The sequence below is a fragment of the Rhodococcus sp. 27YEA6 genome (assembly GCF_044908235.1).
GTDB lineage: Bacteria > Actinomycetota > Actinomycetes > Mycobacteriales > Mycobacteriaceae > Rhodococcus_F > Rhodococcus_F qingshengii.
This window is the reverse complement of sequence record NZ_JBIYCY010000002.1, coordinates 287,727-403,069: the sequence shown is the minus strand read 5'-3', so window position 1 is coordinate 403,069 and position 115,343 is coordinate 287,727. Positions and strand designations below refer to the sequence as shown.

The 115,343-nt window shown below is 63.5% G+C and carries 105 protein-coding genes, 2 tRNA genes and 1 pseudogene (2 of these 108 cut by a window edge); 72 read left to right on the top strand and 36 right to left on the bottom strand.

The features are described from left to right. Window positions 1-2,363: the 5' portion of an alpha/beta fold hydrolase gene (locus ABH939_RS08270; protein WP_165638277.1), read on the bottom strand. The gene continues 172 nt to the left of window position 1, outside the view; the window shows 2,363 of its 2,535 coding nt (coding positions 1-2,363); it begins with the start codon at window positions 2,361-2,363; the stop codon falls past the left edge of the window. A 177-nt stretch (window positions 2,364-2,540) separates the two neighbouring features. Between ABH939_RS08270 and ABH939_RS08265 the strand changes: the two genes are divergently transcribed. The 3 genes from ABH939_RS08265 to bluB all read left to right on the top strand — a co-directional run bounded on the left by ABH939_RS08265 (window position 2,541) and on the right by bluB (window position 4,903). Beyond that, window positions 2,541-3,143 carry a lipocalin family protein gene (locus tag ABH939_RS08265; protein ID WP_042924492.1) on the top strand — a complete coding sequence of 201 codons (603 nt, stop codon included), beginning with the start codon at window positions 2,541-2,543 and terminating at the stop codon, window positions 3,141-3,143. 81 nt (window positions 3,144-3,224) lie between these two features. Then, complete coding sequence (locus ABH939_RS08260; RefSeq protein ID WP_058038591.1) at window positions 3,225-4,277, top strand: GTP-binding protein; 1,053 nt, start codon at window positions 3,225-3,227, stop codon at window positions 4,275-4,277. Beyond that, complete coding sequence (bluB, locus tag ABH939_RS08255) at window positions 4,274-4,903, top strand: 5,6-dimethylbenzimidazole synthase (protein ID WP_007731309.1); 630 nt, start codon at window positions 4,274-4,276, stop codon at window positions 4,901-4,903. The genes ABH939_RS08260 and bluB overlap by 4 nt, the downstream gene beginning before the upstream one ends. A gap of 14 nt (window positions 4,904-4,917) precedes the next feature. Here bluB and ABH939_RS08250 read toward each other — a convergent pair whose 3' ends face one another. The 4 genes from ABH939_RS08250 to glp all read right to left on the bottom strand — a co-directional run bounded on the left by ABH939_RS08250 (window position 4,918) and on the right by glp (window position 9,209). Continuing rightward, window positions 4,918-6,357 (bottom strand): DEAD/DEAH box helicase, encoded by a 1,440-nt coding sequence (locus ABH939_RS08250; RefSeq protein WP_042450056.1) that lies wholly within the window; start codon window positions 6,355-6,357, stop codon window positions 4,918-4,920. A gap of 228 nt (window positions 6,358-6,585) precedes the next feature. Then, window positions 6,586-6,999, bottom strand: a complete 414-nt coding sequence (locus ABH939_RS08245; RefSeq protein WP_003944730.1) for a molybdenum cofactor biosynthesis protein MoaE — start codon at window positions 6,997-6,999, stop codon at window positions 6,586-6,588. Next, the gene (gene moaCB, locus ABH939_RS08240) at window positions 6,992-7,978 is read right to left on the bottom strand and encodes a bifunctional molybdenum cofactor biosynthesis protein MoaC/MoaB (RefSeq protein WP_404649545.1); all 987 of its coding nucleotides are present in this window, start codon (window positions 7,976-7,978) and stop codon (window positions 6,992-6,994) included. The genes ABH939_RS08245 and moaCB overlap by 8 nt, the downstream gene beginning before the upstream one ends. A 28-nt stretch (window positions 7,979-8,006) precedes the next feature. After that, the gene (gene glp / locus ABH939_RS08235) at window positions 8,007-9,209 is read right to left on the bottom strand and encodes a gephyrin-like molybdotransferase Glp (RefSeq protein ID WP_003944714.1); all 1,203 of its coding nucleotides are present in this window, start codon (window positions 9,207-9,209) and stop codon (window positions 8,007-8,009) included. Between the two features lie 111 nt (window positions 9,210-9,320). On the opposite strand from glp, the gene moaA reads away from it, so the two are divergent. The 3 genes from moaA (at window position 9,321) to ABH939_RS08220 (ending at window position 11,699) form a co-directional block, all read left to right on the top strand. Continuing rightward, window positions 9,321-10,379 (top strand): GTP 3',8-cyclase MoaA, encoded by a 1,059-nt coding sequence (gene moaA / locus ABH939_RS08230; RefSeq protein WP_047271625.1) that lies wholly within the window; start codon window positions 9,321-9,323, stop codon window positions 10,377-10,379. Beyond that, window positions 10,372-10,629: a MoaD/ThiS family protein gene (locus tag ABH939_RS08225; protein ID WP_003944706.1), complete on the top strand. Its 258-nt coding sequence runs from the start codon at window positions 10,372-10,374 to the stop codon at window positions 10,627-10,629. The genes moaA and ABH939_RS08225 overlap by 8 nt, the downstream gene beginning before the upstream one ends. A gap of 314 nt (window positions 10,630-10,943) precedes the next feature. Then, complete coding sequence (locus ABH939_RS08220; protein ID WP_404649544.1) at window positions 10,944-11,699, top strand: hypothetical protein; 756 nt, start codon at window positions 10,944-10,946, stop codon at window positions 11,697-11,699. A 25-nt stretch (window positions 11,700-11,724) separates the two neighbouring features. On the opposite strand, the gene nadE is transcribed toward ABH939_RS08220, so the two are convergent. Then, entirely contained in the window at window positions 11,725-12,549 is an 825-nt protein-coding gene (gene nadE / locus ABH939_RS08215) for an ammonia-dependent NAD(+) synthetase (protein ID WP_054187784.1), read from the bottom strand. Window positions 12,550-12,617: 68 nt separating this feature from the next. On the opposite strand from nadE, the gene ABH939_RS08210 reads away from it, so the two are divergent. Further along, window positions 12,618-13,172: a nucleosidase gene (locus ABH939_RS08210; RefSeq protein ID WP_065352914.1), complete on the top strand. Its 555-nt coding sequence runs from the start codon at window positions 12,618-12,620 to the stop codon at window positions 13,170-13,172. A 19-nt stretch (window positions 13,173-13,191) separates the two neighbouring features. Here ABH939_RS08210 and ABH939_RS08205 read toward each other — a convergent pair whose 3' ends face one another. After that, complete coding sequence (locus ABH939_RS08205; protein WP_065352354.1) at window positions 13,192-13,971, bottom strand: META domain-containing protein; 780 nt, start codon at window positions 13,969-13,971, stop codon at window positions 13,192-13,194. 35 nt (window positions 13,972-14,006) lie between these two features. Next, window positions 14,007-14,606: a TetR/AcrR family transcriptional regulator gene (locus ABH939_RS08200; protein ID WP_003944690.1), complete on the bottom strand. Its 600-nt coding sequence runs from the start codon at window positions 14,604-14,606 to the stop codon at window positions 14,007-14,009. Window positions 14,607-14,712: 106 nt separating this feature from the next. Between ABH939_RS08200 and ABH939_RS08195 the strand changes: the two genes are divergently transcribed. Next, a complete protein-coding gene (locus tag ABH939_RS08195; RefSeq protein WP_030534957.1) occupies window positions 14,713-15,279 on the top strand; it encodes an NAD(P)H-dependent oxidoreductase in 567 nt (188 codons plus the stop codon). Window positions 15,280-15,334: 55 nt separating this feature from the next. On the opposite strand, the gene ABH939_RS08190 is transcribed toward ABH939_RS08195, so the two are convergent. Next, entirely contained in the window at window positions 15,335-16,162 is an 828-nt protein-coding gene (locus tag ABH939_RS08190) for a siderophore-interacting protein (protein WP_404649543.1), read from the bottom strand. 291 nt (window positions 16,163-16,453) lie between these two features. Here ABH939_RS08190 and nrdH point away from each other — a divergent pair, with 291 nt between their 5' ends. The 3 genes from nrdH to nrdE all read left to right on the top strand — a co-directional run bounded on the left by nrdH (window position 16,454) and on the right by nrdE (window position 19,387). Further along, window positions 16,454-16,684 carry a glutaredoxin-like protein NrdH gene (nrdH, locus tag ABH939_RS08185; protein ID WP_003944717.1) on the top strand — a complete coding sequence of 77 codons (231 nt, stop codon included), beginning with the start codon at window positions 16,454-16,456 and terminating at the stop codon, window positions 16,682-16,684. Window positions 16,685-16,766: 82 nt separating this feature from the next. Beyond that, window positions 16,767-17,246 carry a class Ib ribonucleoside-diphosphate reductase assembly flavoprotein NrdI gene (nrdI, locus tag ABH939_RS08180; protein ID WP_003944767.1) on the top strand — a complete coding sequence of 160 codons (480 nt, stop codon included), beginning with the start codon at window positions 16,767-16,769 and terminating at the stop codon, window positions 17,244-17,246. Next, on the top strand, window positions 17,204-19,387 hold the full coding sequence (gene nrdE, locus ABH939_RS08175) for a class 1b ribonucleoside-diphosphate reductase subunit alpha (protein ID WP_404649542.1): 2,184 nt from the start codon (window positions 17,204-17,206) through the stop codon (window positions 19,385-19,387). Before nrdI ends, nrdE begins: the two co-directional genes overlap by 43 nt. Before the next feature lie 61 nt (window positions 19,388-19,448). On the opposite strand, the gene ABH939_RS08170 is transcribed toward nrdE, so the two are convergent. Together ABH939_RS08170 and ABH939_RS08165 are read right to left on the bottom strand one after the other, a co-directional pair. Continuing rightward, entirely contained in the window at window positions 19,449-19,661 is a 213-nt protein-coding gene (locus ABH939_RS08170; protein ID WP_003944723.1) for a hypothetical protein, read from the bottom strand. 12 nt (window positions 19,662-19,673) lie between these two features. After that, a complete protein-coding gene (locus tag ABH939_RS08165) occupies window positions 19,674-20,591 on the bottom strand; it encodes an SPFH domain-containing protein (protein WP_003944699.1) in 918 nt (305 codons plus the stop codon). Between the two features lie 170 nt (window positions 20,592-20,761). Here ABH939_RS08165 and nrdF point away from each other — a divergent pair, with 170 nt between their 5' ends. Further along, window positions 20,762-21,727, top strand: a complete 966-nt coding sequence (gene nrdF / locus ABH939_RS08160) for a class 1b ribonucleoside-diphosphate reductase subunit beta (RefSeq protein ID WP_003944744.1) — start codon at window positions 20,762-20,764, stop codon at window positions 21,725-21,727. A 73-nt stretch (window positions 21,728-21,800) separates the two neighbouring features. Here the strand turns inward: nrdF and ABH939_RS08155 are convergent, their stop codons facing one another. The 3 genes from ABH939_RS08155 to ABH939_RS08145 all read right to left on the bottom strand — a co-directional run bounded on the left by ABH939_RS08155 (window position 21,801) and on the right by ABH939_RS08145 (window position 24,480). After that, window positions 21,801-22,274 (bottom strand): NUDIX domain-containing protein, encoded by a 474-nt coding sequence (locus ABH939_RS08155; protein WP_007736052.1) that lies wholly within the window; start codon window positions 22,272-22,274, stop codon window positions 21,801-21,803. A gap of 66 nt (window positions 22,275-22,340) precedes the next feature. Next, on the bottom strand, window positions 22,341-23,435 hold the full coding sequence (locus ABH939_RS08150; protein WP_116056881.1) for an iron-siderophore ABC transporter substrate-binding protein: 1,095 nt from the start codon (window positions 23,433-23,435) through the stop codon (window positions 22,341-22,343). Window positions 23,436-23,484: 49 nt separating this feature from the next. Further along, window positions 23,485-24,480, bottom strand: coding sequence for an ABC transporter substrate-binding protein (locus ABH939_RS08145; protein WP_404649541.1), 996 nt, complete (start codon window positions 24,478-24,480; stop codon window positions 23,485-23,487). A 350-nt stretch (window positions 24,481-24,830) separates the two neighbouring features. On the opposite strand from ABH939_RS08145, the gene ctaD reads away from it, so the two are divergent. The 4 genes from ctaD (at window position 24,831) to ABH939_RS08125 (ending at window position 29,572) form a co-directional block, all read left to right on the top strand. Beyond that, window positions 24,831-26,621: a cytochrome c oxidase subunit I gene (gene ctaD, locus ABH939_RS08140; RefSeq protein WP_020907234.1), complete on the top strand. Its 1,791-nt coding sequence runs from the start codon at window positions 24,831-24,833 to the stop codon at window positions 26,619-26,621. Window positions 26,622-26,737: 116 nt separating this feature from the next. Next, the gene (gene serB / locus ABH939_RS08135; RefSeq protein ID WP_003944761.1) at window positions 26,738-27,958 is read left to right on the top strand and encodes a phosphoserine phosphatase SerB; all 1,221 of its coding nucleotides are present in this window, start codon (window positions 26,738-26,740) and stop codon (window positions 27,956-27,958) included. Further along, window positions 27,955-28,740, top strand: coding sequence for a peptidyl-tRNA hydrolase (locus ABH939_RS08130; RefSeq protein ID WP_063836273.1), 786 nt, complete (start codon window positions 27,955-27,957; stop codon window positions 28,738-28,740). Before serB ends, ABH939_RS08130 begins: the two co-directional genes overlap by 4 nt. A 37-nt stretch (window positions 28,741-28,777) precedes the next feature. Beyond that, a complete protein-coding gene (locus tag ABH939_RS08125) occupies window positions 28,778-29,572 on the top strand; it encodes a YitT family protein (protein ID WP_242692410.1) in 795 nt (264 codons plus the stop codon). Here ABH939_RS08125 and glgX read toward each other — a convergent pair. Then, window positions 29,485-31,527, bottom strand: a pseudogene (gene glgX / locus ABH939_RS08120) (glycogen debranching protein GlgX); the annotation flags it as partial. The gene ABH939_RS08125 and the pseudogene glgX sit on opposite strands and share 88 nt — an antisense overlap. Window positions 31,528-31,578: 51 nt before the next feature. Here glgX and ABH939_RS08115 point away from each other — a divergent pair. From ABH939_RS08115 to ABH939_RS08095, 5 genes are read left to right on the top strand one after another with little or no spacing between them, the layout of a single operon-like run. After that, window positions 31,579-32,400, top strand: a complete 822-nt coding sequence (locus ABH939_RS08115; RefSeq protein ID WP_003944728.1) for an ABC transporter ATP-binding protein — start codon at window positions 31,579-31,581, stop codon at window positions 32,398-32,400. 56 nt (window positions 32,401-32,456) lie between these two features. Continuing rightward, window positions 32,457-33,275: an NUDIX domain-containing protein gene (locus tag ABH939_RS08110; protein ID WP_063316596.1), complete on the top strand. Its 819-nt coding sequence runs from the start codon at window positions 32,457-32,459 to the stop codon at window positions 33,273-33,275. 10 nt (window positions 33,276-33,285) lie between these two features. Next, window positions 33,286-34,065, top strand: coding sequence for an enoyl-CoA hydratase/isomerase family protein (locus ABH939_RS08105; protein WP_003944701.1), 780 nt, complete (start codon window positions 33,286-33,288; stop codon window positions 34,063-34,065). A 53-nt stretch (window positions 34,066-34,118) separates the two neighbouring features. Then, window positions 34,119-35,135 (top strand): class I SAM-dependent methyltransferase, encoded by a 1,017-nt coding sequence (locus ABH939_RS08100; protein ID WP_003944733.1) that lies wholly within the window; start codon window positions 34,119-34,121, stop codon window positions 35,133-35,135. A 1-nt stretch (window position 35,136) separates the two neighbouring features. Beyond that, window positions 35,137-36,294, top strand: a complete 1,158-nt coding sequence (locus ABH939_RS08095; RefSeq protein WP_404649540.1) for a class I SAM-dependent methyltransferase — start codon at window positions 35,137-35,139, stop codon at window positions 36,292-36,294. A gap of 1 nt (window position 36,295) precedes the next feature. Here the strand turns inward: ABH939_RS08095 and ABH939_RS08090 are convergent, their stop codons facing one another. After that, complete coding sequence (locus ABH939_RS08090) at window positions 36,296-37,603, bottom strand: PQQ-binding-like beta-propeller repeat protein (RefSeq protein ID WP_116056879.1); 1,308 nt, start codon at window positions 37,601-37,603, stop codon at window positions 36,296-36,298. Between the two features lie 137 nt (window positions 37,604-37,740). Between ABH939_RS08090 and ABH939_RS08085 the strand changes: the two genes are divergently transcribed. Both ABH939_RS08085 and ABH939_RS08080 read left to right on the top strand, forming a co-directional pair. Further along, window positions 37,741-38,505, top strand: coding sequence for an acyltransferase (locus ABH939_RS08085; protein WP_003944741.1), 765 nt, complete (start codon window positions 37,741-37,743; stop codon window positions 38,503-38,505). Between the two features lie 97 nt (window positions 38,506-38,602). Then, window positions 38,603-39,238, top strand: coding sequence for a maleylpyruvate isomerase family mycothiol-dependent enzyme (locus ABH939_RS08080; protein ID WP_065455553.1), 636 nt, complete (start codon window positions 38,603-38,605; stop codon window positions 39,236-39,238). A gap of 10 nt (window positions 39,239-39,248) precedes the next feature. Here the strand turns inward: ABH939_RS08080 and ABH939_RS08075 are convergent, their stop codons facing one another. Genes ABH939_RS08075 through ABH939_RS08065 form a run of 3 tightly spaced genes read right to left on the bottom strand, consistent with a single transcriptional unit; the run spans window position 39,249 to window position 42,825 of the window. Then, complete coding sequence (locus ABH939_RS08075) at window positions 39,249-40,493, bottom strand: glycosyltransferase family 4 protein (protein ID WP_003944732.1); 1,245 nt, start codon at window positions 40,491-40,493, stop codon at window positions 39,249-39,251. Further along, complete coding sequence (locus tag ABH939_RS08070; RefSeq protein WP_116058165.1) at window positions 40,490-42,016, bottom strand: glycoside hydrolase family 57 protein; 1,527 nt, start codon at window positions 42,014-42,016, stop codon at window positions 40,490-40,492. The genes ABH939_RS08075 and ABH939_RS08070 overlap by 4 nt, the downstream gene beginning before the upstream one ends. Before the next feature lie 29 nt (window positions 42,017-42,045). Further along, window positions 42,046-42,825, bottom strand: a complete 780-nt coding sequence (locus ABH939_RS08065; protein ID WP_042451468.1) for a bifunctional 2-polyprenyl-6-hydroxyphenol methylase/3-demethylubiquinol 3-O-methyltransferase UbiG — start codon at window positions 42,823-42,825, stop codon at window positions 42,046-42,048. Between the two features lie 271 nt (window positions 42,826-43,096). Here ABH939_RS08065 and ABH939_RS08060 point away from each other — a divergent pair, with 271 nt between their 5' ends. From ABH939_RS08060 to ABH939_RS08020, 9 genes are all read left to right on the top strand, one after another. After that, the gene (locus ABH939_RS08060; protein WP_003944754.1) at window positions 43,097-43,897 is read left to right on the top strand and encodes an electron transfer flavoprotein subunit beta/FixA family protein; all 801 of its coding nucleotides are present in this window, start codon (window positions 43,097-43,099) and stop codon (window positions 43,895-43,897) included. A 48-nt stretch (window positions 43,898-43,945) separates the two neighbouring features. Next, window positions 43,946-44,902 (top strand): electron transfer flavoprotein subunit alpha/FixB family protein, encoded by a 957-nt coding sequence (locus tag ABH939_RS08055; RefSeq protein WP_003944698.1) that lies wholly within the window; start codon window positions 43,946-43,948, stop codon window positions 44,900-44,902. Between the two features lie 135 nt (window positions 44,903-45,037). Next, window positions 45,038-45,874 carry a GNAT family N-acetyltransferase gene (locus tag ABH939_RS08050; RefSeq protein ID WP_116056878.1) on the top strand — a complete coding sequence of 279 codons (837 nt, stop codon included), beginning with the start codon at window positions 45,038-45,040 and terminating at the stop codon, window positions 45,872-45,874. Continuing rightward, a complete protein-coding gene (locus tag ABH939_RS08045; protein WP_404649539.1) occupies window positions 45,874-46,773 on the top strand; it encodes a lysophospholipid acyltransferase family protein in 900 nt (299 codons plus the stop codon). Before ABH939_RS08050 ends, ABH939_RS08045 begins: the two co-directional genes overlap by 1 nt. Before the next feature lie 52 nt (window positions 46,774-46,825). Next, on the top strand, window positions 46,826-48,055 hold the full coding sequence (locus ABH939_RS08040) for a cysteine desulfurase family protein (RefSeq protein ID WP_073512980.1): 1,230 nt from the start codon (window positions 46,826-46,828) through the stop codon (window positions 48,053-48,055). Next, the gene (gene mnmA / locus ABH939_RS08035; RefSeq protein WP_029255100.1) at window positions 48,055-49,167 is read left to right on the top strand and encodes a tRNA 2-thiouridine(34) synthase MnmA; all 1,113 of its coding nucleotides are present in this window, start codon (window positions 48,055-48,057) and stop codon (window positions 49,165-49,167) included. Before ABH939_RS08040 ends, mnmA begins: the two co-directional genes overlap by 1 nt. Then, on the top strand, window positions 49,164-50,186 hold the full coding sequence (locus tag ABH939_RS08030) for a methionine synthase (protein ID WP_003944731.1): 1,023 nt from the start codon (window positions 49,164-49,166) through the stop codon (window positions 50,184-50,186). Before mnmA ends, ABH939_RS08030 begins: the two co-directional genes overlap by 4 nt. Before the next feature lie 81 nt (window positions 50,187-50,267). Next, complete coding sequence (ligA, locus tag ABH939_RS08025) at window positions 50,268-52,349, top strand: NAD-dependent DNA ligase LigA (RefSeq protein ID WP_218960151.1); 2,082 nt, start codon at window positions 50,268-50,270, stop codon at window positions 52,347-52,349. Between the two features lie 47 nt (window positions 52,350-52,396). Beyond that, the gene (locus ABH939_RS08020; RefSeq protein ID WP_058038606.1) at window positions 52,397-52,885 is read left to right on the top strand and encodes a GNAT family N-acetyltransferase; all 489 of its coding nucleotides are present in this window, start codon (window positions 52,397-52,399) and stop codon (window positions 52,883-52,885) included. 13 nt (window positions 52,886-52,898) lie between these two features. On the opposite strand, the gene ABH939_RS08015 is transcribed toward ABH939_RS08020, so the two are convergent. Continuing rightward, entirely contained in the window at window positions 52,899-53,549 is a 651-nt protein-coding gene (locus tag ABH939_RS08015; RefSeq protein ID WP_404649538.1) for an amino acid-binding protein, read from the bottom strand. Window positions 53,550-53,829: 280 nt separating this feature from the next. Here ABH939_RS08015 and gatC point away from each other — a divergent pair, with 280 nt between their 5' ends. Further along, window positions 53,830-54,129, top strand: coding sequence for an Asp-tRNA(Asn)/Glu-tRNA(Gln) amidotransferase subunit GatC (gene gatC / locus ABH939_RS08010; RefSeq protein ID WP_003944747.1), 300 nt, complete (start codon window positions 53,830-53,832; stop codon window positions 54,127-54,129). After that, complete coding sequence (gatA, locus tag ABH939_RS08005; RefSeq protein WP_404649537.1) at window positions 54,126-55,604, top strand: Asp-tRNA(Asn)/Glu-tRNA(Gln) amidotransferase subunit GatA; 1,479 nt, start codon at window positions 54,126-54,128, stop codon at window positions 55,602-55,604. Before gatC ends, gatA begins: the two co-directional genes overlap by 4 nt. 57 nt (window positions 55,605-55,661) lie before the next feature. Here the strand turns inward: gatA and ABH939_RS08000 are convergent, their stop codons facing one another. Then, window positions 55,662-57,062, bottom strand: a complete 1,401-nt coding sequence (locus ABH939_RS08000; protein WP_058038607.1) for an alpha/beta-hydrolase family protein — start codon at window positions 57,060-57,062, stop codon at window positions 55,662-55,664. Continuing rightward, window positions 57,059-57,733: a hypothetical protein gene (locus tag ABH939_RS07995; protein ID WP_058038838.1), complete on the bottom strand. Its 675-nt coding sequence runs from the start codon at window positions 57,731-57,733 to the stop codon at window positions 57,059-57,061. The genes ABH939_RS08000 and ABH939_RS07995 overlap by 4 nt, the downstream gene beginning before the upstream one ends. A gap of 164 nt (window positions 57,734-57,897) precedes the next feature. On the opposite strand from ABH939_RS07995, the gene ABH939_RS07990 reads away from it, so the two are divergent. From ABH939_RS07990 to gatB, 4 genes are all read left to right on the top strand, one after another. Beyond that, complete coding sequence (locus ABH939_RS07990; RefSeq protein ID WP_058038608.1) at window positions 57,898-59,172, top strand: sensor histidine kinase; 1,275 nt, start codon at window positions 57,898-57,900, stop codon at window positions 59,170-59,172. Window positions 59,173-59,181: 9 nt separating this feature from the next. After that, window positions 59,182-59,844, top strand: a complete 663-nt coding sequence (locus tag ABH939_RS07985; RefSeq protein WP_007729374.1) for a response regulator transcription factor — start codon at window positions 59,182-59,184, stop codon at window positions 59,842-59,844. Window positions 59,845-59,959: 115 nt separating this feature from the next. Next, on the top strand, window positions 59,960-60,991 hold the full coding sequence (locus ABH939_RS07980) for an ATP-dependent 6-phosphofructokinase (RefSeq protein WP_019747919.1): 1,032 nt from the start codon (window positions 59,960-59,962) through the stop codon (window positions 60,989-60,991). Window positions 60,992-61,016: 25 nt separating this feature from the next. Next, window positions 61,017-62,528, top strand: coding sequence for an Asp-tRNA(Asn)/Glu-tRNA(Gln) amidotransferase subunit GatB (gatB, locus tag ABH939_RS07975; RefSeq protein ID WP_007729370.1), 1,512 nt, complete (start codon window positions 61,017-61,019; stop codon window positions 62,526-62,528). A gap of 88 nt (window positions 62,529-62,616) precedes the next feature. On the opposite strand, the gene ABH939_RS07970 is transcribed toward gatB, so the two are convergent. Together ABH939_RS07970 and ABH939_RS07965 are read right to left on the bottom strand one after the other, a co-directional pair. Further along, the gene (locus ABH939_RS07970) at window positions 62,617-63,663 is read right to left on the bottom strand and encodes an NAD(P)-dependent alcohol dehydrogenase (RefSeq protein ID WP_030535408.1); all 1,047 of its coding nucleotides are present in this window, start codon (window positions 63,661-63,663) and stop codon (window positions 62,617-62,619) included. Window positions 63,664-63,790: 127 nt separating this feature from the next. Then, a complete protein-coding gene (locus ABH939_RS07965) occupies window positions 63,791-64,921 on the bottom strand; it encodes a PQQ-dependent sugar dehydrogenase (RefSeq protein ID WP_404649536.1) in 1,131 nt (376 codons plus the stop codon). A gap of 90 nt (window positions 64,922-65,011) precedes the next feature. On the opposite strand from ABH939_RS07965, the gene ABH939_RS07960 reads away from it, so the two are divergent. Further along, window positions 65,012-65,839 (top strand): DoxX family protein, encoded by an 828-nt coding sequence (locus ABH939_RS07960; RefSeq protein ID WP_003944742.1) that lies wholly within the window; start codon window positions 65,012-65,014, stop codon window positions 65,837-65,839. 69 nt (window positions 65,840-65,908) lie between these two features. Here the strand turns inward: ABH939_RS07960 and ABH939_RS07955 are convergent, their stop codons facing one another. The 3 genes from ABH939_RS07955 to ABH939_RS07945 form a co-directional block, all read right to left on the bottom strand. After that, window positions 65,909-67,444: an amino acid permease gene (locus tag ABH939_RS07955; RefSeq protein WP_003944693.1), complete on the bottom strand. Its 1,536-nt coding sequence runs from the start codon at window positions 67,442-67,444 to the stop codon at window positions 65,909-65,911. A gap of 767 nt (window positions 67,445-68,211) precedes the next feature. Further along, window positions 68,212-70,053 (bottom strand): dihydroxy-acid dehydratase, encoded by a 1,842-nt coding sequence (ilvD, locus tag ABH939_RS07950; protein ID WP_404649535.1) that lies wholly within the window; start codon window positions 70,051-70,053, stop codon window positions 68,212-68,214. Window positions 70,054-70,125: 72 nt separating this feature from the next. Continuing rightward, the gene (locus tag ABH939_RS07945) at window positions 70,126-70,647 is read right to left on the bottom strand and encodes a PH domain-containing protein (RefSeq protein ID WP_039973093.1); all 522 of its coding nucleotides are present in this window, start codon (window positions 70,645-70,647) and stop codon (window positions 70,126-70,128) included. 266 nt (window positions 70,648-70,913) lie between these two features. Here ABH939_RS07945 and ABH939_RS07940 point away from each other — a divergent pair, with 266 nt between their 5' ends. The 10 genes from ABH939_RS07940 to ABH939_RS07895 all read left to right on the top strand — a co-directional run bounded on the left by ABH939_RS07940 (window position 70,914) and on the right by ABH939_RS07895 (window position 81,697). Beyond that, window positions 70,914-72,854, top strand: coding sequence for an acetolactate synthase large subunit (locus ABH939_RS07940; RefSeq protein ID WP_030535411.1), 1,941 nt, complete (start codon window positions 70,914-70,916; stop codon window positions 72,852-72,854). Next, window positions 72,851-73,354 carry an acetolactate synthase small subunit gene (gene ilvN / locus ABH939_RS07935; protein ID WP_003944718.1) on the top strand — a complete coding sequence of 168 codons (504 nt, stop codon included), beginning with the start codon at window positions 72,851-72,853 and terminating at the stop codon, window positions 73,352-73,354. Before ABH939_RS07940 ends, ilvN begins: the two co-directional genes overlap by 4 nt. 53 nt (window positions 73,355-73,407) lie before the next feature. After that, window positions 73,408-74,409 carry a ketol-acid reductoisomerase gene (ilvC, locus tag ABH939_RS07930; protein WP_030535412.1) on the top strand — a complete coding sequence of 334 codons (1,002 nt, stop codon included), beginning with the start codon at window positions 73,408-73,410 and terminating at the stop codon, window positions 74,407-74,409. A 250-nt stretch (window positions 74,410-74,659) separates the two neighbouring features. Beyond that, on the top strand, window positions 74,660-76,252 hold the full coding sequence (gene serA, locus ABH939_RS07925) for a phosphoglycerate dehydrogenase (RefSeq protein ID WP_003944758.1): 1,593 nt from the start codon (window positions 74,660-74,662) through the stop codon (window positions 76,250-76,252). A gap of 75 nt (window positions 76,253-76,327) precedes the next feature. Then, entirely contained in the window at window positions 76,328-77,341 is a 1,014-nt protein-coding gene (locus tag ABH939_RS07920; protein WP_404649534.1) for a 3-isopropylmalate dehydrogenase, read from the top strand. A gap of 84 nt (window positions 77,342-77,425) precedes the next feature. Next, entirely contained in the window at window positions 77,426-78,199 is a 774-nt protein-coding gene (locus tag ABH939_RS07915) for a fumarylacetoacetate hydrolase family protein (protein ID WP_003944722.1), read from the top strand. Window positions 78,200-78,590: 391 nt separating this feature from the next. Next, window positions 78,591-79,751, top strand: coding sequence for an alkane 1-monooxygenase (locus ABH939_RS07910; RefSeq protein ID WP_030535413.1), 1,161 nt, complete (start codon window positions 78,591-78,593; stop codon window positions 79,749-79,751). A 73-nt stretch (window positions 79,752-79,824) separates the two neighbouring features. Then, the gene (gene gltX / locus ABH939_RS07905) at window positions 79,825-81,300 is read left to right on the top strand and encodes a glutamate--tRNA ligase (RefSeq protein WP_404649533.1); all 1,476 of its coding nucleotides are present in this window, start codon (window positions 79,825-79,827) and stop codon (window positions 81,298-81,300) included. Window positions 81,301-81,456: 156 nt separating this feature from the next. Beyond that, a tRNA-Gln gene (locus ABH939_RS07900) sits at window positions 81,457-81,528 on the top strand. Between the two features lie 96 nt (window positions 81,529-81,624). After that, a tRNA-Glu gene (locus tag ABH939_RS07895) sits at window positions 81,625-81,697 on the top strand. 139 nt (window positions 81,698-81,836) lie between these two features. Here ABH939_RS07895 and ABH939_RS07890 read toward each other — a convergent pair. The 3 genes from ABH939_RS07890 to ABH939_RS07880 form a co-directional block, all read right to left on the bottom strand. Then, entirely contained in the window at window positions 81,837-82,034 is a 198-nt protein-coding gene (locus ABH939_RS07890; RefSeq protein ID WP_007729345.1) for a DUF5302 domain-containing protein, read from the bottom strand. An 83-nt stretch (window positions 82,035-82,117) separates the two neighbouring features. Beyond that, window positions 82,118-82,621, bottom strand: a complete 504-nt coding sequence (locus ABH939_RS07885) for a pyridoxamine 5'-phosphate oxidase family protein (RefSeq protein ID WP_003944740.1) — start codon at window positions 82,619-82,621, stop codon at window positions 82,118-82,120. A gap of 55 nt (window positions 82,622-82,676) precedes the next feature. After that, entirely contained in the window at window positions 82,677-83,378 is a 702-nt protein-coding gene (locus ABH939_RS07880) for an IclR family transcriptional regulator (protein WP_007729342.1), read from the bottom strand. Between the two features lie 158 nt (window positions 83,379-83,536). Between ABH939_RS07880 and leuC the strand changes: the two genes are divergently transcribed. The 3 genes from leuC (at window position 83,537) to ABH939_RS07865 (ending at window position 86,382) form a co-directional block, all read left to right on the top strand. Beyond that, window positions 83,537-84,958 (top strand): 3-isopropylmalate dehydratase large subunit, encoded by a 1,422-nt coding sequence (leuC, locus tag ABH939_RS07875; protein WP_210378338.1) that lies wholly within the window; start codon window positions 83,537-83,539, stop codon window positions 84,956-84,958. Between the two features lie 28 nt (window positions 84,959-84,986). Next, a complete protein-coding gene (gene leuD / locus ABH939_RS07870) occupies window positions 84,987-85,595 on the top strand; it encodes a 3-isopropylmalate dehydratase small subunit (RefSeq protein WP_003944724.1) in 609 nt (202 codons plus the stop codon). Window positions 85,596-85,752: 157 nt separating this feature from the next. Beyond that, on the top strand, window positions 85,753-86,382 hold the full coding sequence (locus ABH939_RS07865) for an HU family DNA-binding protein (RefSeq protein WP_234551337.1): 630 nt from the start codon (window positions 85,753-85,755) through the stop codon (window positions 86,380-86,382). Between the two features lie 167 nt (window positions 86,383-86,549). On the opposite strand, the gene ABH939_RS07860 is transcribed toward ABH939_RS07865, so the two are convergent. The 3 genes from ABH939_RS07860 to cofC are packed head-to-tail and all read right to left on the bottom strand — an operon-like array spanning window position 86,550 to window position 90,538. Continuing rightward, on the bottom strand, window positions 86,550-87,476 hold the full coding sequence (locus tag ABH939_RS07860; protein WP_007729338.1) for a bifunctional NUDIX hydrolase/histidine phosphatase family protein: 927 nt from the start codon (window positions 87,474-87,476) through the stop codon (window positions 86,550-86,552). 17 nt (window positions 87,477-87,493) lie between these two features. Further along, the gene (locus ABH939_RS07855) at window positions 87,494-89,737 is read right to left on the bottom strand and encodes an RNA degradosome polyphosphate kinase (RefSeq protein ID WP_404649532.1); all 2,244 of its coding nucleotides are present in this window, start codon (window positions 89,735-89,737) and stop codon (window positions 87,494-87,496) included. 51 nt (window positions 89,738-89,788) lie between these two features. Continuing rightward, window positions 89,789-90,538 carry a 2-phospho-L-lactate guanylyltransferase gene (cofC, locus tag ABH939_RS07850; protein ID WP_080552786.1) on the bottom strand — a complete coding sequence of 250 codons (750 nt, stop codon included), beginning with the start codon at window positions 90,536-90,538 and terminating at the stop codon, window positions 89,789-89,791. A 126-nt stretch (window positions 90,539-90,664) separates the two neighbouring features. On the opposite strand from cofC, the gene ABH939_RS07845 reads away from it, so the two are divergent. The 3 genes from ABH939_RS07845 (at window position 90,665) to ABH939_RS07835 (ending at window position 93,989) form a co-directional block, all read left to right on the top strand. Then, the gene (locus tag ABH939_RS07845) at window positions 90,665-91,663 is read left to right on the top strand and encodes an NAD(P)H-dependent glycerol-3-phosphate dehydrogenase (protein ID WP_030535420.1); all 999 of its coding nucleotides are present in this window, start codon (window positions 90,665-90,667) and stop codon (window positions 91,661-91,663) included. Continuing rightward, window positions 91,660-92,811, top strand: coding sequence for a cystathionine gamma-lyase (locus tag ABH939_RS07840; protein ID WP_042450839.1), 1,152 nt, complete (start codon window positions 91,660-91,662; stop codon window positions 92,809-92,811). The genes ABH939_RS07845 and ABH939_RS07840 overlap by 4 nt, the downstream gene beginning before the upstream one ends. Before the next feature lie 71 nt (window positions 92,812-92,882). Continuing rightward, window positions 92,883-93,989 (top strand): D-alanine--D-alanine ligase family protein, encoded by a 1,107-nt coding sequence (locus tag ABH939_RS07835; protein ID WP_039973089.1) that lies wholly within the window; start codon window positions 92,883-92,885, stop codon window positions 93,987-93,989. Here the strand turns inward: ABH939_RS07835 and ABH939_RS07830 are convergent, their stop codons facing one another. Next, on the bottom strand, window positions 93,990-94,682 hold the full coding sequence (locus ABH939_RS07830; protein ID WP_007729332.1) for a DUF3515 domain-containing protein: 693 nt from the start codon (window positions 94,680-94,682) through the stop codon (window positions 93,990-93,992). 77 nt (window positions 94,683-94,759) lie between these two features. Between ABH939_RS07830 and ABH939_RS07825 the strand changes: the two genes are divergently transcribed. Genes ABH939_RS07825 through ABH939_RS07815 form a run of 3 tightly spaced genes read left to right on the top strand, consistent with a single transcriptional unit; the run spans window position 94,760 to window position 96,993 of the window. Continuing rightward, a complete protein-coding gene (locus tag ABH939_RS07825) occupies window positions 94,760-95,791 on the top strand; it encodes a thiamine-phosphate kinase (protein WP_404649531.1) in 1,032 nt (343 codons plus the stop codon). A gap of 9 nt (window positions 95,792-95,800) precedes the next feature. Further along, window positions 95,801-96,322, top strand: coding sequence for a gamma carbonic anhydrase family protein (locus ABH939_RS07820; protein ID WP_003942761.1), 522 nt, complete (start codon window positions 95,801-95,803; stop codon window positions 96,320-96,322). Further along, window positions 96,322-96,993 carry a uracil-DNA glycosylase gene (locus ABH939_RS07815; protein ID WP_042450832.1) on the top strand — a complete coding sequence of 224 codons (672 nt, stop codon included), beginning with the start codon at window positions 96,322-96,324 and terminating at the stop codon, window positions 96,991-96,993. Before ABH939_RS07820 ends, ABH939_RS07815 begins: the two co-directional genes overlap by 1 nt. A gap of 66 nt (window positions 96,994-97,059) precedes the next feature. Here ABH939_RS07815 and ABH939_RS07810 read toward each other — a convergent pair whose 3' ends face one another. Further along, a complete protein-coding gene (locus tag ABH939_RS07810; RefSeq protein WP_030535424.1) occupies window positions 97,060-97,854 on the bottom strand; it encodes an enoyl-CoA hydratase-related protein in 795 nt (264 codons plus the stop codon). Between the two features lie 131 nt (window positions 97,855-97,985). Continuing rightward, entirely contained in the window at window positions 97,986-98,177 is a 192-nt protein-coding gene (rpmB, locus tag ABH939_RS07805; RefSeq protein ID WP_003942669.1) for a 50S ribosomal protein L28, read from the bottom strand. A gap of 333 nt (window positions 98,178-98,510) precedes the next feature. Between rpmB and ABH939_RS07800 the strand changes: the two genes are divergently transcribed. The 14 genes from ABH939_RS07800 to smc form a co-directional block, all read left to right on the top strand. After that, the gene (locus tag ABH939_RS07800) at window positions 98,511-100,220 is read left to right on the top strand and encodes a DAK2 domain-containing protein (RefSeq protein WP_404649530.1); all 1,710 of its coding nucleotides are present in this window, start codon (window positions 98,511-98,513) and stop codon (window positions 100,218-100,220) included. A gap of 73 nt (window positions 100,221-100,293) precedes the next feature. Then, entirely contained in the window at window positions 100,294-102,555 is a 2,262-nt protein-coding gene (gene recG / locus ABH939_RS07795) for an ATP-dependent DNA helicase RecG (protein WP_404649529.1), read from the top strand. Between the two features lie 120 nt (window positions 102,556-102,675). Next, the gene (locus ABH939_RS07790; protein WP_003942675.1) at window positions 102,676-106,080 is read left to right on the top strand and encodes a pyruvate carboxylase; all 3,405 of its coding nucleotides are present in this window, start codon (window positions 102,676-102,678) and stop codon (window positions 106,078-106,080) included. Then, window positions 106,077-106,643, top strand: a complete 567-nt coding sequence (gene rsmD / locus ABH939_RS07785; protein ID WP_030535425.1) for a 16S rRNA (guanine(966)-N(2))-methyltransferase RsmD — start codon at window positions 106,077-106,079, stop codon at window positions 106,641-106,643. Before ABH939_RS07790 ends, rsmD begins: the two co-directional genes overlap by 4 nt. Then, window positions 106,640-107,134 carry a pantetheine-phosphate adenylyltransferase gene (gene coaD, locus ABH939_RS07780; RefSeq protein ID WP_003942776.1) on the top strand — a complete coding sequence of 165 codons (495 nt, stop codon included), beginning with the start codon at window positions 106,640-106,642 and terminating at the stop codon, window positions 107,132-107,134. Before rsmD ends, coaD begins: the two co-directional genes overlap by 4 nt. Window positions 107,135-107,265: 131 nt before the next feature. Next, window positions 107,266-108,027: a DivIVA domain-containing protein gene (locus tag ABH939_RS07775; protein ID WP_404649595.1), complete on the top strand. Its 762-nt coding sequence runs from the start codon at window positions 107,266-107,268 to the stop codon at window positions 108,025-108,027. A gap of 189 nt (window positions 108,028-108,216) precedes the next feature. Next, window positions 108,217-108,777 (top strand): DUF177 domain-containing protein, encoded by a 561-nt coding sequence (locus ABH939_RS07770; protein ID WP_007729319.1) that lies wholly within the window; start codon window positions 108,217-108,219, stop codon window positions 108,775-108,777. Window positions 108,778-108,779: 2 nt separating this feature from the next. Further along, complete coding sequence (gene rpmF / locus ABH939_RS07765) at window positions 108,780-108,962, top strand: 50S ribosomal protein L32 (protein WP_007729318.1); 183 nt, start codon at window positions 108,780-108,782, stop codon at window positions 108,960-108,962. A 19-nt stretch (window positions 108,963-108,981) separates the two neighbouring features. Beyond that, complete coding sequence (gene rnc, locus ABH939_RS07760) at window positions 108,982-109,755, top strand: ribonuclease III (protein ID WP_003942759.1); 774 nt, start codon at window positions 108,982-108,984, stop codon at window positions 109,753-109,755. 8 nt (window positions 109,756-109,763) lie between these two features. Next, the gene (gene mutM / locus ABH939_RS07755) at window positions 109,764-110,633 is read left to right on the top strand and encodes a bifunctional DNA-formamidopyrimidine glycosylase/DNA-(apurinic or apyrimidinic site) lyase (RefSeq protein ID WP_003942752.1); all 870 of its coding nucleotides are present in this window, start codon (window positions 109,764-109,766) and stop codon (window positions 110,631-110,633) included. A 42-nt stretch (window positions 110,634-110,675) separates the two neighbouring features. Continuing rightward, window positions 110,676-111,128 (top strand): OsmC family protein, encoded by a 453-nt coding sequence (locus ABH939_RS07750; RefSeq protein ID WP_003942740.1) that lies wholly within the window; start codon window positions 110,676-110,678, stop codon window positions 111,126-111,128. Further along, window positions 111,128-112,051, top strand: a complete 924-nt coding sequence (locus tag ABH939_RS07745; protein WP_030535426.1) for an SMP-30/gluconolactonase/LRE family protein — start codon at window positions 111,128-111,130, stop codon at window positions 112,049-112,051. The genes ABH939_RS07750 and ABH939_RS07745 overlap by 1 nt, the downstream gene beginning before the upstream one ends. 5 nt (window positions 112,052-112,056) lie before the next feature. Next, on the top strand, window positions 112,057-112,341 hold the full coding sequence (locus ABH939_RS07740) for an acylphosphatase (protein ID WP_007729313.1): 285 nt from the start codon (window positions 112,057-112,059) through the stop codon (window positions 112,339-112,341). A gap of 26 nt (window positions 112,342-112,367) precedes the next feature. Next, window positions 112,368-115,343, top strand: the 5' portion of a protein-coding gene (smc, locus tag ABH939_RS07735; RefSeq protein WP_075832943.1) for a chromosome segregation protein SMC. It continues 612 nt past the right edge of the window; only the first 2,976 of its 3,588 coding nucleotides appear in the window; it begins with the start codon at window positions 112,368-112,370; its stop codon lies off the right edge, out of view.

Here is a 115,343-nt window from a genome sequence, read left to right as displayed (position 1 = left end):
GGCGCGGCGCATGCTCGTATCCGATGCTTCCGGAGCGCCTGGCCTCCGATGTAGAGGAACACGGTCCACTGGGTGGCCGGCGGGTACTGCAGAATGCCGGCGAACAGCGTGCGGATCCACATGGCCGCGACGGTGCGTCTGGTCGGCTTCCAGCGGGCATTGGTGGATGGTTGTGGTGCAAGGTCGACGATCGACGGATCCAAAGTGATGCCCGCTCGACCAGCCAGTCGTGCGGCAGCCTCGGTGGAGATTCTGGTGTCGAGAACGGTGACGTGTTCGACGGTGTCACCTGACTCGGACAGCTGTGTCGCCATTTCCAGCGCCACGTAGCCGCCGTACGAGTATCCGGCGAGGAGGTATGGCCCGGTGGGCTGAATCTTCTTGATTTCGAAAATGAAACGGCGGGCGCTTGCTTTCACCGACCGGTCGGGTAGTCCGCGAGATTCGAAGCCGTGTGGCTGAAGTGCGTAAACCGGCCGATCGGTGTGAAGCGCTTTCGACAAGGTGGACAGGGTCGTCGATGGGCACCCCGCTCCGTTCATGATGAACAGCGGTCGCCCGGACCCTTCGAGCTTCAGCGGAACCATCGTGTTGTGACAGACGCGATCATCGGGATCGATTCTGCGCCGATTTACCAGCGCTGCAAGGTCTTTGACGGTACTGGCGGCCGCGAACTCCGCTGCCGTGATCCGGATCCGGAACATGTCGTGAATCTTTGCCACCACTTCGGTTGAAGCAAGCGAGTCGCCGCCGAGTTCGAAGAAGTCGTCCCCACGGTCGATGGAGTCGATGCCGAGAATCGACTCCCAGATCGAGGACAACCACAATTCGGCGGGCCCGGCGAGAGTCGGTGAAGTGGACCGCACCTCGACGGAGGGCAGCGCTGTTCGATCGACCTTTCCTCTTTCGTTGCGGGGCAACGCCGGCATCAGAACAAAATGTCGGGGGAGCATCCAGGCCGGCAGATATGTCGCCAGTTCGCGCCGCATCTCGGCGCCCGACCGTGCCATCACGGTGTTGGTCAGGACCACGTAGGCGACAATCTCCGGTCGATCGTTCTCGAGGACGACGGCCACGAAAACATCAGCGACGCCGGGAATTCGACGAATATGCGACTCGACTTCCATCGGTTCCACCAGGTAGCCCCGAATCTTGACGGCGTCGTCGACGCGTCCCCGAAGTTGCAGTTCTCCGCGTTCGTCGATGCGGCCCCGGTCACCGGTCCGGTAGATGCTCACTCCGTCGCCCAGGCGCGTGAATCTTGCCGCAGTGCGATCCGGGTCGCCGTGGTATCCGTCGGCAAGATCACTCGAGACAACCTGAATCTCGCCGATCTCTCCGTCGGGGAGAGGCACGCCGTTCACATCGACGATCTGTACGTCCTTGCCGTCGCGAGCACGTCCGGCCGGTACCACTCCGACGGGTAGTTCGGAATGTGGTGGGAACGCGTTGTACGCGACGACACCGGTCTCGGTGGTGGCCAGCCAGTTGACGTACGTGACGCGAGCGAAGCCGTGACTGCGATGGCGCGCGTAGTCCTCGCCGTGAACTGCTTCCCCGTACGTTACGACGACGCGTAGGGAACCGATCGAATCATCATTTGCTGCATCGCAATCGAGATCCGACCACGCCCGCAGAAAGGACGGCGCACAGTGCGTGGTCGTGATCGAATTCTCGATCAGCCAGTCGTCGATTCCCGAGACGCCGTCGATACGTGGATCCCAGCAGAAGACCGTGACTCCGTTCATGAGCCCCATGATCAGGGCCGTGATTCCGGCTCCGAAACTGACGGGCAACAGGTTCCCGATGTGATCATCGGGTCGCAGGTCGATTGCTGCGGCGAGTTCGTCGGCCTTGTTCAGGCACATGGAGTGGCTCAACACGACTCCCTTGGGTGCCCCGCTGGTGCCTGACGTGAACGCGATCATGGCAGGGTCGGAACTCGATGGTTCCAACGCGCTGTCGAATCTGAAGCCCGTCGCAGCAGACTCGTCGAGTATCGACTGCAGCGGGACTGCACCCGAGGTGCTCATGATGTGCGCTCGGCGGGCCTCGGGGAGTTGTGGGTCGATCATGACCAAGGGCCGACCGGAAATCAGAGTGGCGAGGATGGCGGGCACCGACTCGGCCGTTGGTTCGAGATCGACCGCAACCGGGCGTGCCCCGTGTGACCCACGTAGGCGAAGTTCGCGGACCAATGCGTCGGTCCGGAGTTCGAGTTCGGCGAAAGTGATCCGGTCGCGCGGAGTCACGACGGCAACGGCGTCGTGCTGCATAGAGGTGACTCGGCGCCACCTCGACTCGATCGTCTCGTCGATGACTGCATAGCGAGTGCGTTCTAGACCTAAGTCGACAACCTTCATCACAGTAGCTCCGTCCGACTTTCAGCTATCTTTTAGCAAAGACTACATAAGGTTTGTTAAGTAGGTCCATAACAAACCAACAGTAGTTTTACATACCGCCCCATCCTCCAGTCCGCCAGCTCCGAATGCCTTGAGGAACCAATGCCGATCGAGCGTTGACAGACGAGGAGCAGTGACATGAAGTGGTCGGGGCGAAGTGCGATTGCGATTGCGGGAGTGTGTGCCGCAGCGACGATGTTTTCGGGAACCGCGCAGGCGAGCCCACTCTGGGAACCCTTGCAGCCGGTGGCGAACCTGGACGTCGCGCGCTACGTAGGGGAATGGAACCAGGTGGCGGCGATTCCTCAGCCCTTCAACCTCGCGTGCGCGAAGGACACCCGGGCGAGTTACGGGATCGTCGATTCGTCGAACGTGAGCGTGAAGAACACGTGTACGACGTGGACCGGTCAAGCCAACGAGATCGTCGGGAATGCCCGAGTTACCGATCCAGCAACGGGTGCCCAGTTGCATGTGAGCTTCCCCGGGGTGCCCTCACAGGAAAGCTTGGACGGCCCACCCAACTACATCGTCACCTACATTGCCGACGACTATTCGTGGGCACTGGTGGGCGATCCGCTCAGGCTTTCCGGGTTCGTGCTCTCACGGTCGGCGGTCATCGACGCGGCAGGCTGGAGTGAGATCCGCCGGGTCGCCGAATCCCGTGGATACAACGCATGCACGATCCTGACGTCACCGACCACCGAGGGCACGTCGGACATCCGTCCGCTCTGCACGGTGTGAGTCTGCTGTCAGCGTGAACCTTCCGGAGCCACACTCCACTACGATCACTGATCGGTACGTGTGGTTTCGGAAGGTTGTGTGGTGGCGAAGAAGCAGATTCCCGTAATAGTCGTCGCAGGCTTTCTCGGTTCGGGCAAGACGACGCTGCTCAACCATCTTCTGCGTAACAACGACGGTGTACGCATCGGCGTGATCGTCAACGACTTCGGATCCGTCAACATCGACTCGATGATGGTCGCCGGTCAGGTCGATTCGATGGTCTCTCTCAGCAACGGCTGTTTGTGCTGCGCTGTCGACGTCTCGGACATGGACGAGATGCTGAACAAGTTGGCGCACCGGCAGTCCGGGATCGACGTGATCGTCATCGAGGCCAGCGGGCTTGCCGAGCCGCGGAACATGATTCGACTCGTCCTCGGAAGTGAGAACCCGTCTGTCGTCTACGGCGGCCTGGTGGTCCTGGTCGACGGAGCCAATTTCTCCACCGTTCGCCGCGAACATCCCGAGCTCGATCAACATGTCCGCCTGGCAGACCTGGTGGTAGTCAACAAGATCGACAGCGTTCCGGTCGCCGAACGCGAGCGATTCACGGCCGAAATTCGTAAGTTGAATCCGCGAGCGCCGATGGTGGAAACCTCGCACTCGCGGATAGACCCCGCTCTGTTGTTCGATACCGGCGAGGTGACCCCTCCGGCTCCGGGCGATCAACTGAGCCTCGACGAGCTCCTGCGCGACGGGCACGACGACGATCACGAGGACGGCTCGTGTCACCACGATCACCTGCACCACCGCTACGAATCGGTTGATTTCGCATCGGAGACGCCTCTCGATGCCAGGGCTCTGACGCACTTTCTCGAGAATCAGCCGTCGGGTGTTTACCGCATCAAGGGCTTCGTGAACTTCGAGATTCCGGGCTACACAGGAAAATTCGAGATCCAATCGGTGGGTGATCATGTCCGGATCACGCCGCTGCGATGGAAGTCGGGCGAACCTCGAACCACGCAACTGGTCGTGATCGGCACCGGGATGGATTCGGGGGCGGTCGGCAGCGCGCTCCGCGCCTGCATGCGCGAAGAAACGGTCGAACCGCACCCCGACGCCATGCTGGGATTGCACCGCTATACCGTCGGGGCGTGAGTGAATCAGCTGTATCCGTGTACGAAGCGATTCGGCGACGGCGAGACGTTCGCGCCGAGTTCTCGGGAGAGATCGTCCCCGACGAAACTCTGATGCGCATTCTCGACGCCGCCCATCGCGCGCCGAGCGTGGGAAACACGCAACCGTGGGATTTTGTCGTCGTTCGTAATCCGGAGACGCTCGACACCTTCGCGGCACACGTCGCCGATGCCCGGGTGAAATTCGCGCAGTCTTTGCCCGAGGATCGCCGCTCGACGTTCGACCCCATCAAGATCGAGGGAATCGCCGAGAGCGGTACCGGCATCGTCGTCACTTACGACCCGTCGCGCGGTGGTCCGAACATCCTCGGCCGTCATACCGTCGACGACACCGGACTGTTCTCGGCGGTACTGGCAATTCAGAATTTGTGGCTCGCCGCGGTAGCCGAGGAGATCGGCATCGGCTGGGTTTCGTTCTACGACGAGAAGTACCTCACCGAACTCATGGGCATTCCGTCACCCGTTCGCCCCATTGCGTGGCTGTGCGTCGGGAAGGTGACCGAGTTTCAACAGGTTCCGGATCTCGAACGCTTCGGATGGCGACAGCGCCGGCCATTGGCCGACGCTGTCCACTACGAAACCTATTGAGTTGTACCGGGGGCCTAGCGTGCGGGACGGCCACCGGTGGAGCCTGCGGTGCGAGCGCCGCCGCCGGTGCGGGGACGGCGAGCGCCACCACCGGCATGTTCCTGACGGGCAGCTCCGCCGGTGCGAGCACCGCGTGACTGACCGCCCTGTCCGGAGCGAGCCTGACCCGAACGTGCTGCGCCGCCGCGTCCACCCTGGCCGGCGGGACGCTGTCCGCGTCCGCCGTTGGGCTGGGCAGGAGCCTTCGGAGCCGGCGTGACGTGCGGTGCGATGTCGCCGACCAACTTGACGACGTGCTCGGAGTTGGCAGTCGAACGGACCGGGGTCACCTTGATGGCTGCCTTGCGCATGAGGATCGCAAGATCCTTACGCTGCTCGGGCAGAACCACGGTGACCACGTCGCCGGCGCTGCCTGCGCGAGCGGTGCGACCACTGCGGTGCAGGTAAGCCTTGTGCTCGGCCGGCGGATCGACGTGGACGACCAACTCGACGTCGTCGACGTGGACGCCACGCGCTGCGACGTCGGTGGCGACGAGGACGCGCGCTTCACCGGCGGAGAATGCCGCCAGGTTACGGTCGCGAGCAGCCTGCGAGAGGTTGCCGTGAAGGTCAACGGACGGGATGCCCGACTCGGTGAGCTGGCGAGCCAACTTGCGAGCCTGGTGCTTGGTGCGCATGAACAGGATGCGACGACCGGTACCGGAAGCGAGCTTCTCGACCAGAGCCTTCTTGGCTTCGACGCCGTCGACGTCGAACACGTGGTGCGTCATTGCGGCGACGGGGGAGTTGGCCTCGTCGACCGAATGCATGACCTCGTTCTTGAGGAAACGCTTGACGAGCTTGTCGACGCCGTTGTCCAGCGTTGCCGAGAACAGTAGACGCTGCCCGTCCTGCGGGGTGGACGAGAGGATGCGGGTGACGACGGGCAGGAAGCCGAGGTCGGCCATGTGGTCGGCCTCGTCGAGCACGGTGATCTCGACGGCGTCGAGACTGACGAACTTCTGCTTCATGAGGTCTTCGAGGCGACCGGGGCAGGCGACGACGATGTCGACTCCGGCCTTGAGAGCCTGAACCTGGCGGTGCTGCGAGACACCACCGAAGATCGTGGTCACGCGCAAGTCGTATGCGGCGGCCAACGGTTCGAGGGTTGCGGTGATCTGGGTGGCGAGCTCACGCGTGGGTGCGAGCACCAGGCCGAGCGGTCGACCCGGACGACGCTTTCCTCCGGACAGTTCGCCGGCGAGGCGGGAGACCATGGGGATGGAGAACGCGAGGGTCTTGCCGCTTCCGGTCTTTCCGCGGCCCAGTACGTCGCGCCCCGAGAGAGTGTCGGGGAGGGTGTCGATCTGGATGGGGAACGGAGAAGTGATTCCGCCGTCTTCGAGAGCTTTCACCAGCGGTGCGCGCACACCGAGGGCTGCGAAGGTGGTAGCGGGCGTAGAGATGTCAGACAAGTGTGTTCAGAGCCTTTCGGGCACGTGTTCGTGCCCGGATGCCGACACGGGAATTAACCGGTCGAACAATCAAGCACAGTGGTGGCGGCGCTGCCGGTCGGCAGGCTTCTTCGCCGTAAGAAGAGCGGGTGCATTGAGCACTCAGCAAGAAAATTTGCGTTCCACGACGCTGGATGCCCGATTTCAGGCACCTAGTGATCGCAACTCTACCTTCCCGGAGCGTTCGACCTACAACCCGACCCATTCGGAGACGCCGTTCGCGAAATGTTGCCGCTTCCAGATCGGTACCTCGTGCTTGATGCGCTCCACCAGTTCGGCGCACGCGGCAAACGCCTCCGCTCGATGCGGCGCAGCGACGGCGGCGACCAGTGCGAGGTCGCCGATCTCGAGGTGACCGACGCGATGGATCGCGGCAACCGGCAGGCCGGTCGAGGCCGCAACCTCTTGGCAGCACGTCTCGAGGAAGCGTTCGGCATCCGGATGCGCTTGGTACTCCAACGCCGAAACCGCTTGACCTCCATCGTGATTGCGCACCGTTCCCGTGAACACCACAACAGCGCCGTTCTTCGGACCGGCCACGGCGGCGTCGACGGTGTCTGCGTGAATCGGTTGCTCGGAGATCCGAGCCAATAGCTCACTCATCGTGCGCTCCTCCGCCTGCGACCTGCGCGAGCAGGTGATCGATGATGGGTCCGAGGACGGCGAGACCGTCCTTCACTCCACCGGGAGAACCCGGAAGATTGACGATGACCGTCGTACCTGTGAGACCTGCCACACCACGGCTCAGCGACGCGTGCGGTGTCTTCTCGAGGCCCTTGGTCCGGATCGCTTCTGCGACGCCGGGCAACTCACGGGTCAAGACTGCCCGGGTAGCTTCCGGGGTGGCATCCGTGGGGGAAGCCCCCGTGCCGCCGGTACTGATGACGAGTGACGGGAAGCCCTCCTTGGCGTCAGTGATGCCCGCCGCGATGTCTGCGTCGGCGTACACAAGCGGTCCACGTACCTCGAAGTCCCGTTCACGTAGCCAGGTCGCGATCGTGGGTCCGGTGGTGTCGGGTCTGGTGCCGTTCGCACCGCCGGTGGAAGCCACGAGGACGGTCGCGGACCGTGCCGAGGTGAAGGTGTGCGCCGGAGCTGTCTGTGCGTTCTGAGTGTCGCGGGTCCAATGTCCGCGCTTACCACCGTCTTTGGTGAGCAGACGAACACCGTTCATGGTAGCTCCGGGGTCCACCGCTTTGACCATGTCGTGCAAGGTCAGGCCGGCTACCGCGACGGCGGTGAGTGCTTCCATCTCGACGCCGGTCTGTCCGCGAGTCTTCGCCGTCGCCTCGACGGTGATCGATGTTTCGGTGAACCCGAATTTCACCTTGACCGACGAGAGCGCGAGTTGATGACACAGCGGGATCAGTTCGGAGGTCTTCTTCGCACCGGCGATTCCGGCGATGCGCGCGGTGGTGAGGACATCAGCCTTGGGCATGCCGTCGGCGCGGACGAGGCGAACTACCTCGGCGGTCGTGACGAGTTCGCCGGCGGCGACGGCGATACGCGTCGTCTCGGCCTTGGCGCTGACGTCGACCATGCGCGCTCGGCCCTCGCTGTCGACGTGTGTCAATTCGGTCATCAGTGTCCTTTGAATCAGATCGAGTGAATCAGATCGAGGAAGTCGAGAGCGGGACGACGTCGACGAGATCGCCCGCGCCGAGCTCGGTCACGGCGGCGGGGATGTCGATCAGGACGTCGGCCCACGCCATGGCTGCAACAAGGTGCGATCCGGGTCCGGCAACGAGTTCGATTCCGTCCGCAGTTCTGCGTGCCCGCAGGAACTGCCGCTTGCCGTCCACCGAACGCAGCGGTGCAGTCAATGGGAGTCGCTCGCGCGGGATCTCGGGCAGGCCCGCGGCCCGGCGCAGTTCGCCCCGTGCGAAGACCTCGAAGGAGACCATCGTGCTCACCGGGTTGCCCGGGAAGCTCAGTACCGGCACTTCGTTCACCACTGCAGTGCCTTGCGGACCGCCCGGCTGCATTGCGACGTGGCCGAAGTGTGCTCCCAGAGGCGTGAGAGTTTCCTTCACCACCTCGAAGTCGCCCATGGACACTCCGCCGGAGGTGAACACCAGATCAGCGACCGAGGTTGCGTACGAGAGCAATTCGCGGAACTCGGCGGGGTCGTCGCTGCTTCGGGCGACGGATACGACATCGGCGCCGTTGGCTTCGGCCAATGTTGCCAAAGCTGGACCGTTGGAATCGTAGATCTCACCGGGTTCGAGAGTTGTTCCGGCACTTTTCAGTTCGGCGCCCGTCGTAATTATCGCGACCCGTGGCTTCGTGTAGGTGTCGAGCGAGGCCAGGCCCACAGCACTCAGCGCGGCGATATGGCGAGGTTCCAAGTGCGTTCCGGCCGTGACCAGTAGCATTCCGGCGGTGATGTCGCTGCCACGTTCGCGTACGAATTCGCCTACCGACCTGCCCCGTTCGATCGTGACGACGTGCTCGGTGACACCCGTTGTGTCCTCGACCGGAACAACGGCGTCGGCACCCTCGGGGAGCGGAGCACCGGTCATGATGCGAAATGCCGATCCTGGAAGGTGTTTCGGTGGTTTTCCGCTTCCAGCGGCGATCACGCCTCGAACCGTCAGTGTGGTCGGAACCGAGGCCACAGAAGCAGCATCGACGGCATACCCGTCCATCTGCGAGTTGCGGAAGAGTGGCAGGTCTACCGGCGATGCGATATCCGAGCAAGTTATGCGCCCCAACGCTTCTGCCGTCGGAACTGCCGTCGGAGAGAGGGTGTGCAGGCCGGTGAGCAATCCGGAGATGTGCGACGCGTGTTCCTCGACCGAACGCGCGCTCATGACAGTAACCTCGACAACCTCGACATGTTTTGATCCTAGGCGGTGTGGTCCGTCCGACACACGGAGTACGGCTTTCGGTCATACTGGAGCAATACGGAAGTTGGTGAAGTGATGACAGTGGTCTCGATGGGAATTCCCACCGTGCGGTTCGACGCTGCCTCCCTCGCCGGTCGTCCCGAGACGGATCTCCTGGTCGACAGGTTCGGGCGTGTTGCCAGAGATCTGCGAGTCTCGATCACCGAGAAGTGTTCACTTCGTTGCACGTATTGCATGCCGGAGGAAGGCTTGCCGGCCATCGCTGCGGAAGATCTTCTGAGTGCCGACGAGATCATTCGAGTGGTCGGAATCGGCGTCGAACGAGTCGGTATTCGCGAGGTGAGATTCACCGGCGGCGAACCGCTGATGCGTAGTGACCTCGAAAAGATCATCGGGGGGTGCGCCGCGCGCGTGCCAGGAATTCCACTTTCCATGACTACCAACGCCGTTGGGCTCGAACATCGTGCCGCAAAGCTGGCTGCAGCTGGTTTGACTCGCGTGAATGTTTCCCTGGATTCGGTTGATCGCGCCCATTTCGCTGAATTGACGCGTCGAGACAGGTTGCCGTCCGTTCTCGCGGGAATTCGAGCGGCAGCTGCGGCCGGGCTCGCGCCACTGAAGATCAATGCGGTGCTGATGCGTGAAACGCTCCACGGCGCGGCGGATCTTTTGCAGTGGTGCCTCGAAGCCGGCGTCGAATTGCGCTTTATCGAGCAAATGCCTCTGGACGCAGACCATGCATGGGCACGCGAGAACATGGTGACCGCGGCTGAATTGTTGTCCGTTTTGGGAAGCCGTTTCGAATTGGAAGCAATCGGCCGTGAAGATCCGTCGGCTCCTGCCGAAGAATGGCGTGTCGACGGGACCACGATGACGGTAGGGATCATCGCTTCCGTGACCCGCTCGTTCTGCAGTGAATGCGATCGGACGCGAATGACCGCAGAGGGAACAATTCGGTCATGTCTGTTCAGTGACCGTGAAGTTGATCTGCGTGCCGCGCTCAGGGCCGGAGCAAGTGACGACGAACTAGCGGATTTGTGGCGCGGTGCGATGTGGAACAAGTGGGCTGGGCACGGCATCGACGCCGCGGACTTCGTTCCGCCGGAAAGAAGTATGGGAGCGATTGGTGGCTGATCCGCATTCGATCTCGGTTCGTTACTTTGCTGCTGCAGCGGATGTATCCGGTTGCCGTAGCGAGGTAGTCGCCATCTCGCCTGACAACACACTTGCCGAGTTGGTGGCGGTGCTGGTCGGGCGATACGGACCGGAGATGGAGCGAGTGCTGTCGGTCTCGGCTTTCCTCGTCGGTGACGAGTTGACCCGCGACGTCTCTCGAGCCTCCGGTAGCGCTGTCGATATTCTTCCGCCTTTCGCTGGAGGCTAGTCCGAGAATTGCCGGCGTAGCTATTTGTGGGCTGCCGACATATTGTCCTTTTTCGGTTTGCCGGTCCAAATATTTATATCTTGATCACTCCAGCTCAAGTGGCATCTATCTCCGTTTTCTCCATTGTTGGTCAATTGTCCAGCATTGGTCGTTTTGTTTAGTTTCTCCTACTTTTGGGGGAGCGAATGCACTTCGAATTGCCAAGGTGAATTGTCATCTGTTTGGATGACAAAAGAAATACCTTCGCTGTTGGTAATTGTCGACATGTGTTAATTTTGGCGCAATTCCACTCGGGATATGTGAAAGGTATTTCAATGTCGATTAATTCCACGCGCCGTGTCGGAGTCGTCGTAGCGCTCCTCGGGGCAGCTGCACTCACCGCTCCGGCAATTGCTACTGCGCTTCCGTCCACCGGTTCTCTCGGCTCTTCTGCGCCGGAAGCCTCGTGCTCGACCCTGTCCACCGAAGCGACGCCGAACGGGTGGGGCATCCCGTTCACCGACGAGAAGGATCAGACCGCGTCGTACTCGGCCGACAACGTTCTCGACAAGGACGGTTCACTGAAGCTGGCCGTCGACGGTACCGGCGATCGTTCGGTTTCCTACCATTCGGCCGGCGGTATCAAGTTGTCCGACGCAGTCGGCAAGGCGATCGGCTTTGCCGAGCGCGCCGCCACGCCGACTGCGGCGTTCCAGCTCCGCCTCACCGGAACGACCGGCGGAAAGTTCGAGAACGGATTCACCACCCTGGTGTGGGTCCCGGGACCCGACGCGACGCCGACGGCTGACGGCGGCGTTCACGCGGATCTCCAGAAGGGCGTGTGGTGGAGCACTCAGAACATCGACGGCGCCAAGGACCGCGTGTCAGTGCCTTTGGCTGACATCGTCGCCGCGAACCCGAACGCGGTAGTCGACCACTACGGCGTCAGTGTGGGCACCGGTTCCGCCGCCACGTCGACGCTGGTCGATGCAGTGCAGTTCAACGGATGCACCACCAACTTCGCGAAGAAGGATCCGGCTTCGGGAACGGGTTCGCTGGTCGACGTCTTCGGCAGCCTGTTCGGTAGCTAGTCGCTGGTAAGAGCTCTGGTAGGAGTTACTTCCACCAGTCATCGAGGGGTGTGACCGGCACCGTGCGCTTGTGACGAGTGTTGGTGAACATCTTCTCGAGCTTCTCGGCTACCTCGGAGGAAACGTCCTTTCCTTCGAGGTAGTCGTCTATCTGTGAGTACGTGACGCCGAGGGCAACTTCGTCGGGTAGCGCGGGTCGGTCGTCCTCGAGGTCGGCGGTCGGCACCTTGCGCCACGTGCTCTCGGGTGCGCCCAATTCCTGCAGCAATGCAGCGCCCTGGCGTTTGCTCAAGCCGGTGAGCGGCGTGATGTCGACACCGCCGTCACCGAATTTCGTGAAGAAGCCGGTAATCGCTTCTGCGGCGTGGTCGGTACCGATCACGAGGTAGCCGAGCTGACCGGCAATCGCATACTGGATGACCATTCGTTCGCGCGCCTTGATGTTGCCGCGGACGAAGTCGCGTAGTTCGCCGTTTCCCAGCGCCTCGGAGGCCTCACGGGCCGTCGCGTCGGCGCCAGGCTTGACGTTGACCGTGAGAGAGCGGTCCGGCTTGATGAAGCCGAGCGCGATCTGAGCGTCGGATTCGTCGGCCTGAGCGCCATAGGGGAGTCGAACGGCGACGAACTCGGCCTCGTGGCCTTCTTCGCGAAGTTCCGTGACCGCGCGTTGGGCGAGGGCTCCGGCGAGCGTGCTGTCCTGACCGCCGCTGATTCCCAGAACGAACCCTTTGGCGGGGGTCGAGCGCACGTAGTCCTTCAGGAACTGGATTCGCGCGCGAACCTCCGCTGCGGCGTCGATTGTCGGCTTTGTGCCGAGTTCTTCGATGATGCTTTCACGCAGTGTGGCCATGAATGGACTCTAGCGATGTGAGCAGGCGCGTGCAGTGCCACCGTATCCGGGGCGGTACGGTCGCGCACATGAGTGCGAACAACGTTCTGGTGGTCAGTGCGACGAAGTCGGAAGCGGCATACGTGCCGCAAGGATGCGAACTGCTGATCACGGGGATTGGAAAGGTCAGTGCTGCAACAGCAGTCGCCTCTGCTCTCGCGCGGTACGAGCGGGATGATCTGCCGCTGGTCGTCAACATCGGGACAGCCGGTGCGCTGCACGCGCACCACGGCGGCCTCTATGTTCCCGGCGTCGTCATTAATCACGACATCAGCAGCACCGCGATCCGAGCGCTGGGGCACGACGTCGCGGACCGTTTGGTGCTCGCCGGCGGTGACGACTCGGTGTTGGCGACCGGCGACGCATTCATCGCCGACGCTGCAACCCGGGACGCCCTTGCACAGCGAGCCGATCTGGTCGACATGGAGGGGTTTGCCATCGCATTCGCCGCGCAGGCTGCGGGTGCTACCTGCCGACTCGTCAAACACGTCAGCGATCACGCGGACGACTCGGCCTTGGACTGGCCCGCGATGATCGATGCCAGCGCCCGCGAGTTGGGGCGCTGGCTGCTCGACAACGTCTGATCGAGCCTGCAGCGTCTGGTCAAGCCTGCGCAGTCAGTATCAATCCGGTGTCGTCGGGCTTGCGCAGGGTCAGCGTGTCGGCGTCGACGGAGTAGCTCACTTCGCCGTCGAGCACCGCCAGGATCTGGCGCTCGATGTCCATGTTCTCCTCGGGGCAAGCCATACGCGTGGTTGCCATCGGCGTGAACGTGACTGTGGTGTCGGACGTCTGGGCGCTTCCGGTCATGCGATTGCATCCGGTGCTCCCGCTGACCGAACCGTCTGCGGCAATCGTCAGTTCGGGAGCTGACGTCTCCAGAGCCAGGCTCGTACTGATCGCATCGGGACTGATGAGGGACGTGACAGTCCACGTCGTGCCCTGCAGCGGTCGATCCGGCGTGACGATTTTCTTGTCCTGCAGGGTGACTGTGGCGTCCTTCGATGTCAGGACGAGGGTGTCGCCGTCGAGGCTCCACGCCGGCGCGGCGGTCAGCAATGTTGTTGTCCAGGAGTCGGACTCGGCGATGCCGGGAGGGCAGCCCATCATGGTCGACGCCATGGTGCCGGTGGTCAGCGTGCCGTCGTTGAACTCGACCGAACCGTTTGCCGTGTTGCATCCGGCGCTCGCGGACACTCGACCGGCCTGGCTGAAGTCGAGAGTCAGCGGGCCGCCGCCGGGAATTTGTGTTCCATCCACGGAGGTCGAGATGAACACACGACCGGAGGGATCCGTCTTGTCTTCGGGGGAGTCGGACGAAGCGGAGCAACCGCTTACCGCGGCGATGGTCAGGAGGCCGATGACGGCTGCAGCGATGCGCATGGGCTCACATTAAGTGGTGGGACGGATCTGGGGAGTCAACATCGAGTAACGCGCCGGGCAAGGTCTTCCCAGCCGGCGGCCAGACGCTCGGTGGTCATCCCGAGATCGCGCACCTGATGAAGGACGAGCGACGCTTCGAGTGGTGCCAACAGTGCTGAAGCGAGCAGATCGAGGTCGCCCTCGACGCCGGCTCCTCGAAGAAGCCCGATGACGTGAGCGATGCCGAGCGCCCGGGCCGGACCGCCGAAGCGGTATTCAGGAGCGTTTTCCGCCGCTCGGAGGACTTCGCCCTGTACTTCCACCATGGCAATCCGGGCTCGTCCGAACGCGATGAGGCGCTCGATCGGCGGCGCGCCCGGACCCAACGGTGGGGGGCCAAACATGAATGCCTGCTGCAGTTCTCGCTCGGTGTGATCGAGCAGTGCCTGCATCAGTCCCGATCGATTGCCGAAGCGCCGAAAAACTGTGCCCTTGCCCACACCGGCCCGGCACGCGACAGCATCCATCGTCACCGCGTCGACACCTCGCTCGGCAACGAGGAGGGCTGCGGCGTCGAGCAGAAGTACGCGGTTACGTGCTGCGTCACCGCGCTCGACCGGCGCGGCGCCGATCTGGGGGAGGGGGATTGCGCTCACGGGATCAGGTTACAGGGCCGGGGAATGTAAGTGGACCGCGGTCCGTTTAGTTGATATAACTTTCAACCGGAGCCACCAACCGCACCACTCTCGAAGGAAACTCGCTATGTCACAGACCAATGTTCTCGTTCTCGTCGGCAGCCTGCGCGCCGGATCCGTCAACCGCCAGCTTGCCGAGACGGCTGTGTCCGCCGCACCCGAGGGTGCCACGCTGACGGTCTTCGAAGGCCTCGCCGACGTCCCCTTCTACAACGAAGACATCGACGTCGAGGGTGCTTCCATCCCCGCTGTCGACGCACTGCGCTCCGCTGCGAGCGACGCGGACGCGTTCCTGCTCGTCACCCCCGAGTACAACGGCACCATTCCCGCAGTTCTGAAGAACGCCATCGACTGGATCTCGCGTCCGTACGGTGTCGGTGCAGTCAAGGACAAGGCTGTCGCAGTCATCAGCGCTTCGCCCAGCGGCAACGGCGCCAAGTGGGCACACGAAGACACCACCAAGGCGGTCCGTATCGCCGGCGGCAAGGTCGTCGAGGACACTGCACTGAGCATCGGTGGAACCGGCGCACTGTTCGGTGAGCTGCACCCGCGTGAGAACGCAGAGGTGCTCGCTCAGGTCTCCAAGGTCGTCTCCGACCTCGTCGACGCCGGCAAGCAGCTCGTCAACGCGTAATCCGTTTCACGAATGAGGGCCATGCCGGAAGGTGTGGTCCTCATTCGTATGCGCGCTAGAGCCCTTCGCGTTCCATCGCGTCGTCGACCGCGTCGCGAACCGACTCGAAATCCTTGCCGGCCATCATCGCTTCGCCCATCGCAGCATCGATACGGTCGGCGACGGCGGCGTACCGACGCTCCCAGTTCTCCTTGTCCTCCCGCCAGTAACCCATCACGTGCATGCGGGTTGCCGGGATTTCCCATGTTCGACGCAGGTGAGTGCGGATGCGTCTGGCGGCCGCGGCCTCGACTGCACACCAGATGTAGCCCTCGCCGGGGGGCAGGGCAGCGTCGGCCAATTCGGCGAGCAGCGAGTCCGATTCCTCGATCCATCGGTAGTGAGCGTCGGCGCGCGTCGTGAACGTCTGCTGTTCGCTCGGCGCGGGTATCTGCGCGATGACGTGGATCGGTAGACCGTCGGGTGCTTCTTCGAGAATTCGCCCGATCGCGGGCAGAGCGGCGTGATCGGCGACCATCAGCAGCCAGTCGCAACCTGCCGGCGGCGTGAACCACCCGCTCGCCGTCGAGAGGTGAACGGTCTCGCCCGGTTGCGCAGTCGCGGCCCAGAGTGCCGCGCCGCCGTGGCCGTGGAGAACGAAGTCGATCTCCAGTTCGTTCTTCGACGGCTGCCAGCGCCGGACCGTGTAACTACGGGCGTGAGGGGGATCGAGGGGGAATCTGACGAGCACCCGTTCGTCGGGGCTCCCGCTCGTCTCGAAGTCGCTCAGGCCCTCCCCACCGAAGGTGATTCTGCGCATCAACGGTGTCACCTGCTGTGTTCTCGTCACGGTTGCCTGGTGGCGTGGAGCCTCGTCCTTCGGGGGTGTTTCCACGACGCTCATGGTAGGTCCGTGGCGCGGCTCCCAGAGGCTGGCGAGCACAAAAAGAAACTGTGACGCGCGACACGCCGACGCGCCGGGAAATGAAGGCGCTGAACTGGGGCGACCTGGGAATTCCAACGATGTGACTCACAACATCTCGCGTTATGTGTTTCTGTCGGCCACTAGGTGTAGTGTCTTGAGCACTGAGAGACCACAACGCGGAACGCTTCGAGCGAGACTCCGGCAATCGGTCGTATCGGTGCTGAACATCACTACATCGGCCTTTGTTGGCTAAGCGAAAGAGGGACTCTCATGAGCATCACCGTCTACACCAAGCCCGCTTGCGTTCAGTGCAATGCCACCTACCGCGCCCTGGACAAGGCCGGTCTCGAATACAACGTCATCGACATCACCGAGGATGCCGAAGCCCGCGACTACGTCATGGCTCTCGGGTACCTCCAGGCACCCATCGTGGTTGCCGGTGAAGATCACTGGTCGGGCTTCCGTCCCGATCGCATCAAGACCCTGACCGTCGCTGCTTGAAGCGCCGCAGTGTCGGCGGTGGACACCTCCGCCGACACATCTGAGTAGTTCCGGGCACCGTACAAGAAAATGGTGACAACCGATGACTTCGCTGGTCTATTTTTCCAGCGTGTCGGAGAACACCCACCGATTCGTTCAACGTCTCGGCCTGCCTGCGACACGTATACCTATCCATGACCGTGACGGCTCATTTCGTGTAGACGAGCCCTATGTGCTGATTCTGCCCACCTATGGTGGCGGGGTCACCGTGACAGGGCGCGACACCAGTTATGTACCGAAGCCGGTCATTCGTTTTTTGAACAATCCACACAACAGGTCGTTGATCAGAGCAGTGATCGCGGCGGGAAACACCAATTTCGGTGAGTCCTTTTGCTATGCAGGAAACATCATTTCCCAGAAATGCCACGTTCCTTTTCTGTACCGGTTCGAACTCATGGGCACTGCCGAGGACGTCGACCGGGTACGAGAAGGCTTGGGGGAGTTCTGGAATCATCTCGAAACAGAGAAGGAGCACGGGCAGTGGCGCCAACCATCACTGACACGATCGCGGCAGGAAGCGTAGAGCGTGATGCGCGCGGCGGCGATTCCACCAACGGTCTCGACTACCACGCACTCAACGCCATGCTCAACCTGTACGGCGCCAACGGTGAGATCCAGTTCGAGATGGATGTCGCTGCAGCCCGTCAGTACTTCTTGCAGCACGTCAACCAGAACACCGTGTTCTTCCACAACCTCGACGAGAAGCTGGACTACCTCGTCGAGGAAAACTATTACGAGCCCGAGGTTCTCGATCAGTACTCACGTACTTTCGTGAAGTTCCTGATCGATCACGCGTACGCCAAGAAGTTCCGCTTCCCGACGTTTCTGGGTGCATTCAAGTACTACACCTCCTACACGCTCAAGACCTTCGACGGTAAGCGCTACCTCGAGCGTTTCGAAGATCGTGTCTGCATGGTTGCGCTCACCCTGGCCGCAGGCAACGAAGACCTGGCCGTCGAACTCGTCGACGAGATCATCGCCGGACGCTTCCAGCCCGCCACCCCGACGTTCCTGAACTCGGGTAAGAAGCAGCGCGGTGAGCCCGTGTCCTGCTTCCTGCTTCGTATCGAAGACAACATGGAGTCCATCGGTCGCTCCATCAACTCGGCACTGCAGCTGTCCAAGCGCGGTGGCGGAGTTGCCTTGCTGCTCACCAACGTTCGTGAGCACGGCGCCCCGATCAAGAAGATCGAGAACCAGAGTTCGGGTGTCATCCCGATCATGAAGCTTCTCGAGGACTCGTTCTCCTACGCCAACCAGTTGGGTGCGCGTCAGGGCGCCGGTGCTGTGTACCTGCATGCGCACCACCCCGACATCTACAGGTTCCTCGACACCAAGCGTGAGAACGCCGACGAGAAGATCCGTATCAAGACGCTCTCACTCGGCGTCGTGATCCCGGACATCACGTTCGAACTGGCGAAGAAGAACGAGGACATGTACCTGTTCTCGCCGTACGACGTCGAGCGCATCTACGGAGTTCCGTTCTCCGACATCAACGTCTCCGAGAAGTACTACGAGATGGTCGACGACAAGCGAATTCGCAAGTCCAAGATCAAAGCTCGCGAGTTCTTCCAGACCGTCGCCGAATTGCAGTTCGAATCGGGCTACCCCTACATCATGTTCGAGGACACGGTGAACCGGGCAAACCCGATCGAGGGCAAGATCACGCACTCGAACCTGTGCTCGGAGATCCTGCAGGTTTCGACGCCTTCACTGTTCAACGACGACCTGTCCTACTCGAAGGTCGGCAAGGACATCTCCTGCAACCTGGGTTCGCTGAACATCGCGAAGACCATGGACTCGCCCGACTTCGCCAAGACCATCGAAGTGTCGATCCGCGGATTGACGGCGGTGTCCGATCAGACGCACATCTACTCGGTGCCGTCGATCGAGCAGGGCAACAACGACTCTCACGCCATCGGCCTCGGTCAGATGAACCTGCACGGATACCTTGCTCGTGAGCGGATCTTCTACGGCAGCGAAGAAGGCATCGACTTCACGAACATCTACTTCTACACCGTGCTGTTCCACGCACTGCGTGCGTCGAACAAGATCGCCATCGAGCGCGGCTCGTACTTCAAGGGTTTCGCGGAGTCGAAGTACGCCTCGGGTGAATTCTTCGACAAGTACACCGACCAGGCCTGGGAGCCTGCAACCGACAAGGTTCGCGGACTCTTCGCCGATGCGAAGCTGCACATCCCCACCCAGGACGACTGGCGTGAGCTGAAGGCTTCGGTTCAGAAGCACGGTATCTACAACCAGAACCTTCAGGCCGTCCCGCCGACCGGCTCGATCTCGTACATCAACTACTCCACCAGCTCCATCCACCCGGTGGCGTCGAAGATCGAGATCCGCAAGGAAGGCAAGATCGGCCGCGTCTACTACCCGGCGCCCTACCTGACCAACGACAACCTGGAGTACTACCAGGATGCCTACGAAATCGGGTACGAGAAGATCGTCGACACCTATGCTGCCGCAACGCAACACGTCGACCAGGGCCTGTCGCTGACGCTGTTCTTCAAGGACACCGCAACAACCCGCGACATCAACAAGGCGCAGATCTACGCGTGGCGTAAGGGCATCAAGACGCTGTACTACATCCGTCTGCGTCAGATGGCACTCGAAGGCACCGAGGTCGAGGGCTGCGTTTCCTGCATGCTGTAGAGGGCTCCGCCCCCGTGCGCCTTTTCGGTAGTGATTACTACCGAAAAGGCGCACAGGGGTATCAGGCCGGCGGACGGCCGGGACCGTGCATCTTGCCGGCATTCTTCGGCATACGACCGTGTTCGGTGAGTGCGCGCCGAAGGAGAAACTCGATCTGGGCGTTGGTACTTCGGAGATCGTCGGCCGCCCAGCGGGCAAGCGCGTCGTGCACCGCAGGATCCAACCGAAGCAGGATCTTCTTACGCTCCGATCTCGGAGCTGGATCCGTGGCCATGTGGCCTTTCCTTTACTGGTAGAGCGAACCGGTGTTCAGCACCGGTTGTGCGTCGCGGTCGCCGCACAGCACGACCAGAAGGTTACTGATCATCGTGGCCTTGCGTTCCTCGTCGAGTTCGACGACGTGCTTTTCCTCGAGCTGCTTGAGTGCCATGTCGACCATGGACACCGCACCTTCGACGATTTGCTTGCGGGCGGCTATCACTGCACCCGCTTGCTGGCGCCGAAGCATCGCGCTGGCGATTTCGGGTGCATACGAGAGCCGGTTGATGCGTGTCTCGATAACTTCGACACCCGCCGCACGCACGCGGGCGTGAACCTCCTCCGACAAGGTGGTGGTGATGATGTCGGCGTTCTCGCGCAACGAGACTCGGCCTTCGGCGTCGTACGGGTAGCTACCGGCGATATGGCGGACGGCCGCCTCGGTCTGTACGGAGACGAACTCCTCGTAATCGTCCACCTGGAACGAGGCGAGCGCTGTGTCGGCCACCTGCCAGACGACCACCGCCGAGATCTCGATGGGATTGCCGTCGGCGTCGTTCACTTTCGCCTGACCGGTCTCATGGTTTCGGATGCGCGTCGAGATCGATCGACGGACCGTCAGCGGGTTTGTCCATCGCAGTCCCGGCGTGCGCAAGGTGCCGCTGTACGAGCTTCCGAGAAGTTGCAGAACTCGGGCTTGATTAGGTTGCACCAAGGTCAGGCCCATCAGGAGGGGGAGTGACGCGATGAACAGCACCACTCCGACCGGAATCAGGGCGAAGAGTCCCAGAACTCCGCCAACGACGGACAGCGCGATTCCGGCCAGGAAGAGAAGGACGCCGCCGAGGAGCATCCAGCTGCCGGACAGGTCCCAGCCTGGGCGTTCGGCGATCGTTGTGGTGGCGACTCCGGTCGGTTTCTCGGCCACGGTGGGTGTGCTGGTCATGCGAGACTCGCTTTCCATCGGTAAGTGATATTTAATTGATATCACATTTTTTGTACTCGTGGAGGGGCGCGTGCGACACATGTTGTTGTGTTGGCATCGCGGACCCGACACAACGGGTAGTGTTCAGGCAAGCCAACATTCGGCAGTATCTCTCTCGCTAGGTAGGAATTATGGTCAAGCTGGTCAGTCGCGTTTCCGCCATCAACTGGAATCGCGTCCAGGACGAGAAGGACGCCGAGGTATGGGATCGCCTCGTCAGCAACTTCTGGCTGCCCGAAAAGGTGCCGGTCTCCAACGACATCCCGTCCTGGGGAACGCTGACCGCGCAGGAGCAGCAGCTCACCATGCGCGTCTTCACGGGCCTGACGCTGCTCGACACCATCCAGGGAACGGTCGGCGCCGTCAGCCTCATCCCGGACGCGATCACTCCCCACGAAGAAGCGGTGTACACCAACATCGCCTTCATGGAATCGGTGCACGCGAAGAGTTACAGCTCGATCTTCTCGACGCTGTGCTCCACCCCCGACATCGACGACGCGTTCCGCTGGTCGGAGGAGAACCCCAACCTGCAGCGCAAGGCGCAGATCGTTCTCGACTACTACAACGGCGAGTCGCCGCTCAAGCGCAAGGTCGCATCGACGCTCCTCGAGAGCTTCCTCTTCTACTCCGGCTTCTACCTGCCGATGTACTGGTCCTCGCGAGCCAAGCTCACCAACACCGCAGACCTCATCCGCCTCATCATCCGCGACGAGGCCGTGCACGGGTACTACATCGGCTACAAGTACCAGAAGGGCCTCGAACAGCTCACCGAGGCCGAGCGTGAAGAGCTCAAGAACTACACGTTCGAGTTGCTCTTCGAGCTCTACGAGAACGAGGTCGACTACACCCAGGACCTCTACGACGGCGTCGGTCTGACCGAGGATGTCAAGAAGTTCCTGCGCTACAACGCCAACAAGGCGCTCAACAATCTCGGCTACGAAGGCCTCTTCCCGAAGGACGAGACGGACGTCAATCCGGCTATCCTGTCGGCACTTTCACCGAATGCGGACGAGAATCACGACTTCTTCTCCGGCTCGGGTAGCTCCTACGTCATCGGCAAAGCCGTCAACACCGAAGACGACGACTGGGATTTCTAGAGAGCGACCTACACGCCGAAGCCCGACTCCTGCACACGCGGGAATCGGGCTTCGGCCGTGTATTGAGAGCGGGCTAGCGCTGAAACCACGCTTCCGGCTTGTCCAGCAACGCTTTTGCGAGGCGCAGACGAGAGGTTTCCGTCATGTCCGAAGGCAGTGCGCTCGGCGCGAACCACGCGACCTCGAGGTTTTCGTCGTCCGCCACGTGTGCATCTCCGCCGGTCCACCTGGCCAGGAAACACACGTCGAGGTACTGAGTCACGTCGCCGTTGGGGTACGTAATGGGCTCTGTGACATCGACACTCGTGATCCGAACCAATTCGGCGTCGACGCCGGTTTCTTCCTTCGCCTCGCGCACCGCCGCCGCCGACGGTTCCTCCCCAGGCTCGAGAACGCCGGACACGACGGCCCACTGACCGTTGTCGGCGCGGCGGGTGAGCAGGACCCGACCGTCGTCGTCGCGGATCACGACGCTCACTCCGGACAGCCAGAGCGGCGCATGACCGACCTTCTCGCGCAGTGCAACAATGAATTCGGGGATCGGCATGATCAGAACCCGAACTTCACAGCTGGGGCGAACCGCTTCGAATGTCGGAGTTGTGGTTCGTTCCAGTCAGCTCGCATATCCGTTCAAGGTTCCCTTCAAGTCCGCCAATACGGCACGGGCGGCAGTCATCCCGTTTCCGTTCCAGATGTCGTCTTCCGCTACGAACACACGTCGGTCGGTGGCAGCGGCGAGGTCCTGCCACTGGTCGCTCTTCATGACCTCGGTGCCGTAGCTACGACCGTTCGGCCCGTCGAAGAGGACGTAGATCAAGTCCCCTTCGGCGGCGCTGAGATCGTCGGCCGGAATCGGTGCCGTGGTCGCATCGGTCAATCGCTGCGCCGGTGGGCGCCGGACGCCGACGTCGCTGAGGATCTGTCCGGCGAAGGATGCGGGGCCCTCGATCTGCAGGTCCTTCGAACCGAACCGAACCACTGATGCCTGCGTCTGCGATGCATTCAATGCGTCGCCGAGCTGCACGACGTCCTGCTGGTAGCGGTCGAGCTCCGTCGCAGCCGCGGACGAACGGCCCAGTGCCTGGCCGGCGAGGGCGAACTGCGCTTTCCAGTACACGGGATCCGAGCCCGCGAACACGGTGGGGGCGATGGCGTCGAGTTGCCCGTACAAGCCGTCGGACGCCGGACTGGACCCGAGGATCAAGTCCGGCGCGGCGGCCTTCACGGCGTTGACGTCAGGTGCGCTCACGGGGCCGACACTCGGAATCTCCGAGATGCCGAAACCCAGGTACGACGGTTGAGGTGAGTCGACACCGGTCGCGGCGCCCACTACCCGCTCCCACAGGCCGAGGGCGCACACGGCGTCCATCGAGACGCTGTCGAGGACCACGATCCGTTGGGGATCGGAAGGAACCTCGGTTTCACCCGCAGTGTGTACGACTCGACGCTTCACCCCGGGGCCCGCTCCCGGGTCGGCTTGCGTCGGCGTCGGGCACGCGGTGGCGGTGTCGCGTTCGATGCCCATCACGCCGGCACCGGCGATCGACGTAGTGGTCCGGACGATGGTGCTCGCCGGATCGTCCGACGAGTCGGACGAGCAACCACCGAGGACGAGCATCGTGGCGGCGATCCCCAGGATCGAGACACGACGAACGGACGTGCAGGCGGTCGTGCGTGAGAGAACAGACGTGCGTGAGAGAACAGACAAGTCGACGGCTTCCTGTGTGAGCGGGCGCCGTTCAGGTTAGCTGTTCGACTCAGCTGTTCTGCTTGTCCACCTCGAACGTGTCCGAGAGGTCGTCGAGGATCATGTGGGCGCCCTGGATGCTGACCGGCGACATCCAACGTGAATCGTCCACGTCGACCTTGCGTCCTCGAAGCGTCTGCCACAGCGGGCTCTCGAGGAACGGCTTCGCGGCTTCGGCGCTCTTGCCCTCGGCGTCCTGCCAGGTGCTGATGAAGATGACGTCCGCGTCGGCTTCGTTGATCAGCTCGGGGCTGATCTTCATCATGATGTTGCCGGCATCGGCGGGGTCAGGTCCCTGGTTGTCCGGGCGCTTCAATCCGGCGTCCTGAAGAACGATGCCGCTGAACGAGGTGGTGCGGTAGAGACGTGCGGTCGGTTCACCGGCGAACCGGACTACCGAGATGACCGGGTTGTTCGCCTTCTCGTTGATTTCCTTGCCGACGGCAGCCGCGCGTGTTTCGTATTCGGTGATCTTCGCCTCGGCCAGCGATTCCTTGCCCAGCGCTTGACCGACTACGCGGATGTTGTCCTTCCACGTCGGACCGGTTGTCTGGGTGAAGACGGTGGGCGCGATTGCGGAGAGCTGCTCGTAGTTCTTCCCGTCGCGGACCTCGGCGGAGATGATGAGGTCCGGCTGCAGTGCGGCGATCTTCTCGAGGCTTGCACTGCTGACCGTCCCGACCGAGACTGCGTCCGCGGCGAATTCCTCTCGGGAGGATCCGAGGTAGTCGGGCAGACCGGGCTCGCGGTAGTCGACGTAGCCGACGAGCGGGGATTCGAGGAGAAGGACGGCGTCGGTGAAGCTGTTGTCGAGCGCGACGATCCGCTGGGGTGCGGCCGGGATTTCGGTGCTTCCGCGGAAGTGCTCGACGGTACGGGGAAATGCGCCCGACTCGGTCGAGTTGGTGTTTGCAGCGGGCTCGTCGTTACTCGAGCACGCTGGAACGACCAAGGCGATCGAAGCTGCGACCGCTACCAGCGCGGCCCGGCGGGGAAAGAATTTCACTGATTGGCTCCTGAGATGAGTTAGGCGAGGGTGACCTTATCAGTGGAGGGGTTGGCCGAAAACGGACACCGACCGAATTCTTCGACGCGCACGACACGCCGATTCGGAAGTGGGTTCGGACTCCCGGGGGAACATAAACCGCAGGTCGTTCGTTCGGTGCCGTGAAAAACGGATGCTCGAGTACGACGCAGAGTAGGACCGGGTCGCGGTGCCTCGGAGTCACGGTCTACGATTCGATGAGCGCAAGCCAGAAGCCGTTGTCCGCAGCCCGGGCGACGGACCCTGCGGGCGCAACCAAGGGCTCTTTGACGGAGTCTGCGGAGCGACCAAAGGCACATTCAGGAGGATCAGTGACTGCCGTAGCGCCCCAGCCAGTCCCCACGATAGCGCCGGCCAGGCCTTACCCGCCGCGGCAGGGACCCAAGGGCTCATTCATTTTCAAGATGATCACGACCACCGATCCCAAGGTGCTCGGAATCATGTACTTGGCGACTTCCATCGCCTTCTTCCTCATCGGTGGCCTCATGGCGCTGATGATGCGTGCCGAACTTGCTGTACCCGGCATGCAGTTCCTTTCCAACGAACAGTTCAACCAGCTGTTCACCATGCACGGCACGATCATGCTGCTGCTGTACGCGACCCCGATCGTCTTCGGCTTCGCGAACTACATTCTTCCGCTCCAGATCGGTGCACCCGACGTCGCGTTCCCGCGCCTGAACGCGTTCAGCTACTGGCTGTACCTGTTCGGTGCGATCATCACGACGGCCGGATTCGTCACGCCCGGTGGCGCAGCAGACTTCGGTTGGACCGCCTACACGCCGCTGACCAGCGCGCTGCACAGCCCCGGCGTCGGCGCCGACCTGTGGGTCCTGGGTCTGGCTGTCGCCGGCCTCGGCACCATCCTCGGTGGCGTCAACATGGTCACCACCGTGATCTGCCTGCGCGCACCCGGTATGACCATGTTCCGCATGCCGATCTTCACCTGGAACATCTTCATCACCAGCATCCTGATCCTGCTGGCGTTCCCGCTGCTGACCGCTGCATTCATGGGCTTGTTCGTCGACCGCCATCTCGGTGGGCACATCTTCGACCCGGCAACGGGCGGTGTGCTCCTGTGGCAGCACCTGTTCTGGTTCTTCGGTCACCCCGAGGTGTACATCATCGCGCTGCCGTTCTTCGGCATCGTCTCGGAGATCTTCCCGGTCTTCAGCCGTAAGCCGATCTTCGGCTACAGCGGCCTGGTGTACGCAACGTTGGCCATCGCCGCTCTGTCGATCGCAGTGTGGGCCCACCACATGTACGCAACCGGCGCTGTTCTCCTGCCGTACTTCTCGTTCATGACGTTCCTGATCGCCGTGCCGACAGGTGTGAAGATCTTCAACTGGATCGGCACGATGTGGAAGGGGCAGTTGACCTTCGAATCGCCGATGCTGTTCTCGATCGGCTTCCTGATCACCTTCCTCTTCGGTGGTCTGTCGGGTGTCATCCTCGCGAGCCCGCCGCTCGACTTCCACGTCACGGACAGCTACTTCGTCGTCGCCCACTTCCACTACGTGGTCTTCGGTACGGTCGTGTTCGCCACGTACGCCGGTATCTACTTCTGGTTCCCGAAGATGACCGGTCGCATGATGGACGAGCGCCTCGGCAAGTGGCACTTCTGGACCACGTTCGTCGGTTTCCACGGCACGTTCCTCGTTCAGCACTGGCTCGGTGCCGAAGGTATGCCGCGTCGTTACGCCGACTACCTGCCCTCGGACGGGTTCACGGTGCTGAACTCGGTGTCCACGATCTTCGCCTTCGTACTCGGTGCCTCGACGCTTCCGTTCATCTGGAACGTCTTCAAGAGCTACCGCTACGGCGAGGTGGTCACCGTCGACGATCCGTGGGGTTACGGAAACTCGCTGGAGTGGGCAACCACCTGCCCGCCGCCGCGTCACAACTTCACCGAGTTGCCGCGCATCCGTAGCGAGCGTCCGGCGTTCGAGCTGCACTACCCGCACATGGTGGAGCGGATGCGCGCGGAAGCGCACGTCGGCCCCGGCCACGGCGGGAAGAACGCCAGCACCGTGCTCGAAGATGCTCGTCACGAGCCGCTCACGGTCGGGGACGAAGGCGACCCCGGAACCGACAGCCGCTCCTGAGCGAAGTAACACACTGAAGTAATCAGCGAAGGCCCCGCCCGAGTAACGGGTGGGGCCTTTCGCTTGGCACAATAGTGACGATCAAGACGCGAACGAAGAAACGATCGGAGTTTTCGGTGGGTGCCTCTGACACCACTGTTCTGGTGACTGTGACCGGGCCGGACCGCCCTGGCGTCACCTCGGTACTGTTCGCGGCGCTGTCGCGGCACGATGTGCGTCTACTCGACGTGGAGCAGGTGGTGATTCGAGGTCGACTGACACTCGGTGTCATGGTTGCCTGCCCGAACGATCCCGAAGCGCTTCAGGAAGAACTCGAACAGGCGATGGCGACGGTCGGAATGAACGTCGACATCGAAATCGGTGCCGATCCCGGACGGCCCGCGGTGTCCACCCACGCGGTCGTTGTTCTCGGTAGCCCGGTCAATGCTCGCGCAATGCGATCGGTTGCACGCGAACTCGCGAAGCAGGGCGCAAACATCGATTCCATCCGTGGTGTCGCCGACTATCCGGTCACCGGCCTCGAACTCAGCGTCAGCGCGGCCGATACGGCGGACGGCGACGCGAAGCTGCGCACCGGACTCGCCGAGGTCGCCGCTCTCGAAAACGTCGACATCGCGGTCGAGCGCGCAGGTCTCGCTCGCCGGGCCAAGCGTCTGATCGTGTTCGACGTGGACTCGACGCTCGTCCAGGGCGAGGTCATCGAGATGCTCGCCGCGAAGGCCGGCGTCGAGGACGAGGTCCGCGCCGTCACTGAAGCTGCGATGCGCGGCGAGATCGACTTCACCGAATCACTGCACCAGCGTGTGGCGACACTCGCCGGTCTCGACGCCTCCGTCATCGACGAGGTGGCAGAGAGCATCGAACTGACGCCGGGTGCGCGAACCACGATTCGCACCCTGCGCCGTCTCGGATTCCACTGCGGCGTGGTGTCGGGTGGCTTCCGGCAGGTCATCGAAGGCCTCGCACACGAACTCGAACTGGACTTCGTGCACGCCAACACCCTCGAAATCGTCGACGGCAAGCTGACCGGACGTGTGATCGGTGAAATCGTCGACCGCGCCGCGAAGGCCGTTGCGCTGCGCAAGTTCGCCGATCAGGTCGGTGTGCCGATGGAACAGACCGTCGCCGTCGGTGACGGTGCCAACGACATCGACATGCTCAACGCCGCGGGCCTGGGCGTGGCGTTCAACGCCAAGCCTGCGTTGCGGGAGGTCGCGGACGCTGCTTTGTCGCATCCCTTCCTCGATGCTGTGCTGTTCATTCTCGGTGTGACCCGCGACGAGGTCGAGGCTGCGGACGCCGTCGACGGTGGCGTGCGACGCGTACCGATTCCATGAGTTCCGATCCAGCATTCAGTTCCGATCCAGCTGTGATGTCCGGCCCCGATTCGCGCTGGCGCGAGCGCCACGCGGTGCTGGCTGCTGGGTACGGAGGGCGAGACGATCCCGCGGATCCGGCACTGGTGTTGGCGATGCCGATCGTTCTGCACATTCCGAAGGCAGACCCGCCCAAGCGCACCGCACTGCTCGAGGCTGCGGCAACGGCGGCTGTGGCTCTGTGTCTGGACGAACGCGTCGGGTTTACCGAAGACGGGGAACCCGGCCCCTGGCACGAGGACTATTCGGCGTGGGTGGGTGCCCGGATTAGGAAGGTGTCTCGTCGAGCGCGAGGAGCGCAGTGGCTCGCCGCGCAGGAGGTACCGGGAATCACCGTCGATGTGGATGGCGCGCAGGCGCGGGCTCTGGTTCCCGGGCCGGTCGGAGAACTGGACCCGCGAATCAAGAAGTTGCAGATCGGTGGGACCGATCTCGAGCACGACGAGCCTGGCCCGCCGGAGCCTGGTCTTCCGGTGCTGTGGATCGACTCGGCGCTCGAGATGACGGTTGGCAAGGCGTCGGCACAGGTCGGGCATGCCTCGATGTTGTTGGCGGCGGCCATGTCCGAGAAACAGTGCTGGGCCTGGGCGCAGAACGACTTTCGCTGCTCGGTGCGCGACGCGAGCCCGGAACAGTGGGCCGAAGCAGTAGTTCGGCTGAAGAAGTCGGAGGCCGTCGCGGTTCGTGACGCTGGTTTCACGGAAGTGGCACCAGGCTCCATGACAGTCATCGCGGTTCCGTAGAGACGCAACCGACCAGTCCAGTATCGGCAACTTGGCTATGGATGAACAGTCCAGTGGCCATCAAGATGGTCGGGTGTTGATACGGAGATTCGCCTCGCTGTTCGTTGGTCTGTGGTTGTACGGCTTCTCGATGGCCATGATGATCACAGCCGGTCTTGGTCTGGATCCCTGGGATGTGTTCCATCAGGGCGTGGCCGAGCATGTTTCGCTCAGTTTCGGCGTGATCACTGCGATTACCGGTGCGGTGGTATTGCTGCTCTGGATTCCGATCCGTCAGCGGCCGGGATTCGGAACGGTCGCCAATGTCGTTGTAATTGCCATCTCGGTGGATACCTCACTGGCCTTCTTGCCGGTCTTTGATTCCATGCCAGTTCGAGCCATAATCATGGTCGCGGGAATCCTCCTCAACGGACTGGCCAGCGTTCTCTACATCGGCGCGGGCATGGGGCCGGGCCCCCGCGACGGATTGATGACCGGACTGGTCGCTCGCACAGGTCTGTCGGTCAGGCTCGTGCGTACCAGCATCGAGATCGCGGTCCTCACGACCGGATGGCTCCTCGGTGGAACCGTCGGCGTCGGAACAGTGTTGTACGCCTTCGGGATCGGACCGACCATTCAATTCCTCATCAAGGTGCTGCCGGATTCCATGACAGCAGCGGTGACCGGAGGACGTGTCACGGAACGTAAGGCCAAGACCGTGGGGCCGGTCAGCGAAATCTCGGTGCCGACGGGAACTTCGGCCGTGGAGGCAGGTTCTCCGGTGGGTGACGCCGAATCGAACGATGCAGTCAAGGTGCCGTCGAACCATTCCGGAGTGCCGACGGTGACCTGAACCGGTCCACCGGAATGCAGGATCAGGAGCCAACTGTCGTCACCGAGTGGGCGCCCGGTTCGAGTGTGAGACCGAACGTCGGCTCCGTCGATCCAGGCCTGCAGCGTTCGGTGACTCTCGTCGTACCATGCGGTGTCGTCGAACTCGACGCCGGCAGCGTCGAACCAGACGAGGTCCGGGTGCTCCAGTCTTCTTCTGCCTTCGAAGAATTCGGGCTGACGCAACGCCGGTGCCGTTCGGCGTAATCCGAACGCTCGGGAGACGAACTGCACCAACGACTGATCGGCCGCCGTCCAGTCCAGGGCCCACGAATCGGCTGGGGAGGCAAGTGTGGGAACACAATACGCGTTGTTGTTTCCGCCGAGACTGTGGCCGAACTCGTCTCCGGCGGTGAGCATCGGTGTGCCTGTCGACAGCACGAGCGTGGCCAGTAGCGCCCGTACATGACGTGCCCTGGCGTCCTGAATCTCGGGATCGGTGCTCGGGCCTTCGATTCCGTGGTTGAACGAATCGTTGTGATCGGCGCCGTCACGATTGTCTTCACCGTTGGCTTCGTTGTGCTTGTGGTTGTACGCGACCAGATCGGCGGCGGTGAACCCGTCGTGCGCTGTGACGAAGTTGATCGACGCCCATGGGCGACGGCCGCTGCCGGCAAAGATGTCCTCGGAACCGGCGAGGCGCGACGCGACCTTCCGGACGCTGGAGCCGCCGTTCCAGAACTGGCGAATGGTGCTGCGGTACTTGTCGTTCCATTCCGACCATTGGAGTCCGAAGTTTCCGACCTGGTAACCGTCGGCAGTGGCATCCCACGGTTCGGCGATGAGCTTGCACCGAGTCAGTACCGGATCGGAGGAGATGGCCGACAAGATGGACGCCCGCTGGTCGAAGCCGCCGCCGCGCGGCCTACCCAACGCGCTCGCAAGATCGAATCGGAAGCCGTCGACACCCATTTCGGTGGCCCAGTAGCGGAGGCTGTCGGTGATCATGCGGACGGCGATGGGGGAGCAGGCGTCGACCGTGTTGCCGCACCCGGTCAGGTCGATGTCGCGGCCGTCGCCGTCGAGAAGGTAATAGCCGGGGCCGTCCAAACCTCGCCAGCTGACACTGATTCCGTCGACACTCTGCTCGCAGGTGTGGTTGTAGACGACGTCGAGGACGACCTCGATGCCTGCCGCGTGTAGTGCGTCGACCATGATCCGGAACTCGGTGACTTCGCCGCCCGGAGTTGCCGCGTATCCGGGATGCGGGGCGAAGTACGACGCCGTCGAGTATCCCCAGTGGTTGCGCATCCCTCGCTCGCGGACGCTGTGTTCGGTCAGAAATGCCTGTACGGGAAGCAGTTCCACGGCAGTGACGCCGAGTGAGACGAAGTGATCGATCACGGCCGGTGCCGTCAGGCCGAGGTACGTTCCGCGGTGGGCGGCGGGTACTCCTGGATGACTGGCGGTGTGCGCGCCCACATGCAGTTCGTAGATGACGCTTTCCTCCCACGGCGTCTCGAGGCGGGCTCCGGCGGGCGCGAGGCCGGGAGTCACCACGGACAGCGGCACGTGGCCGAGCGAGTCGACCGTCGACGGGTCGCCGAAGGGATCGTCGGCGTACGACAGGAGGGCACGGTGATCACCGAGATCCCCCTCGATGCGGCGCGCCCACGGATCGACGAGCAGCTTGTGTGGATTAAGTCTCAGCCCGGCGCGCGGATTCCACGGGCCGGACGCCCGAATTCCGTAACGCTGCCCCGCACCGATCCCGGAGATGATTCCATGCCAGATTCCGTACGTGTGTTGCCGAAGTTCGACGCGATCTTCGTTTCCGTCCTGGTCGATCAGGCAGATGTGGACGCTCGACGCGGCCGGGGCGTGGACCGCGAACTGGGTTCCGGAGTCCACGATGTTGGCGCCGAGTGGGAACGGAGACCCGGGCGTCGGGGTGTGAGTTTCGATGAGAGGCGACACGCAAGATGATCCTGCCGTGAACGGCCGGAGAATGTGCGGGAAGATGTTCGGGTGCCGCTACCTGATCCAGATCTGCTCATCGATTTCGACAACGTACTCATCCGTCGGGGAGGGTCCACTCTCGTGGGGCCCGTCACCTGGAAAGTGGAGCTGGACGAGCGATGGGTGGTGCTCGGACCCAACGGTGCCGGCAAGACCTCGCTGCTGCGCATCGCGGCCGGTGAGACTTTCCCGACCAGTGGTTCTGCCCACCTCCTTGGCGAAGTTCTCGGCAAGGTCGACGTCAACGAGTTGCGCCCGCGAATCGGTTTGTCCTCGTCGTCGTTGGCGAACCGCGTGCCCGGCGACGAGAAGGTCAGCGACCTCGTCGTGTCGGCGGGCTACGCCGTTCTCGGTCGGTGGCGCGAGGAGTACGAATCCATGGACACCTCGCGCGCTGTGGAGATGCTCGAAAGCCTCGGCGCCGAGCACCTGGCGGATCGGACGTACGGGACGCTTTCCGAAGGCGAGCGCAAGCGCGTCCTCATCGCGCGAGCCTTGATGACCGATCCCGAACTTCTTCTCCTGGACGAGCCCGCCGCCGGGCTCGACCTCGGTGGCCGTGAGGAACTTGTGGCCAGACTCGCCGAACTGGCTGCCGATCCGGACGCCCCGGCAACCGTCCTGATCACCCATCACGTCGAGGAAATCCCGCCGGGATTCACCCACGCACTCCTTCTCAAGGAAGGGGAGGTCGTTTCCCAGGGGCTTCTGGACGACGTCATCACCGCCGAAAATCTGAGCGCGGCATTCAGCCAGTCCATCAGCCTCGACAAGGCGGACGGCCGATACTTCGCGCGCCGCGCGAGGCCGTCCGGAGCTCATCGCGCGTGAGCTTCAGTGGGACCTGAAATGCGTCCCAGATCACAGATCGCGTAGGTTCGCGAAGCATGGCTAACGAGAATACAAACGCTGTCCCCGAGCCCAAGGATGCGTCGACCGTCATCTTGGTGCGCGATGCCGAATCCGGGATCGAGATCTTCCTGCTTCAACGAGTACAGGGGATGGCGTTTGCCGGGGGCATGACGGTCTTCCCCGGCGGCGGCGTCGACAAGTCCGATGCGACGGCAGAGGTCGAGTGGGCTGGACCGTCGGTCGAATGGTGGGCCGAGCGGTTCAGCACGGATGTGGCTCGGGCGAAGGCTCTCGTCTTGGCTGCGGTGCGGGAAACTTTCGAGGAGTGCGGCGTCCTACTCGCCGGACCGACCGCGGACACCGTCGTCGCGGACACGGCCGGCTACGCACAGGACCGAGTAGCTCTCGAAAAGCACGAGCTGTCGTTCAGCGATTTCCTGAAGAAGGAGTACCTGGTCCTGCGAACGGATCTGCTGCGGCCGTGGGCGAACTGGATCACGCCGGTGGGCGAGACCCGCCGCTACGACACGCGCTTCTTCGTCGCAGCGTCACCGACCGGACAGATCGCGGACGGCGTCACCTCCGAGGCCGCCGAGGTTCGTTGGCAGAGCCCGCAAGACGCGCTGGCGCACTGGCGGGAGGGTGGCAGCATCCTGTTGCCGCCGACGTGGAGTCAGCTGACCGAATTGGCCAAGTTCAGTTCGGTGGCGGAGATACTCGCAGCCGAGCCGGAGATTCCCGTCATCCTGCCTACGTTGATCACCGACGAGGAAACGCTGCGCGTCGAGTTCCCGAACCAGGATGGTTACTACGTCGCCGGGCCGCATCCGTGGTCGGTCAAGGCGGCAAAGTAACCTCTCGACCATGGCTGAATTTGTGACTCTCGAGGTTTCCGAAGGCATCGGCACCATCCGTCTGGCGCGTCCGCCCATGAACGCTCTGAACCGTCAGGTTCAGGACGAGTTGGCTGCTGCCGCACACGCTGCGACCGTCGACAAGGCAGTCAAGGCCGTCATCGTCTACGGCGGCGAGAAAGTCTTCGCAGCAGGTGCCGACGTCAAGGAAATGGCCGAGATGGACTACGGCCAGATCCGTGACGCGATCGGCGGCATGCAGGCCGGACTCGGCGCCGTGGCGTCCATCCCGAAGCCGACCGTTGCCGCGATCACCGGATACGCACTCGGCGGTGGACTCGAAGTTGCACTCTCGGCCGATCGCCGGATCGTCGGAGACAATGCCAAGCTCGGAGTTCCGGAGATTCTGCTCGGAATCATTCCCGGTGGCGGCGGAACGCAGCGTCTGGCTCGTCTGATCGGTCCGGCCAAGGCCAAGGATCTGGTCTTCACCGGCCGTTTCGTCGGGGCTGACGAGGCATTGGCCATCGGTTTGGTCGACGAGGTCGTCGCTCCCGACGACGTGTACACCGCGGCCCGGACATGGGCCTCGCAGTTCGTCGGGGGAGCGTCACGTGCGTTGGCTGCTGCCAAGGCAGCCATCGACGAGGGTCTGAACACCGACCTGGAATCCGGGCTCAAGATCGAGCAGCATCTGTTCGCCGGATTGTTCGCGACCAAGGATCAGGCGATCGGCATGGAGTCGTTCATCGCGAACGGTCCGGGCAAGGCCGAGTTCACGGGCGAGTAGGCTCCCCTAAACTAGAACTTGTTCATCTCTTACCAGCGAGTAGGATAGCCGCCATGACAGCCAGCCCGAATGACGACGCAACCGTCACGCCGCCCGCCGCTACCGACACCTCGGTAGTCGACCCCGCGCCGCGGCCGCACGCCACGGCCGAAGAGGTCGAGGCCGCTCGTAAGGACACCAAGCTCGCCCAGGTGCTCTACCACGACTGGGAAGCCGAAACCTACGACGACAAGTGGTCCATCTCGTACGACGAGCGCTGCATCGACTACGCACGTGGTCGTTTCGACGCCGTCGCGGGCGATCAGCCGCTCCCGTACGAGCGCGCGCTCGAACTCGGTTGCGGCACCGGATTCTTCCTCCTGAACCTGATGCAGGGTGGAGTCGCCAAGACCGGTTCGGTCACCGACCTCTCGCCCGGCATGGTCAAGGTCGCACTGCGCAATGCCGAAAGCCTCGGCCTTCCGGTCGACGGCCGTGTTGCCGATGCCGAGACCATTCCGTACGAGGACAACACCTTCGACCTGGTGGTCGGCCACGCCGTGCTGCACCACATTCCGGACGTCGAGAAGTCGCTGCGTGAGGTCCTTCGTGTCCTCAAGCCCGGCGGACGTTTCGTCTTCGCCGGTGAGCCCACCACTGTCGGCAACTTCTACGCTCGCTGGCTCGGCCGCGCGACGTGGGAAGCAACCACGCGCGTGACCAAGCTGCCGTTCCTCGCAGACTGGCGTCGCCCGCAAGAGGAACTCGACGAGTCTTCTCGTGCAGCAGCTCTCGAGGCTGTCGTCGACATCCACACGTTCGACCCCACCGACCTCGAGAACATGGCGAAGTCTGCGGGCGCCGATCAGGTCCACGCTGCCACCGAGGAATTCGCCGCGGCGCTTCTCGGCTGGCCTGTCCGTACTTTCGAAGCGGCTGTTCCGCCGGAGAAGCTCGGTTGGGGCTGGGGGCGTTTCGCTTTCGGTGGTTGGAAGACACTCAGCTGGGTCGACGAGAAGGTGCTCCGCCACGTCGTTCCTCGCGGATTCTTCTACAACGTCATGATCACCGGCGTGAAGCCCGGCAACTGAATTGGGTTATGACTTCACCCTCGGCGACGTCGACTATCTCGGAAGTGATTCCGGCGTAGCTGCCTTGGCCGAGGTGGATCAGCTCGAACTGTCCACGCGTACGCATCTGGCCGACATCGGCCGGGCGCGTACGCGTTTCGGTGATCACATGCCTGCGCTCGTGGACACCGTCCTGCTTCGACGTAAAGCCGCCGCCAAACTGCCGGGCAGTGAGCAATGGTTGTTCACGGACGACGCGATGCAACAAGCCACTCCCGGCGTTGTCGCGGCCCACCGCGCGCAGCGTCTGATCGGGCGCGACGTCCACGACGTGACGTGCTCCATCGGCGCCGAACTGCATGCCTTGACCGGAATTGCGCATCGCGTGATCGGCAGCGACATCGATTCCGTTCGCCTGGCGATGGCACAGCGCAATGTGCCGAGCGCAGCGTTGCTGCGGGCCGACGCGCTCCGCCCGACGACACGCGAGACCGTCGTGCTGGCAGACCCCGCACGGCGATCGGGCGGTCGCCGCACTCACGATCCGGCAGCGTTGATGCCACCGTTGCCGGACCTCATCGAGGCGTACTCCGGCCGTGATCTCGCGGTGAAGTGCGCTCCGGGACTCGATTTCGACAATCTGGGCTGGGACGGGGAAGTCGAGGTCGTCTCACTCGACGGCGGCGTCAAGGAAGCCTGCCTGTGGTCGACGGGACTGGCCGAGTCCGGCGTCACGCGCCGAGCTTCGGTCCTTCGCTCCGACGGGAGCGGATGGGCGATCACCGACGCCGAGGACGACGTGATTCCGGAGCAAGCGCCGGGGGAGTGGATCATCGACCCGGACCGAGCGGTGGTACGCGCGGGCCTCGTGCGCCACTACGCGGCCAGACACGGCCTCTGGCAGCTCGATCCACGCATCGCTTATCTGACCGGTGACAGCGTCCCTGAGGGAGTTCGCGGATTCCGGATCCTCGAGCAGATCAAGTACTCCGAGAAACTGCTCAAACAGACACTGTCCAAGCGGGACTGCGGTGTGGCCGAAATCCTGGTGCGAGGAGTCGACGTGGACCCGGCAGTGCTGCGTCCACGGCTCAAGCTCAAGGGCTCGCGTGCACTGAGCGTCGTGATCGTGCGGATCGGACGATCGGCGTCGGCCTTCATCTGTGAGGCGTCCCGCTAGCTCACTTGAAGACGAACAGCTCACCGATTGCGCTGGGCGTCAACACTTCGCCCTTGGGGCCGATCGAGGTGCCGACGGTGAAGCCGACTGCTCCCGGCAACGTGTCCTGATCCACCGTCTCACCGGTTTCGGTGTCGAAGGTGATCAGGCTCAGTCCGTCCTCACCCTCGCGGACGACGGTGTATCCGGTGTCGCCGGCGGTCTGCGCCGGAACGCCCAGTTGCAGAAGGTCTTTACGTTCCCAGGCCAGTTCGGCGTGATCTCCCTCGTCGCGCACGGCAAGGAGGTGGCCCTTGTCGCCGCCGGCGGGAATGATCAAACCGTCGTCGGACGTCGAGGCACTACCGGCCGAGTTGAAGCCGATGTCGTAACTCCACCTGGTGTCACCGGTTTCGGCGTTCACTGCCCAGAGAGATCCGTTGTTGTCGGTGGCGTAGACGGTCTTGCCGTCCTTCGACAGGTCCGGGCTCGACGCCGTTCCACCGGGAAGCGCGTCGGTGGACCACTCGCGGGTGATGGACGGATTGTCGCCGCCCGTGTACTTCATGGCCACCAGATCGGCTGCCTGAGAACTGGGTCCGTAGAAGGTGAAGTAGAACTTGCCGGTGCCCAGGTCCACTGCCGGGGTATTGGCCACCGGGCAGCCGGACGTGCCGAGGAAGCACTCGTTCAAACCCTTGTTGTCGGGAATGAGTTCTGCATTCGCGCCCCGGTCGATCGACGGCGGCGGGATCAGGTCGAACGACGGAACCACTTTTGCGCCGGTCTGCGGGTTGAGCACGTTGATCTGACCCAATTGGGTGATGAACAACAGGTTTCCGTCGCCGGTGAACTGTGACGAGAGAGGAGTGCCCACAACGAGCGTGCGCCAACGCAATTGACCAGTCTCGGTGAAGGACATCATCGCGCCGCTCTCGCCGACGTAGACATTGGTGGCAGTGTCGACGATGGGCGTCGAGGCGACTACTCCGTCGTTGAGTCGAGCGCACCACTTCTTGCGACCCGTATCCATCTGGAACGAGAAGAGATTGCAGCCGTTCTCGGTGCGGGCGGTGACGAAGCTCTGGCCGTTCGCGGCCACCGAGGCGTACGCGGCAACCGGACCGCCGAGAGGGCGTGACCATGCGAACTCGACATCGCGTGATCCGGTGACCGGGCTCGTGTCGCTGTTGCGGGCGTCGGCATGCATGGCCGGCCAACCCGCCGACGCGTACCGGTCCACCCGTCCGTCGTCGCTGCCGCAACCGGCGATCAGGGCCGCAGCGATCGCCGTCGACACCATCACGGACGACCGTAGGACCCGCCGCATCACAATCTCCCTGCCTTCACTTGATCAAGAGCCCTCGGTAACTGCACAAGCCCGGACCAGAGACTATCCCGACCGGGACAACGTGACGGGGCACACCCCGAGGGTCGGTGAGTCGGCCCCACGTAGGCTGAACACTCATGACGAGCATGTGGGGCGCACCGTTGCGCACTCGATGGCGGGGATCACGCCGAGGCGACAGCGATCAGGCCAAGTTCTTGACGGTCGATTCCCTCAAATGGGTTCTGGCGAACAAGGCGTACACACCCTGGTATCTGGTGCGGTACTACCGTCTCGCCAAGTTCAAGATGGCCAACCCGCACGTGATCCTGCGCGGCATGGTGTTCCTCGGCAAGAACGTCGAAATCCATTCCACCCCCGACCTGTCCCGCCTCGAGATCGGGCGCTGGGTGCACATCGGTGACGGCAACGCGATCCGCTGCCACGAAGGCTCGCTGCGCATCGGCGACAAGGTCGTCTTCGGCAAGGACAACGTCGTCAACACGTACCTCGACATCGAAATCGGTGCGTCGACGCTCGTAGCCGACTGGTGCTACATCTGCGACTTCGACCACCGCATGGACGACATCAACACACCGATCAAGGACCAGGGCATCGTCAAGGGCCCCGTCCGTATCGGCCCGGACACGTGGGTGGCAGCGAAGGTCACCGTGCTGCGAAATACCCGCGTCGGACGCGGTTGTGTCCTCGGTGCGCACGCCGTCGTCAAGGGAGACATCCCGGACTACAGCATCGCGGTCGGCTCGCCCGCGAAGGCGGTCAAGAACCGCAAGTCCGATTGGGAAGCCGGCGCTGCCGATCGTGCAAAGTACATCGCGGCGCTCGAGGACATCGCACGCAAGAAGGCTGCTGCGGACGCTGCCGACGCGTCGTCGACGTCGTAGCTCACTTTTTGGCAGAACCAGCGATTACTTTCGGCGCCGCAACCGGTCTGTATCGGTATCGGCGCCGAAAGTCTGCGCCGGTGAAAGGAGTGCCGACATGAGCGAACAGACACCCGAATGGGTCGTGGCGCAGCGCCGCGAACTGGTGGGATTTCTCGAAGGCCTGAGCACGGAGCAGTGGAACGCGCCGACCCTGTGCGAGGGGTGGCGGGTCCGCGAAGTGATCGCGCACATCACCATGCCCTACCGATACTCGGCGCCGCGATTCGTCGTGGAAATGGTCAAGTCACGCGGAAACTTCAACAAGATGTCGAACCGGCGAGCGCTCGCCGATGCGTCCGAAGTCGGTGAGCGACAACTGCTTGCCTCGCTTCGCGACAACGTTGCACACCCGTGGAAGCCTCCAGGCGGCGGCTTCGAGGGTGCGCTCTCGCACGACGTGATCCACGGTCAGGACATTCGCGTGGCACTCGGCGACGACTACGTGGTGCCCGAAGACCGGCTCACTCGCGTGCTCAGCGGACTCTCGCCCAAAACCCTGAAGTATTTCGGGACGGACCTCGACGGCGCTCGGCTGCGCGCCGACGACCGAGACTGGACGTACGGTGCCGGCGCCGAGGTTCACGGGGCGGCGCAGGATCTCCTGCTCGTGCTGTGCGGCCGGATGATGCCACCAGGCCATCTGCTCGGGGATGCGAGTTCTCGTTTCACCGCGCCCCTCCCGACCCGCTGAGGTCAGCGCGTCAGCGACCAGGGAGCGGCCGCTCGGGAATCTGTGGCCGTGCCAACGGCTGCCGCACCCGACGCTTCGCGCCCGCGTAGACGTGAGCAGTCTCCTCGGCGACCTGATGCCAGTCGAAGTCCGATGTCAGGCGTGCGCGGGCGGCCACTGCCCGTTCCTGCGCCCCGGCGGGATCGTCGAGTACCTCGCGGACAGCCGAGGTGAGCCCGGCGATGTCGCCCGGTTGGAAGGACATCCCCGTCACCCCGTCGACGACGGCTTCGCCCAGTCCGCCTGCGGTGGACGTGATCAGCGGAGTGCCGGCCGCCGCCGCTTCGAGGGCGATGATTCCGAACGGCTCGTAGCGCGACGGCAGGACGATGGCGTCCGCTCCGTGCAGCCAGCTGAGCAGTTCCGTGTGATCGAGGTTGCCGAGAAAGTCCACCGCCCGCGCGACGCGATGCGTGCGTGCCTGTTGGTAGAGCCAGGTGAACTGGGTGCCTTCGCCCGCGATCGCGAGGGTCGTGCCGGGGTGGCTACGACGGATTCGGGGGAGTGCTGCGATGGCGTCCTGCACGCCCTTCTCGTATTCCAGGCGGCCGACGAAGAGGAGTTTCGGCGGTCCGGATCGCGGTCCACGTTCGCGAAAGTTCCACGTGGTCACGTCGATTCCGTTGCGGATGACGGTGATCGGCGGCAGCGTCGGGCCGTAGAGCTCGGTCACTTCTTCCTGCATGGACGCCGAACAAGTTATGAGAGAGTCGGATTCGTTTGCCAGCCACCACTCGACGGAGTGGACCTGGCGGTTGATGCGTCCGGAGATCCAGCCGCTGTGGCGACCCGCCTCGGTGGCGTGAAGTGTGGAAACCAGTGGGACGTCATAGAATTCGGCCAGGGCGATCGCCGGATGTGCGACCAGCCAGTCGTGCGCGTGCACGACGTCGGGCTGCCAGCCCTCGCCCACTCCTGGCTTGTGCAGCGCCATCCCGGCACGGACCATCGCGTGACCCATCGCGAGGGTCCACGCGAGCATGTCCTCGCCGAAGACGAAGTGCGCGGGGTCCTCGGCCACTGCGACGACAAGGACGCCCTCGGAAATGTGCGTGATCGTCGGGTGCGTCGACGCATCCGTGCCGGAGGGGCGACGCGAGAGAACAACGACCTCGTGGCCTGCAGCCGCCAACTCGGTGGCGAGATGGTGGACGTGTCGGCCGAGGCCGCCGACGACGACCGGTGGGTACTCCCACGAGACGATGAGAATTTTCACGACGGACTCAGTTCTGTGTCAGGTAGACGGCGAGCATCCAGTCCCGGGAACAACCCGTCGGCGCGATTCCAGCCTTCGGCGAGTCGCTCGGCGACGGCATCGCGGCCGGAAACGAGCGCTTCGGAGATTTCCCTGGTCGCGTGGGCGTGCTTGTGTGCGCGTTCGCGGGCGTACCCCGCGGCCGAATCCTTGCTCACCATGAATGCCCAATCGCTCGAAACTGTCATCAGTGTCTCGCGAAGTACCTGATCGTTGACCCGGTTTCGCAGTTCCGGTCGTCCGGGTGCGTTGTCGCGTCCGCGAGACTTGTCCACGGTGCCGAGCGCGGTCTCCACCACTTCGGAGTTCAGTTGCACCAGGTCGGACACCTGATCGCCAGCCCAGACACGCCAGTCCTTACCCGATCCCCAGGACGAATCCTCGAGTTGAACGGGTTCGCCGACGTATCCCGATGCCTTGGCGTCGGCGAGGGTGCCGACGCGAATTCCGGCCTCGGGAAGCGCGCGCAGGAGTTTTTCGAGCCACTGCGGACCTTCGTGCCACCAGTGCCCGAACAGTTCGGTGTCGAAAGCTGCGACCACCAGGGCGTCGCGGCCGATGCGGGTGGATTCACTGCGCAGACGCGCCCGAACGGTTTCGACGAAGTCGGCGACATGCTTGTCGACGGCGGCGGCGGCGAGTTCGGGGTCGTACGGCAACTTGTCGGCGGAGTCGACGGTCCGTCCGGTGACCCGCGACGGCTTGAGGCCCGTCTCGTGGTCGTAGGTGTGGAAGTCGCGGTAAGCAGCGTGTCCCGGATATCCGGATTTGGGGGACCAGACGCGGTAGCTGACCTGTAGGTCGCGGCCGAATGCAACCACGTCGGATTCTCGAACCGGGCGGCCGAGGGATGTGTCGCCGCGCAAGGCGGGGCCGTCGACCATGAAGTGGGTGACGCCCGCTTCGGCGTACCCGCGCTCCATGCCCGGGGTGTACCCGCACTCAGGTCCCCAGATCCCGGTCGGAGTGTGATTCCACCGGGCATGCGCGTCGGCGAGACCTTCGCGGAGGGAGAACGCCCGCAAGCGAGGATCGAGCAGCGGTTGGAACGGGTGAGCCAGCGGCCCGCCGAGAAGCTCGAAGGCCTCGCGATCGATGAGGTCGCGGAACACTGGTGAGGCGCCGTGCTGCCAGTGAGTCTCGAAATCTGCGAGAGCGGCAGCTGAGGCCCGGTGCTCGCGCGCGCCGAGTTCGCGGTGCGCCGCGTCCGGCATGCCGGCAGCCTCGTGGGCGCGGATTTGCCAGTTGCCGAGCCAGTGATGCATCCCGGCGAGGCAGTGGGGATCGTCCAACTGGGCCGCGAGCACCGGCGTGATTCCCAGCGTCAGCAGGTGCGATCGGCCCTCGTCGGCCAGGCGACGTAGCGCGGCGGCGAGCGGAATGTACGACGCAGCCCAGGACTGGTAGATCCATTCCTCGCCGACTGGCCATCTGCCGTGGTTGGCGAGCCACGGCAGATGGGAGTGCAGAACCAGGGCGAACATCCCCGGTTCGGTGACGGGTGTTGCGTTACTCACTCGCCGGTTTCCTTCACGGCAATAGCGACGAGGTCGAGGCTGTCGTCGATGTCGGGTTCGCTGATGCTGAAGTCGTCGACGGTGATGCCCTCGACGTCGCGGGTGAGATCTTCCGGCCAGGGCTCGCCGGCCAACGCGCGGTCGATCTGCGCATTGATGAACGATCCGCCGTGCTTGGCGTCGAGTTCCTTCAGGCGCGAACCGTGATGGACGCCGGTCATCAACTGAACGCGGAATCCGGCGTCTTCGAGCAATTCGGTCATTTCGGAGGCGTTGAGCTCACGAGTGTGGAAAGGGTTGAGCGGCGTGTCGCGGCCGGGGGAGAAGGTGATCCGGTTGGGGGTGCTGATCAGAAGTTCACCGCCGGGAGCGAGAACTCGGAAGCATTCGCGTAGGAACTGACCCTGATCCCACAGGTGCTCGATCACCTGGAAATTGACGACGACGTCAACCGAGTTGTCCGCCAGTGGAAGCTCGGCGAGGTTGCCGTGGAGCATCTCGACGCGGGGGTAGCGGGCACGGACGTGCTCGACCGCGGAGATGTCGTAGTCGAGGCCGGTAACCTTTGTTGCGACGTCCGCAATCATGTTGGCGCCGTAGCCTTCTCCGGAACCGGCCTCGAGGACTCGGCGGTCCGTGCAGCGCTCCAGAAGTGCGCGGTACACCACTTCGTGGCGTCGGAACCAGTAGTTCTCCTCGGGGATTCCTGGCACGGTTCGTTCGCCCGTCAAGGGCAGGGGTGCGTCCTCGTGGTTGCTGACACTCGTTTCACTCACCCGTGCGAGATTAGTGCCATCCGAGTAGAACGTGTTCGCCGTGGTCCAGATCACTGCTGTCAATTCCTGTTCGTGCCGTTATGGTGGACGAGGTTCCACGTTAAGTTACCCACCGGTAACTTAACGTGGGGTAATCTAACGCACAGCCGACGTGAACCGAGAAATTCGCCCGTAGGGAGACCTGTCGGACTCTCTTTTCGGACGCTCGGACTGCGCGAGCACCACAGACGATTTATCAGGTGAATTACACACAGGAGGTCGACGAAGACCCATGACGAATATCGTTGTTTTGATCAAGCAGGTCCCCGACACATGGTCCGAGCGCAAGCTGACCGACGGCGACTACACGCTTGACCGTGAAGCCGCCGACGCAGTCCTCGACGAGATCAACGAGCGCTCCGTCGAAGAAGCACTCCTCATCAAGGAAGCTCAGGGCGGTGAGGTAACGGTGCTGTCCGCAGGTCCCGACCGCGCCACCGACGCTATCCGCAAGGCTCTCTCGATGGGCGCCGACAAGGCCGTCCACATCAACGACCCGGCACTGCACGGCTCCGACGCGATCCAGACCGCATGGACGCTCGCTGCTGCTCTCGGACAGATCACCTTCGAGAACGACGAGCCTGCCGACCTGATCATCGCCGGCAACGAGGCCACCGACGGCCGCGTCGGCGCTGTTCCGGCCATCATCGCCGAGTACCTGGGCATCCCGCAGCTCACGCAGCTGCGCAAGGTCGTCGTCGCCGACGGCAAGATCACCGGTGAGCGCGAGACCGACGAGGGCGTCTTCGGCCTCGAGGCTTCGCTGCCCGCGATCGTCTCGGTCACCGAGAAGATCAACGAGCCGCGCTTCCCGTCCTTCAAGGGCATCATGGCCGCGAAGAAGAAGGAAGTTCTCGTCTACACGCTGGCCGACCTCGGAGTCGACCCGGAGACCGTCGGAGTTGCCAACGCCGGCACCACCGTGACGTCCTCCACCCCCAAGCCCCCCCGTACCGCTGGTGAGCGCATCGTCGACGAGGGAGACGGTGGCACCAAGATTGCCGCGTACCTCGTCAGCAACAAGGTCATCTGATCGCGCCCTTCTAGACATCCAGCAGAAGAACTCAGGGAGAGTTAAGTCATGGCAGAAGTACTTGTGCTCGTAGAGCACGCAGAGGGTGCGCTGAAGAAGGTCAGCACCGAACTCATCACCGCTGCACGCGCACTCGGTGAGCCGTCGGCAGTTGTCGCCGGCCCCGCGGGCACCGCAGCAAAGCTCGCCGACGCTCTGGCAGCAGCCGGCGCCGAGAAGATCTACGTCGCCGAGTCCGACGACATCGACGGCTACCTCGTCACCCCCAAGGTCGACGTTCTCGCCGCTCTGGTCGAGTCCACCAGCCCGGCAGCAGTCATCACCGCAGCCGGCACCGAGGGCAAAGAGGTTGCCGGTCGTCTGGCCGCACGTCTGGGCTCCGGATTGCTGACCGACGTCATCGAGATCAAGGCTGACGGCACCGGCGTCCACTCCATCTTCGGTGGCGCGTTCACCGTCGAGGCCAAGGCCAACGGCGACGTTCCCGTCTACTCGGTTCGTCCGGGCGCAGTCGAGGCTGCTCCGCAGGCCGGCGCAGGCGAGCAGATCACCGTCGAGGTTCCGGCCCAGGACGAGAGTGCCGTCAAGGTCACCTCGCGTGAGCCCATCGTCGGCGGCGACCGCCCCGAGCTCACCGAGGCGTCGGTTGTCGTCTCCGGTGGACGTGGTGTCGGCAGCGCGGACAAGTTCTCCGTCGTAGAAGAGCTGGCCGACTCCCTCGGCGCTGCAGTCGGTGCTTCGCGTGCCGCTGTGGACTCGGGTTACTACCCCGGACAGTTCCAGGTCGGTCAGACCGGTAAGACGGTCTCCCCGCAGCTGTACATCGCGCTCGGCATTTCCGGTGCCATCCAGCACCGCGCCGGCATGCAGACGTCCAAGACCATCGTCGCGGTCAACAAGGACGAAGAGGCACCCATCTTCGAGATCGCCGACTTCGGCATCGTGGGCGACCTGTTCAACGTCGCACCGCAGCTCACCGAAGCTGTGAAGTCCCACAAGGGCTGAAAAGCACAAACTGCTGTGCGCCTTTATCAACCCCCCGTGGTTGATAAAGGCGCACAGTGCTTTATTCACCCGGCCTGCATCGGCATGTCACTTCGTCGATACCGAGACGCCGTTCGCGCTCGATAAACCTTGCGCATGACAATTACGTCAGTCCTTCGCTCCGCGAGTGACAATCTCGGCCGTGAGGTCGCCCAGCCGAGATATTCCCTGATCGTCTCCTCCGACCGCGAGCATCGTGTCGCAGCGCAGCGCCTTCGATACCGAGTGTTCGCCTCCGAGCCAGGCTTCTCCCTCCCGGCCTCGGCCGGGGTCTTCGAACTCGACGCCGACGGCTTCGACGAATTCTGTGATCATCTACTCGTTCGTGACAACATCACCGAGGAGTACGTCGGCTGCTACCGAATGCTGCCGCCGGATTCCGCTGCGGCGGCGGGTGGGTATTACACCGCAACCGAATTCGACATCTCCGCGCTCGATCCGGTGTCGAACAGGATTGTCGAAATGGGTCGCGCGTGCGTCGATCCCGCTCACCGCACCGGATCCGTCCTGAGCCTGATGTGGTCGGGCATCCTGCACTATCTCGAATTGACCGGATACGAGTGGGTGATGGGCTGCGTCTCCGTGCCCGTCTTGCCGAGCCCCGATTCAATTGCCGGCGCCGATGTCCGCGGCGTCCGTGACTTCGTGATGAACAAGCACGCCAGTCCGGGGTCGCGGCGGGTGATCCCACGAAACCCGGTGGTCCTCGGGGGTCTGACGCTCGACGAGATCGCCGCATCGGAACGCGTGACGATGCCGCCGTTGCTCCGTGGTTACTTGCGGATGGGCGCGATGATCTGCGGGGAACCTGCTCACGATCCCGAGTTCGGTGTGGCCGATTTTGTTGCACTGCAAGGCCTTCACTCCGCCAACAAGCGTTACCTCGAACGGCTGCGATCGGCGGCCGCCGCACACGAGTCGGGGATCGGCTGATGACCGCGGCGGTGCCGTACTGGGTGCCGACGAGCCCCTGCGGCGACGGGTGCCTACCCGCGGACGCACCCGGTGTGTCGAGTATCACCGTGATGGCCCGCGGGGTCATGGTCGGTGCCGCACTGGTGACTGCGCCTGTGCTTTCAGCCGGCTGGCTGCTCCCGCGCACCTGGCGTACTGAGATGCAACGCGGATACTCGCGCGCGTTGCTTCGTTGTCTGGGGATGAAGCTGACGGTCGACGACCAGCGGTTGGGGCGCGCGGAACCTGACGGGGTCATGGTTGTCGCCGGTCACGTGTCCTGGACCGACGTCCTCGTCGCGAGCGCCGTTGCTCCGGCCAACTTCGTCGCCCGCGCCGACCTGCTCGACTGGGCAGTGCTCGGCGGTCTCGCGCGCCGGATGCGCGTCGTCCCTATCGACCGCGCCCGACTGCGTGAACTCCCCGGAACCGTCGACGTCGTTCGCGAACGCCTGCAGCGAGGTGTCCGGGTGATGGTGTTCCCCGAGGGAACGACCTGGTGCGGGCGGGCGTACGGCGGTTTTCGTCCGGCGATGTTCCAAGCAGCCGTCGACGCCGAATGCCCGGTTCAGCCGATGGCGATCCGCTACGAGAACGCCGACGGTTCCCTGTGCACCGGACCCTGCTTTGTCGGCACCGAAACGATCGGTCAGTCCATCCGTCGGATCCTGCGTCAGAAGAACGTCGAGGTGAAGGTCAGGCTGGCTCCGCTCGAGGAGGCAGGGGAGTGTCGAGCCGATCTCGCGCAGCGATGCGAGAGAGCCGTACGCGGCGTCGACATCATCGATCTGGCAGCTCATGACATCTTCGACCCCGCACCGGAACCCGTGACACAAGCCGTGGGACAAATCGATCCTTCCCCGGCGATGAGCGCTTAGCCTGCTGAGCGAGGCTGGTCGAACTCTCGTGCTGGGCTATCCTTGTCAAGCCATGACTCTGCCTGCACACAGTGCCCACGCCGGATTTCCGGTGTACCTCGATCATGCCGCCACGACTCCGATGTCGGCAGCCGCTATCGAGGCGATGACCGATACCTTCAAAACCGTGGGCAACGCGTCCTCGCTGCACGGCTCCGGCCGTGCGGCCCGGCGCCGCGTCGAGGAATCGCGCGAATCGATCGCCGCCAGCCTGGGTGCGCGGCCGTCGGAGGTCATCTTCACCTCCGGAGGCACCGAGAGCGACAATCTCGCGGTCAAGGGCATCTACTGGGCTCGCCGTGACGCAGACCCGCGACGCACTCGCATCCTGGCCAGCTCCGTCGAGCATCATGCTGTGCTCGACGCCGTCGAGTGGCTCGAGCAGCACGAGGGCGCGCGCGTGACGTGGTTGCCGGTCGACGAGAACGGTGTCGTCGACCCGCAGACCTTGCGTGACGAGCTTTCCGTCCACGCCGACGAGGTAGCACTCGTGACGGTGATGTGGGCCAACAACGAGGTCGGCTCGATCATGCCGATCGTGGAGTTGGCGGAGATTTCGGCTGAGTTCGAGATTCCGATGCACAGCGACGCGGTTCAGGCAGTTGCACAATTGCCGGTCGATTTCGCGGCGAGCAAATTGGCCGCGCTGAGCATCGCGGCGCACAAGTTCGGTGGTCCGCACGGCGTCGGCGCGCTTCTGCTCGGACGCCAGGTTCCCTGTGTGCCGCTCCTTCACGGCGGCGGACACGAACGTGATCTGCGTTCGGGGACGCCGGACACCGCGGGAGTTGTCGGGATGGCTGCGGCGCTGCGCGCGAATGTCGCGAACTTCGATTCGAGCACAAGGGAATTGGCGAAGCTGCGTGACCGTTTGATCGACGGGGTCCTGGAGATTCTTCCCGAGTCGGTGCTCAACGGCCCGACCGGATCCGATCGGCTTCCCGGTAACGCGCACTTCACCTTCCCCGGCTGCGAGGGCGATTCGTTGCTGATGCTGCTCGACGCCGCCGGTATCGAATGTTCCACCGGTTCGGCCTGCACCGCCGGTGTGGCCAGAGCCAGCCATGTCTTGATCGCGATGGGCGTCGAATCGCCCGTCGCGCGTGGCTCACTGAGATTTTCGCTCGGACATACGTCGAGTGTCACCGATGTGGACGCGCTGATCGCTGCGCTTCCACAAGTAGTAGAGCGCGCTCGGGCCGCCGGTCTTGCCGGTGCCGGTTCGCGTGGAGGGGATCGCTGATGCGAGTACTCGCAGCCATGAGCGGAGGTGTCGACTCCGCTGTCGCCGCCGCCCGCGCTGTTGCCGCCGGACATGACGTCGTCGGCGTTCATCTTGCGCTGTCCACGGCGCCGGGTGCATTGCGGACGGGTTCGCGTGGATGCTGCTCGAAGGAAGATGCCGGCGACGCCAGGCGCGCCGCCGACGTTCTCGGAATACCCTTCTACGTCTGGGATTTCGCCGATCGCTTCAAGGAAGACGTGATCGACGACTTCGTGGCGTCGTACGCAGCGGGTGAGACCCCCAATCCGTGCCTGCGCTGCAACGAGAAGATCAAGTTCACCGCACTCGCCGACCGTGCAGTCGCTCTCGGCTTCGACGCCGTGGCGACCGGTCACTACGCGCGCCTCGAAGGCGGCGTCCTGCGCCGGGCGGTCGACGCTGACAAGGACCAGTCGTACGTCCTCGGTGTCCTGACGGCCGATCAGCTTTCGCGAGCGATGTTCCCGATCGGTGACACACCGAAAGAACAGATCCGCGAGGAAGCCGCCGAGCGCGGTCTGGCTGTGGCGAACAAGCCTGACAGTCACGACATCTGCTTCATCCCGACCGGCGATACCCGAGCATTCCTGGGTGCGCGCATCGGCGTTCGTCCGGGAAGCGTCGTCGACGCCGATTCGGGTGAAGTCCTCGCTGCGCACGACGGCGTACACGGCTTCACGATCGGACAGCGCAAGGGTCTCGGCGTCGAAGGTCCGGCGGGTGACGGCCGTCCGCGGTACGTGACCGCGATCGAGCCCGAAACCGGAACGGTCCGAGTGGGTTCGGCCAAGAATCTCGACGTCTGGGCCATCTCGGCGCAGCGTGCGATCTGGACCTCGGGCCAGGCGCCTGAGGGCCCCGTCGAGTGCATGGTGCAGGTCCGTGCGCACGGCGGGCTGGCGCAGGCCGTTGCGGAGGCCGTCGATGACGGTACTTCGGGCGGCGGCATCTCCATTTCGTTGCGCGAACCACTGACCGGCGTCGCGAAGGGCCAGGCCGTCGTGCTGTATCGCCCCGACAGCGAACTGGGCGACCAGGTTCTCGGCAGTGGCACCATCTCCGGCACCGAATCCGAGCCGAACACACTGTGACACAGCAGGTTTCCATCGGTGGCCTCGTCACCGGAATCGGATCCTGGCCGGGCACGGACGCCCGCGAAAGCGCCGCAACCATCCTTGGCGAACTGGGCGGTTTCCCACACCTGGTGGAGTTGCCGAGCCGCGGTCTCGGCGCTGACATGGTCGGCCGGGCGGGGGCAATTCTGGTCGACATCAACCTCGACGCCTCGACCCGTGCCTATCGAGTCGTGCCTCGGAGGGGCAATGTCGCGAAGCGAGCCGAGGACTTTCTGAATCAGGATCTCGACGCGCTCGAGGAAGCCTGGGAGTCGGCGCGCTTGGTCGGCGAAGACCACGTCGTCAAGCTCCAGGTCGCCGGCCCGCTGACACTCGGCGCCGAGATCGAAGTCGCAAACGGTTCGCGAGTTCTCGTCGACCGCGGTGCGCTCCGCGACGTCGCAGAATCACTCGGTGAGGGTCTCGCGCGTCATGCGGCCGAGGTCACTCGCCGCACCGGCGCCGCAGTGGTGATTCAGTTGGACGAGCCGCAGATCGCGGCAGTTCTGGCCGGTTCGCTGCCTGGGCGCACCAAGATGGAGAGCGTTCCGGCACTGCCGGAACCCGAGGCACTCGCCGTACTCGACTCGACGATCAGCGGTTGCGGACTGCCCACAATCGTCCACAGTTGCGGCACAGACATGCCGTGGGATCTACTGAGGCGAAGCCAGGCGTTCGGCGTGAGCTTCGACATGTCGCTCATCGGCTCACGCGATCTCGACGGTATCGGCCAGTTGTTCGACGCCGGCAAGGAATTGGCGCTCGGTCTGGTTCCGTCCGTGGAGCCGGAAAAGCCGGTGACGTGGAAAGAGTGTGCGATGCCCGCCGTCACCCTGGTAGATCGTCTCGGCTTCTCGCGTGAACTCCTGCAGACCCAGGTCGCGGTCACTCCGCGTTGCGGTCTTGCGGGTGCGAACCTCGACTGGGCTCGTGCCGCACTTCGGCTGTGTACAGACGTCGGCAAGGCATTGGTGGACGATCCGTCGGCGTTCTAGTGTGTGCGTTCCGATGTGGAGTCGTGTGGTGTGTCGGTGTGAACCGATAATCTTCTAGCTGTGACTGAAACCGCGGATGCAATGCAGCCAGCGCCCAACGAGGCGCGCGAGCAGTGGACGGAGCTGGCCGAAGAGGTACGCCAGCATCAGTTCCGCTACTACGTTCGTGATGCGCCCGTCATTTCGGACGGTGCATTCGACACATTGCTCGGGCAGCTCAATGCTCTCGAAGAGCAGTACCCGGATCTGCGAACTCCCGACTCTCCGACGCAACTCGTCGGTGGCGGATTCGCGACGGACTTCACGTCCGTCGACCACCTCGAGCGGATGCTCAGCCTCGACAACGTCTTCGACGAGTCGGAGCTCCGAGCATGGATCGCCAAGGTAGAGCAGGAAACCGGGCCGGAACTGCACTATCTCTGTGAAGTGAAAATCGATGGTGTCGCCCTCAATCTCGTCTACGAGAACGGCAAACTCGTTCGTGCCGCAACCCGCGGTGACGGTCGTACGGGCGAGCTGGTCACGCTCAACGCTCTGACGATCAACGACATCCCGGAGCGCCTTACCGCCACGGACGAGTACCCGATTCCGAGCCTGCTCGAGGTGCGTGGCGAGGTGTTCTTCCGCCTCGAGGACTTCGCAGCACTCAATGCCTCCCTGGTGGAGGAGGGTAAGGCGCCGTTCGCCAATCCGCGCAACTCCGCGGCGGGCTCCCTGCGTCAGAAGAATCCTGCCGTCACCGCGCGTCGCCGCCTCGGAATGATCTGCCACGGGTTCGGGCGCATGGAAGGTTTCGAGCCGGCCTCGCAGTACGACGCCTACGTGGCCCTCGCCGCCTGGGGTCTGCCGGTGTCCACGCACACCTCGCGGGTGGTCGGCGCCGACGCCGTGGTCGAGAAGATGAAGTACTGGGGAGAACACCGCCACGACGTCGAGCACGAGATCGACGGGTTGGTGGTCAAGGTCGACGAGATGTCGTTACATCGACGTCTGGGCACCACGTCGCGCGCACCACGGTGGGCGATCGCGTACAAGTACCCGCCGGAAGAGGTCACGACCAAGCTCCTCGACATCCGGGTCAGTGTCGGACGTACGGGTCGTGTGACGCCGTTCGCGTACATGGAACCCGTCACGGTGGCGGGTTCCACTGTGTCCTTGGCCACGCTGCACAACGGCTCGGAGGTCAAGCGCAAGGGTGTGCTGATCGGCGACACCGTGGTGTTGCGCAAGGCCGGAGACGTCATCCCCGAGGTTCTCGGTCCCGTGGCAGACGTTCGTGACGGTACCGAGCGCGAGTTCGTCATGCCGACACATTGTCCCGAGTGCGGCACGTTGTTGGCACCCGCGAAAGAGGGCGACGTCGACGTGCGATGCCCCAATCAGCAGTACTGCCCGGCGCAGTTGCGCGAGCGCGTGTTCCACGTCTCGGGGCGCGGTGCATTCGACATCGAGGTGCTCGGTTACGAGGCCGCGACCGGGCTGTTGGAGGCGAAGGTCATCGGCGACGAGGGCGATCTCTTCTCACTCGACGCCGAGAAACTGATCGAAGTTCCGATCTTCCGCACCAATGCGGGATCCCTGTCCGCCAACGGAAAACGCTTGCTGGCCAACCTGGATTCAGCCAAGGACAAGCCGCTGTGGAGAGTGCTTGTGGCACTGTCGATTCGGCACGTCGGCCCCACTGCCGCGAGGGCGTTGGCCGGCGAATTCGGCTCGCTGCAACGCATTCGGGAAGCCTCGGTCGACGAGTTGGCTGCAGTCGACGGCGTCGGATCGACTATCGCCGCCGCCGTCGTGGAGTGGTTCTCCGTCGACTGGCACCAGCAGATCGTCGACAAGTGGGCGTCGGCCGGAGTACGCATGGAGGACGAACGCGACGATTCGATTCCGCGCAATCTCGAGGGTCTCTCGATCGTCGTCACCGGTTCGCTCGAGACCTACTCGCGTGATCAGGCGAAGGAAGCGATTCTGGTGCGCGGCGGCAAGGCGGCAGGGTCGGTCTCGAAGAAGACTGCGTTTGTCGTCGTCGGTGAAGCGCCCGGTTCCAAGCACGACAAGGCGGTCGAATTGGGTGTGCCGGTGCTCGACGAAGACGGCTTCCGGCGGTTGCTCGAAGATGGCCCGGATGCGGTCGCTCCCACCGATTTGGACGAATCAGAGTGACTTTGTCCGATTTCTGAGATTGGTGTGCTGGGTGCGATAGTGACGCCATGATCGAGATTCGTGAAGTTCTACCGGCTGAGTTCGAGACCGTCGGGGAGCTGACTGTGCAGTCGTACGTGGGTGGCGGATTTGTCACCGGCGGATCGCCGTACGCGGAGCGCCTGCGCGACACCGCAACTCGGGTGGAGCAGGGGCGGGTGCTGGTTGCGGTTCTCGGTGACGAAGTCGTGGGCTCGTTGACGATCGCAGAACCCGGCACGCCCTTCGCGGATGTTGCGCAGAAGGGCGAACTCGAGTTCCGCATGCTCGCAGTCTCGCCGCAAGCTCGGGGATCGGGCGCCGGAACCGCATTGGTTCGCGCAGTGATCGCCGAAGCCTACGACCGCGGCGATCACTCGGTGGTCATCTCGACGCAGCCCGAGATGGTCGATGCCCGTCGTATCTACGACCGCAACGGTTTCGTCCCCGATCCCGAGCGGGCGTGGGAGCCGATTCGCGGTATGGAACTGACCGTCATGGTTCGCGGCCTGGCCTGATCAGCCAGCCTGGTCAACCCAGTACCGTCGCCACGATTCCTGCGAGGTAGCCGAGGCGGGCTATCTCCGAAGGGCGGAATTCGGGCCCACCGGGACGACCGAGCATGAGGACTCGATTGCCGGAGCCGAGAGGTGCGGCAGCGAGGCTGGTGTTCATGTCGCGCCATACGTCCGGAACCCAGTCGGCCGCGCCGTCGAGGGCGGTGGGCTTGTCCAGTGGCATCCACGGAATGTCGGTGGCGTGGGTTTCCGGCGCGCCGGCGCTACCGACGACGCGGTACGCACCGTGCTTGCCGATGTCCGCGACGACGCACCAGCCGACTCGCAGTACACGCGGCGCGCCGTCGACGAGGACCTGTAGTCGATCGTTTCGGGCCGTCGCAACGGAATCTATGAGTTCGAGCTCACGGTGAGTGTCGAGAATCCCGGCGTAGGGGCGGATCGAATCGACCAGCACGTCCGGTAGATGCTCGGCAGCGGTGATCAAGGTGTCGGGCAGCGCGCCCGGTTCGACGTCGACCACGAGGTCGTCGATGGCAAAACCGTCACCTCGTTCCACGACGTCGAGGGAGAGGATGTCTGCGCCCACGGATCCGAGAGCTACGGCGAGCGCGCCGAGGCTGCCTGGTCGATCGGGCAGTTGGACGCGAAGCAGGTACGACACGTGCGTGCCTTTCGCTGATCGGTTCTCGCCCGGATCACGTCGACCCGGGCCTGACTCATCTTTGCACTTGCCCAACCTGCGATGGTGGGCGCCGCGGCGGCGTCACGCCAGATGCACATGCTTGTCACACGAGCGAAACACACTGCGGGCTTTCGGCGTGGCGATCGACACAGTGAGCGTGCTCGTCGTTCGATACAGCGGGCGTGCTTACAGGTCTGTCGCGGCGAGCAACTAGGCTGGACCGGCAATGTTCACGTCCTCTTCCGAAAGGGGCCCCGCGGTGCCTGCCATCTCCCGTGACGAGGTCGCGCACCTCGCGCGGCTGTCCAGACTCGCCCTGTCCGATGCCGAACTCGACGAGTTCGCCGGTCAGTTGGATTCGATTCTCAACCACGTCAAGGTGGTCACCGAGGTTGCCGCCGACGACGTCCCGCCCATGGCGAATCCCAATGCCGTCACCAACGTGACGCGCCCCGACGTGATCGTGCCCGGGTTGACCCCCGAGCAGGCATTGTCCGGAGCACCCGCAGTCGAACAGGATCGCTTTGCGGTTCCGCAGATCCTTGGAGAGGGCGAATGACCGATCTGACCACGCTGGACGCCGCTGAGCTGGCCGGCAAGATCCACTCGCGTGAGGTGTCCTCCGTAGAGGTCACGCAGGCGCATCTCGACCGCATCGCGGCCGTCGACACCGAGTACCACGCCTTCCTGCACGTTGCAGGCGAACAGGCTCTCGAAGCCGCCGCAGCAGTGGACAACTCGCTCGCAGGCGGAAACGAACCAGCTTCGGCACTCGCCGGCGTTCCGATCGCGTTGAAGGACATCTTCACCACGACGGACATGCCGACCACCTGTGCGTCGAAAATTCTCGAAGGCTGGGTCGCGCCGTACGACGCGACTCTGACCTCCAAGCTGCGCGCTGCCGGCATCCCGATCCTCGGCAAGACGAACCTCGACGAGTTCGCGATGGGCTCTTCGACCGAGAACTCGGCCTTCGGCCCGACGCGTAACCCGTGGGACGTCACCCGCATCCCCGGTGGCTCGGGCGGCGGTAGCGCAGCGGCGCTCGCGTCCCGTCAGGCCCCGCTGGGCATCGGCACTGACACCGGCGGTTCGATCCGTCAGCCCGCTGCGGTCACCGCGACGGTCGGAACCAAGCCGACGTACGGAACTGTCTCACGCTTCGGACTCGTCGCGTGCGCGTCCTCGCTCGATCAGGGCGGTCCCTGTGGCCGCACCGTGCTCGACACCGCTCTGCTGCACGAGGTCATCGCCGGGCACGATCCGCGTGACTCCACGTCCATCGACGCCCCCGTGCGTCCGGTGGTCGCTGCGGCACGTGAAGGTGCAGCCGGCGACCTGCGCGGCGTCAAAGTCGGTGTGGTCAAGGAACTTCACTCCGACAGCTACCAGCCCGGCGTCATCGCTTCCTTCGACGCTGCTGTCGAGCAACTCAAGGCTTTGGGCGCCGAAGTTGTCGAGGTTTCGTGCCCGAGCTTCGAGCATGCGCTCGCGTCGTACTACCTGGTGCTGCCCAGTGAGGTCTCGTCCAACCTGGCTCGCTTCGACGCCATGCGCTACGGACTGCGTGTCGACGACGGCAACATGAGTGCCGACCAGGTCATGGCGGCAACCCGCGCTGCCGGTTTCGGTCCGGAGGTCAAGCGCCGCATCATGATCGGTACCTACGCACTGTCCTCGGGCTACTACGACGCCTACTACGGTTCGGCGCTCAAGGTCCGTACGCTCATCGCGCGCGATTTCGACAAGGCCTACGAGAAGGTGGACGTACTGGTCTCGCCGACCAGCCCGTTCACGCCGTGGAAGTTGGGGGAGAAGGTCGGCGATCCGTTGGCCATGTACCTCTCCGACCTGTGCACGCTGCCGACCAACCTGGCCGGACACTGCGCGATGTCGGTGCCCTCGGGTCTGTCCGCGGACGACAACCTGCCGGTGGGCTTGCAGATCATGGCGCCCGCCATGGCTGACGAGCGCCTCTACCGTGTCGGTGCCGCCTACGAAGCAGCTCGCGGCCCGATCGCGACTGCAGTCTGACCTGTTTGCTGTGCGCCTTTATCAACCCCCCGCGGTTAATAAAGGCGCACAGCAGTTTCAGGAGCAAGTTCTCAGGGCCGTCCCCTGATCGGTTCCGTAGCGATGGCCGTGACCGGCGGGGACACCGAGCGAACCGAGCATGTCGACGGTGGTCTGCAAGAACGTGACACCCGGGATCCACTGCGGGATCGGTGCATCTTGCACGGCACGGCTCAGATCCGGTTTCTGTGTCGCGAGGGCAGGCGACCACCACACCACCGGGTCGGAAATGTTCGCGAGGACGGTTGCGCCGTCCGTTCGTGTCGCGCCGGCCGGGGGACCTGCCCACAACACGTCGCACGCGGTGGTGGGACTGCCCTCGGACAAAGCCTCGGTCAGTGCGGCGCTGCCGCCGACCGCGCCGAGGCTCTGTCCGTAGAGGAACAGGTCCGGTCGATCCTCGGCGGGCATAGCGGCAATGTGGCTGCCGACGGTGGTGAACAGGGCGGTGGCTGATTCCTCGGCGTCGTTGCGGCTGAACAGGAATGTCGCCCAACTGGGTGCGTCGGAGTATTGCTGCCCGACTATTGCGACGTCGCCGCCGAACCGTTGCTCGATACCGTCGACTGCATGCGTGTCGATCCACCCCGATCCGGTCGGAACGGCCACTACGACGCTGTTGCGGGTAAAGCCGCCGACGCGATCGAGTTCGCTCACCGCGAGCGCGGCACGTGATGCAGTGTCGGGTGCCGAATCCAAACCGGCGTAGACACGCACCGAGTCTTCGCCTGCTGCGACGAATTTGCGTCCCTCCGCCCCCATCGACGTCCACGAGATGAGAGATTCGGGGCTGCCTGACACAGAGGCCGAAAGTGGCTGTGTCAGAGCAGTGTCGATGTACGCGTTGGACTTGTCGAACGAATCGGCGAGGCCGTTCCACACGACGGGACCGACTACCAACTGCACCCCGAGAACACCCATGACCAGTGCGCCGACGCTCCGCGCGAAACCCATCCACCGCAGCGCCTTCGAAATTCCGATCCCGATGCCCCAGAGACCAAGTGCGGTCAGTGCTGCAATGCAACCCGCCTCCGCCCAGTGGAGAAGTCCGGCAGACGGTGCGCCCATCGCCGCTCGCAACGAGTTCTGCCAACCGGCGGCGGCGAACATCGCAACTGCGGTGCCGGCAGTCGACAACCCGAACGCGGTGATGCGCCAATGACGTTCGTCGAATCGGGCCTTGACCCGGTCGGGGACGAGCCGACGGGCTACCGCGGAGAACGCCCACATCGCCAGTAGTCCGGCCGCGACGAGCAGACCGCTGAACACCCCTTGTAGTACGGCTGATCGCGGCAGGAGTCCGGGAGCCAGCGAGATGGCGGACATCGCTGCCACGGCGACGCTCGTGGACACGCGGGGGAGTGCGAGCGCCCCGACTCGGGCGAGGACGGGGGTCCGTGACGCATTCAGAACGCTCATGCTGCAATCGCTTTCGGGGAGTAGGAGAACTCGTTCGACGGGTCGAGGCGCTGCGATCGCATCAGGGTGAAGCCGAAGGCGGAGACTGCCAGAACACCGGCCGTGCCGTAACCGAATCCCGATTCCGCGACCGGCGTCAGATAGCTTTGGCGCCAGGAGTTTCCGTTCACAGCCGTGACGGCTACATCGGCCATCGCGAAGCAATACCCTCGTGAGAGAAAGGACGTGCGGTCTTCACACGCGGCATGCATTCGCTGGTCGAGCTGACCGTCGAGGACCTGACGTGCCCACGGCCCCAGTTCCGTTCCGTGCGAATGCGCGTAGCGGAGTAGGTCGTAGCCGAGATCGTGCGCTTTGCAGGCCGAGTCGAATTCGTCGGGAAGTGGGACCGGCGACGAGCAGTCGCCGTGGGGATTGGCGAGGTATCCGTCGACGACGGCGGGGGTGTAACCGGCGAATGCCGCAAAGTCCGCCGGGATGGTGGTCGCAGCGTCAGCGGCATCCGCAGTAGTCACGGTGGCGATCGCCCTGGATGCGTTCGAATTCTCGGTGCGGGGCGACTGGGCTCCGCTCGCTCCGGCAGTGACCGTGATCGCTGCCGTTGCAGCCAGCGCCAGGGCAGCCCAGGTGCCGGCGCTTCGAGAGATGTCTTTCACCCGTGTGATCCGCATGCCGTTCACGCTATGAACGGACAATCCTGGCGGTCATCGCTCTGTGGAGGGGTTCTCCGACGCGCATTCGGGTGAGAATTCCCTCCCCTGTGATACCTCGGAGGTAGGGGGATCTCACTCTGCAGTATGAGGACTTTCGGGGTTCGCCTTCATAGGCTTGACGAGTGATCAAGGTCCGTAGGAAGAACAAGGGTGCACCGGATGTGCCCGCGCCGACATACGCCTCCGCCGGGTCGATGCTGTCCGGCCTCGACGGGGCGGTCGTTCATTCGGAGAAAGTGCGTAGGGCAACCAGTTTCGTGGCCCGCGGTCAGTTCTGGAACATCGTCATCGTAGCGATCACTCTGATCCTCTATTCGATTGCCTGGCCGACACTGCAACTGACGCATCATGTTTCGCCGCCGATCATGCCCTTCGTCGCCGCGTTGGCTGCATTTCCGTTCGTCCTGATCCGGATCAACGCTCCGTTGGGGTGGGCGGTGTCGGCGGTCTCGGCGTTGATCATCCCGTTGGTGTTCGACAACACTCCCGGTTACGGCTACCCGTGGCAGGTCGTCCACATCATCGTGCTGATGTCGTTGCTGGCCGCAGTGAGTCTGCGGGCGCCCATTCAGGTTGTCGGTGTCGCCTGGATCGCCACAGTGCTGCTCTTTCTCGGCAACGCCCCGGGAAGCGACGGCGCCGGTTGGGCTGTCGGGCTGAGTGCCCTGGTCGTCTTCTGCCTGTTGATCCGCTGGTTGGTTCTCTCGCGCCGCCAGTTGGCCAAGCAGGAGGAAGTCAGTGAGCTCGAGCGCACACGGCGCACGATCCTCGAGGAGAAGGCGCGGATCGCCCGCGACTTGCACGACATCGTGGCCCACCACATGTCGATGGTGGTCGTGCAAGCTCAGAGTGCGCCGTACAGACTCGATGCAGTCACTCCGGAGATCCGAACCGAATTCGAATCGATAAGTGAGACAGGGCGAGCAGCGCTCAACGAGATCCGTGGCCTCCTCGGAGTCCTGCGCAGCGACGGGGACACCGTGGTGACGGCTCCACAACCGGGCGTCGACCAGTTGGACGAACTGTTGCTCGGCAGTACCCGTGCCGGTTTGCCGGTATCGTGGCGAGTCGACGGCGATCGAGCGTCGGTCTCGGAATCCACGGGCCTTGCGCTCTACCGGATCATTCAGGAGTCGATCACCAACGCGGCCAGGCATTCGCCAGGCGGACCCATTGAGGTCGCCGTGGCCTTCGGTCCGCAATCGGTGAGCGCGCTCGTGAACAACGGACCTTCGCCATTGGGTGGCAATCAGCACTCGGCGTCGGAAACCACTGGTGGCAACGGAATCCGCGGAATGCGAGAGCGGGCTTCGGCGGTGGGCGGCATGCTGCTGGCAAACCGGCGACAGGACGGAGGGTTCGAGGTCCGGGCCGAGTTGCCGTCGATGCCCGCCTAGGCTGTCCGAGTGCCCATCACAGTATTCATCGCAGACGACCAGGCGATGGTTCGACAAGGGTTCGGAGCCCTACTCTCCGCCCAGCCCGACATCAGCGTGATCGGCGATGCGCCGGACGGCAAGATCGCCGTCGCCGAGGTCGCGCGATTGCGTCCGGATGTGGTCTTGATGGATGTTCGCATGCCCGAGATGAACGGACTCGACGCTGCCCGCCAGATTCTGTCCGCCGGATGGGAACCACCGGTGCGAGTCCTCATGCTCACCACTTTCGACATCGACGACTACGTCTACGAGGCACTGAGCGTCGGGGCGAGCGGTTTCATGCTCAAGGACGCACCGGCTGAGGAGCTGATTCGGGCGGTACGCGTCGTTGCCGAAGGGCAGGCTTTGCTGGCGCCGACGGTGACTCGGCGTCTGATTGCCGATGTGACCAGCCGGCGGGCGGCCCCGCGCGCACGGCCCGCAGCGCTGGACGCCCTGACCCCGCGTGAGCGCGAGGTCCTCGAACTGATCGCCCGCGGATTGTCCAACGTCGAGATCGCCGAGCGGCTGTTCGTCGCCGAGCAGACCGTCAAGACCCATGTCGGGAAGGTGCTGTCGAAGCTCGATCTGCGCGATCGCGCCCAGGCAGTCGTGCTGGCGTACGAAAGCGGGCTCGTCACGCCGGGTTAGGGGTCCCGTGCGGCGCGGCGTTGCGGCTCGGCAACGCCGCTATCCTGCGGCAATACGGTGACTGGGGGAAGATGGACACCAAGATCCACAATCCGGTCACGAGAGGTGCTGCACTATGCGAATCGGAATCCTCACGGGCGGCGGCGACTGCCCGGGCTTGAACGCGGTCATCCGCGCCGTCGTACGTACGTCGGCCGGTCGTTACGGCAGTACCGTGGTCGGATTCCGGGACGGCTGGCGAGGATTGCTCGAGGACCGCAAGGTCCCGCTCGACTCCGATGACCGCATCAACCGCATCCTCACCCGCGGCGGCACGATCCTCGGCACCGCTCGCGTGAACCCCGACAAACTCCGTGCGGGCCTCGATCAGATCAAGCAGACTCTCGACGACAACGGGATCGACGTCCTGATCCCGATCGGCGGCGAAGGCACTCTCACCGCGGCCAGTTGGCTTTCCGAGAGTGGCGTACCCGTGATCGGTGTGCCCAAGACGATCGACAACGACATCGACTGCACTGACGTGACTTTCGGTTTCGACACCGCCTTGGCTGTCGCCACCGACGCCATTGACAGGCTCCACACCACGGCCGAATCGCACCAGCGCGTCATGCTCGTCGAGGTCATGGGCCGGCATGCGGGCTGGATCGCGCTGCAGGCCGGACTGGCGTCGGGGGCACACCTCACGCTGGTTCCGGAACAGCCGTTCGACGTCGACGAGGTGTGCGCGATGGTCAAGAAGCGCTTCCAGCGTGGCGACTCCCACTTCATCTGCGTCGTGGCTGAAGGTGCGATGCCCGATCCCGCGTCGATGACCCTGCGCGAAGGTGGCATAGACGAGTTCGGCCACAAGATCTTCACCGGTGTCGCGCAGCAGCTCGGAAACGAGATCGAGCGCCGCATCGGCAAGGAAGTTCGCACCACCGTCCTCGGGCACATTCAGCGCGGTGGCACCCCGACGCCGCACGACCGCATCCTCGCCACTCGCTTCGGCGTTCATGCCACCGACGCAGCTCACCGCGGAGATTTCGGTCAGATGGTCGCGTTGCACGGAACGTCCATCGACCTCGTTCCGCTCGCCGAGGCGACCCGCAAACTCAAGACGGTGCCCAAGGAGCGCTACGAGGAGGCAGCCGCATTCTTCGGCTGAGCCGCAGACGCATAAACTGATCACCATGACTGCTGTCGATGCGCCCGACATCCTCGATTACGACGAAGTACTGACCAAGTACGAGCCTGTGATGGGTATGGAGGTGCACGTAGAACTCGGCACCGCGACCAAGATGTTCTGCCCGTGCCCCACCGAGTTCGGTGCCGAACCCAATACCCAGGTGTGCCCGGTCTGTCTGGGCATGCCCGGTTCGTTGCCGGTGGTGAACGCAGCCGCTGTCGAGTCCGCGATCCGGATCGGCCTTGCGCTCAACTGCTCCATCACGCCGTGGGGCCGATTCGCACGCAAGAACTACTTCTACCCGGATCAGCCGAAGAACTACCAGATCTCCCAGTACGACGAGCCGATCGCAACCGAGGGTTACCTCGACGTGATCCTCGACGACGGCACGACGTGGCGCGTCGAGATCGAGCGCGCCCACATGGAAGAGGACACCGGTAAGTCCCTCCACGTGGGTGGCGCTACCGGTCGTATCCACGGTGCCAGCCATTCGCTGCTCGACTACAACCGTGCGGGCGTTCCCTTGGTGGAGATCGTCACCAAGACCATCCACGGTGCCGGTGAGCGCGCACCCGAGGTTGCTCGCGCGTACGTCACGGCGCTTCGAGATCTGCTGAAGTCCCTCGACGTCTCCGACGTCCGCATGGACCAGGGATCGATGCGCTGCGACGCGAACATCTCCCTCATGCCGATCGGTTCCACCGAACTGGGGACCCGCACCGAGACCAAGAACGTCAACTCCCTCAAGAGCGTCGAGGTCGCAGTTCGCTACGAAATGCGCCGTCAGGCAGCAGTTCTCGACGCCGGCGGTGAGGTCATCCAGGAGACCCGCCATTTCCAGGAAGGCGACGGCACCACCGCAGCGGGACGCCGGAAGGAGACGGCCGAGGACTACCGCTACTTCCCGGAACCGGATCTCGAGCCCGTCGCTCCGAGCGCCGAGTGGGTCGAAGAACTGCGCGGTACCTTGCCGGAGCTTCCCTGGATTCGCCGTGCGCGGATCCAGAAGGACTGGGGAATCTCCGACGAGGTCATGCGCGACCTCGTCAATGCCGGTGCCATCGATCTGGTGATCGCGACCACCGAGGCCGGTGCTTCGCCCGAGGCAGCGCGCTCCTGGTGGCTGTCCTACCTGTCACAGCAGGCGAACACCCGTGGCGTCGAACTCGGTGCTCTGCCGATCACCCCGGCGCAGGTTGCGCAGGTCGTAGCTCTCATCGACAGCGGCAAGCTCAACAACAAAGTGGCTCGCCAGGTCGTCGATCACGTCCTCGACGGCGAGGGTGACCCGGAGCAGGTTGTCGCGGCCCACCCGGAGTTGGTCGTCGAACGTGACGAAACCAAGCTCAAGGCAGCCGTCGACGAAGCGCTCGCAGCGAACCCCGACATCGCGGACAAGATTCGCAGTGGCAAGGTGCAGGCCGCCGGAAAGATCGTCGGCGACGTCATGAAGGCCACTCGTGGACAGGCAGACGCGGCTCGTGTGAAGGAACTTGTCATCGAGGCGTGCAGCTAGCGCACACTGAATTTCTGACACTGATGCCCGGCCGAATCGAATTCGGCCGGGCATCAGTGTTTTTCGCTGTCGTTTTGCCGCTGTCGGTCTACAGACCAGGGACCACAACCGCGCGGCCGCTGAGCGTTCCGGCGGCCAGTCGTCGATACGCTTCGGCGCCGTTGTCGAGACTGAAGGTCTCCACCGCGATGTCGAAGATGCCGGCGTGCGCCAGGTCGATCAATTCGATCAGCTCGTTGCGGGCACCCCAGTACGGAACTGTCACCGAAGCCTCGTAAGGACTTTGGAAGAACCCGACTTTGGCATGGGCCTGCCCGTCGCCGATCCCGACGATGGTGACGTCCGATCCGACGCCGGCGACAGCCATCGCGGTGTCGATGGTGGGCTGATAGCCGACGAAGTCGAGAACCAGTGCGGCGCCCTGACTTCCGGTGATACTGCGGACGTTCTCGGCCGCGTCCTTGTCGGACAGAACCACTTCGTGAGCGCCTACCTTGGTTGCCAGTTCGAGCTTGTCCGCGCTCACGTCGAGTGCGATGACGGTTGCTGCCGAGAGGTGGCGGAGGAGTTGGATGGCGACATGGCCGAGACCGCCGGTACCGATGACGACGGCGTACGAGCCACCGCGAAGTTTCGGCAGTGAACGCTTGATCGCGTGGTACGGCGTCAGACCGGCGTCGGTCAGCGGCACCGTCTTGACCGGGTCGAGGTCGCCGATCGGGACGAGGTGGCGAGGTGAATCGACGATCATGAATTCGGCCAACGCGCCGGGTGCACCGAGACCAGGAGGATTGATGCCGAGTTCTTTTGCCCGAGAACAGTAGTTTTCGAGTCCTTGCGAGCAGTGCCAACAGCTGCCACAGCCCCAGGGTCCGTAGACGACGACATTGGTTCCGATGTCGAGTCCTTCGACGCCCTCGCCAACGGCGGCGACCCGGCCGGCGCCCTCGTGGCCGAGCGTGAGAGGAAGGCCGTAGGTGTACTGCTCCTCGGGCAGGCTCATGATGAAGTCGTCCGAGTGGCAGACGCCGGCAGCGGTGACTTCCAGGAGCACTTCACCTGGACCGGGCTCGGGTTTGGGAATCTCCGTGAGTTCGGGTTCTGCGCCGATTCTCGTGTACTGGATTGCCTTCATACCGACTCCTTTGTCGTGGTTGGGCCAACCGGTCCTGGCAAATGCGTGGTGTTTAGCCCCGCTAACAAAAGAGTACGCATCTGTGCATGTTCGGTCACGGGATCCGTGACCGAACAGACATGGCGGCTCAGTCGATCCCGCCGCTGCCACTCGGCATCGGGATCTTGACCACCTTGTCGTCGTTCGGACCCGGCTCGCCCGCGGATTTGTTTATCGTGCTCGCCCACATCAAACCGTCGGATCCGAGTGCCAAACCGCCCAGCTGGCCGTACGTGTCTTTCGCCACTGCCGACGGCGCGGTCGTGACGGCACCTGTTCCTGGATCTGCGGCCACCGCCGAGATCGCTTTGCCGGCCCCCAGCGCGACAGCTACCACTCCCTGCGCCGCGATGCACCCGCCGACTCCGGGGCGGTCGGGCCACGTCCACGCGGGGGATGTCACCGTGCCGTCGGCGCCGACGCGTTGGAGGCGATCCTCGAGAGTGGTTCGGTCCGTGACCCACGTCGCGATTCCCGGATCGACGCACACGCCGCCGCCGTTTCCGATTCCGGACAGAACAACTTCCGGGCGAGGTGGCGCAGCGTTGGGTGTCAGCGATCGGACCCGCAAGAGTTTCCCCGCCAACGAGGCGGGATCCTGAGCAACCGCGGGGTTTCCGGTATCGCCTGTCAGAACCATGAGCTGGTCCGGGGCCGCGAACTCCAGTGACCCGCCGTTGCCGCTCGCGCCGCGCGGGATTCCACCGAGTACTTCCTTGGCGGTGTCACCCGGAGCGATGCGGACCACCCGGTTGTCCGTTCCGGTGGTGACGTAGGCATAGATCAAGTTGTCTTCGACAAACGTGGGGGAGAGTGCGATGTCGAGCAGGCCGCCGTCACCGCTGCCGTCGACGTCGATCTTGGCTACCTCGACCGGTGTCGTGTTGGGAGCTACCTGCATGATCCGGCCGGTCCGCCGTTCGGCGACCAGTCCGGAGTTCCCATCCGGGAGTGTGACGAGCCCACCCGTGGTGTCGAGACAGGTTGCGATCACGGCGGTGTCGGCATCCTGACACGGTCCGAGGGGGCCGGTCCGCGGCGCCGGCGGCGTGGTCGACGGCGGCGGGTTCTCCGGCTGCACTTCCGCGCTGGCCTGGTTGGTCGGTTCGGGTGTGAACGGCGAGGCAGTCGATTCGTCGAAGTCGGCGCAACCTGCGAGCAACGATGTCCCGAGCACCAGCGCCAGTGCGCCCAGCGCTGCATGCCTACCCGTAGTCATGCCCAAGACGTTACGTAATGCACGGCAGATGCCGCCACGCCGGACCAAGGTTCCCCGTCGAGTTCGTGAATCGGTCATAGGCTCACCTACGTGACTGACGAGCGAAAAGATCCCAGCGAGTTGTCGGATGCGGACAAGCCGACGGGCAATGTGTCCAGTCCGTATGATTCGCCCACCGAACAATTTCCGACGGTGAGCGCCAAGAATCCGTTGCCGCGGACCGACGACGATCTCGATTTCGGTTCCACGAACGCCAACTCCCTGACCGAACAGATACCGACATACCGAGCACCTGGCGCGGATCAGCCGACCGTGGCTCTCGAGCGTGAGACGGCGTACGACGCTCCGATCGCCGCCGTCCCCACCGCCGAAGCCGTGGCAGGTACAACTGAGTCTCCGCGGGGCCGAGGCACTCTCGACCTCGGGTTGCTTGCACTGCGATTGGCCGTCGGTGGAACTGCGTTGGTGCACGGTCTGCAGAAGTTGACCGGTATCTGGAACGGGCCGGGGCTGAACGGGTTCGAGTCGATGCTGGCGGACGCCGGGTTCCAGCAGGCGAAGTGGATGGCGATACTCGGCGCCGTCGGTGAAGTCGCAGGTGGCGCCCTCCTGATCCTCGGGTTGCTGACTCCCGTTGCGGCAGCGTCGGTTCTGGCGGTGATGATCAATGCGTGGGCGCTGCGTCAGGCGAGCGCACCCGGCCTGGAGTACTTCGCCCCGGCCGGGACCGAGTACGAGATGCTGCTCGGAATCTGTGCGGGCGTCATCATTTTGACGGGACCAGGTCGTATTGCGCTCGACGGTCGTCGTGGCTGGGCAACTCGTCCGTTTATCGGATCGCTCGTGGTTTTGATCCTCGGTATCGCTGCCGGCGTCTGCACCTGGATCTTCCTGAACGGTGCCAATCCGCTCATCTGATACTCGCGCCGTCGAACAAAACGAACCGCCGCTCTCCGAATCGGAGAGCGGCGGTTCGTTTATGAAGGATCAGTCCTTGACGAGTACCGGGTCGGCGTTCGCGGACGGGATGGCGGTTCCGTCCTTGAGTTTGCGACCGAGGACCGACTTGCGGTGACCGTAGGCGAAGTACACGAGCACACCGATGGCCATCCAGACGAGGAACCGGATCCAGGTCTCGACCGAGAGGTTGAGCATCAGCCAACCGCAGGCGAGCACGGCGACGATCGGAACGAACGGCACCAGCGGGACGCGGAATCCGCGCGGCAGGTCGGGGCGGGTGCGGCGAAGGACGATGACACCGACACAAACCAGGACGAAGGCGAACAGCGTTCCGATGTTGACCATCTCTTCGAGCGTGCCCATGGGGAAGAACGCTGCCAGGACGGCAACGATGCCACCGACGATCAACGTGATGCGCATCGGGATGCCCTTGGCGTTGGTCTTGGCCAGGCTGCGCGGCATGAGGCCGTCACGGGACATGGCGAAGAGGACGCGGGTCTGGCCGAGCATCATGACCATGACAACTGTCGTGAGGCCGGCCAGGCCACCGAAGTTGATGGCGGTTTGTGCCCAACCAATGCCGTTGGCCTCGAATGCGGTTGCGAGGGTGGCGCTGGAATCGCCGACCAACGGACTGCCGTCCTTGAGTTCGGTGTACTTGACCATGCCGGTCAGTACGAGCGTGACGGCAACGTAGAGAACCGTGACGATGGCGAGCGAGCCGAAGATTCCTCGCGGCAACGACTTCTGCGGGTTCTTGGTTTCCTCGGCGGTGGTGGCGACGACGTCGAAACCGATGAAGGCAAAGAACACGAGGCTGGCTGCGGCGAGCAATCCGTAAGCGCCGTAGCTACTTCCGCCTGCGCCGGTCAGCCAGGAGAACAGGGTCTGATGGATTCCGCTTGCAGAACTCTCGGTTCCTTCGGACGGCGGGATGAAGGGGGAGTAGTTCTCCTTCTTGATGTAGAACGCGCCCACGACGATGACGAGCAGGACTACTGCGATCTTGATCGCGGTGATGATCGCGGAGACTCGCGAGGAAACCTTGGTGCCGATCGCGAGGATCAGCGTGATCGCGCCGATGATGAGCAGAGCGCCCCAGTCGAAGCTGATCGAACCGATGTGGGCGGTGGTGCTTCCGCTGGCCCCGATGACGTTGCCGAGGTACAGCGACCAGCCCTTGCCGACGACGGCGGAGGCGAGAGCGAACTCGAGAATGAGGTCCCAGCCGATGATCCAGGCGGCGAACTCCCCGAACGTGGCGTAGGAGAACGTGTATGCGCTGCCTGCGACGGGGACGGTGGAGGCGAACTCCGCGTAACACAGCGCGGCGAGGCCACAGGCGATGGCAGCGAGAACGAATGCCAGTGAAATGGAGGGTCCTGCGACATTGCCCGCGGTTCGAGCAGTCAGCGTGAAGATGCCTGCGCCGATGACGACGGCGACTCCGAATACCGTGAGGTCCTTCGCGGTCAGTTCCTTCTTGAGCTTTGTCTCAGGCTCGTCGGTGTCCGCGATCGATTGCTCGACGGATTTGGTGCGCCATATGCCGACTCCGGGCATGTATTGCTCCTTGGTTGTTTCCCGTCGACCTTGTGGGTGACGGGCGGTGGCTGACTGTCGTCGTTGTGATGTGCGTCTCAGCGACCTGATGAGGGAACCACTGGTGAGCGCCGTGTGCAAGTCGGCTCGCTCGAACTGACCGAAATGATCACCTGACTGAAAGTCATCCCCCCTCATGTATCTGAATTGATCAGCTGGTGTCTGAAACCCTACGTCCAAGTGAATTCGCTCACGAGCCGGACGCGCGATTCGGTCTGAAATGTCTGATAGCTCATATCGTTCCGTTGGTGCTCCGCGTGTCGCCCGACTATTCGGTACCTGTCGGTCGGTCTTGCTGTCGATGAGTTGCACTGTGGCTGTACCAGCACGTCCCATTTCACCCGTATCGGGGCGACAGGCGAGAGGACCACCGCGTACCTGGATCCGGTCGAGCGTCCATCACGCGTCGTGGCAGAGTGTGTCGGCGACGGGATGATCGGATTGGGTTGTGGTTCAAGCTCATACAACACCGGAGGAAGTATGGCGTGTTCGGACGCAGTCGGTCCCGCGTTCTTCTCCGAGGTGAAATGAACCCGACTCTGTCGACCCTCTGTCGTGGCCCGTTGGCGAGCATTCTCGTGGAGCTGAGTTGGTTGCCGCACGTGCGGCTGCCCGAAAACCTTGTGTGACTGTCACATCGGCTACGGGCGTCTCGAGCCGCACGAGCGCTGACAGAAAAAATCCCCGGCCGAAAAGCGGCCGGGGATTTTTTCGATTCGTGGCAGAACTTACGGAACGTAGCGAACCGCGCCCTTGTCGGCGGACGTCGCCAGAGCGGCGTAGGCGCGCAGTGCTGTCGTCACGGTGCGCTGACGATCGACCGGCTGCCACGGGCGCTCCGAGGCCTCCATCTTCGCGCGTCGCTCGGCGAGGACGTCGTCGTCGACCAGGATCTCGAGCGTGCGCGAGGCGACGTCGATGCGAACCTGATCGCCGTTCTGGACGAGACCGATGATTCCGCCTGCGGCAGCCTCGGGGGAGATGTGACCGATGGACAGCCCGGAGGTTCCGCCCGAGAAACGACCGTCGGTGATCAGCGCGCATTCCTTGCCGAGGCCTGCGCCCTTGAGGAAAGCGGTGGGGTGCAGCATTTCCTGCATGCCCGGTCCGCCCTTTGGTCCTTCGTAACGCACGACCAGGACGTCGCCGGCCTTGATCTTCTTCTGCAGGATCACCGAGACGGCTTCTTCCTGCGACTCGACGACCAGAGCCGGGCCCTGGAACGAGAACAGTTCCTCGTCGATGCCGGCCGTCTTGAGGATTGCGCCGTCGACGGCGATGTTGCCGCGCAGGACGACCAGGCCGCCTTCCACGGTGTAGGCGTTCTCGACGTCGCGGATGCAGCCACCGGCAGCATCGGTGTCGAGGGCAGACCACCGGTTGTCCGTCGAGAACGGTTCGATGGTGCGCACGCCGCCGGGAGCAGCATGGAACAGTTCGATCGCTTCGTCTGTTGCCTTGCCGGAGCGGATGTCCCAGTCGTCGAGCCACTGGTCGAAGCTCTTGGTGTGCACGGTCGAGACGTCGGTTTCGAGGAGTCCGCCGCGGCGAAGCTCACCGAGCAGCGCCGGGATTCCCCCGGCGCGGTGGACGTCTTCCATGTGGTAGTCCGAGTTGGGGGAGACCTTGGACAGGCACGGCACCTTGCGGCTGATCGCGTCGATGGTGTCGAGGTCGAAGTCGACCTCGCCTTCCTGTGCCGCTGCCAGTGTGTGCAGGACGGTGTTGGTGGAACCGCCCATGGCGACGTCGAGAGCCATCGCGTTGCGGAACGCTGCCGGGGTCGCGATGTTGCGTGGCAGCACCGACTCGTCGCCGTCGCGGTAGTACTTGAGGGCAGCCTCGACCACGGTGGTGCCCGCACGAGAGAAGAGTGCGTGACGAGCCTTGTGAGTTGCCAGCGTGGAGCCGTTGCCCGGCAATGCGAGGCCGAGGGCCTCCGTCAGGCAGTTCATGGAATTGGCGGTGAACATTCCGGAGCAGGACCCGCATGTCGGGCACGCGCTGCGCTCGACCTCGTCGAGGCCCTCGTCGGACACGGCATCGTTGGCAGAGGCGGAGATCGCGGTGATGAGGTCGGTGGGGGCTTGGGCCACGCCGCCGACGACCACTGCCTTACCGGCCTCCATCGGACCGCCGGAGACGAAGACGGTCGGGATGTTGAGACGCATTGCAGCGTTGAGCATGCCGGGAGTGATCTTGTCGCAGTTGGAGATACACACCAGTGCGTCGGCTGTGTGGGCGTTTGCCATGTACTCGACCGAGTCGGCGATGATCTCGCGGCTCGGGAGCGAGTAGAGCATTCCGCCGTGGCCCATTGCGATGCCGTCGTCGACTGCGATGGTGTGGAACTCACGAGCGACGCCGCCGGCCGCACTGATGGCCTCGGCAACGATCTCGCCCACGTTCTTGAGATGCACGTGGCCGGGTACGAACTGGGTGTACGAGTTCGCTACGGCGACGATCGGCTTTCCGAAGTCGGAATCCGTCATTCCTGTGGCGCGCCACAGGGATCGGGCTCCGGCAGCATTACGTCCGATGGTGGTGGTGCGTGACCTCAACGGGGGCATGGGCGTGTTCCTTATGTGATCGTTGCTGGTCCACTCAAATAGAAGCGAGGGCCTTTCAACGCTACTCGCGTGCTACGGGCGCTTCTCTTCGGGCTGGTCCTGTGTGTTCTCGACGAGCTCGGATTCTGCTTCTGCTTCTGCAGCTGCTTCTTCCTCTTCGGCTTCCTTGGCGGCGAAGGCTTCTGCGGCGGATGCGTAGGGATCGGTGATGCGGCCACCGCTGGCGATCGCGATCTCGGGAAGCCTGACGAAGCTGACCGCAGGCAGGGTCACCTCGGTTCCGTCGGTGAGTTCCGCGCGCGCCCAACTCCGCTTCGGGAAGCGGAAACCCTTGACGTCGTCCCAGGCGAGGGTGCGCTTGGAGAACGTCGAGCGGACCTCGAGGCCGTCAGGGCTGACGGTGGTGCGCAGTCGCGCGACGAGATAGACGGCGATGATCGGAAGGATCAGCAACCAGCTGAAGGCGACGGGCCACCCGAAGATCGGGAAGCTGACCGCGAACAGAAGGAACGCGCACGCCATGTAAGCGAGCTGCGAAATGCGGATGACGTGCCGAAGTGGTTTCGGCGTGTGGGATGATTGAGCCGGTGGCACGGGCTGCTGCGAAGTTGACACCTCTACATCTTCGCATTGCAGCCGATGTATCTCAGATTCTGGGACGGTCGACTCACCAAGTTTGCCGTTCGCGACTAGCGCCTCTACTGTCGAGTGCGTGAAACAGAATGAGTTGCTCGTAATCGGCCGGCGCGTCGTCGCCTGAGTCGATTTTTCAACTCACCAGATAACGACGCGCCACCCTCGCTCAGCAGATGCTGACGGGGGTTTTTTGTTGCCCGGAGCCAGAATCAGAGGATTTCCCAGTGAGCGCACCAACAGCACGGCCTCAACCCACGCCGCGCAAGTCAGGGACACCGAGCCCGACAACCGCGGCTGCCGCAACCCAGACGGCCAACCGTCGCCAGCTTCCGCCTGAGCGGGTAACCGGCGCGCAGTCTGTGGTTCGAGCCCTCGAAGAGCTCGAGGTCGACACGGTATTCGGCATTCCCGGCGGTGCCGTGCTCCCGGTTTACGACCCACTCTTCGATTCGGTCAAGGTCCGCCACGTGCTCGTGCGCCACGAGCAGGGTGCAGGCCACGCTGCCACCGGTTACGCCCAGGCGACCGGCAAGGTCGGCGTCTGCATGGCCACCTCGGGTCCCGGTGCGACCAACCTGGTCACGCCGCTGGCCGACGCGCAGATGGACTCCGTTCCGATCGTCGCGATCACCGGGCAGGTGGCGCGCTCGCTGATCGGTACCGACGGCTTCCAGGAAGCCGATATCTCAGGCATCACGATGCCGGTCACCAAGCACAACTTCCTGATCACCGACGCGATCGACATCCCGCGCATCATGGCCGAGGCCTTCTACCTCGCGGCCAGCGGTCGCCCCGGCGCCGTCCTGGTCGATATCCCCAAGGACATCCTGCAGTCGCAGACCACGTTCTCGTGGCCGCCGGAGATGCGTCTGCCGGGCTACCGCCCGGTGACCAAGCCGCACGGCAAGCAGGTTCGTGAAGCTGCACGTCTGATCGCCGACGCCAAGTCGCCGGTTCTGTACGTCGGTGGCGGCGTCATCAAGTCCGACTCCTCGCCGGAGCTGCTCGAATTGGCCGAGCTGACCGGTATCCCCGTCGTCACCACGCTGATGGCCCGCGGCGCGTTCCCGGACAGCCACGACCTCAACTGCGGTATGCCGGGAATGCACGGCACCGTTGCCGCAGTCGCCGCTCTGCAGCGTAGCGATCTACTGATCACCCTCGGTGCGCGTTTCGACGACCGCGTCACCGGTCAGCTGAATTCCTTCGCGCCCGACGCCAAGGTCATCCATGCCGACATCGACCCGGCCGAGATCGGCAAGAACCGCTACGCGGACGTCCCGATCGTGGGCGACTGCAAAGAGGTCATCACCGAACTCATCGAGGCGATCCGTGCCGACATGGCCACGGGCACCACGTTCGACCTCACCGAGTGGTGGGCGTACCTGAATGACATCCGTCGTACGTACCCGCTGAGCTACGACCGTCCCACCGACGGTCAGCTGAGCCCGGAGTACGTGATCCAGACCGTCGGCAAGCTCGCCGGACCGGATGCCATCTACTGCGCCGGCGTCGGTCAGCACCAGATGTGGGCCGCGCAGTTCGTCGGCTACGAGAAGCCGCGCACGTGGCTCAACTCGGGCGGGCTCGGCACCATGGGGTACGCGGTTCCCGCAGCCATGGGCGCCAAGATGGGTATGCCCGACACCGAGGTGTGGGCGATCGACGGCGACGGCTGCTTCCAGATGACCAATCAGGAACTCGCAACCTGCGCACTCGAAGGTATTCCGATCAAGGTTGCCCTCATCAACAACGGCAACCTCGGCATGGTGCGCCAGTGGCAGACACTCTTCTATGAAGAGCGCTACTCCAACACCAACCTCGGAACGCACGGCGCCATCCGCATCCCGGACTTCGTGAAGCTCGCAGAAGCATTGGGCTGCCACGGAATTCGTGTCGAGCGTGAAGAAGATGTCGAAGCTGCGATCCGTGAGGCGCAGTCCATCAACGACAAGCCTGTCGTGATCGACTTCATCGTCACCGCCGACGCACAGGTGTGGCCGATGGTCGCTGCCGGAACGAGCAACGACGAAATCATGGCGGCCCGGGGCATCCGGCCGCTGTTCGACGACGACGAGGCAGTTGCCGAGCCCGCCGTCATCCACGAAGCCATGTCACGCGAGCAAGCCGGACCCGCCGCGGGCACAGGGGAGGATCAGAAGTGAGCACCAGTCACACCCTCAGTGTTCTCGTCGAGGACAAGCCAGGCGTGCTGGCTCGCGTCTCCGCACTTTTCTCCCGCCGCGGATTCAACATCGAATCCCTTGCGGTGGGCGGAACCGAGATCCCCGAGATCTCACGTATGACCATCGTCGTCACGGTCGACGAGTTCCCTCTCGAGCAGGTGACGAAGCAGCTCAACAAGCTGATCAACGTCATCAAGATCGTCGAGCAGGACGGTGAAGCATCCGTCGCTCGCGAGCTCGTGCTCATCAAGGTGCGCGCTGATGCAAGCGTGCGCACGCAGGTCATCGAAACGGTGAACCTGTTCCGCGCCAAGGTGATCGACGTCTCTCCGGAGTCCGTCACCATCGAGGCGACCGGTACTCGGTCCAAGCTGGATGCACTGCTGCGGATGCTTGATCCGTACGGTATCCGGGAGATCGTTCAGTCCGGGGTCGTGGCAGTCGGTCGAGGGCCGAAGTCGATCACGGCCACCCGCTAGTACTTTTAGACACGTAAAAATCCAAGGAGAGGTTGAGAACTGTGGCAGTCGAGATGTTCTACGACGACGATGCCGATCTGTCGATCATTCAGGGCCGCAAGGTTGCTGTGATCGGCTACGGAAGCCAGGGCCACGCCCATTCGCTGAGCCTGCGTGACTCGGGCGTCGATGTGCGCATCGGCCTCAAGGAAGGCTCGAAGTCGCGTGAGAAGGCTGAAGAGCAGGGGCTGACGGTCGGTACGCCGGCAGAGGTTTCCGAGTGGGCCGACGTCATCATGGTGCTCGCACCTGACACCGCTCAGGCGAGCATTTTCACCAATGACATCGAGCCGAACCTCAAGGACGGCGACGCGCTGTTCTTCGGTCACGGCCTGAACATTCACTTCGACCTGATCAAGGCTCCGGAGTTCGTCACCGTCGGCATGGTCGCCCCCAAGGGCCCCGGCCACCTGGTGCGTCGTCAGTTCGTCGACGGCAAGGGCGTTCCCGCGCTCATCGCCATCGACCAGGATCCCAAGGGTGAAGGCCAGGCTCTTGCTCTGTCCTATGCCAAGGGCATCGGCGGAACCCGCGCAGGCGTCATCAAGACCACGTTCAAGGAAGAGACCGAGACGGACCTCTTCGGCGAGCAGGCCGTGCTCTGCGGCGGCACCGAGGAACTGGTCAAGACCGGTTTCGAGGTCATGGTCGAGGCCGGCTACGCACCCGAGATGGCGTACTTCGAGGTTCTGCACGAGCTCAAGCTCATCGTCGACCTCATGTACGAGGGTGGCATCGCCCGCATGAACTACTCGGTGTCCGACACCGCTGAGTTCGGTGGATACCTCTCCGGCCCGCGCGTCATCGACGCCGACACCAAGGAGCGCATGAAGGCGATCCTGGCCGACATCCAGTCCGGCGAGTTCACCCGTCGTCTGGTTGCCAACGTCGAGAACGGCAACACCGAGCTCGAGGGCCTGCGCAAGGCCAACGCCGAGCACCCCATCGAGGTCACCGGCAAGAAGCTGCGCGACCTGATGAGCTGGGTCGATCGTCCGATCACCGAAACCGCGTAATTCGCAGTTTCACGCTCCACGTCTCCACTGGCCTGATGCCGCGCCGGTTCAATTACGTTGAACCAGCGCGGCATTGGGCCGGAGTCGTTTTCCGGGTCGTCTGAGTCCGGATTCATATTCCGTCGAGAATTTGCCCGCGAAAGTGTCCACTATGTGGTATTGCCTACCGCGTTGTGGATTCCAAGTGAGCGCGCACTAAACTATCGGTGGTTAAACCACCTTCACACCCACCTAATCAGGGAGTTTGCACGTGAGCCAGCCTGGCCGTCCCGTTGTTCTGATCGCCGACAAGCTCGCGCCGTCCACAGTCGAGGCGCTCGGTGACGGTGTGGAGGTGCGTTGGGTCGACGGACCCGACCGCCCGGCGCTGCTCGCCGCGGTACCCGAGGCCGACGCGATTCTCGTCCGTTCCGCCACTACCGTCGACGCCGAGGTTCTGGCTGCCGGCACCAAGCTGAAGATCATCGGCCGCGCCGGTGTCGGCCTGGACAACGTCGAGATCCCCGCAGCCACCGAGCGCGGCGTGATGGTCGTCAACGCACCGACCTCCAACATTCACTCCGCTGCCGAGCACGCTGTCGCGCTCCTCATGTCGACCGCTCGCCAGATTCCCGCAGCAGACAAGACTCTGCGTGAGAACACCTGGAAGCGAAGCAAGTTCAACGGTGTCGAGATCCTCGGCAAGACCGTCGGTGTCGTCGGACTCGGCCGCATCGGCCAGCTCTTCGCGCAGCGTCTCGCTGCGTTCGAGACCACGATCATCGCGTACGACCCCTACCTGCCCGCAGCGCGCGCAGCGCAGCTCGGCATCGAACTGGTCACCATCGACGAGCTCGTCGAGCGTGCCGACTTCATCTCCGTGCACCTGCCCAAGACCAAGGAAACGGCCGGCCTGATCAACGCCGAGCGCCTCGCCAAGGCCAAGGACGGCGTCATCATCGTCAACGCCGCTCGCGGTGGTCTGATCGACGAAGATGCGCTCTACGACGCACTCGTCTCCGGCAAGGTCCGAGGCGCCGGTCTCGACGTGTTCAGCACCGAGCCGTGCACCGATTCCAAGCTTTTCGAGCTCGACAACGTCGTTGTCACCCCGCACCTCGGAGCATCGACGTCCGAGGCTCAGGACCGCGCAGGTATCGACGTGGCCAAGAGTGTTCTCCTCGCTCTGGCAGGCGAATTCGTTCCCGAGGCTGTCAACGTCTCCGGCGGCCCCGTGGGCGAAGAAGTTGCTCCGTGGCTCGAGCTCGTCCGCAAGCTCGGTCTCCTCGCTGCGACGTTGTCGCCCGAAGCTGTGCAGACCGTGCAGGTTGTCGCCACCGGCGAGCTGTCTGCCGAAACCGTCGACATCCTCGGCCTGGCTGCACTGCGCGGCGTGTTCTCCGCCAGCAGCGATGAGGCCGTCACGTTCGTCAACGCTCCGGCACTGGCCGAGCAGCGCGGCGTGACCGTGTCGGTCGAGAAGCACTCGGAGGCTCTTGCCCACCGCAGCGCGGTCGAGGTGCGTGCAGTTGCCGCCGACGGCACGGTCACGTCGGTCACGGGCGCACTCACCGGTCTGCAGCAGGTCGAGAAGATCGTCAACATCAACGGACGCAGCTTCGACCTGCGCGCCGAGGGCCACAACATCGTCGTTCACTACAGCGATCGCCCGGGCGTTCTCGGTGTCCTCGGTACCGTCCTCGGAAACGCGGGCGTCGACATCCTCGCAGCAGCACTGAGCCAGGATGCCGAAGGCGAAGGCGCAACTGTCATCTTGCGCGTCGATCGCGTCGTCGGTGACGCCGAGGTCGAGGCAATCGTCTCGCAGCTCGACGCTCGCGTCGCCCAGGTCGACCTTTCCTGATTTGTTTTTGCTGTGCGCCTTTATCAACCGCCCGCCGTTGATAAAGGCGCACAGTTCTACTGAGATGAGGACTCCATGAAGCTTGCGGTCATTCCGGGTGACGGAATCGGCGTCGAGGTCACTGCCGAAGCGCTCAAGGTGCTCGGCAAGTTGGTTCCGGATCTGGAAACCACCGAATACGATCTCGGTGCCCGTCGCTACAACGCCACCGGCGAGTTGCTCCCGGCGGACGAGCTGGACCAGATTCGTCAGCACGACGCAATCCTGTTGGGCGCCATCGGTGATCCGCGGATCGTCGCACCCGGCATCCTCGAGCGTGGTCTGCTGCTGAACATGCGCTTCCAGCTCGATCATCACGTGAATCTTCGCCCCGCACAGCTGTATCCGGGTGCGCTGTCGCCGTTGGCGGCGCAGCCGGAGATCGACTTCGTCGTGGTTCGTGAAGGCACCGAGGGTCCGTACACCGGAAACGGTGGAGCGATCCGCGTCGGCACCGATCACGAGATCGCAACCGAGGTGTCGATCAATACCTGGTTCGGTGCCGAGCGCGTGGTGCGTTACGCATTTGCCTTGGCGCAGACCCGGTCCAAGCACCTCACCTTGATTCACAAGACCAACGTGCTCTCCAACGCGGGCGCAATCTGGACGCGTGCAATCGAGACCGTCGGTGCCGAGTTCCCGAACGTAGAAACCGCGTACTGCCACATCGACGCGGCCACGATCTACATGGTCACCGACCCGTCGCGCTTCGACGTGATCGTCACGGACAACCTCTTCGGTGACATCATCACCGACCTCGCCGGCGCCGTAACCGGTGGCATCGGTTTGGCCGCAAGCGGAAACATCGATGCCTCGGGTACCAACCCGTCGATGTTCGAGCCCGTTCACGGCAGTGCTCCGGACATCGCCGGCAAGGGAATCGCTGATCCCACCGCCGCGATCCTCTCGGCCGCACTGCTTCTTCGCCATCTCGGACGCGAGGACGACGCCGCTCGGGTAGAGGCTGTGGTCGCTGCCGACCTGGCTACCCGCGGCGAAGGTCCCATCTCCACAACGGAGATCGGCGACCGGATCACTGCAGCGCTGTAAGGAATTCTTTCACGAGACTGACGCGCGTGAGCCTTTCGGCTTGCGCGCGTCAGTCGTTTCCGGCACCCCGATAGACTGGCCGGCATGCGTCTTGGTCGAATTGCCAGTCCCGATGGTGTTGCGTTCGTCAGTATCGAAGGTGAAGAGGATGCCCTCGTCGCCAAGGAAATTGCGGAGCACCCGTTCGGGAACCCCACATTTACCGGCCGAAGTTGGCCGCTCGCCGATGTCCGTCTGCTGGCTCCGATTCTCGCCAGCAAGGTGATCTGCATCGGCAAGAATTATGCAGATCACATCGCGGAGATGGGCGGAGAGGCTCCCGCGGACCCCGTGATCTTCCTCAAGCCCAACACGTCCATAGTTGGCCCGGGTGCCCCGATCGTCTTGCCTCCCACCTCGAACGAGGTGCACTTCGAGGGTGAACTCGCGGTCGTCATCGGTCAACCGTGCAAGGACGTTCCGGCGGCGAAGGCGTTGAGCGTGGTCCTCGGTTACACGATCGCCAACGACGTGTCGGCGCGAGATCATCAGCGTCACGACGGGCAGTGGACGCGCGCGAAGGGCCACGACACTTTCTGCCCACTCGGCCCCTGGATCGAAACCAGTCTGGATGCGTCCGACGTCGACATCAAGACCGAGGTGAACGGTCAGGTCAAGCAGGACAGCAGCACGGCTTTTCTCCTCCACGACATTCCGAAGATCATCGAGTGGATCTCGGCGGTGATGACTCTCTTGCCTGGCGACGTCATCCTCACCGGCACCCCCGCCGGAGTAGGCCCGATCGTCGACGGCGATTCCGTGTCGGTCACGGTCTCGGGGATCGGCACGCTCACGAACCCGGTGACCGCCAAGAGCTGATCCTGACCCGGTTCGTTCAGTCACGCGACTACGGAGGCCCCATCCAACCGGATGGGGCCTCCGTCGTGGTGTGAGGTCGAGAGGTGTCTGTCGCAGAAAAGTTGCAAGATGGTAACTATCGCCAGTGGATTGATCGGGATTGCCAACCGACTCGAAGAAATCAGGCTCCGGGACTGACCTGCGGGTTTCATGACCCAGGCGAAGCTTCGCCTCTGATCCTCCTGGCGTTATGTCGGATTTGGCCAGGTTGGGAGAGTTCGCCCCACGGTTTGCTGTCGCGGCCCGTAACAGACCAAATTCCCTGAAATGTAACGCTGAGCAGTAGGGTGACCGATAACTGGATAGAAGCCGATGGGGCAATCGAGTGGATTGCGCAGAAACGTGGTGATACATGACGACCTTCGCGGAAGCCTCCCGGACAGCGGCAGGGCAAGCGCGGAACGGGCAGCGGCCGGTGTGGCGAGACAAGAAGCGCTACCTGTGGCCACTGGGTTTGCTGGTTCCTCTCAGCCCGTTCGCTGCGTGGTTCCTGGTCGACAAATTCAGTCTCGGGCTCTTCTGGGCCATCGGGGCGTGGCTGATCGTCATCGTCATTCCCCTGATCGATCTCCTGGCGGGCGAGGACGGTAACAGCCCACCGGACGAAGCGATCCCTGAATTGCAAGAGGATCGTTTCTACCGCTGGTGCACGTACTTGTTCCTGCCCCTCCAATACGTCGGGCTGGTGTTCGTCGCGTGGTGTTGGGTGAACGCGCCGATGGCGGCGGGGGAGAAGTTCGCGCTCGCGATGACTGCCGGCGTGGTTGCCGGTGTGGGGATCAACGCGGCGCATGAATTGGGGCACAAGAGTGAGAAGCTCGAGAAGTGGCTCGCGAAAGTAGCGCTCGCGCAGTCCTTCTACGGCCATTTCTACGTCGAACACAACCATGGACACCACGTCCGCGTCGCGACGCCGGAGGATCCGGCCAGCTCACGGTACAAGGAAAACTTCTGGTTCTTCTTGCCTCGCAGCGTCATCGGCGGCCTGCGCTCGGGATGGCGGATCGAAAGCGCTCGTCTGAGACGTCAGGGGAGACGGACGTGGAGTTACCGCAACAACATCCTGAACGCGTGGGCGATGAGTGTGGTTCTGTTCGGCAGTCTGATCGCCGCGTTCGGCTGGGAAATTGCGCCGTGGCTCGCCGTTCAGGCAATTGCAGGCTTCACGTTCCTCGAGACCGCCAACTATCTCGAGCACTACGGCTTGCTACGTGCGAAGCGGCCTGACGGCTCGTACGTCCGGTGCTCGCCCGAGGACAGCTGGAACAGCGACCACGTCGTCAGCAATCTGTTCCTCTATCAACTTCAGCGTCACAGCGACCATCACGCGAATCCGCGTCTGCGGTACCAGAGCCTGCGAAGTGCGGCCGAAGCGCCGCAACTTCCAGCGGGTTACGCAGTCATGATCGTCTGCGCGTGGGTGCCGCCGCTGTGGCGAAAGGTCATGGACAAGCGACTGCTGGCCTACTACGACGGCGACATGACACGCATCAACGTCCTGCCGGGTAAGTGATCGGCCGGATGGAGGAAGGGCTGCCGGACTAACCTGTAGTACGACCATCCATCATCGCCGAGCCAAGTGAGCCATGACCAACAGCGAAGTACGCGTCCGTTTCTGTCCGTCACCCACCGGAACCCCGCACGTGGGTTTGGTGCGCACCGCCTTGTTCAACTGGGCATTCGCACGACACCACGGCGGCACATTCGTGTTCCGTATCGAAGACACCGATGCGCAGCGCGACAGTGAAGAGTCCTACCAGGCCATCCTCGACGCCCTCCGCTGGTTGGGGCTCAATTGGGACGAAGGCCCGGAGGTCGGTGGGCCGCACGCACCGTATCGCCAGTCCGAGCGTCGCGACCTGCATCTCGACGTTGTTGCCAAGTTGCTGGCCGCGGGCGAGGCCTACGAGTCCTACTCGACCAACGAGGAGGTCGAAGCGCGACACATGGCGGCCGGACGCGATCCGAAGCTCGGATACGACAACTTCGATCGCGAGCTCAGCGACGAGCAGCGCGCTGCCTACATCGCCGAGGGGCGCAAGCCCGTCGTCCGCCTCCGGATGCCCGATCACGATCTGACCTGGAACGACCTGGTGCGGGGCGAGACCACGTTCAAGGCAGGCACCGTTCCGGACTTCGCGCTGACTCGCGGCAACGGCATTCCGCTGTACACCTTGGTCAACCCGGTCGACGACGCGTTGATGAAGATCACCCATGTACTGCGCGGCGAAGATCTGCTGTCCTCGACTCCGCGTCAGCTCGCGTTGTACGAGGCATTGATTCGTATCGGTGTCGCCGATTTCACACCGTCGTTCGGGCACTTGCCTTTCGTGATGGGTCAGGGCAACAAGAAGCTTTCCAAGCGCGATCCCGAGTCCAACCTCTTCATCCACCGCGATCGGGGCTTCATTCCCGAGGGATTGCTGAACTACTTGGCTCTGCTCGGGTGGAGCATCGCCGACGATCACGATGTCTTCTCGCTCGACGAGATGGTTGCGGCCTTCGACGTCTCCAAGGTCAACTCCAATCCTGCCCGCTTCGACCAGAAGAAGGCCGACGCGATCAATGCCGAGCACATTCGTCTGCTCGAGCCGGCCGACTTCGCCGGTCGTCTGAAGTCGTTCCTGGTGGAGCACGGACATATCGGCGCCGATGTCGACGAAGCGACGTTCACTGTTGCGGCGGACCTCGTGCAGACGCGCATCGTCGTCCTGTCCGACGCGTGGGATCTGCTGAAATTCCTGTTCGTCGACGAGGCGTCGTTTGCTCTCGATCCGGCCGCGGCGGCAAAGAACCTGAAGGAAGATGCCGGTCCGGTTCTGGACGCGTCTCTTGCGGCGCTCGATGCCATCTCAGAGTGGTCGGCGGCCAGTATCGAGGAAGCACTCAAGAAGGCCCTCATCGAGGATCTGGAGCTCAAACCGCGTAAGGCCTTCGCTCCGGTTCGGGTCGCGATCACGGGCTCTCACATCAGCCCTCCGCTGTACGAGTCGATGGAATTGCTCGGTCGTGAGGTCTCGCTCGCTCGGTTGCGCGCCGGTAGGGCAGCGGTAACCGCCTAGATCGGACGGTCTTCCGGCCGAAAATGAAGCAAAAACCTCCTGTGACCATACGATTTGGTATTTGGGGCAGGGGTACTGGTAATCTTCTTTTCGGCCGGAGACGAGCCGCCGAGCACAACAGCGAAGCGGATCGGGCAAGGCTGGTGAGCAAGACCTTGGGGTATGGTGTAATTGGCAACACAGCGGTTTCTGGTACCGCCATTCTAGGTTCGAGTCCTGGTACCCCAGCGGAAATCCGGTCGATTTTGTGGCCGGACTCAGACAAGCTAAGCTTGCTGAGCATCCAAGAGCAAGGCTGAAATACCACGTTTAAAAGCGTGTCCTGGCCCCGTCGTCTAGCGGCCTAGGACGCCGCCCTCTCAAGGCGGTAGCGCGGGTTCGAATCCCGTCGGGGCTACAAAGGGAAGACCCTCCGATCATTGACCGGGGGGTCTTTTCGTATGTGCGGGAAATGTTTCCGGCGATGCGAAAAACGATCACCCCCAGTCGAATTCGACTGGGGGTGATCGTCATCTCACTCTGTTGTCCGCGATCGGTTATCCGCTCTTACGGCGGAACTCTCGCTTGTGATCGGCCGGGCCATGCGTGTTGTGGACCTTGGACTGTCCGTCGCGATGGTCGGTCGATTTGGCGTTCTGATGATTCTTCCGTTCGAGGGCCTCACGGAACTTTCGTTTGGTTTCCTCCGATTGGGATTCGGGTTCGGACGGGGTGTTGCTGTCGAGATCGCTCATATGCTCACTCCTTGTTGTTGGGCCTGTTGGTGAAACTACGCCGGCCCGAATTCGATTGCTCGTGATTTTTCCGCTCACGAATCTCAGGGCTGCGGCGGCGGTGCGGTAGAGCCGGAAAGAGGCATCGCAGGCATCCCGAGCTTGCGGTGATCCCACGAACGAGTTCGATCGGGAACGAACCGTACCGCGACGCGCTTGTGGAGCATCGCGTCGACGGCCGGGCGGAGATCGTCGGTGTACGGGCCCGTGTATCGCTCCCAGACGCTGATTCCTACAGCGAAGAGGGCTTCCGGATCTTCGACGATGACCCCGGTACCCTCCATCGAGACTCCTCGGAGCGTGTCGTACGTCTGACCGTCTTCGATCAGGACGGACATTCGGGCGTCCCGGCGAAGATTGACGGCCTTCTGCGACTTGGCTTTGGTCTCGAACCAGATTTCGCCGTCGACTATCGCGAACCACATCGCGATCAGGTGAGGCATTCCGTCGGCGCTCAACGTCGCCATCGTTGCCGTACGGCTCTTTTCGACGAAGCTCGAGATTTCGGCCTCGGTCATCGTGATCTGACTACGCTGCTTTCCTGCCATGGTCGCGTCGTACTCCTACGTGCTCGAGGATCTGAAGGCCTTACTGTGTCACGAATTACAGACGCTTGTGGAGCGCTTCGGCAGCTGCGAGAAGGTCCGCCGCCCAGCGGGCTCCCGGTCGTCTACCCATCCGATCGATGGGGCCGGAGACCGAAATCGCGGCAATGACAGCGCCTGCCGAGTCTCGGACGGGAGCCGCGACGCTGGCGACACCGGGCTCACGTTCGGCCGCGCTCTGTGCCCAGCCGCGCCGGCGAACCTCGAGGAGCACTCGTTCGCCGAAGGACGCATCGGCGAGGACGGTCCGTTGGGTTTGTGGATCTGCCCATGCGAGAAGGACCTTGGCGCCGGATCCGGCGTTCATCGGCAGTCGGGCTCCGACGAGCACCGTGTCACGCAGGCCCGTCGGTGGTTCCATCGACGCGACGCAGATGCGTTGTGTGCCTTCGCGACGGTACAGCTGGACGCTTTCGCCGGTGATTTCGCGAAGGCGGGGGAGGATGAGTCCGGCCGCAGCAATGAGTGGATCATTAGCGGTGGCAGCGAGTTCGGCGAGTCCGGGCCCTGGGCACCACTGACCGTCCGAGTCGCGAGTGAGGAGTCGATGGACTTCGAGACCGACGGCGAGTCTATGGGCGGTCGCGCGCGGCAAACCGGTTCGTGCACAGAGTTCGGTGAGGCTGCACGGTTCCTCAGCTACTGCATGAAGCACGCCCATTGCTTTGTCCAGGACGCCGATGCCGCTATGCTGTCTCATAGGTCGATACCAGTTTCTCGCATAGTGGGATGCTACCGCATTTCCTGTAGGGATAGCGCATTTCCTCGGGACAGTCTGCATCTGCTGTGAAGGCTGGGGACCTACTTCACGCGCGGCGGGCCAGCCCGTAGTCCGCCGACGCGAGGCTACGTACAGAGGTGGAAGACATGGCACAGAAAGCACGCACTCTCGCCGAGAAGGTGTGGGACGACCACGTTGTCGTGAAAGGGGAGGGGCAGGATCCCGACCTCATCTACATCGATCTCCACCTCGTTCACGAAGTGACGAGCCCCCAGGCATTCGACGGACTTCGCCTGGCGGGACGCCAGTTGCGCCGTCCCGACCTGACGATCGCCACCGAGGACCACAACGTTCCGACGATCGACATCGACAAGCCGATCGCAGATCCCGTGTCGAAGACTCAGGTCGACACCTTGCGCCGAAATTGCGAGGAGTTCGGAGTTCGCTTGCACCGCATGGGCGATCTCGACCAAGGCATCGTGCATGTGGTCGGACCGCAGCTCGGCCTGACGCAGCCCGGAACCACCGTGGTGTGCGGCGACAGTCATACGTCGACGCACGGCGCATTCGGTGCGCTCGCAATGGGAATCGGCACCAGCGAGGTCGAGCATGTGATGGCAACGCAGACATTGTCGTTGCGCCCCTTCAAGACCATGGCGATCACGGTCGACGGCGAGCTGCCTCCCGGTGTCACGAGCAAGGACTTGATCCTGGCAGTCATCGCCAAGATCGGCACCGGGGGCGGCCAGGGCTACGTACTGGAGTACCGCGGCGAGGCCATTCGCAAACTGTCGATGGAAGCTCGTATGACCATCTGCAACATGTCGATCGAGGCCGGAGCCCGTGCGGGCATGATCGCACCGGACGAGATCACTTACGAGTTCATCAAGGGCCGTCCGCATGCACCGTCGGGCGCAGAGTGGGACGAAGCCGTCGCCGCGTGGGAGTTGCTCAAGACCGACGAGGGCGCGGAATTCGACAACGAGGTTCACATCGACGCAAGCGCATTGACGCCTTTTGTCACGTGGGGAACCAATCCGGGACAGGGTGCGCCGCTCGGCGACCGTGTGCCTGATCCCGAACTGATCGTCGACGAGAGCGAGCGTCAGGCAGCCGAGAAGGCGCTCACCTACATGGGTCTCGACGCCGGTATGCCGCTTCGGGATGTTTCTGTCGACACCGTGTTCGTCGGTTCGTGCACCAACGGACGCATCGAAGACCTGCGCGCAGTGGCGGAGGTGCTCGAGGGTCGCCATGTGGCAGAGGGCGTTCGGATGCTCATCGTTCCCGGCTCGATGCGGGTGCGGGCTCAAGCCGAAAGCGAAGGTCTCGGTGAAATCTTCACAGCGGCAGGGGCTGAATGGCGCCAGGCCGGTTGCTCGATGTGCTTGGGAATGAACCCTGACCAGCTTGCTCCCGGCGAGCGTTCGGCATCGACGTCCAACCGGAATTTCGAAGGCCGACAGGGTAAAGGCGGCCGGACTCATCTGGTTTCCCCGCTCGTCGCGGCTGCCACGGCGGTCCGCGGAACGCTCTCGGCACCGGCCGATCTGGTCTGACCCACTTACCATCTCGAGGAGAATTTCGATGGAATCCTTTACCACGCACAAGGGTATCGGCGTCCCGCTGCGACGCTCGAATGTCGATACCGACCAGATCATCCCTGCCGTGTACCTGAAACGGGTGACGCGCACCGGATTCGAGGACGGGCTGTTTGCAGGCTGGCGTACCGACCCCAACTTCATTCTCAATCTGGCTCCGTACGACAAGGGAAGTGTCCTCGTGGCCGGTCCCGATTTCGGCACGGGCTCTTCGCGTGAGCATGCCGTGTGGGCTCTCTCCGACTTCGGATTTCGGGTCGTCATCGCTTCCCGGTTCGCCGACATCTTCCGCGGAAACGCCGGAAAAGCCGGTCTCGTAGCGGCACAGGTCGAGCAGAGCGACGTCGAATTGCTCTGGAAGTTGCTCGAAGAGCAGCCCGGACTGGAATTGACAGTAGATCTCGAGAATCGGACCGTCAGCGCCGGAACTACGGTGGTGCCGTTCAATATTGACGACTACACACGGTGGCGTCTGCTGGAGGGTCTCGACGACATCGGACTGACATTGCGGCAGGTAGACGCGATTTCCGAGTTCGAAAAGTCAAGGCCTTCATGGAAACCGACTACCCTTCCAGCCCGAATTTCGCAGGGCTGAACCGAAATCCGCAACTCCGCGCGGGAAGAGAAATAGGTCACCATTTCGCAGTCACGTTGAATGAGAATTGGCGTGGCACATAGACTCTTGCCGTTATCAGGTTTACCGTGGTTCTCAGTCGGTCCGACGGTGGACCACAATTAGCGGAGGAATTTCAATGAACAAGGCAGAGCTCATCGATGTTCTGACTGAAAAGCTGGGTTCGGACAGGCGCACAGCGACCGACGCAGTGGAGCACGTCGTGGACACCATCGTCCGCGCCGTCCACCGTGGCGAGAGCGTGACCATCACCGGCTTCGGAGTCTTCGAGCAGCGTCGTCGTGCAGCACGTGTTGCACGCAACCCGCGTACGGGCGAGACCGTCAAGGTCAAGCCGACGTCGGTTCCGGCTTTCCGTCCGGGTGCGCAGTTCAAGGCTGTTATCGCTGGTGGACAGAAGCTTCCGGCCACCGGCCCGGCAGTCAAGCGTGGCGTAGCAGCACCGGCCACCAAGGCTGCAGCCAAGAAGGCTGCTGCCAAGAAGACCGCAGCCAAGAAGGCTCCGGCCAAGAAGGCTCCGGCCAAGACCGCAGCCAAGAAGACGGTTGCCACCAAGGCTCCCGCCAAGAAGGCTCCGGCCAAGACCGCAGCCAAGAAGACGGTTGCCACCAAGGCTCCCGCCAAGAAGGCTCCGGCCAAGACCGCAGCCAAGGCTCCGGCCAAGAAGGCTCCGGCCAAGAAGGCCCCCGCCAAGACCGCAGCCAAGAAGGCTCCGGCCAAGAAGGCTCCGGCCAAGCGCGCAAAGTAGTCGCGTTCGGGTGAAAAACCCGATGCAGTAAGACAAAGAGGTGCAGCCGCGGATCAGATCCGCGGCTGCACCTCTTTTTTGCTGTCTGGGAGAAGTGTGAATTCTCCTGTGTTTCAGTGCTTTGCAAAACTACCGAATCGAGCTGGGTGTCGGTTGGTCCAAATCCCTCAGGAGTTGGCGACTTTGGGGAGCGGGCTGTCGAGGTGATCCGCGGCTACCAGACGGCCGTCGAGGAACGAGAGCACCCAAGTGCTCGCCTTACGGTTGCGCGCCGAGGGCAGTGTTACACCGGCCGTATCAGCCCACCAGCGCATCAAATCGGGGATGACGCCTCCTTGGCTGCAGATTACGGGAGTGCCCTCCAGCGCGGCGATCTGCAGCGCACGCGCCCTGGCGGCGTCGGGATCGGCCTCGTAACCTTCTTCGGTCAGAAGAGGTTCCGTCGAAATCTCTACACCCAATGCCTCCGCCAATGGCATCACAGTGTCGATGCAGCGCGTACGGTCAGCCGCGAAAACCGAATCGGCTCCGAAGATTTTCAGCTGTTCGACCAAGGCGGCGGATTGCTCTTTGCCCTTGGCGTCGAGTGGACGCACATTGTCGTCGCCCTTGTATCGCTTACGGCTTCCAGCTTTTGCGTGGCGGACGAGTAATACCGTTTTCGTGTCAGGCCGAAGGGAAACGAAGCGGCGAAGAATCATTCGATCCATCGGGTAGGAAAGATGATCGGCTACCTCGGTGACCGGAAGCCAATAGAGAACATCCACTTCGCTATTCGGCCCGAAATCTCCGTCCACTGCTTCGGCCGACCAGTATTCGACCCGTTTGAGTTTGCGATGTCCCGGGATCGGGTACGTCACGCCACCGAGGTGCCTTCCGAAACGTCCGGTGATCGAGGTCTCTTCGCGGACCTCGCGAACTGCTGCGGTCAAGAAGGTCTCGCCGGGATCGAGCTTTCCTTTGGGGAATGACCAGTCGTCGTACTTCGGTCGATGTACGACGGCGATCTCGATGGCGGAAGGATCCTGAGGAGCCTTCCGCCACAGAACCGCGCCTGCGGCAAAGATGTTGGCTTTGACCGGCTTGTCGCTCATTGTGTGATCCGAGCCCGTCAAGACCCGCTGGCGGTGCGGCTGCGCATCAACGACTGTTGATGCTCACGTACGTCCTCACCGCGTTCGGGGGCAGCGACCCAACTCCCGTCCGGATGCAGTACCCAGCAGCGAGTTCGGGGATCGAGCGCGGAGTCGAAGATGTCACCGAGTTGCTTCGACAGTTTCGGGTCCTTGACCTGCACCATGACCTCGACGCGGCGATCGAGGTTGCGGTGCATCATGTCTGCGCTGCCGATCCAGAATTCGTCGGCCGAGCGGAAATGGAACATTCGCGAGTGTTCGAGGAAGCGTCCGAGAATGGAACGTACTTCGATGTTTTCGCTGAGGCCGGGAACGCCCGGCTTGAGCGCGCAGATTCCGCGAACCACGATCTCGACGGGGATACCGGCCTTGGACGCGCGGTACAACGCGTCGATGACCTGCTCGTCGACCAATGCGTTGGCCTTCAAGCGGATACCGGCATCGCGGCCTGCGAGCTTGTGCGCGATCTCGTTGTCGATCCGCTCGATGATCCCGCGGCGAACCCCGTACGGCGCTACGAGAAGGTTGCGGTAGCTCGTCTTTCGGGAGTATCCGGTCAGCGAGTTGAAGAGGTCGGTGAGGTCTGCACCGATCTCCGGTGCTGCGGTGAGCAATCCGACGTCCTCGTACATGCGCGCGGTCTTCGGGTTGTAGTTGCCCGTGCCGATGTGGCAGTAACGACGAATGGTCGAGCCCTCTCGTCTGACGACGAGGCACGTCTTGCAGTGAGTCTTGAGACCGACGAGACCGTAGACGACGTGAACGCCGGCCTGCTCGAGTTTGCGTGCCCACTTGATGTTGGCCTGCTCGTCGAAGCGGGCCTTGATCTCCACCAGCGCGACAACCTGCTTGCCCGCTTCGGCGGCGTCGATCAGTGCATTGACGATGGGGGAGTCGCCGGAAGTGCGGTACAGGGTCTGCTTGATCGCGAGCACCTGCGGGTCGGCGGCGGCCTGTTCGATGAAGCGTTGAACGCTTGTGGAAAACGAGTCGTATGGGTGGTGGACGAGCACGTCGCCTTCGCGCAGGGTCGAGAACACGCTCTTCGGAGTCTCGCGTTCACCGAACGCCGGATGCGTCGCCGGGACGAACGGAGCGTCTTTGAGAGCGGGGCGGTCGACGGCGTAAACCTGCCAGAGGCAGGACAAGTCGAGGAGACCGGAAACCTCGATCACGTCGGCCGGATCGACGTCGAGTTCACGCAGAAGCAGTTCGAGCATGTGCTCGGTCATGTCGTCGGCAACTTCGAGGCGAACGGGTGAACCGAAACGACGACGCGCCAATTCACGTTCGAGTGCCTGCAGCAGATCCTCGTCCCGATCTTCTTCGACCTCGAAATCGGCGTTGCGTGTGATTCGGAAAGCGTGATGTTCGACGATTTCCATTCCGGGGAACAGCACGTCCAGATGAGCCGAAATCAGTTCTTCCATCGGGAGGAAAGAATCGATGGTGGACGAAGATGTCGTGCTCTTGACTCGCACGAACCGGCCGACGTTGTCGGGAACCTTGACGCGAGCGAAGTGTTCGCCGCGGGTGACGGAGTCCTTCACTGTCACGGCGAGGTTGAGGCTCAGTCCGCTGATGTAGGGGAACGGGTGGGCGTGATCGACTGCCAACGGCGTCAGTACCGGGAAGACCTGCTCGTGGAAATGCGCCGAGAGCCGGCCGTGATCGTCGGCACTGAGGTCGGCCCATCGAACAATTGAAATGCCTTCTGCCGCCAGGGCAGGGCGGACCGAGTCGAGAAACACGTGTGCGTGCTTGTCAGCGAGTTCCTGGGTGCGACGCGCGATGAGCGCCAATTGTTCGCGTGGGGAGAGGCCGTCGGCGGACCTGACCGACAGTCCCGTCTCGTCGCGGCGCTTGAGTCCGGCGACCCGGACCATGAAAAATTCGTCGAGATTGGAAGCGAAGATGGCGAGGAACTTTGCGCGTTCGAGCAACGGCAGTGACTCGTCGGCAGCCAATGCGAGAACACGGGCATTGAAATCGAGCCAGCTGAGTTCGCGGTTGAGGTAACGATCCTCGGGAAGTCCGACGAGCAATTCGGGTAGCTCTGCCTTGGTAGCTGCAGGGGGAGCGCCCGGGATGTTGGTGGCGACCGCGACGGCCTGAGATCGCGGCGAGGTGGCCGCGCCGTTCTCGTGCCGGCCGGAGATGTGGTCTCCGTCCGACTGGTCTTCGGAAATACGGTTTTCGAGTGCTTCGCCATTGCTCACTCGTCGATCATCCCCCACAATCGCGCGGTCCGACAATCGATGAAAGAAAATTCATCGACTGTTCGACGGCGTGGCCTTGAGTCTGGTCAACGAAGCCGATGTCGCGGGGCCTACTCCCAGTGCTCGCACAGTGCCGAGATCGGCATGGGTGTCGACGTCGGTGCGCAGTCCCGGCCATTGGCCGTTGAGTGGACGAGCACCTGAATTGGCATGTCCAAGTGCGGATTCCGGCCCGAACCGAGGGTCGAGCGCGCTTTCGCCGCACGCAAACAATGCGGAAGTGCCGGTGCCGTGGTGATCGACGACGACTGAACGTCCGCCGCTTCGGGCCGCGGCCACGGCCTCCGTCAGTTCGCTCGGTTGCATGGCGGGCAAGTCGGCTTGCAGCACAACGAGGTCGACCACTCCGCGCTTGGCTCGGATATCGGCGGCCGCTGCACTCAACGCCGCGTTGAGGGTTTCCTCCGTGCGCGGTGTTGCGCCGTTGGTTCGGGCGCCGTCGGGAGCTGGATCGGCGTAGACCGTCACGCCGACGGAATATGCAAGGGCGGCAACGGTGGGGTCTGGGGTGACCACTGTGACGCTGTCGATGGCCGAGACGGCTGCAACTGTGGCGAGGGTGTCGTGAAGCATGGCCAACACGAGGTCTGCACGCGCGTCCGAGTCGAGTTCGCCCGCGAGGCGGGACTTGGCCGATCTCAAGGACTTGACGGCCACTATCGCATGCATGGGGCGTTCGATCTCCGTGCGCGCATGCGGTGTCTCCACGGCGTGTGGGTACGGGGGTTCCGCGCTGTCCATCCCTCGATCTTGCCAGTCATCACGCTCGGTGTCCGCGGCTGCCCACCGCAGTGCACCACAGGCGATACTCTGTGCAGACGATTTTTCTGGCGGCGACCCGCTTCGCCGGGTAGACGGGGTGAGCGTGTGAGTAAGGCAGCTGTATTGGGCGCAGGTTCGTGGGGAACGGCGTTGGCGAAGGTGATGGCCGAGGCCGGAACCGACGTGACGATGTGGGCCAGGCGTGAAGAGGTCGCGAAGCGCATCGACACCACGCACGAGAACAGCGACTATCTGCCAGGCATTGCTTTGCCTTCGTCGATTCGCGCGACCCACCACCACGAGGAGGCGATGGCAGGTGCTGACTTCATCGTGCTGGCGGTTCCCTCGCAGTCGCTACGAGCAAACCTGGAGCAGTGGAAAGGCTCGATCGGACCCGATGCGACTCTGCTGAGTCTGGCCAAGGGAATCGAGACCGGGACGCTCATGCGCATGAGCCAGGTCATCGTGTCGGTGACCGGCGTGGAACCGGGGCGCGTCGCGGTGCTCTCGGGCCCGAACCTTGCACACGAGATCGCCGGCGGGCAGCCCGCGGCGACGGTGATCGCCTGTTCGGATTCCTCGCGTGCCCTCGCTCTCCAGGATGCTTGTGCTACCGGCTATTTCAGGCCGTACACCAACTCCGACGTCATCGGATGCGAGATCGGTGGTGCGTGTAAGAACGTGATCGCGCTGGCCTGCGGCATGGCCGCCGGCAGTGGATTCGGCGACAACACGGTTGCCAGCATCATCACCCGTGGGCTCGCCGAGACGATTCGTCTCGGCGTTGCGCTCGGCGCCAAGGCGTCGACTCTTGCAGGCTTGGCGGGCGTCGGTGACCTGGTAGCGACCTGCACGTCCGAGTTGTCGCGAAACCGGACGTTCGGAGAGCGGCTCGGACGAGGCGGGTCGATGGAGTCGGCACAGAAGGCAACCAACGGTCAGGTCGCCGAGGGCGTGAAGTCGTGCACGTCGGTACGCGCACTCGCTGCCGGATACGACGTGGAGATGCCGTTGACCGACGCGGTCCACCGGGTGTGCCACGAAGGCATGGCCGTCAGCGATGCGATCGGTCAGTTGCTCGGACGCCGGACGAAGCCGGAATGAGTGAAATCGGTGTGGGTCGCTTCGAGGATTACGGGGATTCGACGCGCAGCGTGAGCGCCGTCGCGCGCGAACACGCCGCGGGTCAGCCCATGCAACTGGGCCCGATATTCGCTGCGCCGTACCAACTTTCGGCGGACGAAGGTTCCGAGTCCGATACCTATGCACGTGCATCGAACCCGGGTTGGCGCGGACTCGAATCCGCGCTCGCGGCGCTCGAGAGAGCGGACCACGCCCTCGTCATGGGATCGGGGATGTCCGCGATCACCGCTACCTTGCGCAGCGTCCTCGTCGCGGGGGATACCGTCGTCGTGCCCTCGGACGGGTATTACCAAGTGCGGTTGTACGCGAACGAGCGCCTCGCGCCGTTGGGAATCACCGTTCGCGAGGTTTCGACTCTGCAGATGGGCGACGCGAGCTTCGTAGATCTGCTCGACGCGTCACCGGGCCGCGTGGTCGTCGTCGCCGAGACGCCGTCCAACCCGGTGCTGGACGTGGTCGACCTTCGCGTGCTCGCCGACGTGTGCCACCGTTCGGGTGCGCTGCTGATCGTCGACAACACGACCGCGACACCGCTGGGTCAGCGCCCGCTCGAATTGGGTGCCGACGTCGTGGTGGCCAGCGGTACCAAGGCTCTCAGCGGGCACAGTGACCTCCTGATGGGTTACGTCGCCACCTCCGATACGGCGGTGAGTCGGCAAATCGAGCGTGAGCGACTTCTCTCGGGAACGGTGCTCGGCCCCTTCGAGACGTGGCTTGCGCACCGGAGTCTCGGCACGGCAGGCCTGCGATTCGGGCGTCAGTGCGACAACGCGCTGGCGCTTGCCGAGATGTTGGTGGATCACAAAGCAGTCCGGTCCGTTCGTTACCCCGGCCTTCGCGGTGACCCGTCCTATGCAACGGCATCCGGTCAGATGAATCGATTCGGTGGATTGGTGAGCGTCGAGTTGGATTCGGCTCAGGCATTCCACTCGTTCGTCGAAGCGAGCGCTCTCGTCACGGCTGCTACCAGCTTCGGCGGGATCCACACGACGGCGGATCGCCGTGCGCGCTGGGGCGATCCGGTCAGTGCGGGGTTTGCCCGAATCGCTTGTGGCATCGAGGACACCGCCGATCTCCTGGCCGACATCGAGCGCGCACTCGACGCGTAAACGGGCCGGGTCGACGAAATCGGTCCGGCCCGATCGCGTGCCGCAGTCGATTCGGCGGTACGGTTTGACGCGTGAACAGCAGTCGTACCCGCGTGGCCGTGATCTTCGGTGGCCGGAGCAATGAGCATTCAGTGTCCTGTGTTTCCGCCGGAAGCGTCCTGAGCAACCTCGACCCCGATCGGTACGACGTCGTACCGATCGGCATCACTGTCGACGGTTCCTGGGTGCTCGGTTCGAGCGACCCCAGTTCCCTCGCGATCAGCGGGCGCGCGCTGCCGTCGGTCGACAAAGACGGAACGTCGGTGGTCCTCAGCGCGGACCCCACCCGCGAGGGCGAGGTCATCTCCTTCGACGGCTCCGACGCCGGTGCTGTGCTCGCGTCGGTCGACGTCGTGTTCCCCGTTCTTCATGGGGCTTACGGCGAAGACGGCACGATCCAGGGTCTGCTCGAACTTGCCGGGGTTCCGTACGTCGGACCCGGAGTTCTGGCCAGCGCCGCCGGCATGGACAAAGAGTTCACGAAGAAGCTTCTTGCTGCTGAAGGACTTCCCGTCGGAGTGCAGGTCGTGCTTCGACCGGGAACCGCAACGCTGACCGAAGAGCAGAAGGCGGAATTGGGCCTTCCGGTTTTCGTCAAGCCCGCTCGTGGAGGCTCGTCCATCGGCATCACTCGGGTGAGCAATTGGGACGGTCTGGACGGGGCGATCGCTCATGCACGCCTGCATGATCCCAAGGTGATCGTCGAAGGCGCGATCATCGGCCGCGAGGTGGAATGCGGCGTCCTCGAATTCCCGAACGGCGACGTCAAGGCGAGTGTGGTCGCCGAGATCCGGATGCCGGATTCCGACGCCGATTCGGACGCGTTCTACGACTTCGACACCAAGTACCTCGACGACGTCTGTGAATTCGACATCCCCGCGAAACTCGACGAGTCGGTGAGCGACCAGATTCGAGAGCTTGCTGTCCGCGCGTTCAAGGCACTCGATTGCCAGGGACTCTCGCGGGTCGATTTCTTCGTCACGGCTGACGGCCCGGTGATCAACGAGATCAACACGATGCCCGGGTTCACTTCCATCTCGATGTACCCGAAGATGTGGAACGCCACCGGAATCGATTACCGCACTTTGATTTCGACTCTGGTCGACACCGCCATCGCTCGCGGCACCGGCCTTCGCTGATCAGGGAACCGCGACCGGCGCCGGGTCGAGAGGCTTCTGTTCGAGAGTCGCCGTGATGGTGTCGGAGATTTCCTGAATCGGCGTCGGACCGGTCCCGTCGGGGATCGTGATACCGATGTATTCACCGCGGTCTACGGCAAACCAAGTGCTCGCCGCCAAACCGATGTCGGTTCCCGAGACCTGGAACCACTGGACACCGTTCACGACCTGTAGTGCTGCAGCCTGGTCGAACTCGGACGGACGGTCGAGTCCGCAGCGCAAGACGATCGGCTCTCCTTCGCTGCGCTGCCACGCTGCCGCACCGGCCGGAGCAGGTTCTACCAATTCGGCTTTCGTGAAGTCGTCGATCTTGTCGGGGAGCGCGCCGAGAAGGGAAACGCAGGCCGGCGACTCCGCTGCCGGTGCCGGCACGGGTCCCAATGCAACCGGCGAGAGTTCAGCGTTGTTTCCCGCGACGACGGCCGCGATCACTACTCCGACGATCAGGGCTACCGGGAGTGCGATGGCGGTGGCGATCAGCGCCGGACTGCGGCGCTCTGACGGATCGTCGTCGCCGTCGGGGTCGATGTCGGCGTTGTCTGCGGTGGAGGTGTTTTCTGCCATGCTCAGTTCTTCGCTCGGGTCCTGGTCCAGTCGATCAGCGGTCTTGTCACTTCTGAGAGCATGTCGGTGAATCGGTAGGATTGCCGACACACGCGTGAGCTTGCAGAAGCATTCACGACCACAGCTAGAAGGTACCGCAGGCCGCTTACGAGCGAATTGCGTCGGCATTGGAGAGACTCATCGCATCATCGGAGTTCACTGCATCATCGGAGTTCGGGTCGGAGCCCACTGTCGAGCAGGTGGGGGAGTTCGACGTGATCGCGCGATCTCTTCTCGGCCGAATCCAACCGGTCACCACTGAATTGGGGCCGGGTGACGATGCCGCCATCGTGACTTCCGGAGACGGCCGTGTGGTTGTCTCGTCCGACATGTTGGTCGAAGGTCGACATTTCCGAATGGATTGGTCTTCACCACGCGACATCGGCCGGAAGGCAGTGGCACAGAACGCTGCTGATGTGGTCTCGATGGGAGCGCGGCCGACGGCCTTCACGGTGTCTCTGGGGTGCCCGCCTTCGACACCCGTCGACATGGTCGACGCAATCTCCGCGGGAATCTGGGACGCGGCAACCGATCTGGGTGCCGGTGTGGTCGGCGGTGACCTGGTCCAGTCACCGGTGATCGTGGTGTCGGTGACCGTGCTCGGCGATCTCGGTGGCCGTGCGGCAGTTCTGCGTTCGGGAGCAAAGATCGGTGACAAGATCGCGGTCGCCGGGTTGTTCGGTTGCTCGGCAGCAGGGTTGGCACTACTGCTCGACGAAGCCGTACTGCTCGACAAGCCCGCAAACTTTCCAGATTTGCTTGCCTCCCATCGCGTTCCGAATCCTCCGTATCAATCGGCATGGGACGCCGCAGAATCAGCACATTCCATGACGGACGTGTCCGACGGATTGATCGCGGATCTTCGACATCTCGCAGAGGCCTCGCACGCGCGGTTCGACATCTTCTCGGCTGCGGTTCCGACCTCACCCGATGTCGCATCGGCGGCCGAGGCGCTCGACGTCGATCCGCTGGACTGGATCCTCTCCGGTGGTGAAGATCACGGATTCGCAGCAACTTTCGGGCCTGAGGTCGAGATTCCGTCGGGTTGGATCGTGATCGGTGAGGTTGCCGCCGGTTCGGGCGTGAGCGTCGACGGTTCGCTTCGCGAGAGCGGCGGGGGCTGGCACAGCTTTTCGACCACCGGTACCACCGCGGTATAGGTTGCTTTCATGGCTGTATACGCACTTGGAGACAGAGTTCCGGACATTCATCCGGACGCATACGTCCACCCGGACGCGGTGGTGATCGGCGCCGTGACTCTCGCAGCGGGTACCTCGATCTGGCCGCAAGCGGTATTGCGTGGTGACTACGGAACCATTTCGGTGGGAATCGGATCGAACATCCAGGACGGAACCGTCATCCATTGCACCGCCGTCGATGCGACTGTCATCGGTTCCGGTTGCGTCGTGGGCCACAACGCGCACATCGAGGGATCGACCATCGAGGACCATTGCCTGATCGCGTCGGGGTCAGTTGTTCTCAACGGAACGGTGATCGGGACGGGGTCGATCGTCGCCGCGGGTGCGGTGGTGGCCAACAAGATGCAGGTTCCCCCGCGCAGCATGGCACTCGGTGTGCCCGCCAAGGTCCGTGCGGGATACGAGGTTCCGCTCGGCCACCTCGACGGAAACGTCAAGATGTACGCAGCCAATGCGGCGTACTACCGCGACGCGTTGCGCAGGCTCGACTGATGGCGCCGCTTGCAGAGATCGTCGATCCAGGGTGGGCGCGGGCACTCGAACCGGTCTCGGAGCAGATCACCGCGATGGGTAAGTTCTTGCGCGAAGAGATCGCTGCGGGACGGGAGTACCTGCCGGCGGGGGAGAACGTCTTGCGTGCGTTCACGAACCCTTTCGAGGACGTTCGAGTGCTCATCGTCGGTCAGGACCCTTATCCGACGCCCGGTCACGCTGTCGGGTTGAGCTTTTCGGTTGCACCGGACGTGCGGCCGGTTCCGCGAAGTCTCGGCAACATCTACAAGGAGTATCACCAGGATCTCGGGTTGCCGATACCGCCGAACGGCGATCTGACACCGTGGTCGAAACAAGGTGTGCTGCTTCTCAATCGCGTTCTCACCGTGCAGCCGGGTCAAGCCGCTTCTCATCGTAAGAAGGGCTGGGAGCCGGTGACCGAGCAGGCTATCCGCGCTCTGGTCGCGCGGTCGTCGCCGATGGTGGCGATCTTGTGGGGTCGTGACGCGGCCACTCTCGCGCCGATGCTCGGCGACACACCGATCATCGAATCCGCGCACCCGTCACCGCTTTCGGCCTCGCGTGGCTTCTTCGGTTCGCGCCCCTTCAGTCGTGCGAACGAACTCTTGACCGGACTCGGAGCCGATCCGGTCGACTGGAATCTGGGCTGATCGAACGGTGTCTGCACGAACCGGCCTGCCGAACGTCGAGTCGCGACGTTCGGCACGGCAGTTCGACTAGGCCTGCTTTGCGGAAGTGAAATCGGGCCGACGCTTGTCGACGAACGCGTCGACGCCCTCGCGTCCGATCGGGCTGTTCGCTGCGATGGCGATGGACGCGGCTTCGGCGTCGAGTTGCTCGGCGAGCGAGTTCGTCCGCGACGAACGCAGCAGTGCTTTGATTCCCGAGTACGACGTACTTGGTCCGTTGGCCAAAGCGCGGGCGAGGCGAGCTGCCTCTTCCTGGACCTCGTCGTCGCCGACGAGTCGGGTGAGGATCCCCAGGCGGACGGCTTCGTCGCCACCGATCACCGAATCGTTGAGAAGAATCTCGCGAGCGCGTGCCACGCCGACGATGCGTGGAAGCGTCCACGACATTCCGCCGTCCGGGGTGAAACCGATGGAGGGGTACGCGGGGCGAAGCTTGGTGCCGGTGCCGCCGATTGCGACGTCGGCGAGGCAGACCAGGCTCATTCCGGCGCCGGCAGCCCATCCGTGGACCCCGGCCACCACTGGAGCGCTCGCAGCGTCGAGCGCGCGAACGAACACGTGGAAGACGCGGGCAACCTCGGCCACGTACTCGCCGCGGTCAGGGGCTGCGGCGAACGCACGGACGTTGCCGCCGGCACAGAAGTTTGCGCCTTCGCCGACCAGAAGGATGCTCCCGATGTCGTTTCCGACTGTCTCGAGCGCCTGCGCGCCCTGAACCAGTCCTTCGTCGTCGAGGGAGGTGCCGTTGGCGGCGGTGGAAATGGTGATGCGGAGTACGCCCTCGTCGAGGGTCACTTTGCTCAGGTCATCGATGGAAGTCACTCAACGCACATTACGGGTGTCCGACAGCCATACGAAACACGGGGACACATAGATACAGCCACATAGATACAGCTCTGCCCCCGTCACCGAAGTGACGGGGGCAGAGCCTGCAATAGTTTGTGCTCGGGCAATCAGCCCCGAGCGACCTTGCCTGCCTTCAGGCAGGAGGTGCACACGTTGACCTTACGGGTGTTACCCGGGGCAACCTCGGTACGAACAGACTGAATGTTCGGGTTCCAGCGACGATTGGTACGCCGGTGCGAGTGCGAGACCGACTTACCGAAGCCGGGCCCCTTGGCGCATACGTCGCAGACGGCAGCCATAGTCGCGAACTCCTTGTTAGAAATGAATATTGAAGTGGTTACCCTACACGGTAGGGCAGCCAGAATTACAATCCGAATATACTCGACTTCGAACCGATCCTTGACCGCTCACTGTGCAGCCGAACGTGAAAACAGTCAATCAGCAACAAACAAAGTGCAGCATTATTTCGTGTAGCCCGTTCGAGGCAACCGTGTAAGAGTAACCGCTTCCGGCCCGAATGGCCAAACCGCCCGGTAATGACGGTTGCGCAGAAGCGTCGGACTACCCTCGACTGCACCGATCACCGATCTCTTTTTCATCGTCAGTCTTTCCATCGTCGAGGGGAACCGTCAGTGGGGGAAGTGCAACGCGTCGCCGAAGAAGCGGAATCCGTCGCGGACGGACATCTGCTGCGGCGCTGGGCCCGCCGGGCGGTCGACAGCCTCCAGAAACGTCGCGGTGAGATCAACAACCTCAACGTCTTTCCCATCCCTGATTCGGATACCGGCACCAATCTGCTGTTCACGATGCGGGCTGCACTCGATTCCGCCGAGACGATCGAGGACGACGTCCGCAGTGCGGGCCGCGTCGCCAACGCTCTGGCTCGGGGCGCCGTGTCCGGTGCTCGCGGTAATTCCGGAGTGATCCTCTCCCAGGTGATCCGGGGCATCGCCGAGAGCGTTCAAGGTGAGCACATCGACGGCCGTAGCTTCGCGAACTCGCTGACCACGGCGACGACGCTGGCCTCTCGGGCTGTCTCCGATCTGGTGGAAGGCACCATCGTCACGGTATTGCGTGCATCGGGAGAAGCAGCGCAGGAGTGCGTCGACACCAGGACACCGAGCGGCGAGGATCTTGCATCCGTGGTTGCCGCCGCTGCCGACGCCGCTGCGGTCGCACTGAACAAGACGCCGGAGCAACTGGACGTTCTCGCGTCCGCCGGGGTGGTCGATGCCGGGGGATTCGGTCTGGTTCTGATCCTCGACGCCTTTGTCGAGGTGCTGACCGGGAAGCCGCAGGTTCGCGACGATCTGGGGACGCCGGACCCGAGGTCGAGCGCAGTTGTCGACGTCAGCGCATTCGATCACGATTGGGCTCACAAGAGCCCGATCGAATGTGGTGATCACTCGGAACAGGATTTCGAGGTCATGTACCTCGTCGACGACTCCGACGACGATCGCATGACGGCGCTGCGCACGCGGCTGTCCGTCCTCGGAGATTCGACGGTCATCGTCAGCGACGGTTTCGGCGGCTGGTCGGTGCACGTGCATTGCTGCGATGCCGGTGCAGCCGTGGAAGCCGGCCTCGAGGCCGGGAAGGTTCACGGTATTCGCATCAGCAGTTTTCTCGTCGACGAACGCGACCAGTTGGTGGCACGGGCGGAGAGGCGATTCCCCGGGGCCGGCGCGCGCGGCGTACTGGCCGTCGTTGCCGGTGACAGCGCGGCGGCGTTGTTCGAGAGTGAGGGTGCGACGGTTCTTCGGTGCGACGATGCGCCGGTGACACGCGCACAACTGCTCGGCCGCATTCGTCAGATGGAACGCAGCGAAGTTCTGGTGCTTCCGAACGGAGCTTTGACCGCTCAGGAACTCGTCGCAGTCAGTGCCGCTGCACGCGATCCGCTTCACCAGGTTCTGCTGCTGTCGACGTCGTCGATGGTCCAGGGCTTGGCAGCACTTGCCGTTCACGACCCTCAGCGCAACGTCGCCGACGACGGCTTCACGATGTCCGAGGCGGCGGCCGCCACGCGCTGGGGATCGTTGCGGATCGCGGTCGAGCGTTCGCTGACCTACGTCGGGACATGTGATCCGGGTGACGCGATCGGTCTGATGGGGCACGAGGTGGTGCTCATCGGTCCCGACGTCGCGGAGTCGAGTGCGCGACTGGTCGACCTCGCGCTCGGATCCGGTGGCGAACTCGTGACCCTACTCATGGGCGCAGACGCGCCGGACGACCTGGCCGGGCAGCTCGAGGCGCACGTCGTCGCGCACCACCCGGGCGTCGACGTGCTCGTCTATCAGGGTGATCAGCCGGGTGACCTGTTCCAGTTGGGCGTGGAGTGATCGAACCGGGTCTGTCGGTGACTGCTGATATACGAACACATGTGCTTACCGCGACACTGTGCTGGAGGAACTGATGGCGACGCTCGCCGACCCACTCGATCGGCTGCTGGGAAAGAAGACCGCGGACGCGCTCGACGAGGCATTCGAGATCCGCACCGTCGAGGACCTGCTGCGTCACTACCCACACCGGTACGCGTCGGCAGGCAAGGAACTCGCCGAGAAGGAGCCGCCCGAGGGTGAGCACATCACCATCATCGCGCGGGTGGCGTCGGCCGCCGTCGTGAAGATGAAGAACCGTCCGGGGCAGATGTTGCGAGTATCGCTGGCGACTGATTCGCAGACCGTCGACGTCACGTTCTTCAACCCGCAGAAGGTGCGGCACGTCATCAAGCCCGGCGTTCGGGCGATGTTCTCCGGGACGGTGAAGTACTTCCGCGGCAAGTGGTCTGTCACTCATCCGAGCTACCTGATTCTCCCGGAACCTCGTGTCGGCGAAGAGGATTCGGTAGTTCCGCTTGCATCCATCAAGGGAGCCGGTGACCTTGCGGGCCTGGCTCGCGCAAATCAGGATCCCGGCGCCGAACTCGATCTGTCCGTCTTCGACCGCGCGTTGATCCCGCTGTACCCGGCGACCCGCGAGGTCGAGAGCTGGACCATCATGCGGTGCGTGCGGCAAGTGCTCGACCAACTCGATCCGATCGAGGAGCCGTTGCCCGCCGAGACTCGGGCCGAGCACGGATTCATCGGTTTGGACGAGGCGCTGCGCACCGTTCACCTGCCAGATACCAAGGAAGACATCGAACGAGCACAGGATCGTCTGCGTTTCGACGAGGCGCTGTCTCTGCAGTTGGTCCTCGCGATGCGTCGTCACGACAATTCCGAGCGTGTGGCTCCGGCCTGCGCTCCGGTCGCCGGCGGGATCGCGGACCAGTTCGAGGAGATGCTCCCGTTCACTCTGACGGAGGGACAGCAAGCAGTCGCGGAGGAGATCTCCACCGACCTTGCCCGCCCACACCCGATGAGCCGCCTTCTTCAGGGCGAGGTCGGGTCAGGCAAGACGATCGTGGCTCTGCGCGCGATGCTGCAGGTCGTCGATGCGGGTTATCAGTGCGCGTTGCTCGCACCCACCGAGGTCCTGGCAAATCAGCACGCGCGATCACTGCGCAAGATGATGGGCTCGCTGGCTGCAGGTGGTGAACTCGGTTCTGCCGAACATTCCACCCGTATCGCCCTTCTTACCGGCTCGCTGCCAGTCGCTGCGAAGCGCGCAGCTCTGCTCGAAGCCGTGACCGGCGACGCCGGGATCGTCATCGGTACCCATGCGCTCATTCAGGACAACGTCGAGTTCTTCAACCTCGGCATGGTTGTCGTCGACGAGCAACACCGCTTCGGCGTCGAGCAACGTGATCAGTTGCGATCACGTGCCCGTGAAGGACTGAGTCCGCATCTGCTGGTGATGACGGCAACGCCGATTCCGCGAACCATCGCCATGACCGTGCTCGGCGACCTCGAGGTCTCGACCCTGCGAGAGCTTCCACGTGGGCGAACCCCGATCAAGAGCAGTGTCGTGCCCGCGAAGCAGAAGCCGCAGTGGGTCGATCGCGCATGGGAACGAATCCGTGAGGACGTCGCCGACGGCCGTCAGGCGTATGTCGTGTGCTCGCGGATCGGTGACGGCGAGCAGGGTGCAGGCGAAGATCAGTTCACCGAGGAGAAGCAGCCCGAGACCAAGTCGGCGGTCGACGTCTTCGAAGAGCTGTCGAGTGGTCCGCTGGCCGATCTGCGAGTCGGGTTGCTGCACGGTCGACTGCCTTCCGACGAAAAGGACGTGGTGATGAGCGCGTTCAACGTCGGTGACATCGACGTCCTCGTCTGTACGACCGTTGTCGAAGTCGGTGTCGACGTTCCGAACGCGACGGTGATGGTGATCGTCGACGCCGAGCGGTTCGGCGTCAGTCAGCTCCATCAGTTGCGTGGCCGCGTCGGTCGAGGGAAACATCAGGGACTGTGCATCCTCGTCACCGGAAGCAATCCCGGGGGACCGGCGTACGAGCGGCTCTCGGCGGTGGCAGCGACCAACGACGGGTTCGAACTGGCTCAACTCGACCTCGCGACCAGACGTGAAGGAGACATCCTCGGTGCGGCGCAGTCGGGCACAACCTCGAATCTGCGGCTGCTTTCCCTCATGGCCCATGGAGACATCCTCGAGTCCGCCAGGGAGTTCGCTCAGGGAATCGTCGACTCCGATCCGTCGCTCGACGGTCATCCCGCCCTCGCTTCCATGGTGACCGCTGCCCTGGACTCCGACCGGATCGAGTACCTCGAGAAGTCGTGAAGGGTATGACGACAAGCTGAAATCGAATAGCACGAGGACCGCCGGGTTGGTTTCTCGATTCAGTCCGAAATATGAGACTCCGCATGTAGACGCAAGATGAAATCGGGGTAGTTTTCTCGAATGTTCTCCAAAGTGCTCGTCGCGAACCGCGGCGAAATTGCGATCCGCGCCTTCCGCGCCGCCTACGAACTAGGTGCCGGAACCGTCGCGGTGTTCCCGTACGAGGATCGGAATTCGATCCACCGTCTCAAGGCAGACGAGAGCTACCAGATCGGGGAGAAGGGTCACCCCGTTCGCGCGTATCTCTCGGTCGAGGAAATCGTCGCCGCCGCCAAGAGCGCCGGAGCCGACGCCATCTACCCCGGTTACGGCTTCCTCTCCGAGAACCCGGACTTGTCGGCGGCGTGTGCTGAGGCAGGCATCAAGTTCGTCGGCCCGTCCGCCGAGATCCTCGAGTTGACCGGAAACAAGGCTCGGGCCATCGCAGCGGCAAAGGCCGCCGGTCTCCCGGTGCTCGCGTCTTCGGAGCCGTCAGCGGACATCGACGAGTTGCTCGCAGCCGCCGAGGACATGACCTTCCCGCTCTTCGTCAAGGCTGTCGCAGGCGGCGGTGGGCGCGGAATGCGCCGTGTTGCGGAGCGCTCACAGCTCAAGGAATCGATCGAAGCCGCAGCGCGCGAAGCGGAATCGGCCTTCGGCGATTCGACGGTCTTCCTCGAGCAGGCCGTCATCGACCCCCGGCACATCGAAGTGCAGATCCTCGCCGACGAGCAGGGCAACGTCATCCACCTCTTCGAGCGTGACTGCTCGCTGCAACGTCGCCACCAGAAGGTGATCGAGCTCGCTCCGGCGCCCAATCTCTCGGAAGAGTTGCGTGCCAAGATCTGTGCCGACGCCGTCGCCTTCGCGAAGGAGATCGGATACACGTGCGCGGGCACCGTCGAGTTCCTTCTCGACAAGCGCGGCAACCACGTCTTCATCGAGATGAACCCGCGAATTCAGGTCGAGCACACTGTCACCGAAGAAGTGACGGACGTGGACCTGGTCCAGTCGCAGCTCAAGATCGCGTCCGGTTCGACGCTTGCAGAACTTGGTCTGTCACAGGAGACGATCAAGCTTCGCGGCGCGGCGCTGCAGTGCCGCATCACGACCGAGGATCCGGCAAACGGATTCCGCCCGGACACCGGCCGTATCACCGCGTACCGCACCCCGGGCGGAGCCGGTATCCGCTTGGACGGTGGCGCCACACTCGGCGCCGAGGTCGGAGCGTACTTCGATTCCATGCTGGTCAAACTCACTTGTCGCGGTCGCGACCTCGAAGCCGCTGTGGCGAGAGCTCGCCGCGCGGTCACCGAGTTCCGCATTCGTGGTGTCTCGACCAACATTCCGTTCCTGCAGGCGGTTCTCGACGACCCGGACTTCCGGGCGGGACGCGTGACAACCTCCTTCATCGAGGAACGTCCTCAGCTGCTGACTCTGCGTTCTTCGGCAGACCGCGGCACGAAGATCCTGACCTACCTCGCGGATGTGACTGTCAACAAGCCGCACGGGGAGCGGCCCTCGGCGGTGTACCCGCAGGACAAGCTGCCCAAGATCGATCTTTCGACGCCTCCTCCTGCCGGTAGCCGTCAGCGCCTCCTCGAACTCGGACCCGAAGGTTTCGCGAAGGCACTGCGTGAGCAGAAGGCCGTCGGCGTCACCGACACCACCTTCCGTGACGCGCACCAGTCGTTGTTGGCCACGCGAGTTCGGACCAGCGGACTGCTCGGAGTAGCCGGGCACGTTGCGCGGTTGACGCCGGAACTGCTCTCGATCGAAGCCTGGGGCGGCGCGACCTATGATGTGGGACTTCGCTTCCTGCACGAGGATCCGTGGTACCGGCTCGCCGCACTCCGCGAGGCGATCCCGAACATCTGCCTTCAGATGCTTCTTCGCGGCCGAAACACGGTGGGCTACACGCCGTATCCCGAAAAGGTCACGCGCGCATTCGTTCAGGAAGCCACCGACACCGGTATCGACATCTTCCGAATCTTCGACGCGCTCAACAACGTCGACCAGATGCGGCCTGCCATCGACGCGGTGCGTGAGACCGGAACGGCCCTCGCGGAGGTGGCGCTGAGCTACACCGGTGATCTGTCGGATCCGAACGAAACTCTGTACACGCTCGACTACTACCTGAAGTTGGCCGAAGAGATCGTCGATGCCGGCGCTCACGTGCTCGCGATCAAGGACATGGCAGGCCTGCTGCGCGCTCCGGCAGCTACCAAGCTGGTGACCGCGCTACGCAGCAACTTCGATCTGCCGGTTCACGTTCACACGCACGACACTCCCGGTGGACAGCTGGCGACGTACTTCGCCGCTTGGCAGGCGGGCGCCGACGCAGTCGACGGTGCTTCCGCGGCACTGGCCGGAACCACCAGCCAGCCTGCGCTCTCGGCCATCGTCGCCGCTGCCGCGCACTCCGAGTTCGACACCGGACTGAACCTGCAGAACGTGTGCGACCTCGAGCCGTACTGGGAGGCGCTGCGAAAGGTGTACGCGCCGTTCGAATCCGGATTGCCGGCGCCGACGGGTCGCGTGTACACGCACGAGATTCCGGGAGGCCAGCTCTCCAACCTCCGGACCCAGGCCGTTGCTCTCGGTCTCGGCGACCGGTTCGAAGAGGTCGAAGCCAAGTACGCCGACGCGGACCGCATGCTCGGGCATCTCGTGAAGGTGACGCCGTCGTCGAAGGTCGTCGGCGACCTCGCCCTCCACCTTGTCGGCGCCGGCGTGCCTTCGGAGGAGTTTGCCGCAGATCCGGCGAAGTTCGACATTCCCGACTCCGTGGTGGGCTTCCTGCGCGGTGAACTCGGTACGCCTCCCGGTGGTTGGCCGGAACCGTTCCGCAGCAAGGCACTCGAAGGACGTGGCCAGGCCAAGCCCGAAGCGACGTTGTCCGCTGAGGACGAGGTGCTGCTCGAGGGCTCGTCGAAGGACCGTCAGGCGACGCTGAATCGTCTGCTGTTCCCCGGCCCGACAAAGGAATTCCTCGAACACCGCGAGAAGTACGGTGACACGTCGCGGCTTTCGGCGAACCAGTTCTTCTACGGTTTGCGGCGCGGCGACGAACACCGCGTCGAGTTGGCTCCCGGCGTTGAGCTGATCATCGGTCTCGAAGCGATCTCCGAGCCCGACGAGCGCGGCTACCGCACTGTCATGTGCATCCTGAACGGCCAGCTGCGCCCGGTCTCGATCCGCGATCGCTCCATTGCCAGTGACGTACCGGTGGCGGAGAAGGCCGACAAGAACAACCCGGGCCACGTGGCGGCACCGTTCGCGGGCGTCGTGACGCTCGCGGTGAAGGAAGGCCAGAAGATCGAGGCCGGCGACACCGTGGCCACGATCGAAGCAATGAAGATGGAAGCGGCGATCACCTCGCCGCGCGCCGGCGTCGTCTCTCGGATCGCGATCAGCGCCGTCCAACAGGTCGAGGGCGGAGACCTGCTGGTAGTCGTCTCGACGGGGGAGAGCGCCGCAGAGTGACACGCATCATCTCGGGACTCGCGGGCGGTCGACGCCTGCGAGTCCCGCCGAGCGGCACCCGTCCGACGTCGGATCGGGTTCGTGAGGCGCTGTTCAGTGCTCTCGAAGCGCGCATCGATCTCGAAGGGTGCGCGGTTCTCGACCTCTTTGCGGGTTCGGGTGCTCTCGGCCTCGAGGCGCTCTCGCGGGGAGCCGAGCACGTTGTTCTCGTGGAATCGGATGCCAAGGCTGCTGCCGTCATCAAGGCGAACATCGGCACTGTCGCGTTGCCTGGGGCGACGGTTCGCGCCGCTCCGGTTGCGGCCGTGGTCTCGGGTCCGAGCGCGCGTGAATACGACATCGTGATCGCGGACCCACCGTATGCGGTGACCGACGAGGCCGTCGTGTCCATGCTCACCGATCTGCAGGCCAACAAATGGGTGGGGGAGGGCACGATCGTGGTACTCGAACGATCGTCGCGCTCGCCGGAGACCGTGTGGCCTCAGGGCTACGAGCCGATCAAGGCCAAGAACTACGGTGAAGCCCGCATCGAGCTGGCCACCTGCTACGGTCTGGACTCATGACTGGCGCCGTCTGCCCCGGATCCTTCGACCCTGTGACCAACGGTCACCTCGACGTAATCGGAAGAGTTGCTGCGCAATTCGACGAGGTCGTGGTCACCGTGCTGATCAACAAGAGCAAGCGTGGCATGTTCACGATCGACGAGCGGATCGAGATGCTCGAAGACGCGACGAGTCACCTGCCCAACGTTCGCGTCACGTCGTGGCACGGATTGTTGGTCGACTACGCGAAACAAGAAGGCCTCAGCGCGATCGTCAAGGGTCTGCGCGGCGCGAACGACTTCGATTACGAGCTGCAGATGGCTCAGATGAATCAGAAGCTCACGGGCGTCGACACACTGTTCGTCGCCACGAATCCGACGTACAGCTACCTGTCGAGTTCTCTGGTGAAGGAAGTCGCGACTTTCGGCGGCGACGTCTCCGACATGTTGCCGGCCAAAGTGCATTCTCGGCTACTCGCACGTATCGCCGAGCGAGCAGCCGAAAACAGCTGATCCCCGACACACCGACCACGACGACACCCCGTTGGCCGTTCTTCCGGCAAACTTGGACAGGAACGGGCACAGGTCCGAGTGGACCGGTGACGATGTGGGCCGATTTCGGCCGGTAGAGATTGGGGTTGCTTGTGTACCGCGTATTCGAGGCACTGGACGAACTGGTCGCAATTGTCGAAGAGGCGCGCGGTGTTCCCATGACCGCAGGGTGTGTTGTGCCTCGCGGTGACGTACTCGAGCTACTCGACGACGTCCGGGACGCAATTCCGAGCGAGCTGGACGACGCTCAGGACGTCCTCGATCATCGCGACAAATTGGTCGGTGACGCGCGAGCAAACGCCGAGAAGACGGTCAGCAGCGCCAATGCCGAGGCAACCTCGACTGTGGAAAACGCACGCGACGACGCCGACCGGATTCTGTCCGATGCCAAGGCTCAGGCCGATCGCATGGTTGCCGAAGCGCGTGCGCACGCCGATCAGTTGGTCGAGGACGCCGAAGCAGAAGCGGAACGGACCGTCACCGACGGCCGTCGTGAGTACGAGGCCGTCACCGGACGGGCGCGTGCCGAGGCCGATCGGATGATCGAGTCCGGCCAGGCCTCGTACGAAGATTCGGTGGCGGAGGGAACGGCGGAGCAGGCTCGTCTGGTGTCGCAGACCGAGGTTGTCCAGTCAGCTCACGCGGAATCCGCGCGAGTGATCGACGCCGCTCATGCCGAGTCCGACAGGATGCGTTCGGAGTGTGACCTGTACGTGGACACCAAGTTGGCCGAGTTCGAAGAGTTCCTCACCGGAACGGTTCGATCGGTCGGGCGTGGTCGTCAACAGCTTCGAACGGGTTCGGGGGTTCCCGACTACCAGGACGACGATCGTCGTTCCGAGCGGCGCCGATAGAGCAGACAAGTCAGTCGAGGGTGGGTCGTCCGATATGGGGCGGCCCACTTTTTCGTGGATCGAATTGGGATTTGCCTTGTAGCTGCCGTATTGTGGAGTGGTTGCCCATACCAGTTTCAACAGTTAGGTGAGTTCTCTTTGTCAACGCATCGTCGTAGTTCGTCGCATCAGTCAAGTGATGCGGGATTTTTGCTGGACACGGTCAAGCTCGGTCGTCGTCCAGGGTCGATGCGTACCGTCGAGAGAACAATTCAGTCCCCGAACCGTATCGGTCTCGATCTGATCGCGATCGAAGCGGGCGCGGATATCGATCTCGATCTTCGTCTCGAAGCAGTGTCCGAAGGCGTTCTCGTCACCGGAAACGTGCACGCACCCACCAAGGGTGAATGCTCGCGGTGCCTTGAACCTTTCACCGACACCGTGGACATCTATCTCACGGAGTTGTTCGCTTACCCGGACAGCACCACCGAGGAGACGACGGAAGAGGGAGAGGTCTACGCGGTCGAAGACGACGAAATCGACCTCGAACCGGTCATCGTCGATGCAGTCGGGCTGGCGCTTCCGCTCCAGCCTCTGTGCAGTGACGATTGCCTGGGATTGTGCTCAGAATGTGGCATTCGCCTGGCGATTGCGGAATCTGGGCATGGGCATGACATACTTGATCCTCGCTGGGCTGGTCTCGCGGCCAAATTTGGCGTGGAATCAAACACCAGCGAAAATCTTGTGATCACCGAAGCCGAGGAGAAGTAGAAGTGGCTGTCCCCAAGCGCAAAATGTCGCGATCCAACACGCGGTCGCGTCGTAGCCAGTGGAAGACCACTGTGCCCACCCTCGTTACCTGCCCCAACCGTGGCTGTGGCGAGCAGACCCTTCCCCACATCGCATGCCCGTCATGCGGTACTTACAAGGGCCGCCAGGTAACCGCTGCTGTCTAGTTCTCCCCGGAGAAAGACTATGACGAGCGAAAATACAGTTTCAGCCGCCGGCGGCGAGGGCAATCACGACAAGCTCCTCGCCGCTGTCGGCGTAGATATAGAGCCCGGTCTTCTGACCCTGGCTCTCACGCACCGCTCGTACGCGTACGAGAACGGCGGACTGCCCACGAACGAGCGCCTCGAGTTCCTCGGGGATTCCGTTCTCGGCGTCACGGTGACCGAAAATCTCTACCTGTCCCACCCGGACAAATCCGAAGGTGATCTGGCGAAGATCCGTGCCAGCGTGGTCAACATGCATGCACTCGCCGAGGTTGCCAGGACTCTGGGTGAAGGTGGACTCGGAGCACACCTGCTGCTGGGTAAGGGCGAGGAAATGACGGGCGGCCGTGACAAGCCGTCCATTCTCGCCGACGGTATGGAGTCGATTCTCGGCGCCATCCACCTGCAGCACGGCATCGAGACTGCGCGACGCGTCGTCCTCGATCTGTTCGACGATCTCCTCACTCGCGCACCGCTTCTGGGCGCGGGTCTGGATTGGAAGACGAGTCTGCAGGAACTGACCGCAGAACACGGTGCCGGAGTTCCCGTTTACGAGATCACCGCCACCGGACCCGATCACGACAAGGAATTCACGGCCACCGTTCTCATCAGTGGCAAACCCTTGGGTGTCGGTGTCGGTCGTTCCAAGAAGGAAGCCGAGCAGAAGGCAGCAAGTTCGGCATGGAAGACGATGTCGGAGAATGCCGCTGCTACCGCAGTCGCTGCTGACGACACGCCTGATCTTGCCGGCTGAGTTCACTCTTGCCTGAGCTTCCCGAAGTCGAAGTCGTTCGCCGCGGCCTACAGTCTCATGCTGTAGGTGCGGCGATCGAGGCCGTCGAGGTACTCCATCCCCGCGCGATCAGGCGCCACATTCTCGGTTCCGAGGACTTGATCGGCCAACTCACCGGGCAGACCATCGCTTCGGCAGAGCGTCGCGGCAAGTACCTGTGGCTGGTTCTCGAGCCTGCCGGTGTCGGACTGGTGGTTCATCTCGGGATGAGCGGACAGATGCTGGTCCAACCCCCGACAGTCGACTGGGAAAAGCACCTACGCATTCGGTTGGCCCTCGATTCCGGGGCCGATCTTCGATTCGTCGATCAGCGGACCTTCGGTGGCTGGTCGATTTCACCCCTCGTCGAGGTCGACGGAACGATGCTGCCCGAGTCGGTGGCGCACATCGCCCGCGATCCCATGGATGCGGCGTTCGATCTCGAATCCGTCGTGAAAGTCCTGCGGGGCAAGCACACCGAGATCAAGCGCGCGATTCTTGACCAGACGGTGGTCTCCGGAATCGGAAACATCTACGCCGACGAATCATTGTGGCGCGCCAAGATTCACGGCAACCGAATCGCCGAAACGCTTACCAGGCCCAAACTTCGAGAACTGTTGACCGCGGCACACTCGGTGATGGGTGAAGCGCTCGATCAGGGCGGTACGTCCTTCGACGCGCTGTACGTGAACGTCAACGGGGAATCGGGCTACTTCGACCGGTCGCTGTCGGCGTACGGGCAGGAAAACCTCCCGTGCCCGCGATGCGGCGCGCCGATCAAGCGTGAGAAGTTCATGAATCGATCGTCGTTCAGTTGCCCGCGGTGCCAGCCGACCCCGAGGGCACGGCGAATCGCCTAGGTCTCCCGCCCCTTCGGTTCGGCGGAGTGGCAAGATTGCGTCATGGCTGAACAGACTCCCGACACCACTGCAACCGCCCCGGCTCACACGGAGCTTTGGGTCGAACGAACCGGAACCCGCCTCTACACCGGCAAGAGTTCGCGCGGCGCAGAGGTTCTCATCGGCTCCGAATCGGTGCCAGGAGTCTTCACGCCCGGCGAACTCCTCAAAATTGCACTGGCCGCATGCACGGGGATGAGCTCCGACTTCCCGATCTCGCGCCGGCTCGGTGACAACTACGACGCGACGGTCCGAGTGTCCGGAGCCGCCGATCGTGAAAACGAGGTCTACCCGCAGCTCGACGAGGTCCTCGAGCTCGATCTCAGCGAGTTGGATGCCGAGGCACAGCAGCGCCTCATCACTCTCGTCGAGCGTTCCGTGGACAAGGTATGCACGGTCGGGCGCACGCTCAAGGCCGGAACCAAGGTCACTCTGTCGTTCGACACGGAAGCCTGATGTTCCGCGCCGGCAGCGTTGTCGCTGCGATCGCACTGGGTTCCGTTGTGGCGCTGAATGCTCCAGCGCAGGCCTCGGTCCCGGCCGACGGCTCGGCCGGTAGTTGCGGCACATGGACGTCGAGCGTCGTGACGACTGGTGCCGGAATGCTCGAGAACCTCGAATTCGACGGCAACGGATCGATGGTGTTGTCGCAGTCGGCTCTGATCGGGCCGGGTGCACTGCTGAAAGTGGCGCCGGACGGAACACGGACAACTTTGGTCGGTGACGTCACCGGACCCGGCGGTCTGGTCGCGCGTGAGGGATCCGTGTACTTCACCACGGGCAACTCGACTGTCTCGGGACTGTTCGGAATCGCCGACGGCAGCCTCCGCAAGGTCGACGTCGCAGACGGGTCGGTGACAACGATCGCCGACGGTCTGGTGATGCCGAACGGGCTTGTGCAGCTGGACGATAACCGTTTCCTCACTGCCCGCACACTCACCAGGCCGGGGCTCACGGTCGTCAACAGTGACGGAAGCAGTTCGATCGTTCGTGAAGACCTCGGCACCGTCGACGGCCTCGCACGCTCCGGTTCGACGATCTACGTGAGCACGACCTTCGACATGGTCACCGCCGTCCACATCCTCGACGCAAACGATCTGGGCGGGCCGGTGCGAACGATCACGCTCCCCGGGTTCGGTCCGGCAAACATGGCGGACGATCTGACCGTCGGACCGGACGGCGCGTTGTACGTCGCATTCAATGCCGGCGGCAAAGTTGTTCGCGTCGATCCGGATTCGGGATCTTCGTGTGAGATCGCCTCGGGTCTGCCGTTCACATCTGCGGTCAAGTTCGGCGCCGGACCGGGCTGGGATCCCAACGCGCTCTACACCACCGGATTCCTGGGTGACGTTCACCGTCTCGAACGTGTGGCGGGCTGAGCGTCATGGCTGAAGCAGCGCCTGTGCGGTTGACGGCGTGGGTTCACGGATACGTTCAAGGCGTCGGGTTCCGGTGGTGGACCAGGGCCCGCGCTCTCGAACTCGGATTGATCGGATATGCGTCCAATCAGCGTGACGGTCGAGTGCTCGTCGTGGCGGAAGGCCAACGCACGCAGCTCGAGCGATTGGTGGAGCTGCTGCGCTCCGGCACTACCCCGGGCACGGTGGATCTCGTGGTCGACAGCTGGGACACCGCCAGGGGCGACCTGACAGGGTTCGTCGAACGCTGACCGGTTTGGCGGTAAAGTTTCCCCCCATGCACCTCAAGAGTCTGACACTCAAGGGATTCAAATCCTTTGCGTCGGCAACGACTCTTCGGTTCGAGCCGGGAATTACCTGTGTGGTCGGCCCGAACGGCTCGGGTAAATCCAACGTCGTCGATGCGTTGACCTGGGTGATGGGCGAGCAAGGCGCCAAGGCCCTGCGCGGCGGCAAGATGGAAGATGTCATCTTTGCCGGCACCTCCGGCCGCGCGCCGCTGGGCCGCGCCGAGGTGACCTTGACCATCGACAACGCCGACGGGGCGCTCCCGATCGAGTACTCCGAGGTGTCGATCACGCGCCGGATGTTCCGCGACGGCGCGGGGGAGTACGAGATCAACGGCTCGTCCTGCCGTCTGATGGACGTCCAGGAACTGCTCAGCGACTCCGGCATCGGCCGCGAAATGCATGTCATCGTCGGGCAGGGACGGCTCGCCGCGATCCTCGAATCCCGTCCCGAAGATCGACGCGCCTTCATCGAAGAAGCCGCGGGAGTCCTCAAACATCGCCGCCGCAAGGAAAAAGCGGTGCGCAAACTCGATTCCATGCAGGCCAATCTCGCTCGCCTCAGTGACCTCACCGCGGAACTGCGTCGGCAACTCAAACCGCTGGGACGCCAAGCCGAGGTTGCTCGGCGAGCACAGACGGTCCAGGCTGACCTGCGTGATGCAAAGATGCGTCTGGCCGCTGACGATCTGGTGACCCGTCGAAACCAGTTGAACGACCAGGCGCAGGACGAGAAAGCGGCCCGTGAACAGCACAACCAGGTGGCGGCTGCGCTCGACGAGGCCAACCTCGAACTCGGGCGCCAGGAGCAAGCTCTCGCTCGTCTGACTCCGGGATCGGAAGCGGCTGCGCAGAGTTGGTTCCAGCTTTCCGCGCTTGCCGAACGCGTCAACGCCACCGTGCGCATCGCCCGCGAGCGTGCGCGTCATCTCGACTCCGAACCTGTCGGCAACCGCGGCCAGGACCCGGACGAGATGGAGGCGCGCGCCGAACGTCTTGCTGCCGAGGAGGCCGAACTCCTCGAAGGCGTCGAAATCGCGCGAGCGGCGTCGGAAGCTGCTCGGGACCAGCTCGCAGCCACCGAAGATGCTGCAGCAGAAGCGGAACGGGCGCACATGGCAGAAGTTCGTGCCGTCGCCGACCGCCGTGAAGGTCTTGCTCGACTCTCCGGTCAGGTCGACACTCTGCGTACCCGCGTCGAATCCGTCGACGCGGAAGTGTCTCGGCTGACCGAGGCGATCGACGAGGCTCGTCTGCGTGGCGATGCCGCACAGGCCGAGTTCGACACGGTGCAAGAAAGCATCGGGGACCTCGACGCCGGTGAAGTCGGCCTCGATACCAATCACGAACGCGCCATCGAGGCTCTCGAGATGATCGACGCGCGCGTCGAAGAGCTTCGTGAGGAAGAAAAGACGAGCGGGCAACGCATCGCTTCGCTCCGGGCGCGCATCGAGGCACTGTCGATGGGTTTGCAGCGCAAGGACGGTGGCGGCTGGCTGCTCGAACACCGCGGCGACGACGGCATCACCTCGCTGGTCGGATTGATTCACGTCGAACCCGGCTACGAGGCCGCGATCGCTGCCGCGATGGGGCCGGCAGCAGACGCCGTCGTGGCGCAGTCGCTGGACTCTGCTCGTTCCGCTGTCACAGCACTGGCCGATCAGGACGGTGGACGTGCATCACTGATCGTGAGCGGTGAACCGGCGATCAAGCGCGAGGCCGAGATCGCGCCGGGTAGTCGTCCGGCCGTCGACGTCATCGACTGCCCTGACGAGTTGCGTGCCGGATTGACCGCCATCCTCGATGGCGTCGTCCTGGTCGAGACTCTCGATGACGCGATTCGAGTTGTTGCTGACCACAAGGGAATTCGCGCAGTGACGCGTTCTGGCGATCTGCACGGTTCGGGGTGGATGATCGGTGGCTCGGATCGGCAACCGAGCACGCTCGAGGTGCAGGCGGCGATCGACGCGTCAGCAGCGGAACTGGCGGCAACGGAGAGCCGATCCGAGGAACTCGACGCGGCGCTGTCCGGCGCTCTGGCCGAACAGGCCGCTCGACGCGAGACCGCGGAGCAAACTTTGGCCGCGCTCAACGAGTCGGACGCTGCCATGTCCGCCATCTACGAGCAGTTGGGCAGATTGGGGCAGGCAGCACGAGTCGCCCACGCGGAATCCGAGCGGTTGACCGCCCAGCGAGTGCGTGCCGAGGAGGGCCGCGGTGAGTCGCTGACAAAGCTCGCGGATCTGGAGGAACGTCTGCGCGTCGCCGAAACCGACGGCAGTGCACCGGGACACGGTGCGGAATCGACCGCTGCCGATCGCGAAATGGCCGCAGCAGCGCTCGCCGAAGTGCGCATCGTCGAAATGGATGCTCGCCTTGCCGTGCGCACCGCCGAAGAGCGTGCGGAATCCGTACGCGGAAAGGCTGATTCGCTTCGCCGCGCCGCGGCCGCCGAACGAGAAGCGCGGATCCGCGCCGAACGGGCTCTGCGCGCCAGGGCGCACGCTGCGGAGGTCGCAGCTGCCGTGGCCGAATCGGGACAGCGTGTGGCGGCCGAACTCGAGACCGTCGTCGCCGCGGCTCTTGCTCACCGTGACGAGTTGGCTCGGGCCCGCACCGAGTGCACGGCCAAGCTGGATCAGGTCCGCGAGATAGTCCGAGCACTGACTGGACAACTCGCTTCGCTCACCGACGCCGTCCACCGCGACGAGGTAGCGAAGGCACAGGCAGCGCTGCGCATCGAACAACTCGAGGAGTCGATCCTCGATCAGTACGGTATCGGCCTCGACGATCTGATCGCCGAGTACGGGCCCGAGGTCGAACTGCCGCCGACCGCTCTCGAAATCGAGGAGTACGAGCAGGCCAAGGAGCGTGGGGAGCAGGTCACCGCCCCCGCTCCGCTTCCGTACGACCGCGCGACTCAGGAACGGCGCGCCAAGCGGGCCGAGAAGGACCTCGCCACCCTC

Coding starts and splice junctions, on each gene's coding strand:
- ABH939_RS08265 (WP_042924492.1), top strand. CDS start 2,541: ATGAAGTGGTCGGGGCGAAGTGCGATTGCGATTGCGGGAGTGTGTGCC.
- ABH939_RS08245 (WP_003944730.1), bottom strand. CDS start 6,999: ATGAGTGAGCTATTGGCTCGGATCTCCGAGCAACCGATTCACGCAGAC.
- moaCB (WP_404649545.1), bottom strand. CDS start 7,978: ATGACCGAATTGACACACGTCGACAGCGAGGGCCGAGCGCGCATGGTC.
- glp (WP_003944714.1), bottom strand. CDS start 9,209: ATGAGCGCGCGTTCGGTCGAGGAACACGCGTCGCACATCTCCGGATTG.
- moaA (WP_047271625.1), top strand. CDS start 9,321: ATGACAGTGGTCTCGATGGGAATTCCCACCGTGCGGTTCGACGCTGCC.
- ABH939_RS08220 (WP_404649544.1), top strand. CDS start 10,944: ATGTCGATTAATTCCACGCGCCGTGTCGGAGTCGTCGTAGCGCTCCTC.
- nadE (WP_054187784.1), bottom strand. CDS start 12,549: ATGGCCACACTGCGTGAAAGCATCATCGAAGAACTCGGCACAAAGCCG.
- ABH939_RS08210 (WP_065352914.1), top strand. CDS start 12,618: ATGAGTGCGAACAACGTTCTGGTGGTCAGTGCGACGAAGTCGGAAGCG.
- ABH939_RS08205 (WP_065352354.1), bottom strand. CDS start 13,971: ATGCGCATCGCTGCAGCCGTCATCGGCCTCCTGACCATCGCCGCGGTA.
- ABH939_RS08195 (WP_030534957.1), top strand. CDS start 14,713: ATGTCACAGACCAATGTTCTCGTTCTCGTCGGCAGCCTGCGCGCCGGA.
- ABH939_RS08190 (WP_404649543.1), bottom strand. CDS start 16,162: ATGAGCGTCGTGGAAACACCCCCGAAGGACGAGGCTCCACGCCACCAG.
- nrdH (WP_003944717.1), top strand. CDS start 16,454: ATGAGCATCACCGTCTACACCAAGCCCGCTTGCGTTCAGTGCAATGCC.
- nrdI (WP_003944767.1), top strand. CDS start 16,767: ATGACTTCGCTGGTCTATTTTTCCAGCGTGTCGGAGAACACCCACCGA.
- ABH939_RS08170 (WP_003944723.1), bottom strand. CDS start 19,661: ATGGCCACGGATCCAGCTCCGAGATCGGAGCGTAAGAAGATCCTGCTT.
- ABH939_RS08165 (WP_003944699.1), bottom strand. CDS start 20,591: ATGACCAGCACACCCACCGTGGCCGAGAAACCGACCGGAGTCGCCACC.
- nrdF (WP_003944744.1), top strand. CDS start 20,762: ATGGTCAAGCTGGTCAGTCGCGTTTCCGCCATCAACTGGAATCGCGTC.
- ABH939_RS08155 (WP_007736052.1), bottom strand. CDS start 22,274: ATGCCGATCCCCGAATTCATTGTTGCACTGCGCGAGAAGGTCGGTCAT.
- ABH939_RS08130 (WP_063836273.1), top strand. CDS start 27,955: ATGAGTTCCGATCCAGCATTCAGTTCCGATCCAGCTGTGATGTCCGGC.
- ABH939_RS08125 (WP_242692410.1), top strand. CDS start 28,778: ATGGATGAACAGTCCAGTGGCCATCAAGATGGTCGGGTGTTGATACGG.
- ABH939_RS08110 (WP_063316596.1), top strand. CDS start 32,457: ATGGCTAACGAGAATACAAACGCTGTCCCCGAGCCCAAGGATGCGTCG.
- ABH939_RS08105 (WP_003944701.1), top strand. CDS start 33,286: ATGGCTGAATTTGTGACTCTCGAGGTTTCCGAAGGCATCGGCACCATC.
- ABH939_RS08100 (WP_003944733.1), top strand. CDS start 34,119: ATGACAGCCAGCCCGAATGACGACGCAACCGTCACGCCGCCCGCCGCT.
- ABH939_RS08090 (WP_116056879.1), bottom strand. CDS start 37,603: ATGCGGCGGGTCCTACGGTCGTCCGTGATGGTGTCGACGGCGATCGCT.
- ABH939_RS08085 (WP_003944741.1), top strand. CDS start 37,741: ATGACGAGCATGTGGGGCGCACCGTTGCGCACTCGATGGCGGGGATCA.
- ABH939_RS08080 (WP_065455553.1), top strand. CDS start 38,603: ATGAGCGAACAGACACCCGAATGGGTCGTGGCGCAGCGCCGCGAACTG.
- ABH939_RS08070 (WP_116058165.1), bottom strand. CDS start 42,016: ATGTTCGCCCTGGTTCTGCACTCCCATCTGCCGTGGCTCGCCAACCAC.
- ABH939_RS08060 (WP_003944754.1), top strand. CDS start 43,097: ATGACGAATATCGTTGTTTTGATCAAGCAGGTCCCCGACACATGGTCC.
- ABH939_RS08055 (WP_003944698.1), top strand. CDS start 43,946: ATGGCAGAAGTACTTGTGCTCGTAGAGCACGCAGAGGGTGCGCTGAAG.
- ABH939_RS08050 (WP_116056878.1), top strand. CDS start 45,038: ATGACAATTACGTCAGTCCTTCGCTCCGCGAGTGACAATCTCGGCCGT.
- ABH939_RS08045 (WP_404649539.1), top strand. CDS start 45,874: ATGACCGCGGCGGTGCCGTACTGGGTGCCGACGAGCCCCTGCGGCGAC.
- ABH939_RS08040 (WP_073512980.1), top strand. CDS start 46,826: ATGACTCTGCCTGCACACAGTGCCCACGCCGGATTTCCGGTGTACCTC.
- mnmA (WP_029255100.1), top strand. CDS start 48,055: ATGCGAGTACTCGCAGCCATGAGCGGAGGTGTCGACTCCGCTGTCGCC.
- ligA (WP_218960151.1), top strand. CDS start 50,268: ATGCAGCCAGCGCCCAACGAGGCGCGCGAGCAGTGGACGGAGCTGGCC.
- ABH939_RS08020 (WP_058038606.1), top strand. CDS start 52,397: ATGATCGAGATTCGTGAAGTTCTACCGGCTGAGTTCGAGACCGTCGGG.
- gatA (WP_404649537.1), top strand. CDS start 54,126: ATGACCGATCTGACCACGCTGGACGCCGCTGAGCTGGCCGGCAAGATC.
- ABH939_RS08000 (WP_058038607.1), bottom strand. CDS start 57,062: ATGAGCGTTCTGAATGCGTCACGGACCCCCGTCCTCGCCCGAGTCGGG.
- ABH939_RS07995 (WP_058038838.1), bottom strand. CDS start 57,733: ATGCGGATCACACGGGTGAAAGACATCTCTCGAAGCGCCGGCACCTGG.
- ABH939_RS07980 (WP_019747919.1), top strand. CDS start 59,960: ATGCGAATCGGAATCCTCACGGGCGGCGGCGACTGCCCGGGCTTGAAC.
- gatB (WP_007729370.1), top strand. CDS start 61,017: ATGACTGCTGTCGATGCGCCCGACATCCTCGATTACGACGAAGTACTG.
- ABH939_RS07970 (WP_030535408.1), bottom strand. CDS start 63,663: ATGAAGGCAATCCAGTACACGAGAATCGGCGCAGAACCCGAACTCACG.
- ABH939_RS07965 (WP_404649536.1), bottom strand. CDS start 64,921: ATGACTACGGGTAGGCATGCAGCGCTGGGCGCACTGGCGCTGGTGCTC.
- ABH939_RS07955 (WP_003944693.1), bottom strand. CDS start 67,444: ATGCCCGGAGTCGGCATATGGCGCACCAAATCCGTCGAGCAATCGATC.
- ilvD (WP_404649535.1), bottom strand. CDS start 70,053: ATGCCCCCGTTGAGGTCACGCACCACCACCATCGGACGTAATGCTGCC.
- ilvC (WP_030535412.1), top strand. CDS start 73,408: ATGTTCTACGACGACGATGCCGATCTGTCGATCATTCAGGGCCGCAAG.
- ABH939_RS07920 (WP_404649534.1), top strand. CDS start 76,328: ATGAAGCTTGCGGTCATTCCGGGTGACGGAATCGGCGTCGAGGTCACT.
- ABH939_RS07915 (WP_003944722.1), top strand. CDS start 77,426: ATGCGTCTTGGTCGAATTGCCAGTCCCGATGGTGTTGCGTTCGTCAGT.
- ABH939_RS07910 (WP_030535413.1), top strand. CDS start 78,591: ATGACGACCTTCGCGGAAGCCTCCCGGACAGCGGCAGGGCAAGCGCGG.
- gltX (WP_404649533.1), top strand. CDS start 79,825: ATGACCAACAGCGAAGTACGCGTCCGTTTCTGTCCGTCACCCACCGGA.
- ABH939_RS07890 (WP_007729345.1), bottom strand. CDS start 82,034: ATGAGCGATCTCGACAGCAACACCCCGTCCGAACCCGAATCCCAATCG.
- ABH939_RS07885 (WP_003944740.1), bottom strand. CDS start 82,621: ATGGCAGGAAAGCAGCGTAGTCAGATCACGATGACCGAGGCCGAAATC.
- ABH939_RS07880 (WP_007729342.1), bottom strand. CDS start 83,378: ATGAGACAGCATAGCGGCATCGGCGTCCTGGACAAAGCAATGGGCGTG.
- leuD (WP_003944724.1), top strand. CDS start 84,987: ATGGAATCCTTTACCACGCACAAGGGTATCGGCGTCCCGCTGCGACGC.
- ABH939_RS07865 (WP_234551337.1), top strand. CDS start 85,753: ATGAACAAGGCAGAGCTCATCGATGTTCTGACTGAAAAGCTGGGTTCG.
- ABH939_RS07860 (WP_007729338.1), bottom strand. CDS start 87,476: ATGAGCGACAAGCCGGTCAAAGCCAACATCTTTGCCGCAGGCGCGGTT.
- cofC (WP_080552786.1), bottom strand. CDS start 90,538: ATGGACAGCGCGGAACCCCCGTACCCACACGCCGTGGAGACACCGCAT.
- ABH939_RS07840 (WP_042450839.1), top strand. CDS start 91,660: ATGAGTGAAATCGGTGTGGGTCGCTTCGAGGATTACGGGGATTCGACG.
- ABH939_RS07820 (WP_003942761.1), top strand. CDS start 95,801: ATGGCTGTATACGCACTTGGAGACAGAGTTCCGGACATTCATCCGGAC.
- ABH939_RS07815 (WP_042450832.1), top strand. CDS start 96,322: ATGGCGCCGCTTGCAGAGATCGTCGATCCAGGGTGGGCGCGGGCACTC.
- rpmB (WP_003942669.1), bottom strand. CDS start 98,177: ATGGCTGCCGTCTGCGACGTATGCGCCAAGGGGCCCGGCTTCGGTAAG.
- recG (WP_404649529.1), top strand. CDS start 100,294: ATGGCGACGCTCGCCGACCCACTCGATCGGCTGCTGGGAAAGAAGACC.
- ABH939_RS07790 (WP_003942675.1), top strand. CDS start 102,676: ATGTTCTCCAAAGTGCTCGTCGCGAACCGCGGCGAAATTGCGATCCGC.
- coaD (WP_003942776.1), top strand. CDS start 106,640: ATGACTGGCGCCGTCTGCCCCGGATCCTTCGACCCTGTGACCAACGGT.
- rnc (WP_003942759.1), top strand. CDS start 108,982: ATGACGAGCGAAAATACAGTTTCAGCCGCCGGCGGCGAGGGCAATCAC.
- ABH939_RS07750 (WP_003942740.1), top strand. CDS start 110,676: ATGGCTGAACAGACTCCCGACACCACTGCAACCGCCCCGGCTCACACG.
- ABH939_RS07745 (WP_030535426.1), top strand. CDS start 111,128: ATGTTCCGCGCCGGCAGCGTTGTCGCTGCGATCGCACTGGGTTCCGTT.
- ABH939_RS07740 (WP_007729313.1), top strand. CDS start 112,057: ATGGCTGAAGCAGCGCCTGTGCGGTTGACGGCGTGGGTTCACGGATAC.